The sequence below is a fragment of the Enterovirga rhinocerotis genome (assembly GCF_004363955.1).
GTDB lineage: Bacteria > Pseudomonadota > Alphaproteobacteria > Rhizobiales > Beijerinckiaceae > Enterovirga > Enterovirga rhinocerotis.
The window spans coordinates 338207-450526 of the sequence record NZ_SNZR01000013.1; the positions used below are offsets into that span (position 1 = coordinate 338207).

Here is a 112320-nt window from a genome sequence, read left to right on the forward strand (position 1 = left end):
ACGATGGGGAGAGGTGGGTTCACCCCACCCCGCCGGCTTCGCCGCCGACCCTCCCCCTCCAGGGGAGGGTGGGCGCGCTATCCCGCGCCGAGCACCCGCACGACCTGCCGGCCGCGGACCTGGCCCTTGAGGATGCGGTCGGCGAGGCCCGTCACCTCGTCGAGCGGCACTTCCCCCGTCACCTCGGCGAGATCGGCCTCGGTGAGGTCGGCCGCGAGGCGGGTCCAGGCCTCCTCGCGGATCGCCTTGGGGCACTGGACCGAATCGACGCCGAGCAGCGCGACGTTGCGCAGGATGAAGGGGAACACCGTCGTCGGCAGGTCCATCCCGCCCGCGAGGCCGCAGGCCGCGACGGCGCCGCGATAGGCCATCGCGGCGAGGACATTGGCGAGGATGGTCGAGCCGACGGTGTCGACCGCCGCGTTCCAGCGCTCGCCCGCGAGCGGCTTTCCGGGCGAAGCGTATTCGGCCCGGTCGATGACCTCGACGGCGCCGAGCGCGCGCAGGAAGGGCTCCTCCTCGCGCCGCCCCGTGAGCGCCGAGACCTGATGGCCCTTATCCGCGAGGAGCTTCACGGCGACGCTGCCGACGCCCCCGCTCGCCCCGGTGACGAGGATCTTGGCCTTGTCGGGGAGGCCGTGCGCCTCGAGCGCCATGACGCAGAGCATGGCCGTGAGGCCGGCGGTGCCGATCGCCATGGCGTGGCGGCTCGACATGCCGGAGGGCAGCTTCACCAGCCATTCGCCCTTCACTCGCGCCCGTTCGGCGAAGCCGCCCGACCAGCCCTCGCCGACGCCCCAGCCCGTGAGGATGACGCGGTCGCCCGGTGCATAGGCCGAGTTGTCGGAGGCGAGGACGCGCCCGGCGAAGTCGATGCCGGGCACGATCGGGAACTTGCGCAGGATGCGGTTCTTGCCCGCCAGCGCGAGCCCGTCCTTGTAGTTGAAGGACGAGTACTCGACGGCGACCGTGACGTCGCCGGCCGGAAGGTCGGCATCGGTCCAGGTGGTGAAGCCGATCTCCTGCCGGTCTCCGGCCTGGGTCGCGACGAGCGCGCGGAAGCTGTCGGTCATGATGGTTCTCTCCCTTGTCGGCCTCGCGGGCCTTCGTTCGTTCGGCCGGTCTCAGGCCGGATCGGGAATGGCGAGGTTGACGTTCACCTGCTTCGTCTCGGTGAAGCTGTCGAGCATCCCCTCGAGCGACATCTCGCGCCCGATGCCGCTCTCCTTGACGCCCCCGTAGGACTGGCCGAGCGACTGGCCCCCGCCCTGGTTGACCTGGACCCAGCCGGCCTCGACGGCGTGGGCGGTGCGGAGCGCCCGCCCGATATCGCGCGACCAGACATAGGCGGCGAGGCCGTAATGGCTGTCATTGGCCATGCGGATCGCATCCGCCTCGTCCGTCCAGGGGATGGCGACGAGCACGGGGCCGAAGATCTCCTCGCGCGCGAGCCGCCAATCGTTGGAGCTGTCCGCGAAGATGGTCGGGATCGCGAAATAGCCGCGCGTGAGCGGGCCTTCCGTCGGCGGCAGGCCGCCGGTGACGAGCCGGGCCTCGTCGCGGGCGAGGCCGTCCTCGATATAGCCGCGGATCTTGGTGAACTGGCGCTCGTTGATGACGGAGCCGACATCGCTCGCCTCGTCGAGCGGGTCGCCGATGGTGAGGGCGGAGGTGCGGGCGACGAGCTTGTCGAGGAACGAGTCGAAGATGTCGCGGTGGAGGAACAGGCGCGATCCCGCCGTGCAGGACTGGCTCTGCCGGGTGAAGCGCATCGAGGCGACGATGCCCTCGACCGCCCAATCCTCGTCCGCATCCGGATAGACGATCGAGGGGCTCTTGCCGCCGAGTTCCAGCGAGACCGGAGCGATGCGCTCGGCCGCGTGGCGCATGATCGCCTTGCCGACGGCGGTCGAGCCCGTGAAGCTGACCTTGCGGATGCGCGGATGGACCGCGATCGCCTCGCCGCATTCGCGGCCATAGCCGGTCAGGACGTTGACGACGCCCTTCGGCAGATGCTCCTGGCAGATCTCCGCGATCAGGAGCACGGCGAGCGGGGCGTCCTCGGCCGCCTTGAGGACGATCGTGTTGCCGGCGCAGATCGCGGGGGCGATCTTGAGCGCGGCGAGCTGGGCCGGCGCGTTCCAGGGCACGATCGCGCCGACGATGCCGATCGGCTCGCGCCGCGTATAGCTCAGCATGCCCTCGCCGAGCGGGACCGTCAGGCCCTTCAGCTCGCCCGCGAGGCCGCCGAAATAGCGGAAGGCGTCGGCGACCATCCGGGCCTCGCCGCGCGCCTGGGTGCGGATGGCGTTGCCCGTCTCGCTCGCGATCAGGCGGGCGATCTCCTCCTGGCGCGCTTCCAGCGCCTCGCCGATGGCGAGGAGGATGCGGCCGCGGTCGCGTGCCGCGACGCGGGACCAGCCGGGGAAGGCCCGGCCGGCGGCCTCGACCGCGAGATCGACATCCTCCGCCATCGCGCGGGGCACTTCGCCGAGAGGCTCGCGCCGGCCCGGATTCTCGACCACGATCACCCCGCCCGAAAGGGCGTCGCGCCACTCCCCGTCAATCAGCATGCCCCTGCGCAGCAGGGTCGGGCGGTCGGTCGTGGCTGTGCTCATGGTCGGTTCCTCTGCGGTGCCGCAGCCGGATCGCCGGAAGCGAAACCTTCCGGGCCCGGCCCTTTGACGGCGCGATCATCCGGCTCGTCTTTGCCCGACTGGCGTCGAATCGGCCAGGGGAGGGTCGTCGATCAGGCAGGCAGGACGGTTGCGGGACGGCGCCGGAGCCGACGTCGCAATCGCAGCGTGCTGGCCGCAGCCGTGGAGGCATGGTTCATCTGTGGACCTCGCCTGACGAGTCCCGCCGCTTCGCGCCAGCCTATCGAGACGACGACATGACCGAACTCTGCCAGGGACCCGATCCCGAGCTGCGCAAGCCCGTGCTCGACGTGCCGAGGGGTGCTGTCGACACGCATTTCCACCTGTTCGGGCCGGCGTCGCGCTACCCCTATGCGGAGGGGCGCGACTACACGCCGCCCGATGCCACGCCCGCCACCGCCCGCGCGCTGTTCGATACGCTCGGGATCGAGCGCGTGGTGATCATCCAGGCGAGCGTCTACGGGCTCGACAATCGCTGCCAGCTCGAACAGGGGCCGGCGATCGGGCTGCCGATGCGCGCGGTCGTCGTCGTCCCGCCCGACGAGAGCGAGGCCGAACTGGCCCGGCTGCACGAGCAGGGCGCACGGGGCGTGCGCTTCAACATGGCCTTCGCCGGCGGTCTGCCGCCGGACCTCCTGGTGCGCTACGCCGACCGCATGCGGGAACTCGGCTGGCACATCCAGATCATGCTGCGCCCCGCCGACATCGTCGCGCTCGAAGCCCGGCTTGCGGCGCTCCCCTGTCCGATCGTCATCGATCACATGGGCATGATCGATCCCGCAGGTGGCGTCGCGCAGCCGGCCTTCCAGGCCCTGCTCCGGCTCGTCCGTGGCGGGCGCTGCTACGTGAAGCTGAGCGGCGCCTATCGCATTTCCCGGCAGGCTCCCCGCTATCCCGATCTCGCGCCTTTCGGGGAGGCGCTGGTCGAGGCGAATCCGGAGCGGATGCTGTGGGGCAGCGACTGGCCCCACACGCATATCAAGCACAAGCCGCCGAACGCGGCCGATCTCCTCGACATCCTCGGCGACTGGGTGCCGGATGCCGGCATCCGGCACCGCATCCTGGTCGACAACCCGGAAGCCTTCTACGGCTTCTGAGGATGCTGCGGGACAGCGGGATGCGGTGTCCCGACAGCAGCATGCCGCGAGGCTCCATCAGAGCGACGTCGACGGCACCGTCTCAAGCCGAGGCGGGAGAGTGCGCCGTCACTGCCCGAGCCTGACGCTGATCTCCGCTGCCGCCTCCAGGACGAACGGCAGAAGCAGCGGCACGCCGTCCGTGACGGCGAATTTGGGCGTCAGGGTCGAGATGCTGACGCTCGCCGCGAGCCTGCCGGTTCGGTCCAGGATCGGCGCGCCGAGGCCTGAGAGGCCGACCACGTAGTCGTCGACGGCGAATTCCCAGCCCCGCTGCCTGATCCGGGTCGCGGCCGTTTCGAGACCGGCGGGATCGGTCTGCGTCCGTGCGGTGTATTGCGGCAGCGGTGCGGCGAGGATGCGGGCGCGATCGTCGGGCGGCAGGAACGCGAGCAGGGTGCGGGGGCCGCCGGCGGCGTTCAGCTCGACGCGGTCTCCGATGGACGACCACACGGCTTCGATCGTGATCTCGGGGCCCTTGACGCGATCGAGGCACAGCGCCGCCCCGCGGAAATGCGTCCAGATGAAGGAGGTCGCGCCGGTGCGCTCGGCGAGGCGGGCCAGGATCGGCGCCGCGACATCGCGCAGGTCGCGCCCGTATCGCACGCTCGGCACCAGCAGGAGGATGCCGGGGCCGAGAGCGTAGGTCTTGGTCCGGTCGTCGAATTCGACGAACTCCCCGGCGACGAGAGTCTGCAGCAGGCGCCGCGTCGTTCCCTTGTCGAGCCCCGTCCGGCGCGACAGGTCCGAGAGCGGCAGGCGCAGGGCGGCGGGATCGAAGGCCTGGAGAAGGGCCATGGCGCGTTCGACGGCACGCACCTTCGTCAGCCCTCCGTCACTGGCCATGGTGATCCCTGCTCCCCCGTGGATTCGTATCATCCCATGACACAAAACGTCCATCTCTTGACACGGGGAAAGGCTGATCTGCTACTGAGGGCCGAGTTTTTGCGATCTTTTGTCCACGGAGCCGTTTCGCGCGTGCGGGCCACGAACCTCACATCGAATGAGGAATGCATCGCGGTCCGGTCGCGGCGCCGCCCCCGTCCGGCAGCGCGCGGCTCTGGCGCACCCTTTGCGACTTCCGGACGCCGTTCGCGCTCCGGCATGAAACGTGCTCTCTCGGCACGACAAACGACAAAACGACGTTGCAACCTGAGGGGATCATCATGACGAGAACGGGTAGGACCCCGCGTTACGCGATCGGCGCGGTGCTTGCCGGTGCGATGGCCGTCGGCATGTCGGGCGGCGCCGCCGCACGGGACATCGTGATCGGCGTGATCGGCCCGCTCAGCGGCCCGGCCGCCAATTCGGGCATCTCGATGCGGCAGGCCTACGAGGTCGCGGCCGACCAGGTCAACAAGGCCGGCGGCATCGAGCTCGGCGGGACGAAGAGCAAGATCAAGCTGATCTTCGAGGACAGCGCCTCGCGGCCGGAGGTCGGCGTCAGCGCGGCCCAGAAGCTGCTCACGCGCGACAATGTCGATATCCTGGTCGGCGACACGATCGCGAGCTCGGTCACGCTCGCGCTGATGGAGGTCGCTCCGAGCTTCGGCAAGTTCATGATGAGCGGCCAGCCGGTCTCGATCGAGATCGCCAAGAAGATCAAGAGCGATCCCAAGCGGTTCGCGAACTTCTGGAAGGGTGGCTTCAACAGCGACGCGTATGCCGAGGCGCTGTTCGGTTCGGCCCAGGATCTGATCAAGAAGGGTTCGATCAAGGCCGAGAAGAAGACGGTGGGCTTCATCGTCGAAGATACCGATTACGGCAAATCGAATGTCGAATACACGCTGCCGCTCTTCAAGAAGGACGGCTGGACGGTCTCCTCCAACGAGACCGTGCCGCTCGGCTACGCTGACTTCTATCCGCAGCTGTCGAAGCTCCGCGGCAAGGAGCCGGACGTGCTGATCTCGATCTTCACCTCCGTCAATTCCGGGATCGCCCTCGTCAAGCAGATCAAGGAGCAGGGCCTGAAGTCGACGCATATGGCGGTCTATTACCCGATCCGCCCGGAATTCCTGAAGGGTGCCGGCGCCTCCGCCAACGGCCTGCTCTGGACGCCGCTATACTTCGATCCCATCAACAACCAGAAGCACAAGGAATTCTCGGAGAATTTCAAGAAGGAGGCGAAGGTCGAGGGCAATGGCGACCACGCTCAGGGCTATTGCCAGATGTCGATGCTGCTGGAGAACATCAAGAAGGCCGGCTCGATCGAGCCCGCGAAGCTGTCGGAGGCCTTCGCCAAGACGGATTCGCAGTGCGTGATCGCGCGGATGGTCTATGACACCGAGATCCACACGCCGAAGACCGGAGCCGACTTCTTCCCCGTTCCGATCGCTCAGATCCAGGACGGCGTCAGCTTCGCGATCTGGCCCTCGACCGCGGCGACGGCCGAGTTCAAGCCCGCCAAGTAGGAGCCTACGGCGAGGGTTCCGGCCGCGTTCCGCGCCGGAACCCCTTCATCACCGTCCGGCGCGGATGCGCCGGCGGGCAGGATTCGAGTGCATGCAGAACCCGACATCAGTGATGCCCTTGCTGCAGGTCGAGCACGTCACGATGGCCTTCGGCGGCATCGTCGCCGTGAGCGATCTCAGCCTGACGGTCCAGCCGGGCGAGATCCTCGCGCTGATGGGCCCCAACGGCGCCGGCAAGACCACGACCTTTCACGTCATCGCCGGCGTCCACGCGCCGACCGCCGGCACCATCACGTTCGACGGTCAGGACATCACGGCGATGCGCCCGGACCGGCGCTGCCGGGCGGGGCTCGCGCGGACCTTCCAGATCACGCAGCCCTTCGAGGAACTGAGCGTCGTCGAGAACGTGATGGTCGGCGCGATCAATCACGATCTCTCGATGGCCGAGGCGAGGGAGGATGCGCGCCGCTACGTCGACATGGTCGGCCTGAGCGAAAGGGCCGATGTCCTCGCCAAGGGTCTCAGCACCGGTCAGCGCAAGCGCCTGGAACTGGCGCGCGCCATGGCCACGAGGCCGAAGCTTCTCCTGATGGACGAGGTGACGGGCGGCGTCGACATGGCCAGCGTTCCGGGGCTGATCGAGCTCGTCAAGCGTCTGCGTACCGAAGGCCTGACGATCATCATCATCGAGCACAACATGAAGGTGATCACCGAACTCGCCGATCGCGCCATCTTCATGAACAGGGGCGCGCGCATGGCCGAGGGAACTCCGACCGAGATCGCCAATCATCCCGAGGTCGTCGAACTCTATCTCGGCGAGGAGGGCGGGCATGAGTGAGCCGCTTCTCACGGTCGAGAACCTGAACGTTCTCTACGGCGACTACCAGGTCCTCTGGGATGTCTCGATGCAGGCCCGCGCCGGCGAGATCGTCGCGGTGCTCGGCCCGAACGGATCGGGCAAGAGCACGGTGCTGAAGGCGATCATGGGCCTCGCGCCGGCGAAGTCGGGCCGGATCATGTTCGAGGGCCGGGACATCACCCGCGTGCCGACGCACGAGATGGTGGCGCTCGGCATCTCCATGGTCCTTGAACGGCGCCGGCTGTTCTCGGCCATGACCGTGCGCGAGAACGTGCTCCTCGGCGCCTATCACCGCAGCGCCGGCAAGGAAGCCAAGAGCCGGCTCGAATGGGTCGAGGACCTGTTTCCGATCCTCGCCGAGCGGCGCGACCAGATCGCGGGCCGGATGAGCGGCGGCGAGCAGCAGATGGTGGCGATCGCCCGCAGCCTGATGTCGAAGCCGCGTCTCCTGCTGATGGACGAGCCGTATCTCGGATTGTCGCCGCGCATCGTCAAGCAGATCGCCGGGATCATCCAGCGCATCAACCAGGACGGCGTCGCGGTGATCTTCAACGAGCAGAACGTGCAGCTCTCCTTCGGCCTGTCCAACCACGGCTACCTCCTGGAAGGAGGCCGCGTCGTGCTGTCCGGCACCGGCCAGGAAATGATCGGCTCGGACGTGATCCGCCGCGTCTATCTCGGGGTCTGAGGGGAAGCCAGTGACCTTCACCATCTTCCTCGAACAGATCATCAACGGCCTGATCATCGGCTCGATGTACGCGCTCATCGGCAGCGGCATCGCCCTGGTCTACGGCACGATGCGCGTGCTGAACCTCGCCCATGGCGAGTTCTACATGCTCGGCGGCTATTTCGTCTTCTTCCTGGCCGTGACCTACGGCCTGCCGCCCTTCCTCGCCATCCCGGTCGCCGTCGTCGGCACCTTCTTCCTCGGCATGCTCATCCAGCGCATGACGATCCACTACCTCCTGGGGAAGGAGGGCTGGATGTTCTCGACGATCGCAGCGACGCTGGGATTGTCGATCGTGCTGCAGAACGCGGCATTGCTGCTGTTCGGCGAGCAGTTCCAGAGCGTGCCCTATTATCTCGACGGCATGCTGGAGATCGCCGGCATCCGCATCCCGTACCAGCGCCTGCTGATCTTCGTCGTCGCGCTCGGGACGATCGGCGTGATGACCTTCGTCCTGAAGAAGACCCGGCTCGGCTGGGCAATCCGGGCGACGGCGCAGGATCGCGATGCCGCGGCCGTCGTCGGCATTCCGGCGCAGCGCATCTACCTGATCACCTTCGGCCTCGCCGCGGCCTTGGGCGCGGTCGCGGCCGCCATGCTGGCGCCGATCTACGCGATCAACCCCTGGAGCGGGCTGCCGATCCTGCTGAAGGGCTTCGTGGTGGTCATCCTCGGCGGTCTCGGGAGCTTCCCCGGCGCGATCGCAGGAGGCCTCCTGCTCGGCGTCGTCGAGGCGATCGGCGTGCAGCTGACCTCGTCCGAATGGCGCGACGTCATCGGCTTCGCCCTGATGATCGCCGTCATCTGGTGGCGGCCCTGGGGCCTGTTCGGCAAGAAAGCATGATGGAAGGCGCCATGCTCGGGAACCCGTCGGCCGATTGGAGAGTCGCATGTTCCAACCGGTAAAGCCGGCCCAATGGCTCATGGTCGTCGCCGCCGTCGCGGCGATGATCGCGGTGCCGCTCGTCACGCGCGACTCCTACCTGTTGCACGTGCTCATCCTGGCGATGATCTTCGGCATCTTCGCCTCGGCCTGGAACCTCGTCGCGGGGTTCGCGGGGCTGAAGACCTTCGGCCACCATGCCTTCTTCGGCATCGGCGCCTATGTCTCCGCCCTGATCAGCATCAAGGCGGGGCTGAGCCCCTGGCTGACCATCTGGATCGGCGCCCTGGCGGCGACCGTGGCGGGCGTCTTCATCGGCCTGCCCATCCTGCGGATCAAGTCGATGGCGCATGTCGCCATCGTGACGCTCGGCTTCGCCGAGATCGTGCGGATCGTGATCTCGAACCTGCAATCGGTCACGCGCGGCGAATTGGGGCTGTGGGGCATCCGTCCCTTCGAGGGCTTCGACCTGCCGGGCTTCGGCACGATCGTGTTCTCGCCGGCCGACAAGGTGCCCTACTACTATCTCGCGCTCGTCCTGCTGCTCCTGTCCGTCGCGGCGATCGCGCTGCTGATGCGCTCGCGGATCGGCCTGTCGATCATCGCCATGCGCGATGCGGAGGACGCGGCCGAGAGCCTCGGCGTCAACCTCACGCGCAAGAAGCTTCAGGTCTTCGCGATCAGCGCCTTCCTGGTCGGCATCGCCGGCGCCTTCTACGCGCATTACATCAGCATCCTGACCCCGAACGCGGCGGTCGGCGCGGACCTGATGATCCTCGTGATCGCGATGGCGCTCGTCGGCGGCCTCAGCACCTTCGCCGGGCCGCTGGTCGGAGCCCTCATCCTCACGGGCCTCGTCGAGCTGCTCCGCGATCTCGATCAGTTCCGCCTGCTCGTCTACGGCGCGATGATCATCCTGATCGTGATGTTCCTGCCGAAGGGGCTCATGACGCTGGGGCCGATGCTCAAGCGCCGCTTCACGCCCTCGTCCTCCTCCTGACCTCAAGGACCCATCGATGTTGGACAAGGATATCGCCGCCGCGATCACGGCTGCGGTCGATCGCGGTTTCGACGAGCAGGTCCGGTTCACGCAGGACATGGTCCGCTGCCCGTCCGTGCGCGGCTACGAGCACACCGTCCAGGACCTGATGGCGGCGGCCATGGCCAAGCGCGGCCTCGCGGTCGACCACTGGAAGGTCAAGGTCGAGGATATCAAGGACCTGCCGGGCTTCGCCCCGGTCGTCGATGCGACCTACGAGAACGCCTACAACGTCGTCGGCACCTACCGCCCCGCGCAGCACAAGGGCCGCTCGCTGATCTTCAACGGCCATATCGACGTCGTGCCGACCGGTGCCTGGGACCGCTGGACCACGCCGCCCTTCGAGCCGCGGATCGACGGCAAGTGGATGTATGGCCGCGGTGCCGGCGACATGAAGTCGGGCCTCGCCGCGACGCTGTTCGCCTTCGACGCCGTGCGGGCGGCCGGCTTCGCGCCGACGGCCCCGATCCACTTCCAGTCGGTCGTCGAGGAGGAATGCACCGGCAACGGCACGCTCGCCTGCCTCCAGCGCGGCTACCGCGCCGATTGCGCCTTCGTGCCGGAGCCCCTGGAGCCGAAGCTCATGCGCGCCGAGGTCGGGCTGATCTGGTTCCGCGTCCATGTCGAGGGCGACCCGCAGCACGCCTCGGCCGGCTTCAACAATGCCGGTGCCAACGCCATCGAGAAGGCGCTGCTCCTGTGGCCGCAGATCAAGCGGCTCGAGGACGAGTGGAACGCCCGCAAGGTCGATCACCCCCTCTACAAGGACCACCCGCACCCGATCCGGGTCAATCTCGGCGAGATTTCAGGCGGTGAATGGACCTCGAGCGTGCCCTCGAAGGCCGTGCTCAACGTGCGCGTCGGCGTCCTGCCCGGCGACGACCTCCGGGATATCTGCCGGGAGATCGAGGAGCGTGTCCGCACGGCGGCTCTCTCCGATCCGTTCCTGTCGAACCACCAGCCGCGGATCGAGTATCACGGCCATATGGCCGAGGGCTTCGTGCTGGAGAACGCGGCCATTCCCGAGGCGGTGCTCGCCGACAGCCATAGGGCCGTGTTCGACGCGCCGCTGCAGGAGGAGATCACCTCGGCGGCGACCGATGCCCGCTTCTTCTCGCTGTATCAGAACACCCCCGGCCTCGTGTACGGGCCGATCTGCGAGCGCCCGCACGGCATCGACGAGAGGGTCGATCTCGACTCGGTCAGGGCCGTCACCAAGACCATGGCCCTGTTCCTGGCGGAATGGTGCGGCGTCGAGCGGGTCTGAGCCTCGGGCGGCTTCCCGGTCGGATCATCGTCCTCGCCGCGGCGGCGCAATCCCGTCGCTGCCTCGGCGGGCCTCGCCTGGCCGAGACCCGCCGTGTCACGAACACGGCAGCATCGCCTAAGGGGTGGGGAAGGCCACCGAGACGAAGCGCGGCTGCCTGAAGGCCATCAGCCCCTCCGGCCCGCCTTCCAGCCCGAAGCCGCTATCCTTCACCCCGCCGAACGGGGTTTCCGGGAACGAGGCCGACCAGTGGTTGATCGCGAGGCTGCCGGCCTGGATGGCGCGCGCGAGCCTCTCCGACGTGCCGAGCGAGCCGGTCCAGGCATAGGCCGCGAGGCCGAGGCTCAATCGGTTCGCTTCGGCCACGGCCTCATCGAAGGACGCGAAGCTGTCGATGACGGCGAGGGGGCCGAAGGGCTCCTCGTGCCAGACCTTCGCGTCGCGCGGCACGCCGCTGACGACCGTCGGGGGCAGCCAGAATCCGGGTCCCTCCGGACAATCTCCCGCGCTGACCCGCCCGCGATCGCGCGCATCCTCCGCAAGCCCGCGGAGGGCCGCGACGCTACGGGCGTTCTGCACCGGCCCCATCTGCGTGTCGCTGTTGAAGGGGTCCCCGACCCGGATCGCGCCCGCCGCGCGTTCGAACGCTTCGAGGAAACGGTCATGGGCCGGGGCTTCGACGAGGAAGCGCGTCGGCGAGGTGCAGACCTGACCCGAATTGCGGAACTTCGCCGTGACCCCGGAGGCCGCGACCGCGTCGATATCGGAATCGGCGAAGACGAGGACCGGGGCGTGGCCGCCGAGCTCCATGACCATCCGCTTCATCGTGCCGGCACACAGGGCCGACAGCTCCTTGCCGACCTGCGTGCCGCCCGTGAAGGTCAGGAGCCGCAGCCGGGGATCGGTGGCGAAGGTCCGGCCGATCGTCGGAGGATCGCCGAAGACCACGTTCACGACGCCCGGCGGCAATCCGGCCTCTTCGAGCGCCTGCGCGATGACGAGGGCCGATGCCGGCGTCGCTTCCGACGGCTTGATGACGATCGTGCAGCCGGCGGCCAACGCGCCCGAGATCTTCCGTGCCGGCGTGATGGCCGGCGCGTTCCAGCCGGCGATCGCGCCGACCGGCCCGACCGGATCGGAGATGGCGGTGAGGCGCATCGCCGGGGTGCGGGCCGGAATGTCGCGTCCATAGAGGCGCCGGCCCTCGTCGGCGGCCCACTCGAACATCTCGCAAGCCGTGTCGATCTCGGCTTCCGCCTGCGCGAGCGGCTTTCCGAGTTCCAGCGCGATCAGGCTCGCCCAGTGCGATTTCCGGCCCCGAAGGAGATCCGCGGCCCGGCGCAGGATGCGCCCCCGCGCCAGGGGCGGGGTATCGCGCCAGGCGGGGAAGGCCTCGGTCGCGGCCGCGATCGCCCCGTCGAGATCGGCCTCGTCGGCCACGGGCAGCGCACCGAGCGGGCGCTCGGTCGTCGGGTCGATCACCGGCGTCGTCCGGCGTCCCTCCGCCCCGACCCAGCGGCCGGCGATGAAGAGGCGCAGGGCCGGATAGGCGGCGACCGCCTTCTCCCGGGGGCTCATCGGCGGCGCTCCGCGCGGATGCGCTCGAGGACGGGGCGCAGATGCGTGAGGAAGCCCTCCGGGTCCTCGCTCATCGGGAAATGCCCGATCCCCGGCATGATCACCGCGTTCGCGCCCGGGATCGAGGCGGCGGCGGCCAGCGTGTCCTCGGGCGTGCAGCTGTAATCGTATTCGCCGGTGAGGAGGTGCACCGGGCAGCGCTGGGTGTCGATCTCGCGGAGCCGGCCGCGGATGTCGCCGTCCACCTTGTAGAAATACAGGTCGCCTTTGAAGATCCCCGGCCCGCCCTGCATGTAGTGCCACAGCGTCTCCCAGCGATCCGCATCGCTCGCATTCGGCCCGATGAGGCCGGAGACGACGGCCGCGCTGACCTCCCCATGCACGTCGGGCCGATGCAGCCACTGCATGTCGTAATACGGCGCGACATGGCCGCCCGACTGGAGGCCGATCACCGCGCCGAAACGGTCCGGATGCTCGAGCGCCAGATGCAGCACGATGCGCCCGCCGATCGAGCACCCCATCGCGACCGGCTGGTCGAGGCCGAGCGCGTCGGCGACGCCGACCACGATGTCGGCATAGTCGCGCGAGGTCAGACGGTATTCCTCGATCTCATGCCATCCCGAGGGAGGCGAGGATTTGCCGTGCCAGGGCAGATCGAAGGCGATGACGCGGAAGTCCTTGAGGATCGCCGGGTCGTTCAGCACCGCCCGATACTGGCGGCTGTCGCTGCCCGCCGTGTGCAGGCAGAGGAGCGGGATGCCTTGCCCGGCCTCCTCGACGTAGAGCCGATGCGGCTTGCCGAGGAGATCGAGGCGCAGATAGCGCCCGACAACCGGCTCGAAGACGGCGGCGCTCATGCCTGCCCCCGCAGGGAGCCGAGGACGCCCTTGAAGTAGAAGAGATTGGCCATGAAGGGATGCATGTCGCCCTCGACCGAGAGACGCTTGAAGCGGATGAGCGCGAAGAGATCGTGGAACCCGGGCGGCGGGCTCGCCGACCAGAACTGCCCCCAGGCCTCGGCGGAAGCCCGCAGCGCGAAGGTCCAGCGCGGCATCACGAACGGGCCGCGGCGGATCTCGGCGATGCGCCCCTCCTCGATGCGGACGAGCCAGGCCTCGTCGCCGACCTCCAGCAGGAAGGTCGTCTCCACGAAGCGGCCGCGATGGACGAGCCGGGCATCGCCATTGACCCGCTCGGCGAGTGTTTCGATCATCGCCCCTCCTCCATGAGGCGCACCACCGCGTCGACCGCGACGACACCCTCGTTCTCCCGCCTGACCAGAAGCGGATTGATCTCTGCCTCGACGATCTCCGGGCCGGCTTGCGAGATCGCGACGATCGCATCGGCCAGCGCGCCGAGGTCGCCCTTCGGCCGGCCGCGGAACCCTGCCAGCGCCCGCAGCGCCTTCACCTCGTCGATCATGGCCAGCGCCTCCTCGCGCGAGACCGGCGCGAGGCGAAGGCTGCGATCCTCGTGGATCTCGGCCAGGATGCCGCCGGCGGCCAGCATCACGACGGCCCCCGCATCCGGATCGCGGTGGACGCTGAGCAGGACCTCGCCGATGCCCTTGGCCATGGACTGGACCAGCAGCCGCTCGACGACAAGGCCGGGCGCCGCCTTGCCGACCGCGCCGACGATGTCCGCGACGGCGCTGCGGAAGGCGCCGTCATCGGCGATGCCGAGCACGACCCCGCCGAGTTCGGTCTTGTGCAGCACGTCGGCCGAGAGCAGCTTCACGGCGACCGGATAGGCGACGGGGGAGGCGGTCGCCTCGATGCCCGCGACGGCATGGGGAGCGACCGGGACGCCGAGACGCGCGAGCACGGCGTAGCCCTCGGCTTCGTCGAGCTGGCGGGCGGTGCCGCGCGACGGCGCCTCGGCGCCGAGGCCCTTCGGCGCGCGGCGCCCGAAGATGGCCGCGACGGCATCGCCGCAGGCTTCGGGCGTGTGGAAGCACGGCACGCCCGCTTCCGCGAACGAGCGCAGGGCCTCGGGGGCCTCGGGCGCTGCGAAGACGACCAGCGGCCGCTCCGCCTGCCTCGCCGCTCCGGCGATCGCGGGCACGAGCAGCTCGGGCTGGAAACGTGCCGACGAGCCCGCGACCGCGACGACGAGATCGAATTCCGGAGCGTCGAGAAGCGTCTCCAGGGCGGCCGACATGATCGCCGGCCGGGTGCCCGCCAAGGTGAGATCGAGGATGCGTCCGCGGGGGGCGGCGACGCCGCGCGCGGCGAGCCTCGCCATGGTCTCTTCGCTCGGCACCACGGCCTCGACGCCGCGCAGGCCGAGTTGGTCGACGACCATCGCGGCACCGCCGCCCGTCGTCGTCACCACGGCCGTACGGGGCCGCCGCGGCGCGGTCGGCACTCCGAGCTTGGCGAGCAGCGGCAGGCCTTCGATCAGCCCGTCGAGCGTCTCGACTCGCGCGATGCCGCAATCCTTGAGGAACGCGTCCGCGATGCCGTCCTCGCCGGCGATCGCGCCGGTATGGGATTGGGCGAGTTCCGCCGCCTGCCGCGAGCGGCCGAGCTTGTAGGCGATCACGGGCTTGCCGCGTTCCGCTGCGGCCAGGGCGAAGCGCCGGATCGCGGCGCCGTGCGCGATGGATTCGAGGAAGAGCGCGTAGGTCCCGATGGCAGGATCGTCGAGCGTCGCCTCGCAGATCTCGCCGAGGCTGAGATCGACCTCCGACCCCGTCGAGACGAAGCCGGCGAAGCCGAGCCCCTTGGCCAGCCCGCGCGACAGGATCGCTCCGATCATGCTGCCGGAATGGGAGGCGACGAAGATCCCGCCCTTCTGGATTTCCGGCTCGGCGAAGGCGCCGTTCGCCGTGAGGCTGAGGCCGGTGGTGACGTTGACGATGCCGATGCTGTTCGGCCCCAGGAGACGGGTGCCGCTGCCGGCGAGGATCCGGCGCAGTTCGGCCTCGCGCGCGAGCCCGCTCTCGCCCGCTTCGGCGAAGCCTCCCGCGAGCACGGTGAGGACGGGCACCCCGCGCGCGACGCAGGCCGCGACCGCATCGAGCACCCCGTCGGTCGGGGCGAGGATGAAGGCGTGGTCCGGCCGCTCCGGCAGCGCGTCGATGGCCGGATAGGATGTCTGGCCCTGCACGGTCTCGCGCCGGGGATTGACGGGGTAGATGGCGCCCGAGAAGCCCGCCCGGCGCAGGAAGGCGAGCGGACGCCCGCCCGTCTTGCCCGGATCGTCCGAGGCGCCGACGAGAGCGACGCTGCGAGGCCGCAGGAGGTTCTGTCCGAGTGTCACGATGCGGGGCCTATGCGACGGCCTCGGTGCCCGTCCGAGGCGGGCGCGGCGGACGCTGGTCGAAGCGCCGGTCGAAGACGTGCTCGGCGATGCGGTTCTTGAGCATCTCGATCGAGCCGCCCGCGATCATCCAGCCGCGGGTGCGCCGCATGCAATACTCGGCCAGCGCCTCGGTCGAATAGCCGAGGCCGCCCATCACCTGCACGGCTTCGTTGGCGGCCTCGAATCCGGCCTGGTTGCAGGCGAGCTTCGCCATCGCGGTATCGGCGGCCGAGGGCAGTTCGCCTTCGCGCGTGGAGGCCGCGCGGTAGAGGAGGAGCCGCGCCGATTCGAGCTTCACGGCGAGATCGGCGAATTTCCATTGCAGCCCCTGGAACTCGCAGAGCGGCCGGCCGAACTGCTTGCGATCCAGCGCATGGTCGCGGGCAAGATCGAAGGCGTAGCGGCCGAGGGCAAGGGCGCGCGAGGAATTGCCGAGGCGCTCGACATTGAAGCCGGCGATCTGGCGCTTGAAGCCGCCCGGCCCAAGGAGAACGTTCTCGGGCGGGATCCGGCAATCCTCGAAATAGAGCTGCGACCACTCCTCGCCGCTCATGAAGGCGGAGGGCTGGCCGATCGTGAAGCCCGGCGTGCCGCGCTCGACGAGGACCGAGCCGATGCCGCCGACGCCGGGTCCGAAGCGCACATAGACGAGGAAGACCGACGCCTCGGGGCTATGCGTCGAGAAGACCTTCGATCCGTCGACGATGTAGCCGCCGGCCCCGTCGGGCCGCGCCGTCGTCTTGAGGTCGGTGACCGCCGAGCCGGCATCGGGCTCCGACATGCCGAGGCTGATGACGGTGCGACCGGCGAGGAGGTCGGGCAGGAAGCGCGCCTTCTGCTCGGCGCTCGCATATTCCTGGAAGGTGCGGATGGGCCCGAAATTGCCGGCCTGGATGGCATCGGCACTGCGCGGGCAGGCGGCCGCGACCTGCTCGATCGCGATCACGGCATCCATGAGCGTGCCGCCCTGGCCGCCATCCTCGACCGGCATGGTGATGCCGAGGAGTCCCTGCTCCGCGAGCAGCTTGGCCGCATCGAACGGAAATCCCGGCCGGTGGGCGCGTTCGACAGCACCGGGCTTGAGATGCTGTTCGGCGAAGCGGCGCACCGATTGCGCGAACAGGTCCTGCTCTTCGCTCAGAGCGAAATCCATGGCGTCCTCCAGGAGGCTGGCCCGAAGGCCGGTATCTTGCTGCGTGAGACATGCCCCGGCCGGACTTTGCCCAGCAAGAGAGCAGGGGTTATCGTGACATGAGTTTTCGGTAAGGTGGGCCGATGTCGAGACGGATGCCGCCTCTCAATCCCTTGCACGTCTTCGAGGTCGCCGCACGGGTCGGAGGATTTGGCAAGGCTGCTGCGGAGTTGAACGTCACGCAATCGGCCGTCAGCCGCCAGATCGCCGTCCTCGAGGACTTTCTGGGCATGCGCCTGTTTCATCGGGAACGGGCGGGCGCGACGCTGACCGAGGCGGGCCTCGCCTATGCGGCCGACATCTCCGAACCCTTCGCGCGCATCGCGGCGGCGACGGCCCGGCTGTCGGACGCGAAGACCAGCGAGGCGATCCATGTGCGCGCCTACGCCACGTTCTCGGCGAAGTGGCTCATCCCCCGTCTCACGGCTTTCAAGACGCGGTATCCGCGCACGAATATCCGCGTCTCGAGCATCGTGAAGGCCGTGGATTTCAGCCGCGAGACCGTCGACGTCGCCATCCAGCTCGGCCGCGGAGGCTGGCCGGGGACCGAGTCGGCCCTGCTGTTTCCGGATCTGCTGCAGCCGGTCGCGAGCCCGGATGTCGCGCGGGCGCTCGTCGGCGAGCCGCCGGAGGCGCTGGCGCGTCAGACGCTGCTGCATTCCTATTACCGACGCCGCGACTGGGACGACTGGCTGGGGGCCGCCGGGGTCGAGTCGCTCGATGCGAGCCGGGGCATGGTCTTCGAGAGCTCCGTCCTGACCTATCAGGCGGCGGCGGAGGGGCTCGGCATCGCGATCGGTCAGCCGACGCTGCTGGATGCCGAGATCCGGGCGGGGCGCCTCGTTCCCCTGTACGGCCCGCCCGTGCGGCGGGACCTCGGCTATTACGCGGTGTGGCCCTCCGACCGGCGCCTGCCGCGCCGCGTCGAGACCTTCATCCGCTGGCTCGAACAGGAGGCGAAGGCGTCCGAGCCGGTTCCGGTCTGACCCCGCGGGCCTATTTGGCGACCGACGGGCAGCCGCCTTCGGCGAGCGGGCGGAAGGCCTCGTCTCCGGGCACCGTCGCGACGACGTTGTAGAAGTCCCACGGCTTCTTCGATTCCTCGGGCTTCTTCACCTGGAGGAGATACATGTCGCGGACGACGCGGCCGTCCTCGCGGAGCTTCGCCCCCTTCGTGTAGAAATCCTCGATCGGAAGCTTGCGCATCTCGGACATGACGGCCTTGGCCTCGTCCGTTCCGGCGGCCTTCACGCCCTTCAGGTAATGCATGACGGCGCCGTAGACGCCGGCCTGGAGCGAGCCCGGAGCCCTGCCTCCGAAACGCTCCATGAAACGCTTCGACCAGGCCCGCGTCTCGTCGTTCATGTCCCAGTAGAAGCTGTCGGCGAGCAGGAGACCCTGCGCCTTGTCGAGTCCGAGCGCATTGATGTCGGGCAGGTTCACGAGCAGCGCGGCGATGTTCATGCCGCCCTGCGTGAGGCCGAATTCGGAGGCCTGCTTGGTGGCGTTGATCATGTCGGTGCCGGCATTGGCGAGCCCGAGGACCTTCGCGCCGGAGCCCTGGGCCTGGAGCAGGAAGGAGGAGAAATCCGCCGAGCCGAGCGGGTGGCGGGTCGAGCCCTTCACCGTCCCGCCATTGCTCTTCACGACGCGAGCCGCCTGCTCCTCCAGCGCGTGGCCGAAGCTGTAATCGGCGGTCAGGAAGAACCAGTCCTTCTGGCCCCGCCGCACCACGGCGCCGGCGACGACGTTGGCATAGGCGTAATTGTCATAGGCCCAGTGCAGCCCGACGGGCGAGCAGGCCTTGCCGGTCAGATCCGGGGTCCCGGGACCGGTGGCGAGAAAGATCCGGTTCTTCTCGCGCGAGATCTGCTGGACCGACAGGGCGACGCCGGAGGAGACGACCTCGGTGATCGTGTCCACCTGCTCGGTGTCATACCAGCGGCGCGCGATGGTCGAGCCGATATCGGTCTTGTTCTGATGGTCGGCGGAGACGATCTGGATCGGCGCGCCGTTGACCGTGCCGCCGAAATCCTCGACCGCCATCTGCGCGGCGAGCACGGCGCCGGCCCCGACATTGTCGGCATAGGGGCCGCTCATGTCGGTCAGGACGCCGATCTTGACGACGCCATCGGAAACCTGAGCCAGAGCGGGCGCTGCGGCGACCAGCGCAAACAACCCAACGGCAATCAGCCGAGCCCTCATGCATCCCTCCAAGGCGAGGCTCCTGCGGATAAGGCCTCGTCGAGCCCGCTTCACCGCAATGGCTGTGTCAGTTCAAGTTCGCATCTGGAATGACCGCGTGCAAAAACCTCACGAGGATGGCCGGCCGGCGCGAGTTGTCGCATCGCCGGACGTGATGGACCGCGCTGGCACTGGAAGAAGTCGCGGCCGTGTTGTCCGGCCGACGACGCGAGCTTTTGAGGAACTCGCCCAGCCGCTTGAGAGAGACCTGCGTCCTTCGGCTCGGCTGATCTTGAACGGCCCGCCCTTCTTCATGCGGACATGATGCCCCGGTGCGTCTCACCGGGCCTCTCACCCCCGCAGCCGCTCCCGAATCCGCTTGGCGAGACCGTCCCGCACGCCGCGATAGGCGTCCAGCATCTGCTCGCGGGAGCCCTGGACGAGGGTCGGGTCGGGGGTCGGCCAGTATTCGACCTCGGCGGCGATGCTGCGCGTCAGGTCGAGCGCCTTGTGATGCGCCTCGGGCGAGAGGGTGATGATGAGGTCGAAGTTGAGGCCTTCCCATTCCTCGAGCTCGTCGGCCGTGCGTGGGCGGTGCTTCGCGGCGTCGATGCCGATCTCGTCCAGGACGGCGACCATGAACTCGTCCTTGACGCCCTTCCGCACCCCGGCCGACTGCACATAGATGGACTTGCCGAAATAGTGCCGCGCGAGGCCCTCGGCCATCGGCGAGCGCACCTGGTTCATGGCGCACATGAACAGAACCGATTGCACGCGCCCACGCTCGGCGGCGTCCGGCACGTCAGCCTCGCCAGTGCAGCGCGAAGATCAGCGTGAAGAGGCGGCGGGCGGTGTCGAAATCGACCTCCACCTTGCCGTGCAGCCGCTGTTGCAGAAGCTCCGAGGCCTCGTTGTGGAGCCCGCGCCGGCCCATGTCGATCGCCTCGATCTGGGTGGGGGACGCTGTGCGGATGGCGGCGTAGTAGCTGTCGCAGATCGCCCGGTAGTCGCGGATCACACGCCGCAAGGGGGCGAGGGACAGGTAATGCGTGTAGCTGCCTTCGCCGCCCTCCTGGCTGATCTCGAAGGCGAGCTTGTTCTCGACGATGGAGAGGCGAAGGCGATAGGGGCCGGGGCCCTCCGGCACGCAGAACGAGTTCTTCTCGACGATGTCGTAGATCGCGATCGCGCGCTCGTGCTCCTGATCCGGATTGCCGCGCCCGATCGAGGCCTCGTCGAGGGTGACGGCCGTGAGGCGTTTGCTCGCGGCCTCGTCGGGAGGGACCTCTCCGGTCATGCGCCCGCGTCCGCCCGCCGGCTGGCCTCGAGGCGGATCGCGACCGAACGCGCATGGCCCTCGAGGCCCTCGACGCGGCCGAGCGTGACGGCGGCGGGGCCGATCGCGGCGAGCGAGGCCGGATCGCAGCGCAGCACCGAGATGCGCTTCATGAAGTCGAGCACGCCGAGGCCGGACGAGAACCGCGCCGAACGGGCGGTCGGCAGGACGTGGTTCGAGCCGGCCACATAGTCGCCGACGGCCTCGGGGGTGTGCGAGCCGAGGAAGATCGCCCCGGCATTGCGCACCCGCGCGGCGAGGGCCTCGGCATCCTCGGCCTCGATCTCGAGATGCTCCGGGGCGATCCGGTCGGAGAGAGGAAGGGCCGCCTCGAGCGAGGGCACGGTGACGATGGCGCCGTGATCGCGCCAGCTCGCCCGCGCGATCTCGGCGCGGGGGAGTGTCGCGAGCTGCGCCTCGACGGCGGCCGCGACGGCCTCGGCGAGATCGGGCGAGGAGGTGATGAGGATCGACTGCGCCGCCTCGTCATGTTCGGCCTGGGCGAGGAGGTCGGCGGCGACCCAGTCGGGATTGGCCGTCGCATCGGCCAGGATCAGCACCTCGGAGGGGCCGGCGATCATGTCGATCCCGACCTGGCCGAAGACGCGGCGCTTGGCGGCCGCGACATAGGCGTTGCCCGGCCCGACGATCTTCACGACCGGCCTGATCGTCTGCGTGCCGTAGGCGAGGGCGGCGACGGCCTGGGCGCCGCCGATCCGGTAGATTTCGTCGACCCCGGCGAGCCGCGCGGCCGCGAGGACGAGCGGGTTCAGCTCGCCCCCCGGTGTCGGCACCACCATGACGACGCGCTCGACCCCGGCGACCTTCGCCGGCACGGCGTTCATCAGAACCGAGGAGGGATAGGAGGCCTTCCCGCCCGGCACGTAGAGCCCGACGGAATCGATCGCGTTCCAGCGCCAGCCGAGCCGGACGCCTGCCGCGTCCGTCGTCTCGTGGTCCTGGGGGACCTGCGCCCGGTGATAGGCCTCGATGCGGTCCCGCGCGAGGCGGAGCGCCGCCATCGCCTCGGGCTCGACGGCGGCGACGGCCCGGTCGATCTCGTCGGCGGTGAAGGCGAGCCCCGCGGGCGCGACGGTGTGGCCGTCGAAACGGGCGGTGTAGTCGATGAGGGCCGCGTCGCCCTGTTCGCGCACGCCCGCGATGATCGAGGCCACGGCCTCGTCGACATCGACGCTGACCTCGCGCTTCTGCGCGAGGAGAGCCAGGAACCCCTGCTCGAAGCCGGGATCGCCGGCATCGAGCCGGAGAACCATCACGCGCTCCCGAGATCGTGCGCCGGGCGCGCCTTGGCGGCCCAGACGGGCCCGAGATCCTGCATCCTCGCCTCCAGGCATTCGAGATCGAGCTCGATCTCGGCGCCGCCGGCGAAGACCAGCGTGGCCGTGCCCGACGGCGCCGCCGTCTCTTTGAACCGGACGGCGAGAAGCGCAAGGGCCTCGTCGTGCTGGTCGCGGTCGAAGCCGCGGGTGCGCGCCTTCAGAACCCGTTCGAAATGCAGCCCCGTGAGGCAGCGTCGCGGATCGCTCTCCGAACAGCCCCAGTCGAACCGTCGCGCGACGAGCGCGAAACGTCCGCGCTCGGGCACGTAGGTGAGATCGCCGACGCGGATGACCGCGTCCTGGAGATGGGCCGAGATGATCGCGAGGTCGTCGTCGTCGAAGGCGACGAGTTTCAGGGTGTCGTCGGATGCGGGGGCCGGATGAGCCATGACAGGAAGGTGCCCGTGATCTGCTCAAAGGCAGATAGCCATGCCTCCGCGAGGCTGCAATGGCGGGCGGCCCGCGCGATGCGCGCGTGGGCTCTGCTAGAGATCGGCCGACGGCATCGCTGCGATCCGGCCGCGTGCCGGAACGACGAGGTATCCGAATGAAGTCTTCGACGGTTCTGATCCTGGCCATGGCAACGATGGCGGCCAGCCATGCCGCGGCCAATGATTTCAAGCTAGAATATCGGGTGGAGCGGACCGAAGCCGCAGCATTGAGTCTCGACCAATGCGCCGACATCGTGCGGAAGGAGGCTGCGGAGGCCGGCTATACGCAGTCGGTCGATCGTCATCCGGGCCAGCTCGTGACGGTGACGGGCGGGCCGAGCGGAGGCGGCTCCTCCTTCATCGTCCATTGCATCGCGGTCGACGGCAAGACCGTCTCCGTCGTCCAGGCCATCGACTATCGCGGCCGGGGCGCGACCGCGAAGAGGTTCGCCGATCGCGTTCACGCCGCGCTGACCAAGGCGGGACGATAGCGTTGCTTTGATGGTCGTCGGTAGGGCTGCGTTCAGCTAGGGCGCGGTAGCCTTCGGCGTCTCGACAGGGAGAAAAGACGTGAAACGCATTGTGCTGGCGGTGGCCTTGACCGCCATCGCGGCCTCCGCCGTCCCGGCCTCGGCGCAGTATTACGGCCCGCCGCCTCCCGGCTACGGCTATTACGACCCCTACGGCCCGCCGCGCCGCTACCGCGCGCCGCGCATGAGCGACGTCTGCGCCACCTCGCGCGGAAGCTGCCCGATCGGCGGGTTCGTGCCCTACGGATCGAGCTGCCGCTGCTTCATCCCCGGCTTCGGCTACAAGCGCGGCGGCGCGATGTAGCGCCCGGTCCTTCGCCCCCGCCACGGCGCGGCGGGCGAAGCCGCGGTTCATCGATCGTCAACGGCGATGCGCGACCCTTCGCGCATGAAGCTCACTGCGCCGCGCCTCCTCACCTTCGCCGTCTCCCTCGTCCTGATCGGCCTCGCCGTCGCGACGATGTATTGGAAGGTGCCGACGGTCGGATCCTTCGTGGCCGGGAACCGAACCGGCTTCTTCATCGGCGCCTATGCCGTCCTGGCCCTCGGCGTGCTGTCGAGGCGGCTGTGAGGGCAGGCGCTCGCCGGCCCCGGCTTGACCCGGACGTGCCGCCGATGTCCTGACAGAGCGGAGGAGCCAGGCAGCGACGCTGCGGTCGCTCGGCTCTCCGGGGCGATGGGTTGAGGATGGACAGGGTCGATACCGAAGACCGCGAAGCCCCCGGCCTCGCTCCGCGGGACAGGCCGGCGCCCGGCGGTTCGACGGGGCTCGCCGCCCTGATGCAGGCGGCGCGGCGAGACCTCGCGCTGCTCAATCATCCCCCCGCGAGCTGGGTGCTGCCGAAGGCCGGGCCGGACGGCAGGCCGGTCACGGACGTCCTGATCGTCGGTGGCGGAATGTGCGGCCAGACGGCCGCCTTCGCCCTCCTGCGCGAGGGCATCTCCAACATCCGCGTCGTCGACAGGGCGCCGCTCGGGCGCGAAGGGCCGTGGGGCACCTTCGCCCGGATGCAGACCCTGCGGTCGCCGAAGCACCTGACCGGGCCCGATCTCGGCATCCCCTCGCTGACCTTCCGCGCCTGGTGGGAGGCGCAATACGGCGAGGAGGGCTGGCAGCGCCTCTACAAGGTGCCGCGGCTGGACTGGCTGGCCTATCTGCTCTGGGTCCGCGAGGCCGCCCGGATCCCGGTCGAGAACGAGACGTCGGTCGCGAGCCTCGAGCCGGCCGGCGCGTTCATCCGCGCCGTGATCGAGGGGCCGCGCGGCCGCGAGACCATCTTCGCCCGCAAGGTCGTCCTCGCCTTCGGCCGGGACAGCGGCACCGCCCGGCGCATGCCGGCCTTCGCGGCGGGCATCTCGTCCGAGCGCCTCTTCCACTCCTCCGACGCGATCGACTTCGCGCGCTTCGCCGGCGGGCGCATGGCGGTTCTCGGCGCCTCGGCCTCCGCCATCGACAATGCCGCGACGGCGCTCGAGGCGGGCGTGCCGGAAGTGACGCTGTTCGTGCGGCGGAGCCATTTCCCGCAGGTCAACAAGTCGAAATGGGCGTCCTTCCCCGGCTTCCTGCGGGCCTACGCCTCGCTGTCCGACGAGCAGCGCTGGGGCTTCTACACCTACATCATGGGCGAGGGCACGCCGCCGCCGCATGAATCGGTGCTGCGCTGCGCGCGGCACCCCGGGTTCTCGATCCGCTTCGGCGAGGGCTGGACCGGCATCGAGGAGAACGAGGCCGGCCTCGTGGTTGAGACGGCGAAGGGCCGCTACCCGGTCGACGCGGCCGTGATCGCCATCGGCTTCGGGATCGATCTCGACGAGCGGCCCGAACTCGCAGCCTTCCGCGGCCGCTTCCTCGTCTGGCGGGACCGCGTCCCGGCCGAGGCCGCGGTCCGCCATCCCGAGCCGGCGCTCTTCCCCTATCTCGGCGACGGCATGCAGATGCTGGAGCGCGAGCCGGGCTCGCTGCCGCAGCTCTCCCGCCTGCACGTCTTCAACTGGGCCAACACCATGAGCCAGGCGGCGCTCGCCGGAGACATTCCCGGCCTCGGCATCGGCGCGACGCGGCTCGCCCAGGCCCTGGTGCGCGACCTCTTCGCGGAGGATGCGCCGGCCTTCCGGGAGCGGATGCTCGCGGCCGAGGACGACGAGCTCGTGCCGACCGCCTATTTCGTTCCGCGCGAGGGGCGCTGAGGAGGCCGCGTGGAGACCGTGCTTGGTTTTCACCCTCCCCTGGAGGGGGAGGGTCGGCGGCGAAGCCGACGGGGTGGGGTGAACCCACCTTTCATCTTCGACCGCTTCGTCGAGACCGATGGCGGGTTACACCCCACCCCGGACCTTCGGTCCGACCCTCCCCCTCCAGGGGAGGGTGATCCGGATCGGCCGGCGCGTGGCGGGCTGACGGGCGGATGGGACGTTCCCGCCTCATGCTGAGGAAGGCCGTCATCGTCGCGCGTCGCCTCTGGGGGATGCGCTGGCTGCTGCAGCCCGGGAGTTCGGCGCGGCTCGTCGCGCGGTCGGGGCTGTTCGATGCCGCGTTCTACCGGGCGGAGGCCGGGCTCGCCGGCCGCGACGATGCGGCCTGCCTCTCGCATTACATGGGGAGCGGCGGGCCGGGGGGCCTGCGCCCGCACCCCCTCGTCGATCCGGACTTCATCCGCGAGCAGATGCGGGGGCGGGGCGGACGCAATCCGCTCGTCGCCTATCTCCGCTCCGGCTGGTGGCGCGGGGTGCGGCCGAACCGGCACTTCGACCCGCTCTTCTATCTGCGGACCAACCCCGACATCCGCCTCGCCGGCTTCGAGCCCCTGTCGCATTACGCCTCCGCAGGCTGGCGCGAGGCGCGCATGCCGTCCGAGGATTTCGACCCGGAGGCCTACCGGGCCGGGCACTCGCTCGCGGAGGACGAGGACCCGCTCTCCGCCGCGCTGGCGGCGGAACGGGGTTCGCATCACGACGAGGCCGACGACGAGGCCGGGCGGGTTGCACCCGGCCCCGTCGGCTCCGCCGACGACCCTCCCGCTTCAGGGGAGGATGGGGCCGACGAATGGGCCGGGCTCGCGCCGCTGCCGCCGGGGGAGGGCGTGCCGGTCGACATCGTCGTGCCCGTCTATGGCGGCTATGCCGAGACCGTGACGACCATCCGCCGTGTGCTGGAGGCGCGGAACCGGCGGGCCTGCGAACTCGTCGTGGTCGAGGATGCGCCGCCGGAGGCGGCGATCCGCGCCGCGGTGGACGGGCTCGTCGCGCGCGGCCTCGCGACCGTCCTCCGCAACGAGGCCAATCGCGGCTTCGTCGCGAGCGCCAATCGCGGCATGGCGCTCCATCCCGAGCGCGACGTCGTCCTCCTCAACGCCGATACGGAGGTGTTCGACGGCTGGCTCGATCGTCTCGCCGCGCATGCGGGCCCGAGGATCGGCACGATCACGCCGCTGTCGAATGCGGCGACGATCCTCAGCTATCCCGTCCGCCTGCGCGACAATTGCATGCGGCTCGAATTGTCCGATCGCGACCTCGACGGTCTCGCCGCCTCGCTCGGTCCCGCGTCCTGCGAGGTCCCGACCGGGATCGGCTTCTGCATGTATGTCAGCCGCGCCTGCCTCGCCGAGATCGGCCTCTTCGACGAGAAGGCCTTCGGCCGCGGCTACGGCGAGGAGAACGATTTCTGCCGCCGCGCCGCCGCGCGCGGATGGCGCAATATCGGCATCGGCGACCTCGTCGTGCGCCACCATGCCGGTCTCTCCTTCGGACCCGAGAAGGCGGCCCGCGTCGCCGAGGCGATCGCGGAGGTGGAGCGCCGGCATCCGGGCTACCGGGCGCTCATCGACCATTTCATCCGGACGGACCCGGTGGCGGCGCTGCGGCAGCGGCTCGACGAGGCCCGCATCCGGCGGGCGGTGCCGGACCCCGTCCTTGTCCTCGGCCGGAGCGAGCGATGCGGCGCAGACGTCATCCGTCTCCGCCCGGAATACGGGCCGCGCTTCGGCCTCTATCGCGTCGAGGCCGAGGCGGCGCCGGTGACGCCGAACCTGCCCTCCTTCGGGCCTGCCACGGGGGAGGCCGAGCTCGGCGAGATGCTGGAGCGGCTCGGCATCCGCCGGATCGAGGTCGGGCCGGACGCGCCCGGCCGGCTGTCGGAGCGGATCGTCGCGGCGGCGCGGGCGAGGGGATGGGGCGTCTCGCCCTGATCCGGCGGCCTCAGGCCGCTCAGGCTGCCTCTTTCCGATCGTTCGGGGCCGCGAGGCCGTAGGTGCGCATGAAATGGTCGGCGAGCCAGGCCGCATCGTCCGCCTTCTCGAGCGGGACGAGCGTGCCGAGGCCGAGGCGGCGGAGGCGGCCTGCCACGGCCCCGATGTCGAAGGCATGGACCGGCAGGCGCAGCTTGAGCGCCAGGGTCAGCGTGAAGGACCAGGTCTCGGGCCAGATCGCGGGCACGAAGACGATGTCGGGCCGAGCCCGGCGGATCGCCGCCTCGGCTTCGGCTTCCCGGTAGCGCCCGACGATCTCGACGCCCGCATCGCGCAGGCTCGCATCATGCGCGGACGGCCCGATCAGCACGATGTGCAGCGGCAGGCCCTGCGCCTTCACGTGTTCGGCGAGGGCGCGGATCACCGCGAAGCCTTTCGGGGCGTTGAGGGCCCCGATGAGGCCGATCCGCAGGGGGCGATCGACCGCTCCGCCATGTCCCCCCTCCGCATCCCGAGGTGCAGGTGAGCGAGGCGGCTCGATGCCCGTATCGTCCTCCGGCTCCCAGACCGAGACGGCAAGGTCCGGCCAATATTCCGCGAACCGCGCGGCCGCATCGGCGTGCGGCGCCACGAGCCGCGCGGCGGCGCGGAGCAGCCGGCCGGTCTCCTCGCGCCAGAGGGCGGGGGGCACACTCGTCGCGAGGCCCCGGCCGTCGCTGACGCAGGCCTCGCAATCCGCCCGCAGCGGGCCGCCGCAATAGCGGCCGTCGCGGGCGATCAGGTTGATGCGCGGACAGAGCATCAGATAATCGTGGAGGATCACTTCGAAGGGGAGCCCAGCCTCCGCGCAGAGGGCCGGGAACCAGGTCACGACGCCGGGCGGCAGATCGACGATGTGGTTCAGCACGATGCGCGTGATGCCGCTGCCGTGCAGCCAGTCCCGGAAGGCATCGGCGTCTTCGCCGAGGTCGAAGACGGTGCCCTCCTCGTCGGGCGCGCCGAGCCGGACGGGGCGGAAGAGCGGCGCGCGCGTCGTGTCGCGGGCGAGCCGCGTGACGCGATGGCCCTCGGCCAGGAGGGTCGCCTCGTAGAGCGCGAGGTAGCGTTCGCTGCCGCCGCCGCGCGCATGCATGATCGTCAGGACATGCTCGCCGTCCGATGGGGCCTCGCGGGGATGGGCCTCGATCATCAGGCTGGAGGTCGGGATCGGCGGCGAGCCGGCCGGCGCCGCCGCGAGGCGGCGGGCGTAATGGGCGAGGGGATCGCGCGCCCAGGGGAGGTCCGGATTGTCGGCGCGATAGAAGACGGGGTCGAAGCCGGGACGGGGCGCATAGCCCCGGAGGCATCCGATCAGCCCGTAATGGAGCACGGGGTCCCGCGCCGCGCCGGTGCGCCATTCGGGAGGCAATTGGCGGAGGTAATAGGGCCCGTCCACATGGGGCGCGATCAGCCGGAAGCGCGGCAGCCGCCGGATCCAGGCCCGCCACGGTGCGACCGGCCCCAGGATCGCGATCTCGGCGAAGAGGCGCGAGAGCAGCAGGCCCCAATGCTGGAGCCGGAAGCGCGCGACGAAGGCGAGGACGGCGTTCGAGAGCCCGAGGGCTCTGGCGGAGCCGTCTTTCGGCACGATGCGTCGCTCCGGCTGGGTCACGCCCGCGCCATACAGGCCGAGGCCGGGAAAGACGAATCCTCTCCGGCCTCGCCAGGCGCCTCCCGTCTCAGCTTTCGTTGCTCAGCGGCATGCGCATGCCGCCATATTGCGTCCAGGTGACGCCGCACAGAAGCCCGGCATCGACCGGCACGTTGATGCCGGTGACGGCCGAGGCGCCGGGGGAGGCGAGGAAGGCGCAGACCGTCGCGATCTCGGACGGGTCGATCAGGCGCTGGAGGGCGGCCGATTGCGACAATTGGGCCGGGTCGCGCTGGCCGCGCTCGATCGCGCCCTGGACGGCGGGGGTCAGCGTGTAGCCCGGCGAGACGGCATTGACCCGCACGCCGACGGGCCCCCATTCGGCCGCGAGGCATTCCGTGATCGAGACGACCGCAGCCTTCGACGGGCCGTAGGCGTGAAGGGGCATCGACACCATGCCCGAGATCGAGGCGATGTTGACGATGGCGCCGCGCTTGCGCGTCACCATCCGGTGGCCGAACGAGGTGCAGCACAGGTAGAGCCCGCGCTGGTTGATGCGCACGACGTCGTCGAAGACCGACATCGGCAGGTCCGAGGGGCGGACGGGGACCTGGATGATCCCGGCGCTGTTCACGAGCGCCTCGACCGGCCCCATTGTGTCCTCGATCCAGGCCGTGACCGCCTCGATCTCATCCTCCCGGCCGACATCGAGCGCCTTCGCCTTGCCGCCGATCTCGCGGGCGACGCGCTCGGCGCCCTCGATGTTCCGGTCGAGCACGGCGACCTCGTAGCCCTGTTTCGCGAATTCCCGTGCGCAGGCCTCGCCGATCCCGCTCGCGCCGCCCGTGATGGCGGCCACGCCCTTGCTCATGCCTCGTTTCCTCTCCTGCAGCCCCGTCATGGGGCCTGATTCAAGCCGACCGTCGATCGAACCGTTCGCTTGGGGCCGCCGCTCAGCGCCGGACCGGGTTCGTCTCGCGGAAGAGCTTCCATTCCTCGACCACGCGCCCGTCGGGCAGATGGCAATACCCCGTCTGGCCGCCGGGGCCGTTCCGGATCTCGAGCCGTCCGCCCAGCTTGACGCAATGGACCGAGGCCGGATTCGCCATGCCCACCGGCTTCGGGTCCTGCGCGGACGAGGCGGCGCAGCCGCCGAGCATGACGACGGTCAGAACGGCAAAGCGGTGCATCGCAACGGCCTCCCTGGGGCTGACGCGGATCGCTATACCGGGGCGGTACGGCTATGTCGAAGGCCGACCATTCCACGGGAGAGAAACAGACATGAAGGCTGCCTGGTACGAGACGAACGGCCCCGCCCGCACGGTGCTGACGGTCGGCACGATGCCCGATCCCGAGCCTGGTCCGGGCGAGGTGCGGGTCCGGATCGCGGCCTCGGGCGTCAATCCGTCCGACGTCAAGACGCGCGCCGGCTCCCGGCCGATGGTCGCTCCCCGGGTGATCCCGCATAGCGACGGGGCGGGCACGATCGACCGGGTCGGTTCGGGCGTCGCGCAGAGCCGCATCGGCGAGCGCGTCTGGATCTGGAACGGGCAGTGGAAGCGGCCCTTCGGCACGGCGGCCGAGTTCATCGTGCTGCCCGCGGACCAGACCGTGACCTTGCCGGAGGGCACCAGCTTCGAGGAAGGCGCCTGCCTCGGCATCCCCGCGCTGACCGCCTATCGCGCGGTGACGGTCGACGGGCCGGTCGAGGGCCGGAGCGTCTTCGTCGCGGGCGGGGCGGGCGCAGTCGGCCATTATGCGGTGCAGTTCGCGAAGCTGCTCGGGGCGGCCCAGGTCATCGCCACGGTGAGTTCGGAGGCGAAAGCCGCCCATGCGCGGGACGCGGGCGCGGATGTCGTCATCGACTACAAGCGCGAGGACGTCGTCCAGCGCGTGCGCGAGGCGACGGGTGGACGCGGCGTCGACCGCGTGGTCGAGGTCGACGCCACCACGAACATGCGCCTCCTGCCGCAGATCGTGAGGCAGGACGGCCTCTGCGTCGTCTATGGATCGAGCAAGAACGAGGTGGTGTCCGAGTTCGGGCCGATGGTCATGGCGGGCGTCGCGGTGCGCTGGTTCATCGTCTACGAGCTCGCCGCCGAGCCCCGCAGCGAGGCCGTCGCGACGCTCAACGGCTGGCTCGCAGCCGGCAAGGTCCGCCATGCCCTCGCCGCCAGCTATCCGCTGGACGAGATCACGGCCGCCCACGAGATGGTCGAGAGCTTCCAGGCCATGGGGAACGTCGTCGTGACGATCTGATGGGCCGGAGCGGAAACTCCCTCCCTCCCTCTTCATCCTGAGGTGCTCGGCGAAGCCGAGCCTCGAAGGACGCACGACCGTTGTGCGTGCTTCGAGGGCGACCTCCGGTCGCCACCTCAGCATGAGGAAGGGGAGTCTCCTATTTCGAGTTAGGCTCCCAGGATCAGGAGCACAGCGCCCTGCCTTCAGCGCGGCGGGAACATCCGCCCGAGGATCGCGCGGTAGACGGCCGCGAGCGTCGTCAGGTCGTCGAGCGAGACACGCTCGTCGACCGCGTGCATCGTCTGACCGACGAGGCCGAACTCGACCACGGGGCAGTGGTTCTTGATGAAGCGGGCATCGGACGTCCCGCCCGTCGTCGAGAGGGCAGGGCGCTGTCCGCAGACCTCCTCCACCGCCTCGGCGACGAGTTCGACGAACGGGGAAGGCTCGGTGAGGAAGGCGACCGAGTTCGTCGGATCGAAGCGGAGGTCGACCTCCGCCCGCCCGGCGGCGGTCGCGACGCGCGATCGGATCGCGGCGGCGAGGCTGTCCGGCGTCCAGAGATCGTTGAAGCGGATATTGAAGACGGCCCGCACCTCGCCGGGCACGACATTGGTCGCGCCGTTGCCGGTATCGACCGTGGTCCATTCGAGGTTCGAGCGGTCGAAATGCGCCGTGCCCTCGTCGAGGGGCGTGTCCGAGAGCGCCTCGATGATCCGCGCGAGGATGGGGATGGGGTTCGCCGCGAGATGCGGATAGGCGACATGGCCCTGCCTGCCACGCACCGTGATGCGGCCGGTGAGCGAGCCGCGCCGGCCGATCTTGGCCATCTCGCCGAGCACGGCCGGGTTCGTCGGCTCGCCGAGCACGCAGGCATCGAAGCGTTCGCCGCGCGAGGCGGCCCAGTCGAGCAGCTTCACGGTGCCGTTGACGGCGGGTCCCTCTTCGTCGCCGGTCAGGAGGAAGGCGATCGAGCCTCCGAAACCGGCGCCTCGCTCGGCGACGAAGGCAAGGCTCGCCGCGAGGGCGGCCGCGACGCCGCCCTTCATGTCGACGGCACCGCGCCCGTAGAGCCAGCCCTCGTCGATCACGGCCCCGAAGGGGTCGTGCCGCCAGGCCGCCTCGTCGCCGGGGGGCACGACGTCGGTATGGCCGGCGAAGACGAGGCACGGCCCCGCCGTGCCGAGGCGGGCATAGAGGTTCGGGATGTCCGGATAGCCGGGCTCGGAGAAGACCGGCCGCTCGATCTTGAAACCGGCCGATGCGAGCGCCGCTGCGCAGACCTCCAGCGCCCCGTCATCGGCAGGCGTGACGGAGCGGCACCGGATCAGCGCCCGGGCGAGCGCGACGACGTCCGTCGCCCCTTCGGCGGCCATGGCCGACGCCTCAGTCGCGCAGGAGTTCGTTGATTCCGGTCTTCGAGCGCGTCTGCGCGTCGACGCGCTTGACGATCACCGCGCAATAAAGCGACGGGCCGGGCGTGCCGTCGGGCAGCGGCTTGCCGGGCAGCGAGCCGGGCACGATCACCGAATAGGGCGGCACGCGCCCGACGAAGACCTCGCCGGTCTGCCGGTCGACGATCTTGGTCGAGGCGCCGAGGAAGACGCCCATCGAGAGGACCGAGCCCTCGCCGACGATCACGCCCTCGGCGACTTCCGAACGGGCGCCGACGAAGCAATTGTCCTCGATGACCACGGGATTGGCCTGGAGGGGCTCCAGTACCCCGCCGATGCCGGCGCCGCCGGAGATGTGGCAGTTCTTGCCGATCTGGGCGCAGGAGCCGACGGTCGCCCAGGTATCGACCATGGTGCCCTCGTCGACATAGGCGCCGAGATTGACGAAGCTCGGCATCAGCACGACGCCGGGCGCGATATAGGCGCCGCGCCGCACGATGCAGTTCGGCACCGCGCGGAACCCGGCAGCCTTGAAGCCGTCCGCGTTCCAGCCCTCGAACTTCGAGGGCACCTTGTCCCACCACGGAGCCCCGCCCGGGCCGCCGGAGATCGGCGCCATGTCGTTGAGGCGGAACGAGAGCAGCACGGCCTTCTTCAGCCACTGATGGACCTGCCACTCGCCGCCGCTCTTCTCCGCGACGCGCGCCTTGCCGGAATCGAGCGCGGCGATCGCCGCCTCGACCGCCTCGCGCACAGCGCCTTTGGTGGCGGCGGTGACGTTGGCCCGGTCCTCCCAGGCGGCATCGATCGTGGTGGCGAGGTCGCTCATCATGTCTTCCATTGCGAAGGTCGCGGGGTCGCTTAGCAACCGGCATGATAGCTGTCGACGGCGTCGAAGCCGAGATTGACGCATCGGGCCGGGCTGCCTACGTTACATGTAACGAAATCGACGGAGGCTGCCTTGGCAACGGCCGTGAACGATCGGGTCCGGAAGCGGCGAGAGGCTTTGCGGTCCGCCGGACTGCGGCCCGTTCAGCTATGGATGCCGGACTCTCGCCGACCCGGCTTCGCAGACGAGTGCCGTCGCCAATCCGGCGTGGTTGCGGCCGCCGATACGGCCGATCATGATCTCATGACCTTTCTCGATGCCGCGCTTTCGGATGTCGAAAGTGCGGATGAACGATGAGACGAGGCGACCTCGTCTCGGTTGCGATTCAAGGGGATTTCGGCGAGCCGCGGCCGGCCCTCGTCATCCAGTCGGATCGTTTCGAGGAGACGGCGACGGTGACGGTGCTTCTGCTCACGGGCACCCTGACCGACGCTCCGCTCCTGCGGATCGAGGTCGTTCCCGATCCGATGAACGGGCTGCGCGAAGTCTCGCAGATCATGGTGGATAAGGCGATGACGGTCCGGCGCGGGAGGATCGGCGCGCCGTTCGGTCGGATCGACGACCAGACGATGCTGTCCGTCAGCCGTTCCCTGGCTCTTTTCCTCGGTTTCGGCTGACGCGCCGCGCCCGCCTCACATCCGGAAATCTTCGCCGAGATAGAGCCGGCGGACGTCCTCGTTGGCGATGATCTCGTCGGGCTTGCCCTCGGTCAGCACGCGGCCCGAATGGATGATGTAGGCGCGGTCGGTGAGGGCGAGGGTCTCGCGCACGTTGTGGTCGGTGATGAGGACGCCGATGCCGCGCGCCTTCAGATGATGGACGAGCTGCTGGATGTCGCCGACCGCGATCGGGTCGATGCCGGCGAAGGGCTCGTCGAGCAGCATGAAGGACGGATCGCCCGCGAGGGCCCGGGCGATCTCGCAGCGCCGCCGCTCGCCGCCCGACAGCGCGATCGAGGGCGACTTGCGCAGGCGCGCGATATCGAACTCCTCGAGAAGCTCCTCGAGCTTGCGCGCCCGCGTCTTGCGGTCGGGCTCGACCACCTCGAGCACGGCGAGGATGTTGTCCTCGACGCTGAGGCCGCGGAAGATCGAGGCTTCCTGCGGCAGATAGCCGATGCCGAGCCGCGCGCGGCGATACATGGGCAGGCGCGTGATGTCGTTTCCGTCGAGGCTGATCAGCCCGCGATCGGCCGCGACGAGCCCGGTGATCATGTAGAAGATCGTCGTCTTGCCGGCGCCGTTCGGTCCGAGGAGGCCGACGGCCTCTCCCCGGCGGAGGCCGAGCGAGGCCTCGTTGACGACCTTGCGGCCGCGATAGCTCTTCTCGAGCCCCCAGACGGCCAGGATGCCCGGTCCGCCGAAGCTCGGCACCTCCTTCGACGCGCGGCCGAACATGCCGCGCTTCGACGGAGGCGCGGCCGAAGGGGCGACGTCTGAGGGCGGATCGGCATCCGGCGCCTGGCCGGTGCTCTGCGAGAACAGCTTCAAGGAGGAGAATGGCCCAGGGCGATACGGGTCCTTAGGGCCGGGTGCGGAAATCCGCAACGGTTCCAAAGAGGCCATGCCGTCTCATTCGCGCAGGCTCCCGCCCGCATCGGTGCGCAACCGCACCACAGGCCGGTCTTCGGGCGTCAGCGGGGCTTCGGCTTGTCCTTCTCGGCCCCCGGGACGATCAGCGCGCGCACCCGCCCACCGCCACCGCCCACCACGTTCGCGACGCCGGTATTGAGATCGTAGGCGACCCGCTCGCCCTTCATCACGTTCGTGCCGTCGCTGAGGGCCGCGTTGCCGATGAGGAAGACCTTGTTGACGACCCGGTCGAACTCGGCCCGGTCACCCGTCGCCGTCTGGGTCTTGGTCTTGATCGTCACCGGCCCCTTGCACTCGATCTTCCGGATCGAGCTGTCGGTCGGCAGGCCCCCTGTCGGCGCGGGGCTGGCGGCAGCGCCGGGCTCGCCCTTTTCGGCCCGCTTCGATTCGTAGAGGACGTTCATCTCGGTGCAGCGCATGTTGGTGTCGCCCTGCACCGCGATCACGTTGCCGGAGAAGACGGCGCGTCCTTCCTTGTCGAAGACGTCGAGGCGATCGGCATCGATCGAGATCGGCTCCTTGGACGAGCCGACGCCGGCGAGAGCGCCGCCGCCCGATGCGCCGGGCTTGGCTCCCTGAGCCGCGGCGGGAGTCGCCGCGAGCGGTGCGGCGAGGCCCAGGGCCAGCGCCGCGATCGGCAGAAGGATGCGGAACGTCGTCATCGGCGATCGCCTGTTTCGGCCTGGGAGAACTTTGCGGGCGCGCCTGCCGGGCCGGGCTGGGCGGCACCGGATTTCCGGGCCTCGGGAGCGCGAACCAGCGTCGTCCTGACGCGGCCCGTGAAGGTGATCCGCTGGCCGTTCTCGGCGATCTCCATCCCGTCGGCCTGGAGGCTGAGCGTCGGGGTGTCGATCTGCACGGGATCGCGGGAGACGCCCGAACCGGTCTTGAAATCGACCGAGGCCGTCTTGAGCAGCACCGTCTCGCCCTTCGCCGTCCAGATCTTGATGTCGTCCTTGAGGTCGAGATGCTCCTTGCCGGTATCGAAGATGCCGGTCTTCGCCACGAGATTGGCGATGCCGCCGGACGAGTCGACGGCGAGCTTCGCCTTCATGTCCTTCAGCTCGATCACGTTCGGCTTGCGGATGTCCTGATAGGCGACCTGGGCCGTCACCTCATAGGGCTTGTTGTCCTTGCGGAAGCCGGTGAGGCGGGGGGCCTCCATCGCGATCTTCGAGCCGGAGAAGGAGATCGGGCCGACGGTGAGGCCCGGAATCCGGCCGAGCGGATTGAAGAGGCTGACGGCCGCAACCGCGGCGACGGCGATGAGCGAGCCGACCGGGATGACGAATTTCAGGAACCGCACGAAGCGGGAATGACGGCGCGCGGCCGCGAAGGTCCGGGAGCGGCGCGGCGCGGGCAGCCCTGCCGGGAAGTTGGACGCACCTGGCAAGGATGCGAGTGCCAAGGTGGTGCCACTCACCGATGATCGATCCCGTTGCGTGGAGGACGCGAGGCAATGCCCCCGCCTGGTGGCGAAGTTGTGGCCGCTGATTCGGCCACGCAGCGAAGGCCAGGATAGCCCGGCTCAGGTTTCGCACACATGTCTTCGCGCACATGCCCTCGCCGGGCCGTTCGCGCAAGGGGCGAGAGCCCCGCGGTGACGCGGTCGCGTCAATTATGCGCGAAGATGTCGGCCTCGCCCCAGCCCGCGAGGTCGAGCTTCGCCCGCGTCGGCAGATAGGCGAAGCTCGCCTCCGCGAGTTCGCTCCGCCCCTCCCGCCGGAGCATCATGTCGAGCCGGTCGCGCAGGGCGTGAAGATGCAGGACGTCGGAGGCGGCATAGTCGAGCTGCGCCTGGCTCAGGGTCTCGGCAGCCCAATCCGAGGATTGCTGCGCCTTCGACATGTCGACGCCGAGAAGCTCGCGGGAGAGGTCCTTGAGGCCGTGCCGGTCGGTATAGGTCCGCGCGAGCTTGGATGCGATCTTCGTGCAGTAGACGGGCTGCGGCATGATTCCGAGCCGATGATAGAGGACGGCGAGATCGAACCGCGCGAAGTGGAAGATCTTCGTGACCGTCGCGTCGGCCAGCACGCGCTTCAGGTTCTCGGGCTCGCCCGACTGACCCGCGATCTGGACGACGTCGGCCGAGCCGTCGCCGCGCGAGATCTGCACGACGCAGAGCCGGTCGCGATGCGGGTTGAGGCCGAGCGTCTCGGTATCGACGGCGATCGCCGTTCCGGGCTGGAAATCGGCGGGCAGGTCTCCGCGGTGGAGGCGGACGGTCATGGGTCGGCTCGGCTGTGCCGCGAGGCGGCGAGGAAGGCGGCCTTAGAGCATGAACGGGCCTTGCGGGGAACAGAGTGCCGCACTTGTCTCGCCTCGCGCGATCGCTGAGTGTCGGGCTCCTCACGGCACGGAGAGACCGCCCATCATGACCATGCTTCGCCGCGCTCTGCTCGCGGCCACCTGTCTCGTCCTTCCCGCCCTCGCGATGCCCGCCGAGGCGCAGGACAAGGTCGTTCACGTGTATAATTGGTCGGATTACGTCGAGCCGCGCATGCTCGAGGCCTTCACCCGCGAGACCGGGATCAAGGTCGTCTACGACACCTACGACACCAACGAGATCCTCGAGACGAAGCTTCTGGCCGGGAAGTCCGGCTACGATGTCGTCGTGCCGTCGGGCCCCTTCCTGCAGCGCATGATCCGGGCGGGCGTGTTCCAGAAGCTGGACCGCGCCAAGCTGCCCAATCTGAAGCAGGCCTGGCCCGAGATCGCGTCCCGGCTCGCCGCCTACGATCCCGGCAACCAATACGCCGTGAACTACATGTGGGGCACGACAGGGATCGGCGTGAACGTCGCCAAGGTGAAGGAGCGGCTGGGCGACGTGCCGCTCGACAGCTGGGACCTGATCCTGAAGCCCGAGAACGCCGCGAAGCTCAAGGATTGCGGGATCCACGTCCTCGATGCGCCGGAGGACATCCTGCCGGGCGTGCTGAAGGCGATCGGCCGCGATGCCGATTCGAAGGCCGAGGCCGATCTCAGGGCCGCCGCCGATGCCCTCATGGCCATCCGCGGCAACGTGCAGAAATTCCACTCCTCGGAATACATCGCGGCGCTCGCCAACGGCGATATCTGCCTCGCCATCGGCTATTCGGGCGACATCCTCCAGGCCAAGCGCCGGGCGGAAGAGGCGAAGAACGGTGTCTCGATCGCCTACCACATCCCGCGCGAGGGGGCGCTGATGTGGTTCGACAGCTTCGCCATCCCGGCCGAGGCCGAGCATCCGAACGAGGCCTATGCCTTCATCGACTTCATGCTCCGGCCCGAGGTCGCGGCGGCGAACTCGAACAAGGTCGCCTTCGCGAACGGCGTGCTCGCCTCCAAGGACTTCATCCGGCCGGACGTCGCGGCCGATCCCGGCATCTATCCGGGGCCCGACGTGATGGCGCGGCTCTTCACCAACACGGCCTACGACGACCGCACGCAGCGGATCGTCACCCGCCTCTGGACCAGGGTCCGGACGGGTCGCTGACCATGACGGAAGCGCGCCCCGGAGGGCGCGCTTCGCTTGGGCTTCGTTCGGAGGCGAGGCTTACTTCGGTGCGAAGATGCCGGGCAGCTTCGAGGCGGTCAGGTCCATCGAGAGCGAGGCGACGAAGGTGTCGCCGCACCAGTTCGAGCGGCCCGACCCCGAATTGATGCCGCGCGGATCCCCCGTGAGGGCGAAGCACTTCGTGCTCGACAGGTCGGTCGTGTGGTAGCGGACGTCCAGCGTGAACACCTCCCAGGTGTAGGAGATGCCGACATTGCCGTAATTGTAGTCCGGCAGGGCGAAGGGGCCGCCGGCGAAGCCGGAATTGAACGTGCCGAGGAAGTAGTGGCCGTACTCGCCCGAGACCGAGAAGCCGGCCGGCATGAAGCCGAGCGCGCCGGACGGGATGTTGTACTTGGCGTTGCCGAAGACCCAGGTCGCGGCCGCGTGCGATCCGAGCCAGTTTCCGGTCGTATAGGCGCCGGCCTGGAACTGCCAGTCGTCGTTCGGGACGTAGGTGACCTTGCCGCCGTATTCCAGAAAGTCCGTGTTGCGGACCGAGAGATACGTGCCGGTTGCATCGATCAGGGCGCGCTCGCCCGGATAGTAGTAGTAGATGACGCCGAGATCGAACGTGAAGGGGCCGAATTTCGGCCTGATGCCTCCGGTGAAGTTGACTTCCGCGCTCGGACCGGTCGGCAGGTTGACCTTGTTGCCGGCGACGCCGGCATAGAGGAAGTTGTCGAAGAGCTGCAGCTCGCCATAGCCCATGACGCTGAAGTCACGCTTCGACTGGCTGATGCCGCGGAAGTTGTAGTCGGACATCAACTTGGTGCCGAAGATGAAATCGACCGGGGTCGACTCGGCCGGCGTGGCGGCGGCCGGCGGCAGCACCTTCGGTGCGCCCGGCAGGTCGGCGGCACCGGCGCCGAAGGCCAGGAGGGTCAGCGCCCCGCCCGCCATGATTGACTTGAAAGAAGCCCGCGACATTGAGTAATCCCCCATCGAAAACTGTTATTCCGACGAGGAGCGTGCGCGACGACTTGAAATTGCGCGACGTGAAATTGACGTCACTTGCTCAAGAATGAGGCAAGTAGGTGTGATGCTGGAATCGTACTCATGTGGTGTCACATTGCCGCCACAGTCCGGCCGGCCGGCCGAGGACGACAGGTGCGTCGAAAAAGGCGGGTCGTCGACTTGGCAACCAGCGCGATCGCGGCGATCCGCGCGTCCCTCGCCGGCTTGCCCGCCGCTCCGATCGTCAGAGCACCCGGCGGTCGCTCGCGACGACCGGCCGGAACGAGGCGGTGGGCGAGTGGATGCGCTCTCGCCTCAGGGCTGAGTGCGTGATGCGAGCTTGGGCTTGGACGAGGGCTGCTCGGCCTTCATCGCAGGCTTCGCGGCGGCCGGCGAGGCCTGGCCGGCCCGACCATCCGTTTTTCGCGCCGAAGCCGAGGAGGCCTTCGCCCCGTCGCCCTCGACGGGGATCTCGCGCGGTCCGGCCGCCAGCGCCTCGGGGCGGCTGATGCGGCCGGTATAGCCCGCGCCGCCGAACATCGTGGCGCCCGGGCGGAAGCTGGAATGCTGTCCGCCATCGGAATAGACGGTCCGGACGGAGGGAGCGCCGCCCGCGACGAGGCTGGCGATCTCGCGATTGTCCTCCGTCGCCTTCTGGGCGACCGCGGCGGCCGCGCCCTGGTCCTCCCGGCATCCGTCAGCGCCGGCATTGAAGGAATATTCCCCCCGGCAGACCGAGACCTTCGGCTCCAGCCGCGCGACCTCGAAATGATCGGCGCCCTGCTTCAGGTTCCGCCAGAACGCGATGTTCGGATCCTGGCGGTGCCGCGCCATGTTCTGGGCCGTCATCCGGAAGGGGAAGGCCTGGAGCTGGAAGCTGCGCTGCCCGCCGGCGAAGGCCTCGCGCGCGATCGCGTAGACTTCGGAGATGCCCTCGTCGGTCATCGCGTAGCAGCCGCTCGACGAGCAGTCGCCGTGGACCATCAGATGCGATCCCGTCCGGCCGTTGGCGCGGTCGAAGGCGTTCGGATAGCCGGTGTCGAAGGACAGATGGAACGAGGAGTTCGGGTTCATCTGCGAGGGCGTCACCGTGTAGAAGCCCTCGGGCGCCTGACGGTCGCCCTCGCGCTTCTTCGGGCCGAGCTGGCCTGACCAGCGGCAGATGGGGAAGGTCTTGAGGTGCGCGTAGCGGCCGTTGACCTTCTTCCAGACCTCGAGCTCGGATTCCTTCTTGTAGACCCGCACCAGGATCGGGTCGGACTTCGACATGCCCTTGGAGGACATGAGGGCGACGGTCTTGGTCGGGATGGGAGCCGCCGAGCGATGAGCCGCATCGTTGCAGGCGCCGAGCGACAGCACGACGGCGCACACGGCCAGAAGACGCTTCATCACAGACCCCATCGCCCCGCCCGGCTTTGCGCCCGGCGCGAGGCCCATCGTTAGGAGCGTTAATCTTACCCCGTTCTTACCGCAACGGGGGGCGTCATCACGCCGTGGTTACTTCCTTATTAACGATCCGACCGTGGCCGCGATGTGACGATGCCATCGCGCGCCGGTCAGTAGACCACGACGCTCCGGATCGACTTGCCTTCGTGCATCAGGTCGAAGCCGTGGTTGATCTGGTCGAGCGGCATGGTGTGGGTGATCAGATCGTCGATGTTGATCTTGCCCTCCATGTACCAGTCGACGATCTTCGGCACGTCGGTGCGGCCGCGGGCCCCGCCGAAGGCCGTGCCCTTCCACACGCGGCCGGTGACGAGCTGGAAGGGGCGCGTCGCGATCTCCCGGCCGGCCTCGGCGACGCCGATGACGATCGACTCGCCCCAGCCGCGGTGGCAGCATTCGAGCGCCTGGCGCATCACGTTGACGTTGCCGGTCGCATCGAAGGAGAAGTCGGCGCCGCCGCCCGTCAGATCCACGATCGCCTGCACGACCTTGTCGAGGCCGACCTCGTTCGGGTTGACGAAATGCGTCATGCCGAATTTCTCGGCCATGGCGCGCTTGTCGTTGTTGAGGTCGATGCCGATGATCTTGTCGGCGCCGACCATGCGGGCGCCCTGGATCACGTTGAGGCCGATGCCGCCGAGGCCGAACACCGCGACGTTCGCTCCCGGCCAGACCTTGGCCGTGTTGACGACGGCCCCGATGCCGGTTGTCACGCCGCAGCCGATATAGCAGATCTTGTCGAAAGGCGCGTCCTCGCGGACCTTCGCGACCGCGATCTCCGGCAGCACGGTGAAGTTCGAGAAGGTCGAGCAGCCCATATAGTGGAAGACGGTGTCGCGGCTCCGGCTGACCGGCTCGCAGGAGAAGCGGCTCGTGCCGTCCGGCATCACGCCCTGGCCCTGCGTCGCGCGGATGGCGGTGCAGAGGTTCGTGCGCTGCGACAGGCAGCTCTTACAATTGCGGCATTCGGGCGTGTAGAGCGGGATGACGTGGTCGCCCGGCTTCACCGAGGTGACGCCCGCGCCGACCTCGCGCACGATGCCCGCGCCCTCGTGGCCGAGGATCGCCGGGAACTTGCCCTCGCTGTCGAGCCCCGACAGCGTGTAGGCGTCGGTGTGGCAGATGCCCGTCGCCATCACCTCGACCAGGACTTCCCCGGCCTTCGGACCCTCGACATCGATGGTCTCGATGGTGAGCGGCTTGTTGGCTTCCCAGGCGACGGCGGCGCGTGACTTCATCTCGGGTCCCGTTTTCGGATGCTGCGGATCGTGGGCGCCAGAACGCACGGATCGCGCGCGAAGCCAAGGCCTCGCGGCGGGGGCGGAGACATCGCGCCGCCCGATAGGCCGTCCATCGGGCGGACCCGTGCCACGGCGTGACGGCGGGACGTGCCCGTCGGGAGCGGAGATCCCGCGGCCGCGGCGCCCGATCGGGGCGCCGCCGCGTCAGAAAGCGTTGGCCGTCCGGGCGCCCGAGGTGATCGGCGCGGTCAGCGAGCCGATCAGGTTCAGGAACTTCTGGAGTTCGGCCGCGGAGGCGTTGGCGACGTAGAGCGTGTCCTTGTCGCGCATCCGGAAGCTGCGGGCGAGGAAGTAGCTCTTCGCATCGCGCAGCGTCAGCCGGTACACGACGGGGATCAGGCGCTCCCGCGCGTCGATGGCCCGGCCGGGCTGGATCGCGCGCACCGTGCTCGGCGGCTCGAAGCGCAGCAGGAACACGCCGTCGGGATCGGCCCGGAAGTCGAGCAGGCCGCCGGCCTTGGCCACGGCCTCTTCGAGGGAGAGCGTGATCCGGCCGAAGGGGACGACGGTCTGCTGGCCGACGGCGCCGAAGGCCGTATAGGTCTGCGGCTCGCGCACGACGGTGATGATGTCGCCGCCGCGCAGCGCCACGTTCTCCTGCGGATTGGCGAGGATCGTCTCCATCGGCATGGTGACGGTCTGCTGGCCGCGGGTGAGGCGGACGAAGGATTCGTGCACCGCGCCGCGGACGCCGCCGGCCGCCGCCACCGCGTCGAGGATGCGGTCGCCCCTGGCGCTCAGCGGAATGCGCGCGCCGCTCGTGACCTCGCCCGTGACGGTGACGCTGTTCGAGATGTTGCGCGAGACCGTGACCAGGACCTGCGGCTCGATCGCCTTGCCGGCGAGCCGCTCGAGGATGACCTGCTCGACCGCCTGGGGGCTCCGCCCCGAGACCTGGATGCGCCCGGCATAGGGAACCGTGACCGCGCCGTCCCGGCCGACCACCTGATCCGGGATCGAGGACATCCGCGCGCCAGAGGATTGTCCGGGCACCGAGGGCGGGCCCGAGAAGAGACCGCCGGCCGCCGCCTCCCAGATGTTGATCCTGACTTCGTCGCCGACCCCGATCCGGTTCTCGGGGGCTGGCCGGTAGTCGCCGAAGCGGGCGCGCAGCGAAGGGCCGGAAAGCCCGTTCAGGATGCTGACGACGCGCTCGTCGAGATCGGTGATGACATAGCGCCGCTCGTTCGGGTTGTCGCCGTTCGAGACGACCTGATCGGTCGTCGGGCCCGTCGTAGGCAGCGTCGAGCAGCCCGCCGTGCACAGGAGTGCAGCGATGCCGAGGACGCGCGCCGTGGTGCGGAGATGGATCAACCGGCTACCCTGTTTCCGACGTCGGAGACTGTCTGCCACTCTTCGAGGCAGCACGACAGTTGGTGTGCACTCTACCACCGCTTTCGCCGCCCAAGTGTCGCCGCTCCAACACACTTGCGATCTCACGGACGCGCAAACCACGCATCGCCGATCGTTCTCGACACGATCGGTTGGAACAGCCAAGGAAGGATTAATCCCCGCGGCGGGGGCTGGAGGTGCCCGATGGACGAACTCGACGCTGTCGCCCTGCGCGTCGGCACGCGGCTGATCGCGCGCGGCGAGACGATCGCCATCTCGGAATCGTCGGCCGGCGGGCTGATCTCGGCGGCGCTGCTGGCCGTGCCCGGAGCTTCCGCCTTCTTCATGGGCGGGGCGGTCGTCTACACCCTCAAGGCGCGCGAGGTCCTGCTGGGGATCACGGCCGGGGAGATGACGGAGAGGGGCATCCGCTCCGCATCCGAGCCGTATGCGGCGCTCTGCGCCTCGCGCGTGCGGGAGCGTTTCGCGACGAGCTGGGGGCTTTCGGAGACCGGAGCTGCGGGGCCGACGGGCAACCGCTACGGCGATGCCGCCGGCCATGCCTGTTTCGCGCTGAGCGGCCCCGCCGAACGGGTCACGACGCTCGAGACCGGCCACGGCGACCGAGCGAGGAACATGCGGGTCTTCGCGGCGGCGGCCCTCGCTCTGCTCGAAGCGGAGCTCGGCTGAGCCGCGCTCGCGGGCCGGCAGCGAGGCGGGGGCTTTCCGTGAGCGTCCTTGGCCCCGCCCGCCCGATCGCCATATGAGGTGACGATGGTTGCGCCCGCCGATTTCGACTTCCGCTCCCTCTACCGGCACGGCTTCGCGCGGGCGGCGGCCTGCACGATCCGCTCGGCCGTGGCCGATCCCGCCGCGAACGGCGCGGCGGTGCTCGAGGCTGCGCGGCTCTGCCACGACCGGGTGGTCGCGGTCGCGGTGTTCCCGGAGCTGTGCCTGTCCGGCTACGCGATCGAGGACCTGCTGCATCAGGACGTGCTGCTCGACGGGGTCGAGCGGGCGATCGCGGTGCTGGTCGAGGCCTCGGCCGATCTCATGCCGGTCCTGGTGGTCGGCGCCCCCCTGCGCCACGGCTCGCGGCTCTACAACGCTGCCTGCGTGATCCATCGCGGCCGGCTTCTCGGCGTCGTGCCGAAGACCTATCTGCCGACCTATCGGGAGTTCTACGAGGCGCGCCACTTCGCCTCCGCGTCCGGCGCCCCTCGCGAGGACATCCGGATCGGAGCGCTCGCTTCGCCCTTCGGGACCGATCTCCTTTTCTCGGCCACCGACCTGCCCGGCCTCGTGCTGGGCATCGAGATCTGCGAGGACATGTGGATCCCGGTGCCCCCGGCGGCGGGGCTCGCGCTCGCGGGCGCGACGGTGCTCGCCAATCTCTCGGGCAGCCCCATCACCATCGGCCGCGCGCGCTCGCGCGAGCTGCTCTGCCGATCCGCCTCGATGCGCTATAACGGCGCCTATCTCTATGCCGCGGGCGGGGCGGGGGAATCGACCACCGATCTCGGCTGGGACGGCCAGACCACCATCCACGAGGCCGGCAGCCTCCTCGCCGAGGGGCCCCGCTTCGCGGACGGCGCGGTGATCACCGTCGCCGATCTCGACCTCGACCTGATCCGGCTCGAACGCGCCGCGATGGGCACGTTCGACGACAACCGGCGCGTGGTCGAGGGGGCCGATCCCGGGCGGGACGCCCTGCGGACGATCGCCTTCCGCCTCGATCCGCCGCGCGGCGATGTCGGCTTCGAACGGGTGCTGGAACGCTTCCCCTTCGTGCCGGCCGACGACGCCCTGCTGCGGCAGGATTGTTACGAGGGCTACAACATCCAGGTCGCGGGGCTCGAGCAGCGCCTGCGCGCGACCGGCACGAAGCGCGTCGTGATCGGCGTCTCGGGCGGCCTCGATTCGACGCATGCGCTGATCGTCACCGCCGCCGCCTTCGACCGGCTCGGCCTGAAGCGCACCGACATCCTCGCCTACACGATGCCGGGTTTCGGCACGACGGACGAGACCAAGACCAACGCCATCCGGCTGATGAGCGCGCTCGGCGTGACGCAGAGCATCCTCGACATCCGCCCGACCGCGACGCTGATGCTGGAGACGATCGACCATCCGGCCGGGAGGGGCGAGCCCGTCTACGACGCGACCTACGAGAACGTGCAGGCGGGCCTACGCACGGATTATCTCTTCCGGCTCGCCAACCAGCATGGCGGCATCGTGATCGGAACAGGCGACCTGTCCGAACTCGCGCTCGGCTGGTGCACCTACGGCGTCGGCGACCAGATGAGCCATTACAACGTCAATGCCGGCGTGCCGAAGACGCTGATCCAGCACCTGATCCGCTGGGTGGCCGCCTCGGGCGAGTTCGAGAAGGAGGCCGGCGAGGTCCTCATCGACATCCTTGGCACCGAGATTTCGCCGGAACTCATCCCCGGCGGCACGCAGAGCACCGAAGCGACGATCGGGCCCTACGAGCTTCAGGATTTCAACCTGTTCTACACGTTGCGCTACGGCATGCGGCCTTCGAAGATCGTCTTCCTGGCCGAGCGGGCCTGGGGCGATCCGGCGACGGGAGCCTGGCCCCCCGCCTTCCCGGAGGCGGGGCGGCGCGCCTATGACCGCGCGACGATCCGGCGCTGGATGGCAATCTTCCTGAAGCGCTTCTTCGGCTTCGCCCAGTTCAAGCGCTCGGCGCTGCCGAACGGGCCGAAGGTCGTGGCCGGGGGCTCGCTCTCGCCGCGCGGCGACTGGCGGGCGCCCTCCGATTCCTCGGCCGGCCCCTGGCTCGCCGAGCTTGAGCGGAACGTGCCGGACGCCTGAGACGGCGGCACGTCGAACCCACAAAAAAGGCCCCGGCGCGGGGGCCGGGGCTAAGGTGGTGAGCCGAGGTTCGGGGCTCGAACCTGCGGCCGTCGGCTGGAACCATCGGCCACAGGGAGGAGCGCGATCGGGATCGCACCGAGCCGGTCGGATCGCCGGAGCGACCCGACCGGTGGCGGCGATCAGAAATCGCGCTGGACGCGCATGCGGAACGCCCAGAGGTCGTCGGACTTGGCGGTCTTGCCGCCGACGCCGGCCACGAGGTTGTTGAAGTTCTGGGAGCCGTAGGTCAGGTCGGCGACGCGGCCGCCCTTGAGGTCGGCGCGGGTGTAGACACCCTCGACGCCGATATCGAGACCGCGGACCGGCGACCAGATCAGGTTCGCGCCGACGACCGCGATGCTGTAATCGTGCAGACGGCCGTCGAACTGGGCGCCGGCAGCGCTGCCGCGGACATCGGTCATGAGGGTGCGGGCACCCTTGCCGAAGGCGACTTCGCCGTAGGAGCCGAACACCGCCGAACGCCATTGCGGGGTCCAGTAGTGCAGGAAGGCCGCGCTGACCGACCAGGCTTCCGTCAGCTTCTGCTTGCCGTCGGCGCCGATGAAGGAGTCCACGGTGCTGACGAGGAAGCGGCCGCTATAGACGTTGCTCAGCGTCGCACCGCCGACCATGCGGGCCGGGTGGCCGGCATAGGAGAGGGCGCCTTCCGAGTAGGCAGCCTGCAGCCAGAGAACGTCGCCCTGCGCGAGCTGCGGCAGGTTGACCTTCAGGCCGCCCTGCACGGCCCAGCCGAACTCGTCCTTCACCTTGTTCGGGACGCCGTCGGCGATGGCCTGGGCGAGACCGGTGCCGGTCGAGGCGCCACGCGCGCCGACGCTCATCAGGCGGCCGCCGCTGAGCTGGTGCATCGCGGCCGAGACCTGCGCGGCACCCCACGGAGCGGCGTAGCGGACCGCAGCCACGAAGTCGGGAACCGAGGAGCGCTGGACGACGTCGTAGTTCGCGACGCGCGTCTGGCCGTTGGAGCCGATATAGGACACGCCCTGCGTGAACGGTCCGGCGAGGTTGCCGAAGTTCGGGCTGCCCGTGATGGCGCTGCCGGCGGCGAAGTCCGCGAAGCGCGGCTGACGGCGGGCGATCGGGTCTTCCATCGAGATCGTGGCCGACCAGCCGCCACCGAACGTCGCCGTATAGGCGAGGAGGTTCGTGCTGCCGACATTCGAGCCCGAGGTGGCGCCGATAAACTCGACGTCGTGGGCGTAGAAGTCGAAGAACGAGGCGGCGCGACCGGCGGTGAAGCCGACATACTGGATGAAGGCCTTGTCGAGATAGATCTGCGACTGGGCGCGGCCGAACGTATCCATGCCGAGAGCAGGATAGCCGTAAGCCATGCGCTGCGTCGTGCCGGAATTGAGGTGACCGCCGCTGTTGTAGCCGGCGATGACGCGGATGAAGGTCCGCAGCGTGCCGAGGTCCGTCTTGGTGCGGGCGTCGAGGTTGATCTGCGCCTGCGTCTGGAAGCCGGAATTGTCTCCGCCGACGAAGCCGCGGTTGTTGCCGAGGATGCTCGATTCGCCGCGGCTGGACGTATACTGGTAGCTGAACCGGGCGCGGCCGCTGATGCGCAGGCAGGTATCCGTGCCGGGCAGAGCGAAGAAGCCGTTCAGGCTGCGGTTGCTCTTACGCTCGGCCGTGTAGCAGGCCTGGACGTACTCGACCGGGGCGACGGCGCGCGCCGGAAGGTCGGCAGCCTGAGCCACGGGGGCCACGCAGATGCCTGCGGCCGACCCGAGGAGAAGGCTCCTCACGAATTTCATTTCGATCTCCAAAGTTAGATTCGATGGCTCGAAGGGAAGATGCGACCCGATTGGCCGGTCGCTGGCTTCCTTTCGATGGTCCGTCATATTCTGCCGAACGTTCGGACGTCGGACCGTTCGGCTGAATTGCTTCGGAGATTGCCCCCCGTCGCTGGCTCTCAATGGCGTCTGGCGACTTTGTGATCAATCTTATTCGCGCGTTCCGCGCGTCATCCTTCGTTTCATGTGGCATAACCACCACATTGTCTTTCACGTATCCGTCACGATCGAATGCAGATCATAATTTGTTGTCGGATATGTTCGAAAATTACAAACGAATACATGATTCGCAAATGCGGCGGCGGACCATATACGAAGTTTTTGACAGTGAGATATCACTCGGTCGCTGGGGGCCCGGCGCGTGCGTCAGGATCGCGGATGACGTGATGTTCGCGGGGGATGTTGGCGTGGGATGCCCGCGCCGGGTATGCCGTGATCCAGGGCCCGTCGGAGAGCGTTTTTGGTGAGCGATGTCGTCATCGGCGGGGAGGATGGGGCCGGCTCCGCGGCGCCTCGCCTGTCTCTCGTCGTGCCGGTCTACGGGAACGAGGACAACATCCCGTCCCTGGTCGCGGCGATCGAGGACCTGAACGCCCGCCTCGGCGGGCGCCTCGAAGCCGTGTTCGTGGTCGACGGCTCGCCCGACAATTCCGCCCAGGCCCTGCTCGCGGCACGCGAGCGCTTCGGCTTCGCGTCCAAGATCGCTCTGCACAGCCGCAATTTCGGCTCGTTCACGGCGATCCGGACCGGGCTCGAACTCGCGACGGGCGAGCATTTCGCCGCCATGGCGGCCGATCTCCAGGAGCCGCCGGAACTCATCCTGCGCTTCTTCGAGGTGCTCGAGAGGGGCGAGGCGGACGTCGTCTTCGGCCAGCGGACCGGGCGCAGCGATTCGATCGTGCGCGACGCGCTGTCCTCGACGTTCTGGTGGCTCTACAGGCGCCTCGTCATCGCCGACATCCCGCCGGGCGGGGTCGACATCTTCGCCTGCAACCGCGCCGTCCGCGACGTGCTGCTCACGATCCGCGAGCCGAATTCCTCGCTCATCGCGCAGCTGTTCTGGGTCGGTTTCCGGCGGACATTCGTGCCCTATGAGCGGCGCAAGCGGCTGATCGGCAAGAGCGCCTGGAACGTCTCGCGCCGGCTGCGCTACATGATGGACAGCATCTTCTCCTTCTCGGACCTGCCCATCCTGCTCCTGCTCTGGTTCGGCGTGCTGGGCTGCCTGCTGAGCCTCGGCTTCGGCGTCATCGTCGTGCTCGCGCGTCTCGTCGGCTTCATCAAGGAGCCCGGCTACGCGACGATCGTGCTGCTGCTGACCTTCTTCGGCTCGGCCTCGCTCGCCGTGCAGGGCGTGCTCGGCTCCTATCTGTGGCGGACCTTCGAGAACACCAAGCAGCGCCCGCTCCGGATCCTGAGCGATGTGGTCGAGCGGGAGGCGCCGGAGCGTCCGGCTCCCCCGGACGCCTGATCAGGGCGCGACTGTCTCCGGCTGCCGCCGGCGCGGCAGCGTCGCGTAGAGCCAGGCGGCGACGAGCGCCATGAACACGAATTGGAGGCTGAAGGTCGCCCAGTTCATCCACGGCCCGAAATGCATGAAGTACATCTGCTTCGGGAATTCGAGCAGATGCTCCAGCGAGCCGCCGGTCCAGGGGCCGATATTCAGCGGCAGCCAGAACTGCGCCAGCGCCACCGTCGCGACGAGGAAGGCGATCCAGAAGGCCCGGCCGAGGGGCCGTTGGTTCAGGACGAGCGCCATCGCCAGCACCATGAACGGCCATGCCGCCGTCAGGAAGCGCCCTTCGCCGACAAGGCCGAACGGAAGCGTGAAGGCGATCGTCAGCACCGCCCCGAGCCCGAGGCCGCGCACGGCCCGGCAGAATTCCTGCCAGAGCGGGATCGCGACGAGGACCAGCGGCCCCCAATAGACGAAGGTGCCGACCAGCGGCATGAAGACCTTGCCCTCCGGCGGCATCATGATGATCAGCGCCAGATAGCGGATCGAGGAGGGCGTCGGCGCGCTCGGATTCGCGATCAGCTTCACGACGAGGATCGGCACGAGGATCGTCAGCACGGCGTAGATCACGTGAAGCGGGCGGATGCGCCTCACGTGCCACGCGATCCCCGCGCGCGTCGCGAGCGGGACCAGCATCGCCGCGAGGCCGAGGATGACGGCCAGGACGGAGGGGATCGAGGTCAGGAGGCGCCTGACCGCCGCGCAGGGCTCGCCCAGGACTTCCCCGCCCTTGAGCGACTGGATGCCGAGCCGGGTCAGGGTCTCGACCGTCGCCACGAGCGGCGGCGCCGCGACGGCGCAGGAGGCCGCCGGGGCCGCGATCATCACGAGGTAGAGCGCGATCGGGATGGCCGCGACGGCGAGATAGGCCGTCACGAGCGGGCGCAGGCGGAGCGGCGTCTCCGGCGCGGGCGGCGCGCCGGGCTCGGGCCGCGGGAACAGGATCAGCAGCGCGCCGCAGACGCTGAGGGTCGGCCAGGACGAGGCCCCGAGGATCGAGACCAGCATCAGCAGCGCCGGCCGGCGCGTCGCATAGAGGAACAGCGTCAGGAGGCCGAAGGTCAGCGCCGTCATGTCGGTCAGCGGCGGATAGTAATAGGTCAGCTTCGCGGCCTGGAAGCTGAGGAACAGGGCGCAGAAGCCGATCCAGCGGCTGCCGGTGCCGAGCGCGTATACATCCGCTACGGCCCGCCAGAGGAACAGCGAGGCCAGCATCAGCGCGAGATTGTAGAGGCTGAAGGCCCACAGGATCGCCGAATCCGTCGGAGCCGCGCCGACGACGGCGAGCATCCCCTTGACGGCGAGGGCCGGCAGGATGCGCTGGGCGTGGTAGGCGCTGAGCTCACCGCTCGCGACCATGCCGCCGAGATCGGCCACCATCCGGGCATAGATCGTGCCGTCCCAGCCGAGCCCGCCGCCCTGCGGCACGCGCTCCCACATCAGGCCGAGCGCGGCGACGGCCAGCACGACGGCGATCATCGGCCAGAAGGTGGTGTCGGGGCGGGTCGGGGAGGAGGCGTCGGAAAAGCCGGCTTTCGCCATCGGGCTCACGGAGGCGGTGGGATCGGGAGACGCCTGCGATAGTGGAATCGGTCCAACCTGTCGAACCCCGCCCCCGTTGACCCCAATCGCGCCCAACTCTAGCGCGAGGGTGGACGACCGGAGATCGCCGCCTTCATGTCGCGCCTGTTCATCAGCCATTCGAGCCAGAACAATCCCGAAGCGGCGGCGCTCAACCTCTGGCTCAAGGAGCAGGGCTGGGACGACGTCTTCCTCGACGTGACGCCCGATCGCGGCATCGCGGCGGGCGAGCGCTGGGAACGGGCGCTGAACGAGGCGGCGTCGCGCTGCGAGGTGGTGCTGTTCCTCGTCTCGCGCGGCTGGATCGCCTCGCGCTGGTGCCGGAAGGAATATGAACTCGCCCGCCGCCTCAACAAGCGCCTCCTCGGGGCGCTGATCGAGGTCATCCCGGTCGAGGACCTGCCGGGCGAGATCACCGAGACCTTCCAGATGGCGGACCTCGCCTCGGGCTCGGACCACCGGATGTTCAGGGCGGAGCTGCCGCGCACCCATGAGGAGGTGCACGTCACCTTCTCGCGCGAGGGCCTGTTCCGCCTGAAGGACGGGCTCAACAAGGCCGGGCTCGATCCGCGCTTCTTCCCCTGGCCGCCCGATCACGACCCCGGCCGGGCGCCCTATCGCGGGCTGAAGCCGCTGGAGCAGGAGGATGCCGGCATCTTCTTCGGCCGCGAGGCGCCGATCGTCGAAGGCCTCGACATGCTGCGCGGGCTCGCCGAGATGGCCGCGCCGCGCCTCTTCGTCATCCTCGGCGCCTCGGGCGCGGGCAAATCCTCCTATCTGCGCGCCGGCCTCCTGCCGCGCCTTGCGCGCGACGACCGGACCTTCCTCTCCCTCCCCGTCATCCGGCCGGGGGGCGGCGCCGTCTCGGGCGAGGCCGGGTTGCTGGCGTCGATCGAGAGCGCGTTTCAGGCGCACCGCATCCCCCTGTCGCGGGCCGCGATCCGGCAGGCCATCGCCGCCGGCGGCGCGGCGCTGAAGCCGCTCCTCGCGCAGCTCGGCGCCAAGGTCTTCGCCGGCATGGTGACGGGCGAGGCGCGAAAACCGCCCGCCATCACCATCGCCATCGACCAGGCGGAGGAAATCTTCTCCGACGGCGAGGGCGAGCAGCTCCTCTCGCTGGTGCGCGACCTCGTGGCGAGCGACGAGCCGGAGGTCATCGTCCTCTTCACCATCCGCTCGGACGCCTACGATCACCTCGAGACGGCGAAGCCGCTCGAGGGGCTGCGCCAGCGGGCGCTCGCGCTCCTGCCCATGCCGCGCGGCGCCTATCAGACCGTGATCGAGGGCCCGGCGGCGCGCCTGTCGGGCACGAACCGCCCGCTCACCATCGAGCCGCGCCTGACGCAGCGGCTGCTCCAGGACATCGAGAAGGGCGGCGGCTCGGATGCGCTGCCGCTCCTCGCCTTCACCCTCGGCCAGCTCTATGTCGATTTCGGCGGCAGCGGCGCGCTCGGCCTCGCCGATTACGAGGAGTTCGGCGGCATCCAGGGCGCCATCGAGGCCGCCGTGCGCCGCGTCATGCTGGCCGCCGATCGGGACCCGCGCGTGCCGAGGGATCCGGAGGCCCGGCTTCTTCTGCTGCGCCGCGGCCTGATCCCCTGGCTTGCGGGGATCGACCCGGATACGGGCTCGCCGCGCCGGCGCCTCGCACGTCTGTCGGACATTCCGGCCGATGCCGAGCCGCTCGTGCGCCTTCTCGTCGAGCAGCGCCTCCTCTCCGTCGACCGCGTCACGGTGAAGGAGGGAGGCGTCGAGCGGACGGAGGTCACGGTCGAGCCGGCGCATGAGGCGCTCCTGCGCCAATGGGGCGTTCTGCGCGGCTGGCTCGACGAGGATTTCGCGGCGCTCGCCGTGCTCGACGGCGTCAAGCGCGGCGCGCGCGACTGGGAGGCCAATGCGCGCGGTCCCGAATGGCTGAGCCATACCGGCACCCGCCTCGCCGAGGCGGAGGCCATCGCGGCGCGGCCCGATCTCGGCGGCATCGTCCATCGCGGCGCGGCCGAGTATCTCGCCGGCTGCCGCGAGCGGGACGATGCCGAGGCGAAGGCGCGCGAGGAGCAGCTCGAGAACGAGCGCCGGCTCAAGGACAGCCAGGTCAGGCTCGCCGAGGCGGACAAGGTCGCGGCGGAGCAGAAGACGCAGGCGACGCGTCGCTTCATGCGCCTCGCCATCGCCGCGACGATCGCCGTCGCGCTCGGTCTCGCGGCGGCCGGCGGCTTCGCCGTCCTGAACCATTTCCAGGCCCGCGAGCGCGACGACGCCCTCGCCGCCGCGGAGGCCGGGCGCTGGGTCGCCCGGTCCCAGGGCGAACTCCGCGACGACAACGCGGCCGCCGCCGTGCGCAGCGCCTATCGGGCCTATCGCGACCGGCCGCGCGAGGACACGCGCTCGGCCCTGCTGACGGCGCTGCTCGACCTGCCCGATCTCGTCGGGAGCCATGCCTCGCCCGATCCGGCCCAGGCCCTCGTCTGGCTGCCGGACGGCTCGCTCGGCTTCGCCTCGCGCGGCGCGGCCCTGCGCAGCCTCGTGCTTCCCGGCCGGGCTGCGGGAGGCGGCTGGCCCTCGCCCAGGATCGGCGATCTCGAAGCCGGCCACGCGATGGTGCGGGCATTCCGCTTCACGCGTCCCGACTGGCTTCTCGCGTCGCTCTCCGACGGCGGCATCGTCGGCTGGGGGCGCGAGGGACGGCTCGCGACCGGGATCAAGTCCGGCGACGGCGTCGTCTGGGCGGCGGCGATCGGGCCGGCCGGCCGGCGGATCGTGCGGGCGGAGGCGGAGGGCACCTCCATCGTCACCTGCGGCGGCGAGGGTCCGGAGCGCCCCGCCTGCGCCGCGAGCACGATCGGCGAGGACCCGCCCCGCTCGGTCGCGATCGACGAGGCCGAAAACGTCGTCGCCGTCGGAGGCGAGGACGGTCGTCTCACGCTCTACGACGCGGCGGGCGTGCAGCAGGGCGAGCCGATCGACCTCGGCAGCCCGGTCACGGCGCTCGCCCTCTCCCCGCGCGGCGAGCGCGTCGCCGCGGGAACGCAGGCGGGCGAGATCGCGCTCTTCGACGTCGTGAGCCGCGCGTTGCTGACGCGCACGGCGCCGATCGGCCGGCCGGTGACGGTGCTGGCCTTCCGGCCGCGCAGCGAGCCCGATGCGGTCGACCTCGCCGTCTCCTGCGCCGAGAACGCGGCCTGCCTCATGCGCGTGCTGCGCGATGCCGATGGCAGCTGGTCGCTCGGCCCCGTGACCCGCCTGCCGGGGCACAAGGGCGCACCAGGCTCCCTCGCCTGGAGCGCCGACGGGGCGCTGCTCGGGACGGCCTATGCCGATGGGCTCATCCGGGTCTGGACGCCGTCGCCGGCCGCCGATGCGGTCGGAGCCCGCTGGCATCCGCGCGACGCGGGGCGCCTGTCGCGCATCGTGACGTCTCCTGCGGGCGACCTCGTCGCGGCTGCGGGCGATCGTCGGGTGACGGTCTTCGACCGGCGGACGGGCGGCGTGCTGCGCACGCTCCGGCTCGGGGACGGTCTCGATCCGCGCGCCCTGGCTTTTGCTCCCGACGGCCGGATCGCGGTCGTCTACGAGGACGGCACGCTTGCGATCTGGCCCGCCTCGGGAGAGGCGAAGCCTGTCCTCCGACGCTGGGATGCGAAGGCCAATCCCGGCGTCGCCTGGCTCGACGGTGGGCGGCTCCTCGCGGTCGCGCTCTCGGACGGGCGGATCGCGCTCGTCGATCCGGGTGGGGGCTCGGAGACGTTCCTGCCCTCGCTCGGCCCCGGCGCGGATGCCTGGGGCCTCGCCGCCTCACCCGACGGCAAGGCGCTCTATGCGAGCTACGTGAAGGGCGAGCTTCGCCGCTGGGACGTCGCGGCGAAGACGCATACGGTCCTGCGTGCCGCCTCGCCCGACCTGCCGCCGGCCGAGCGCGGCGCACCGGGGAGCCTCGGCGTCAGCCCCGACGGCCGCTGGCTCGCGGTGACGGGCGACGACGAGGCCGTCCGGCTCTTCGAGACGGCCGGTTCGGGGCGGCGCGTGCTGCGGACGGAGTCGCCGGCGACCCGCTCGGTCGCCTTCAGCCCCGATGGCGAGCGCCTCGCCGCGCTTGGGACGGACGGGCGCGCCTATGTCTGGCGCGGCGCGAAGGGGGAGGGCGATCCCGCCCGCGATCTCGCCTTCGAGCCATCGGACGGCAGCGCGCGCTCGGCCTCGAGCCGCCCGGCCGACTGGCTCGCCTGGGACGGATCCGGAACGCTTCTCGCGGCCGTCGGCGGCACGGTCCAGGTCGCGCCGCTCGACGAGGCCGCCTGGCGCCGCCGCGCCGAGAGCCTCGAGTTGCGGCTCGCCGATACGAAGTGAGGACGCTCGCCGAACCCGTCCTTGCGAGAAGGCGAAGCCGACGAAGCAACCCAGCGGGCGACGCGCTGCGGATGGGCTGGGTTGCTTCGCTGCGCTCGCAAAGACGGGGGCGGGGAGTGGCTCGGAGAGTATTCGGTAGTGTAGTGAGTGGACGTTGAAGCGTCGTATACTCGCGCTTCAAACGGGACGAGAATGATGCGCGCCGTGCGTCTGTGGCAGCTTTGGATCAACGACGAGCATCGAGAGGGGGGAGGGCTGGCGTTCGATCTTCGCCATGTTCTCAGAGCGCTCGGGACAGAGCCATTATCGTGGCAGTGGACCGTTTCCGGCGTGGGAGGATATCAAGGAGCGCTATCCTACGGAACGCGCAAAGAGTTGTTCTATGACGAGGGCGTCATGGCGACAGGCGTAGGCGGAGCCGAGCTTGACGCTGTTGCATCTGCAGGCAGAAAAGTACCGGGTTCTCGTCTGCTGGAAATCGCCGGCCGCACCGACCAGGTGATTTGGGGCGAGTTCGCTGGCTTCCGTCAGGATGGCGACGATCTTCCCTGGATCAGGGTCATTGCAGTCGATAGCAGTTGGTTTGAGGTCCTCTGTGAGGACCGCACGCTTTTGGAGCGGGTGGCGTCCGCGTTCTCAGATACGACGCTAAGCTCTCCGCCCATACCCCCGCCTCCGCAGCCGTAAAGGCAATCCGGCGCCGGCGGGCGGGGTTCTCGGCCCCGCGTTCACGAGGCGCCGGGTCGAATGCCGCCCTTCGGATCCTACTGTCCCGGCGCCGTTCCTGCGGCTCTATCGGGCGAAGGTGCCCTGGAACGCCGCGGCGTCCTTCCGGCAGCCTGAGGGACGGCGGGGCGACCCATCGGCCAATAGTCGGAGCCGCTGCGATGCGGCCTTGCTCGATCGGGACCCGAGCGTCCAGAAAGGGCGCGGAGGAAGACCCAAGATGGACGATCTGTCACCGCGCCCCGGCGAACTCGACCGGATCGAGACCGCGTCCCGCGACGAGATCGCGGCGCTGCAGCTCGACCGTCTCCGAACGACGCTCGCCCACGCCTATGCGAACGCGCCCTTCTATCGCGCGAAATTCGATGCGGCGGGAATCCATCCCGACGATCTCCGCTCGCTCGCCGATCTCGCGAAATTCCCCTTCACGGTGAAGACGGACCTGCGCGACACCTATCCGTTCGGCATGCTCGCCGTGCCGCGCGAGAGGCTGGCGCGCATCCATGCGTCCTCCGGCACCACCGGTAAGCCCACCGTCGTCGGCTACACCAAGGGCGACATCGAGGTCTGGTCGGAGGTCATGGCCCGCTCGATCCGCGCCTCGGGCGGGAGGCCGGGCGACGTCGTCCACATCGCCTATGGCTATGGGCTCTTCACCGGCGGGCTCGGCGCCCATTACGGGGCGGAGAGGCTCGGCTGCACGGTCGTCCCGGTCTCGGGCGGCATGACCGAGCGGCAGGTCACGCTCATCCAGGACTTCAAGCCCCGCGTCATCATGGTGACGCCGTCCTACATGCTCTCGATCCTCGACGAGTTCCGGCGCCAGGGCGTCGATCCGCGCTCGACCTCGCTCGCCGTCGGCATCTTCGGGGCCGAGCCCTGGACGAACGCGATGCGCGGCGAGATCGAGCTGCATTTCGACATGCATGCCGTCGACATCTACGGCCTGTCCGAGGTGATGGGACCCGGCGTCGCCAACGAATGCGTCGAGACGAAGGACGGCCTGCACGTCTGGGAGGACCATTTCTATCCCGAGATCGTCGATCCCGAGACCGGCCGCGTGCTGCCGGACGGCGAGCGGGGCGAACTCGTCTTCACCTCCCTGACCAAGGAGGCGATGCCGATCATCCGCTACCGCACGCGCGACCTGACGCGCCTCCTGCCCGGCACGGCCCGCTCGATGCGCCGCATCGAGAAGATCACCGGCCGCTCCGACGACATGATCATCCTGCGCGGCGTGAACGTGTTCCCGACGCAGATCGAGGAGCAGATCCTGAAATGCCGGGGCCTCGCGCCGCATTTCCTGATCGAGCTGACGAAGGCCGAGCGGCTCGACGTGATGACGGTCCATGTCGAGGCGCAGGAGGCGTCGACGGCGGCCGAAGCCCGCTCGGCCTCGGCGAAGGAACTCGCGCACCACATCAAGAGCGTCGTCGGGGTGAGCAGCATCGTCCGCATCGCCGATCCCGGCTCCCTGGAGCGTTCGGTCGGCAAGGCGAAGCGGGTGCAGGACAGCCGGCCGAGGGGGTGACGCTCCTGCCGCCATAGCCCGCATCTGGCCTGCCCCGGCGCGAAGGCGTAGCCTTGCGCATCGCCGCGCTCGTCGCCGGCAGGAAAGGACAAACGATGCCGAAAGGCTCCGATCTTCTCGTCCGGGCCCTCGAGAACGAAGGCGTCGACCGCGTCTTCGGCATTCCCGGCGAGGAGAATCTCGACGTCGTCGAATCGCTGCGCAACTCGTCGATCGAACTCGTCCTGACGCGGCACGAGCAGGCGGCGGCCTTCATGGCGGCGACGCATGGGCGGCTCACCGGGAAGCCGGGCGTCTGCATCTCGACGCTGGGGCCGGGCGCGCTCAACTTCTCGACGGGCGCCGCCTATGCCCATCTCGGCGCCATGCCGATGATCATCCTCACCGGCCAGAAGGGCATCCTGTCCTCACGCCAGGCGCGGTTCCAGATCGTCGACGTGATCGGCTCGATGAAGCCGATCACCAAGGCGGCGCGGCAGATCGTGTCGGCGGCCTCGATCCCGACCATCGTGCGCGACGCCTTCCGGGTCGCGATGGAGGAGAGGCCGGGGCCGGTCCTGCTGGAGCTGCCGGAGGACATCGCCGCCGAGGAGGCCGACGTGCCGCTCGTGCCCTCTCATCCGATCGAGATCCCGGTGGCTCATCCGCAGGCGATCGAGCGCGCGGCCGAGATGATCATGGCGGCGGAGCGCCCCCTCATCATGCTCGGCGCCGCCGCGAGCCGGCCGCGCTCGACGCTGGATCTCGGCGGTTTCGTGCTGCGCACCCGCATCCCCTTCTTCACCACGCAGATGGGCAAGGGCACGGTCGCCGGCGGGTCGAACCTCTATATGGGCACCGCCGCCCTGTCGGAGCGCGACTACGTCCACGAGGCGATCGACCAGGCCGACCTCATCATCGCCATCGGCCACGACACGGTCGAGAAGCCGCCCTTCCTGATGGCGCGGCACGGCGGCCCGAAGGTCATCCATGTCAGCTACACGCCCGCGACCGTGGAGGAGGTCTACCACCCGGACCAGGAGGTCGTCGGCGACCTCGGCCGGACCCTGAAGGTTCTGGCCGACAGCCTGGAAGGACGCCTTCCCAACGCCTCGGCGCTCCTGCCGCTCCGCGAGCGCATCCTCGCGCGGCTGGCCGATCGCGCCGAGGAAGCCCGCTTCCCGCCGACGCCCCAGCGAATCGTCCACGACGTGCGGTCCGTCATCCCGGAGGACGGGATCGTCTGTCTCGACAACGGCATGTACAAGATCTGGTTCGCGCGGAACTACCGCACGACCAAGGCCAACACGCTCCTCCTCGACAACGCCCTCGCGACCATGGGGGCAGGGCTCCCTTCCGCCATGATGGCGGCCCTCCTCAACCCGACGAAGCGGGTGCTGGCCGTCTGCGGCGATGGCGGCTTCATGATGAACAGCCAGGAGCTCGAGACGGCGATCCGGCTCAAGCTCAACCTCGTCGTGCTGATCCTCGACGATTCGGCCTATGGCATGATCCGCTGGAAACAGGCCGTCGACCGCTTCGCCGATTACGGCATGACCTTCGGCAACCCGGATTTCGTCACCTATGCCGAGGCCTATGGCGCGACCGGCCACCGCGTCGGCTCGGTCGAGGATTTCGCCCCGACCCTCGACGCCGCCTTCGCGGCGGGCGGCGTCCATCTCGTCGCGGTGCCGATCGACTACTCGGAGAACATCCGCGTGCTGGTCGACGAATTGCGCGAGAAGGTCGGCGAGCCGGCGGCCGTCTAGAGCCCGCCAACGGCATGTTCTCGAGGCCGGATGCCGGCCTCTCAGCGCTCGCCGATGAAGCCCTTCGGCGTGATGACGACCCATTGGCGGCCGCGGCGCTCGATCGACGACACCCGGCCGATCCCGGGCAGGTTGTAGCCGACCGCGAGATCGAACAGGCGGCCCGAGCGGCTCTCGACCAGCGCGAAGCCTTCGTCGTAATCGCGCACGACATAGCCCTCGAGCGGCGTCTTGCGCGGATCGAAATCGGGCCGCGCCGCAGCGTGGACCGGCTTCGCCTCGCCGATGCTGCCGGTCTGCGACACGTCCGGGGCGGGCTTCTGCGGAGGCAGGGGCCGGATCGAGGCGAGCGCTTCTGCCTTGTCCGGCTTGTCGGCGACGCGCTCCGGCTTGTCCTGCCGTGCCGGCGCGTCCGCGGAGGCGGTGCGGGCGGGCTCCGTCCGAGCCTTCTCGATCCGGTCGAGCTGCTCCGCGAGGCGCCCGATTCGCGCCGCGCTCTCGGCGGCCGAGCGCTCGAGGCGATCGGACAGGTTGCTCTGGCGCGCCAGGATCTCCCCGCGCGATGCATCGCGCTCGCTCGCGAACCGCGTCAGCGAGTCGCGCAGAGATTGCAGTTCGGCCGTGAGCTGACCGATCTGGCCCTGGGCGGCCTTGAAGTCGGCTGCGGCCGTCTCGGCGAGCCTCGCGGTGGTCTGGTCGGGGCCGGCGCCGGATTTGAAACCGCTCCCGAGCCCGTATCCGGCACCCAGGGCCAGGATCACCGCCGCCGCGGCGGCGGCGGGGAGGCGGTAGGCGTGACGGGACGGCTGGCCAGCCGCCGCGCCGGAGCCGGGCTTCGGCCGTTCGATCTCGATCAGGCGGGAGGGTGCCGCGGCCGGCTTCGGCTCGGACGCGGCGGACGCGTCGTCGGCCGGGCTCGGCGCAGCGGGCGTCGGGTGATCCGCCGGGCTACGGCGGCGGAAGCGGGAGGTGAATTTGCTGGTGCTCATCGGGAATTCCCGGCCGGTCGTTCAGAAAGCGATAACCACGCCCGTTTACCGATCCGTTACCGTTCGCCGTACGGATCGGGACCCGTGCGCACCCCGATACGGTCAAGCAAGGACGGCGCCAGGAGGCCGGAATTCAGGTCGGCCTCGCGTTTCGGTGGGGTGACGGTGGAGATTCGGCGCCCTATGAGGGCCTTATTCGCCACGAGACCCTCCATGAGCCTGCATCTCCGCCTCAAGACTGAAACCCGCGCCGCCCACGATTCGATCGAGGCCGCGTTCGACATGCAATCCGGCCTCGTCTCCCGCGAGGCCTATGGCGGCCTCCTGCGCAGTCTTCATTCCTTTCATGCGGGCTACGAGACGGCGGCCCAGCCCTATCTCGAGGGAACGCCGTTCGGCACCTTTCCCGGCCGGTCCCTGCGTCTGGCGCGCGACCTCGCCGCGCTCGGCGTCGAACCCGGCCCGGAGGCCACCTCCATCGTCCTCGTCGACCTCGCCGATGCCCTCGGCGCGGCCTATGTGATCGAGGGCTCGACCCTCGGCGGCCTCGTCATCGCGCGCGAGGTGGAGAAGCGCCTCGGCCTCGATGCCGAGACCGGCAACGCCTTCTTCTCCGGCGAGGGCAAGGACACGATGCGCCGCTGGCGTGCGTTCTGCGCCGCGCTCGACGAGCGGTCCGACCCCGCCCATGACGACCGGGTGATCGCCTCGGCCGACCGGACCTTCGCGGCCATGCAGGCGCATCTCGTCGCCCGTCCCCTGCCGATCGCGGCCTGATCGGCGCCCGGATGGCGGCTCCGCCCCTGCTGACGCTCCAGGGCGTCGGCCTCACCTTCGGCGGGACGCCGCTGCTCGAATCGGCCGACCTGTCGGTCGCGCCGGGCGAGCGCGTCTGCCTCGTCGGGCGGAACGGATCGGGCAAGTCGACCCTGCTCAAGATCGCGGCCGGGCTCGTCGAGCCGGATCGCGGCGTCCGCTTCGTCCAGCCCGGCGCGACGATCCGCTACCTCGCCCAGGAGCCCGACATGGCGGGCCACGAGACCGTGCTCTCCTATGTCGAGGCCGGTCTCGGGCCGGCCGACGATGCGTACCGGGCGCGGCTCCTCGTCGAATCGCTCGGTCTGTCGGGCGAGGAACGTCCGGGCGACCTCTCCGGCGGGGAGGCGCGCCGGGCGGCGCTCGCCCGCACCCTCGCGCCGGAGCCGGATATCGTCCTCCTCGACGAGCCGACGAACCATCTCGACCTGCCGACGATCGAGTGGCTCGAACAGGAGCTGAAGGCGAGCCGCTCGGCCCTCGTTCTGATCAGCCACGACCGCCGCTTCCTGTCGAACCTCTCGCGCTCCACGACCTGGCTCGACCGCGGCCGCACGCGGCGGGTCGAGCGCGGCTTCGCCGAATTCGAGGCCTGGCGCGACCAGGTCTATGCCGAGGAGGAGGCCGAGCGGCACAAGCTCGACCGCAAGATCCTCGCCGAGGAACACTGGGTCCGCTACGGCGTCACCGCGCGCCGCAAGCGCAACGTGCGCCGGATGGAGGCGCTGCAGGATCTGCGATCCCAGCGCCGCACCGCGCGTCGCGCGACCGGGACCCTCGCCGCCCAGGCCTCGGAGGCCGAGGCCTCCGGCACGCTGGTGATGGAGGCGAAGGGGGTGTCCTTCGCCTATGAGGAACGCCCGATCGTCGAGGGCTTCTCGACGCGCATCCATCGCGGCGACCGGGTCGGGATCGTGGGCCCGAACGGGGCCGGCAAGACGACGCTGATCAAGCTTCTCACCGGCGAGACCGCGCCGCAGGAGGGCAGCGTGCGCCTCGGCACCGGGCTCGAGACCGTCGCGCTCGACCAGCATCGCGACAGCCTCGATCCCGACGCGACGCTCGCCGAGGCGCTGACGGGCGGGCGCGGCGACACGGTGATGATCGGCGGGCAGCCGAAGCATGTCGTCGGCTACCTGAAGGACTTCCTGTTCTCTCCGGAGCAGGTCCGCACGCCGCTGCGGGTGCTGTCGGGCGGCGAACGGGCGCGGGTGATGCTGGCGCGGGCGCTCGCGAAGCCCTCGAACCTTCTCGTCCTCGACGAGCCGACCAACGATCTCGATCTCGAGACGCTGGACGTGCTGGAGGAGATGCTGGCCGATTATGCCGGCACCATCCTCCTCATCAGCCACGACCGCGACTTCCTCGACCGCATCGCGACGAGCGTGATCGTGCCGGAGGGCAAGGGCCGCTGGCTGGAATATGCCGGCGGCTACACGGACATGCTGGCCCAGCGCGGTGCCGATCTCGCCCGCGAGGCGCCCGCGCCTGCCGCCGCGCCCGCCAGGGCGGCGAAGCCGGCAGCGGAGAAGGCGGCTCCGGCCGCCGATGGCCGCCGCCGTCTCAACTTCAACCAGCAGCATGCGCTCAAGACGCTGCCGGGCCGGATCGAGACGCTGGCGCGCCAGATCGCGGCGATCCAGGAGAAGCTCGCCGATCCCGCGCTGTTCTCGCGCGATCCGGCGACCTTCGCCAAGTTCTCCGACGGGCTCGCGGCCAAGGCCGCCGAACTCGAGGCGGCGGAGACGGAATGGCTCGAACTCGAGATCCTCCGCGAGGAGATCGGCTGAGCGGCGGAGCCTGCTCGATCGCACAGTCGGGATGGATCATGCCAAGGCAACGGGCAAGCATGTCGATTGCGGCCTGGCCGATCGTGGCATATACATAGGGATATCCCGATCGGAGGTCTCATGCCCCAGCCCGATCCCGTCCCGCCGCGCGAAACGACCATCTTCCGCAACAACCGCAGCCTCGCCGTCCGCATCCCGCCCGGCTTCGGTGCTCCCGGTGACAAGGTTCGGGTCATTACCGAAGGCGACCGGCTGATCATCGAGCCGGTGGGCAGGAGCGCAGGGCTCGTCGGCCTGCTTGCACAATGGGCGCTGGAGCCGCCTCTCGGGCCGGAGGACGACTTCCCCGACATCGACGAAGGATTGCTGCCGTTGAAGGATGTCGACCTTTGACCGCGCCCCGATACATGCTCGATACGAACATCGTGTCCGACCTGATCCGGAACCCGGCCGGGACGGTTGCTCAGCACATCGCGGAGATCGGCGAGAAGGGGCTCGCCGTCAGCATCGTCACTGCCGCCGAACTGCGCTTCGGCGCAGCGAAGCGCGGATCTGCAAGATTGATCGAGCGTGTCGAGGCCGTGCTGAAGGAGATCCCGCCGCTGGCCTTGGATGTCCCCGCGGATACGGCATATGCCGGCATCCGCGCCGAGCTTGAGTCGGCCGGACGGCCGATCGGGCCGAACGACTACCTGATCGCCGCGCATGCCTGCGCGACCGGGGCGACTCTGGTGACGGCGAATACCGGCGAGTTCGGCCGGATCGGCGGGCTCAAGGTCGAAAACTGGCTGGCCTCCGAAGCCGGTCGCGTTCGATGAGCCCGTGTTTCCCGGCATAGGTCTTGCCGCCATGCGCCCGTCGCGGGTCTCGCGCAGCCCGGCGTTGACGAGCGCCCGCGCCGGGTCCTACCTCTCAGCGGACAGGAAAGCCGCCATGTACAGGGCCGAAACCCGGGGGATCCGGGTGACCGTCGAGCCTCGCTTCGTCGAGGAGGAATCGCAGCCCGAGAAGGGCAAGTTCTTCTTCGCCTACACGGTCGAGATCACCAATCTGTCCGAGGATCGGGTCCAACTGGAATCCCGGCAATGGACCATCATCGACGGCCTGGGCCGCTTCCAGCAGGTCAAGGGGGCCGGGGTCGTCGGCAAGCAGCCCGTGCTCGGGCCGGGCGAGAGCTTCACCTATACGAGCGGCTGCCCGCTCACGACGCCCGACGGCACGATGCAGGGCTCCTATCTGATGCTGCTCGAGACGGGCGAGGCCTTCAAGGCCGAGATCCCCGCCTTCGCGCTCGACAGCCCCTTCGTGAAGCGCGTGATCCATTGACCTCTTCCCCGACGTCGATCCCCCTGCTCGAACGCCTCGTCGCCTTCGACACGGAGAGCAGCCGTTCCAATCTCGACCTGATCGACTTCGTCTCGGATTATCTCGCGGGGCTCGGCGTCGAGGTCTCGCGCCACCCGAACGCGGCGGGCGACAAGGCGGCCTTGCTCGCGACGGTCGGACCGCGTGCGGAGGGCGGCGTCGTGCTCTCGGGCCACACGGATTGCGTGCCGGTCGCGGGACAGGCCTGGACGGGCGATCCCTTCCGTCTGCGCGTCGAGGGCGGCCGCGCGATCGGCCGCGGCGCGGTCGACATGAAGGGGTTCGACGCCCTCTGCCTCGCCGCCGTGCCGGCCATGCTGAAGGCCGGGCTGAAGCGGCCGATCCACATCTGCCTCTCCTACGACGAGGAGACGACCTGCCTCGGTGCCAACGACGCCATCGCGCGCTTCGGGCGCGACCTGCCGCTGCCGGCGGCGGCGATCGTCGGCGAGCCGACCGAACTCGCCGCCGTCGATGCGCATAAGAGCGTCGCGACGTTCCTGACCCGCGTTCACGGCCATGAGGCCCATTCCGCGAAGCCCGAACTCGGCGCCTCGGCCGTGATGGCGGCGGCGGAGCTGATGGCCGAACTGAACCGCATCGCCGACGAGATGGTCGCGCGGGGCGATCCGTCCGGCCGCTTCGATCCGTCCTATACGACCGTCCATGTCGGGCAGGTCGAGGGCGGCAACGCCCGCAACATCCTGGCCCGGCTCTGCTGGTTCAACTGGGAGTTCCGCGGCCTGCCCGATCTCGATCCGAACGAGATCCCCGAGCGCTTCAAGGCCGCGAGCGAGCGCGTCGCGCGGGACCGGCTGAACCGTCACGGCGCCTATGGCCGCATCGAGACCGAGTGGGAGATCCTGGTGCCGGGTCTCGCGCCCGATCCCGGATCGACCGCCGAGCGGCTCGTCCTCGATCTCGTCGGCGCGAATGCGACGACGACGGTGCCCTTCGGCACCGAGGCCGGCCATTTCCAGGCGGCCGGCATCCCGACCATCGTCTGCGGGCCGGGCTCGATCGACCAGGCGCATCAGGCGGACGAATATATCGCGCTCGACGCGCTGGCGGACGGCGAGGCGTTCCTCGGCCGCCTCATCGCGCGGATGGCGGAATAGGCTTTGGCGAGGTTGCCCTCCAACCCTGGAGGGGGCAGGGTCGACGGCGAAGCCGGCGGGGTGGGGTGAAATCCGCCCCCGGTCATGATGGACGTCGGGCCGGAGGAGGCCGGTCATCACCCCACGCCGGACCTTCGGTCCAAACCTTTCCTTTGTGGCCTACGGCATTCACACATCGCAGTGCGAGCTGTCTTTCGACGATGAGTGAATTCCATAGCCCGCCAGGGGAGGGGGAGCCTTTGGCTGTCGTCAGAGACAGGGCATCATAACAAAACAGGAGGACACCCCATGTGGCAGCCGGCGAGCTTCTATCCCGATCCCGCCATCGAGATCCTCGACGAGAGCTTCGCATCCGTCCGCATCTTCTCGGCGGCGGTCGAGCGGATCGCGACGGGCTGCCGCTGGGCGGAGGGGCCGGTCTGGTTCGGCGACATGCGCCAGCTTCTCTGGAGCGACATCCCGAACGAGCGCATCCTGCGCTGGGACGAGGAGACGGGCGCCGTCTCGGTCTTCCGCAAGCCCTCCAACTGGGCGAACGGGAACACGCGCGACCGCCGGGGCCGCCTCGTCACGGCCGAACACGGCCGGCGCCTCACCCGCACCGAGCCGGACGGGACGATCACGGTCCTCGCCGACAGCTTCGAGGGCAAGCGGCTCAACTCACCGAACGACGTTGTCGTGAGGAGCGACGGCTCGATCTGGTTCACCGATCCGCCCTTCGGCATCCTCGGCAATTACGAGGGCCGGGTCGCCGAGCCCGAATTGCCGGGCGGGGTCTATCGGCTCGACCCCGAGACCCGCGAACTCGTCTGCCTCGCGGATGACGTGCCGGGACCGAACGGGCTCGCCTTCTCGCCCGATGAGAGCATCCTCTACCTCGTCGCCTCGCGCGCGACGCCCCATCGGCAGATCCTCGCCTATGACGTCGCCGAGGGCGGGCGCAGGCTCACGCGGCGGCGCGTGCTGATCGATGCCGGGCCGGCCGGCACGCCGGACGGGTTCCGCGTCGATACCGCCGGCAATCTCTGGTGCGGCTGGGGCATGGGCTCGCCCGAACTCGACGGGGTGATGGTGTTCAACCCGGACGGGCGCGCCATCGGCCGCATCCGCCTGCCCGAGCGCTGCGCCAATGTCTGTTTCGGCGGTCCGGCGCGGAACCGCCTGTTCATGGCCGCGAGCCAGTCGGTCTACGCGCTCTACGTGAACGCGCAGGGCGCCGCCGGCGGCTGACGCGGCGGCACACGGTCCTTCGCCGGACAGGCCGATGGCCAGCGGAACAGGATCGCGATCGAAGCCTTGGCCCTGATGCCGCTCGCATCGTGGAGGCTTCCATGTTCATGAGGATCGACAAGCTTCAGGCCGCCCTGCCCGAACCGAAAGCACCCAATCCCAACGCCGCCGCAGCGCTCCAGGAGCTTCTCGGCGGGAAATACGGAGAAATGTCGACGCTCGGGAACTACATGTTCCAAAGCTTCAACTTCCGGAACAAGACCAAGCTGCGGCCCTTCTATAGCCTGGTCTCCAGCATCTTCACGGAAGAACTCGGTCATGTCGAGCTCGTCTCGAACGGCATCGCCATGCTGAACAACGGCCCCGGCGATCCGACCGAGGATGTCGACGTCTCGAAGACACCGTTCGCGGACATGCAGGATGTCCGCTCCACGGCGTCGTTCTTCAGCGCCGGCGGAGGCGCGCTGCCGGTGAACTCGAACTCGATGTCCTGGAACGTCGACATGGTGACGACGACCGGCAACCTGATCATCGACCTCCTGCACAACTTCCATCTCGAATGCGGCGCGCGCCTGCACAAGCTGCGCGTCTACGAGACCTTGAAGGAACCGACGGGCCGTGAGGTCTGCGGCTATCTCCTCGTGCGCGGCTCGGTCCATGCGCATGCCTATGCGCTGGCGCTGAAGAAGATCACCGGCGTCGAGATCGAGAAGATGCTGCCGACGCCGAACATCCCGCTCGCCAACATCCCCGAATGCCAGAAGTATCTCGACGAGGGCAGCCATCGGCGGCTCTACCGGTTCGGCTCACCGGATTACGCGGAGGCCGCCGGGATCTGGTCGAACGACGAGGCGGCCCTTCCCGACGATCCGCCCGGCTCCCTCGAAATCGTGGAAGGGCCTCCGGAGGGCGGGAAGATGGCCGAACTCCTCGGGAACTACGCGGCCTTCGCGCCGGATTACGCGCCCGAGGAGATCTTCGAGGTGGCGAACAAGCTCTACAAGAAGAGCCGCTGAGCGTGCGGCCGGCGCGGGATGCGCGCCGGCCATTCCCCGAGGGCTTCTCAACAGGGCTGCCGGACGCGATATAAGCGGGCAATCGCGCGTCGGCCCCGCCGACGCCTTGCCCGAAGGATTCGGCAGGCCCCATGTCCGACAAAATCCCCGTCACCGTGCTGACCGGCTATCTCGGCGCCGGCAAGACGACCCTTCTCAATCGCATCCTGACCGAGCAGCACGGCAAAAAATACGCCGTCATCGTCAACGAGTTCGGCGAGATCGGCATCGACAACGACCTCGTCGTCGGCGCCGACGAGGAAGTCTTCGAGATGAACAACGGGTGCATCTGCTGCACCGTGCGCGGAGACCTCATCCGCATCATCGAGGGGCTGATGAGGCGCCGCGGGAAGTTCGACGCGATCATCGTCGAGACGACCGGCCTCGCCGACCCCGCTCCCGTCGCGCAGACCTTCTTCGTCGACGAGGACGTGTCCGACCGCGCCCGGCTCGACGCCGTCGTCACGGTCGCCGACGCCAAGTGGCTGACGGAGCGCCTCAAGGACGCGCCGGAGGCCAAGAACCAGATCGCCTTCGCGGACGTCGTCCTCCTCAACAAGGCCGATCTCGTCGACGAGGCCGCCCTGGGCGAGGTCGAGGCCCGCATCCGCGCCATCAACCCGCAGGCGACGATCCACCGGACGGTGAACTGCGACATCCCGATCGCCGAGGTGCTCGACCGCAAGGCCTTCGATCTCGACCGCATCATGGAGGTCGAGCCCGACTTCCTCGAGGAGGGGCATCATCACCACCATGACGAGGAGATGATCTCCTTCTCGTTCAAGGCGGGCGAGGTCGATCCCGACAGGTTCATGCCCTGGATTTCGGACCTCACCCAGCGCGAGGGGCCGAACATCCTGCGCTGCAAGGGCATCGTGGCCTTCCCCAAGGAGCCGAAGCGCTTCGTCTTCCAGGGCGTGCACATGATCCTCGACGGCGATCTCCAGCGCGATTGGCGCCCGGACGAGAAGCGCGAGAGCCGCGTCGTCTTCATCGGCCGCGATCTCGACAAGCAGGCTTTCGAGGAAGGGTTCCGGGCGTGCGCGGCGTGACGGTACGGATTGCCTCTCCCCTTGCGGGAGAGGCCGAGCAGCCGCGAAGCGGCGCCCGGGTGAGGGGTATCCCGCCCTCTCTTGCAGCCAGCCCCTCATCCGGTCGCGCGGACGCGCGACCCGACTTCTCCTGCAAGGGGAGAAGCAGGTGAGCGCCGCCACCATCCCCTCCCTCACCGAGGCCGTCACGCCCCTCGAGGCCGGGTCCGAGGTCTCCGGCCTCGGCTGGCTCAAGGACACGGCCGCCTTCGCGCTCAGCGACGGCGGCGTCCTCCTCGCCAAGGACGGCGCGACGCATCGTGCCGCGGCGCATGAGGACGGCGCGATCCTCGCATCCGTCTGCGACGGCAAGCGCCTCATCACCGGCGGCGATGACGGGCGCGTCGTCGCGACCGGTCCGGACGGGGCGACGGCCCTCCTCGCGGAGACCGGCGGCGCCTGGATCGACGCGCTCGCGCTCCATCCCTCGGGCGCCTATGCCTATGGTGCCGGCCGGAAGGTCGTCGCCTGCGACGACAAGGGCCGGATCAAGACCCTCGACGTCCCTTCGACGGCGCGGGGCCTCGCCTTCGCGCCGAAGGGCTACCGGCTCGCCATCGCCCATTACAACGGCGTCACCCTCTGGTACCCGAATCTCGAGCCGAAGCCCGAGATGCTCGACTGGAAGGGCTCGCATCTCGACGTGACCTGGTCGCCGGACGGGCGCTTCGTCGTCACCTCCATGCAGGAGAACGCCCTGCATGGCTGGCGCCTGTCGCCGGACAAGGGCCACATGCGGATGTCCGGCTATGCCGCGAAGCCGCGCTCCTTCGCCTGGTCCTTCGGCGGCGCCTGGCTCGCGACCTCGGGCGCGGACGCCGCCATCGTCTGGCCCTTCGATTCGAAGGAAGGGCCGACCGGCAAGGCCCCGCGCGAATGCGGCCTCCGCCATGCCCGCGTCACGAAGGTGGCCTTCCATCCGAACGTCAACGTGCTCGCGATCGGCTTCGAGGATGGCTGCGTGCTGATGGTCCGGTTCGACGACGGGGCCGAACTGCTCGTGCGGCCTGCCGTCGAGGGCAGCGGCGTGACGGCCCTCGCCTGGGACAAGTCCGGCGGCCGGCTCGGCTTCGGCTGCGCGGACGGCGCGGCGGGCATCCTGACCCTGCCGGGCTGAGCGATCGAGGAGCCGTCCGTCATGCTGCGGGGTCTTTTCGCGAAGCGCGCCGGCATCCCCGATCCCGACCGCGTGGCGGCGGAGAGGGTGAAGGCGCTCGCCGCTTCGCTCCTCGCCCTGCCGGACGGCGCCGAGATCACGGTCAGCGAGATCGTCTGCCTCGATCCCGCCTGTCCCGGCACCGAGACCGTCATCCTCGTCATGCCGAAGGGCGGGAAGACCCGCGCGGCCAAGGTCGCCGCGCCGGCGGCCGAGGTCGGGGAACCAGAGCTTCGGTCGGCTCTTGTCGAGGCAGGTTTCGGAGTGGGCGCATGATCGGACGGATCCTGGCCCTGGTGATAGGCCTCTTCAGCGGCCTCGCCGGGGCGCAGATGCCGGAATTCGCGCAGCAATACCGCCAGCGCCTCGGCGGTGCGATCGACGAGTTGCGGCGGGTCGTCGTGCGGTTCGACGACACCGCGCAGGCGCATGGCCTCACGCGCGAAGCGGCGTTGAAGCGGCTCGGCGAGGATGCAAGCCCCGTCGTCCAGGGGCAGGCGCGCGCGACGGAAGAGGTGATCGCCCGCCTCGCGCGGCTGGAGGACCAGAAGCGCAAATTCGCCGAGGAAGGTTCGTTCGGACGCCTCGTCACCTTCGTGCGCGAGGCCGATCCGGGTCTCGCCCGCGCCACCTATCTCGATTACGAGCCAGCCTGGCCGGCGACCCAGGAGGGGCTCATCATGGGTGGGGCCGGGTTCGCGACGGGCTGGGGGCTCCTGATCTTCCTGTCCCGCATTGCGCGGCGGCTGAACCCGTTCCGGCGCCGTCAGCCGTCGCTGCGTTCGGCCTGAGGGACAGGACGGCGCCATGCCGCTGCTCCGGGTGGCTCACCGGACCACCTACCGCTACCGGTCGCCCGTGAGCTTCGGGCCGCACCGGCTGATGATGCGGCCGCGCGACAGCCACGACCTCCGCATCCTCGCGACCCGCCTCGCGATCACGCCCGAGCCGGAGACCATCCGCTGGGTCTACGACGTCTTCGGCAACTCGATCGCCATCGCGACCTTCTCTCCGGATACGCGGGCGGAGGAGCTCGATTTCGCGAGCGAGCTCGACCTCGTGCACTACGTCACCGACCTGCCCGCCTTCCCGATCGAGGATTACGCGCGCACCTATCCCTTCTCCTACGCGGTCGAGGAGGTGCCCGATCTCGCCCGCTCCATCGAGCGCCATTATCCCGATCCCGAGCGGGAGGTGGACCGCTGGGCCCGCGGCTTCGTCAGGATCGACGGCCCGACGACGACGCTGGATCTCCTCGTCCAGATGACCCGGACGATCCAGTCCACCTTCCGCTACGAGATGCGTTTCGAGGAGGGCACGCAGCTTCCGGTCGAGACGCTGCGTCTCGGCTCCGGCACCTGCCGCGACTTCGCGCTCCTGATGATGGAGGCGGCGCGCGCCCTCGGTTTCGCGGCACGGTTCGTGACCGGCTACATCTATTCTCACGCGTCCGGCGGAGCCGGCCATGTCGGCGGCGGGGCGACCCATGCCTGGCTCGAGATCTATCTGCCGGGCGCGGGCTGGCTCTCCTTCGACCCGACCAACGGCATCGCGGGGAACCGCGATCTCATCCGCGTCGCCGTGGTGCGCGATCCGCGCCAGGCCCTGCCCCTGTCCGGCACGTGGTTCGGCCGCTCCGACGATTACATCGGCGTGTGGGTCGGCGTGCAGGTGACCGAAGAGGTAGAGTGACGGCTCAGCCCCCGCCGAGCAATCCTCGGCCGGCGAGATTGCGCAGGAGATGCGAGGCGCCGAAGGTCCAGGGCGGGCATTCGTCCGTCGGCCGCATCCGGTTGACGAGAGCGCCGAGTTGCGGAGCCGAGATCGTGACGACGTCGCCGGTCTTGTGGGTGAAGCCCCCGCCGGGCGCGTCGCGGTCCTCGGTCGGCGCGAAGAGGGTGCCGAGAAAGAGGACGGCCCCGTCCGGGTATTGGTGATGCCGGTTGAGCATCTGGCCGACGAGATCGGCCGGATCGCGGCTGATGCGCGAGAGGTTCGAGAAGCCCTTCAGCCGGAAACCGTCCTCGCCCTCGACGACGAGGTCGACCCGCATCGCCCGCACGTCGTCGAGCGTGAAGCGGGTGTCGAAGAGGCGCAGGAAAGGGCCGATGGCGCAGGAGGCGTTGTTGTCCTTCGCCTTCGACAGGAGGAGGGCTGAGCGCCCCTCGATGTCGCGCAGGTTGACGTCGTTGCCGAGGCTCGCCCCGACGATGCGTCCGTCCGACGCGACGGCGAGCACGATTTCGGGCTCCGGGTTGTTCCAGGTCGAGCTCGGATGCAGGCCCGCATCGGCGCCGGTGCCGACCGCCGCCATCACCTGCGCCTTCGAGAAGATCTCGGCATCCGGGCCGATCCCGACCTCGAGATACTGGCTCCACGAGCCCTTCGCGATCAGGCTCTCCTTGAGGCGCATCGCCTCGTCGGAGCCCGGCTTCAGCTTGGCGAAATCCTCTCCGACCATCCCGACGATCTCGGCCCGGATCGCCGCCGCCTCGTCGGGATTGCCGCGGGCACGCTCCTCGATCACCCGCTCCAGCATCGAGACCGCGAAGGTGACGCCGGCGGCCTTCACCGCCTGGAGGTCGATCGGGGCGAGGAGGTAGGGCTTCGCCTCGTCGCGCCCGGCGGCGGGCGTGTTGGCGAGGACGGCCTCGATCCCGGCGACCTCCCGCCCGGGCGCGGCGGCGAGAGCGGAGGCCGGATCCGCCGCTTCGCAGAGGTCCCGCACGGTCGGGAAGGCGCTGGTGACATCCTCCAGGACCTCGCCGCGCAGGCGCACGACGGAGGGCCCGATTCCGGGCTGCCAGAGGCGCCCGACGAGGCTCGCCTCGGCGACATCGCGCGGCAGCGTGGTCTCGGCCGACAGCGTCAGCTCGGGCATGGCGTCCTCCCTCGGCGGCGTCGGCCGCTCCTTGTGCGAAAGTGATCGGAGGCGCGGCGGGGCTTGTCAACGAGGCCCCGGCGCAGGGGGCGGCGGTTGCGACCCGGAGGCGTGTCGTCTAACGAACAGTGCAGGGATCGGCGATGGCGTCGAAGGGGGGCGGTATGATGGCTCGGTATGCCGCGGGTGTCGCGGTTGTGGTTCTGGCCGGCGGCCTTGCGGGCTGCATGACGGAGAAGGCTTCGCTGCCTTCGTCATCTTCGCCCGTGGCGGGCGGCGCCTATCAGACCATCCCGTCCGACGGCCTCGTCGGACGCTGGGGCCTCGCCTCCTACCGCGACGAGAAAGACCGTGCCCGCACGACCGCGATGGCGCGCTCCCAATGCCGGAACGCCTACGTCATCAAGAAGGGTCCGACCGACGGCGTGATGATGCATGTCGCCGACGATCCGAAGCTCTACGAGCTCGCGCTCAAGCGGAGCGGCGACGGCAAGACCTATCTCGGCTTCGCAGCCCCGCCCGGCGACAGGCAGGACCGTGAGGTCCTCGAGATGTCGTCGAACGAGATGACGATGCGCTTCGTCGATCCGGATGCCAATACGCGCTACGGGACCTTCATCTACGTGCGCTGCTGAACACAGGGTCTCCTCCATGCCTGACGTCCTCTCCGTGATCGACCGCTTCCGGCCGGCGGGTGCCGCCCTCGTGCTGGCAGCCGTGCTGGGCTTCGCCTCCCCCCTCGCCGCGCTGAGCCCGACGCGGGTTCCCTCGCCGAAGGCCGAACGCATCACGATGGATGTCGGCGACGAGCCCGGGCGCATCTCGACCGAGGAAGTCACGATCAAGAGCGGGCCCTTCGCCCGGCAGATGGTCTTCTTCCGCTCGAACGAGGCGCCGGGGACGATCGTCATCCACACCTCCGAGAAGTTCCTCTACCTCGTCATGCCCAACAACCGGGCGCTGCGTTACGGCATCGGCGTCGGGCGCGAGGGCTTTCAGTGGTCGGGCCTCGTCAAGGTCACGCGCAAGGCGGAATGGCCCGACTGGACGCCGCCGCCGGAAATGATCACGCGCCAACCCTATCTGCCGCGCTTCATGGCGGGCGGGCCGGGCAACCCGATGGGGGCGCGCGCGATGTATCTCGGCTCGACCGTCTATCGCATCCACGGCACGAACCAGCCCGAGACGATCGGCCAGGCCATCTCCTCGGGCTGCTTCCGCCTCGCGAACGGGGACGTGGTGGATCTCTATCCGCGCGTTCCCGTCGGCACGAAGGTCGTCATCCGGCACGCGGCGCAGATCTGACCGCGCCTGCGTGACCCGTCCAGTGAGGAAATTCATGTCCGTCTTCGGTATCAGAGGTCTTCGCGCGCTGGCCATCGGCGCCGCGCTGTTCGGATCGGCCGGCCTCGCCTCGGCCGGCACGCTCGACGAGGTGAAGAAGCGCGGCTCCCTCTCCTGCGGCGTCAGCCAGGGGCTCTCCGGCTTCTCCGAGAAGGATGCCAAGGGCGAGTGGCGCGGCTTCGACGTCGATGTCTGCCGGGCTCTCGCCGCGGCGATCTTCAAGGATCCGAGCAAGGTCTCCTACGTCCCGCTCTCGCCGACGGAGCGCTTCGAGGCCCTCAAGGCCAAGAAGATCGACGTGCTGTCGCGCAACTCCACCTGGACCTTCGAGCGTGAGGCCGAACTCGGCCTCCTCTTCGCCGGCATCGCCTATCACGACGGGCAGGGCTTCCTCGCCATGCGCAAGCAGCCCACGACCACGGCGCTCGAACTCGGCGGCGCGGCCATCTGCGTGCAGGACGGAACCTCGACCCGGCCGAACCTCGCCGATTTCTTCAAGACCAATTCCATGACGTATCGCGAGGTGCTCGTGACCTCGCCGGCCGATGCCGTGAAGGCGCTGAACGAAGGGCGTTGCGACGTCTTCACGGCGGACCAGTCGGCGCTCTATGCCGAGCGCCTGAACCTCGCCAAGCCCGACGAGGCGACGATCCTCGCCGACGTGATCTCGAAGGAGCCTCTCGGCCCGGCCGTCAGGGCCGACGACACCCGCTGGTTCAACCTCGTCAAGTGGACCCTGTTCGCGCTGGTCAACGCCGAGGAACTCGGCATCGGCACGGCGACGGTCGAGGATGCGCCGAAATCGGCGAAGCCGGACGTGCGCCGCTTTGCGGGCGTCGAGGGCGGCTTCGGCAAGCAGCTCGGTCTCGGCGAGAGCTGGGCGCTCGATGCCGTGCGGGCCGTCGGCCATTACGGCGAGATGTTCGAGCGCAATATCGGCTCGCAATCCCGCTTCGGCATCCCGCGCGGCCTGAACCAGCTCTGGTCGAATGGCGGCGTGCTCTACGCGCCGCCGATGAAGTAGACCGGGGCTCTGCGCGTCTCCCGCTTCAGTTCGAGGACTGGAGCGGGAACTTGGCCACCGGCACGATGCCGTTCTCGCGGAAGCCCTTGTGGACCGCGGCGAGGATGGCCTTGCGGATCATGAACTGATGGCCCGCCCGGGCCATGAACTTGGCCCGGATCACGAGCGTGCCGTCGTCGACGGCGAAGACGCCCTGGCTCTTGAAGGGCTGGAGCATGTCCGGCCCGAGGGTGGGGTCGGCGGCGATCTCCTGCCCGATCTTCTTGAAGAGCTTGCGGACGACGGTCGGGTCGGTGTCGAAGGCGACCCGGAAGGCGAGCTTGTCGATCACCCAGTCGCGGCTGTAATTCACCACCTTGCCGATCGAGCCGTAGGGGATCGTCGCGAGCGCCCCGCGCGGGTGCCGCAGCGCGACCGAACGGATGGAAATCCGCTCGACCGTGCCCTTGGCCTGGCTGGTCTCGATATACTCCCCGAACCGAAAGGCGTCGTCGAGCAGGAAGAACACGCCCGAGACGATGTCCTTGACCAGCGATTGCGAGCCGAAGCCGATGGCGAGGCCGAAGACGCTGAGTCCCGCGACGAAAGGCCAGGCATTCACGCCGAGCGCGATCAGGATCGACAGGGCCGCGAGGGAGACGATCGCCACCTGGGCGAAGAGCGTGATCAGCGGCGCCAGCGTCGCAAGCCGCGTCGCCGGCCGGTGCGGCTCCTCGCCCGGTCTCTTGGCGACGACGACGGTCCGTTCGGCCAACGCCCCGACGAGATGCCAGAGATAGATCGCCGCGAGGGCGAGCACGGCGACGTCGAGGGCGCGGATGATGATCAGGCCGCGCGGGAGGCCGATGGCGACCGAGAGCGGAGACAGCCACAGGACACCGAGCGAACAGACGACGAAGAACCAGAAGGCCGAGCGGGCGGTCCTCCGCGCGGCCTGGCGGAAGATCGAGCCCTCGCCGTCGATGGCCTCCGCCTTGAGCGCGATGATCTGATCGAGATGCGGCGAGAGCAGCAGGAACAGCACCGATGCCAGGACCGCGAGGCCCGGAAGCGGCCCGGTCAGCGTCGCGGCGATCTGGAGCAGCACGAACGTCGTCGCGACGAGGGCGGCCGCGATCCAGGGCCAGGCCGCGGCGAGGCGCCCTTCCATGACCGAGGTCGTGCGCCCGTGGAGGAGCGCGTTCCGGACCGCGTGCCGGTTGAGGATGTAGCCGAGGCAGAGCGAGATCGTGACCGTGAGGCCGACCGCGAGGGAGACCGCATCGTGAAGTCCGGGGCCGGCATTCATGAGCCGGAGCGTCGCCTGGACGGTCACGGCCATGAGAGCGAAGGTCGCGACGACGACGTGCCCGTTGCCGATGCGGCGCTGATCCGTCTGGCTTTCGTCCTGGACGATGACGGCCCTGATCACCGTCGCCAGGATCAGGGCTCCCGCGGTGGAGACGGCCCAGATCCGGGCCACGGCAGCTTCGACCTCGCTGCCCATCAGGGCGCCGAGAACGATGGCCCAGGCGGCGCCGATGATCGCCGTCGCCAGCGCGAGCAGCCAGGGCTGCGGCCTGCCACGTGCCGTCAGCATCCTCCCGGCGAGCCAGAACGACAGGCTGACGGCGATCACCGCGACGCTCGCCGCGAACAGGTGCGAGGTCACGCCGCCGGTCCCGACGGTCCTCGCCAGAGCCGAGATCTCGCCGGGGAGCGCCGACAGGCGCTCCAGCCGAGCCGTCAGCGCCGTCTCGAGGGTGCCGAAGAAGCGGGACATCTGATCGACGAAGCCGGACGCATCCGCCGAGCCCGAAGACGAAGCCGCCACGTTACCCTCCCACCCGGGCGTCGATCCTCGCCCAAGCTTGGCTGTTGCCGAAGCCTATCGATTTGTCCACAGGTACGGTCCCCGTCGCCCTCGGGCCGCGCCTCGGCGGCTCTACGCCGAGGCTGAGCGGCTCACGTTCGCTGCCGTGCGCCGGCATGCCCCTGGCCCCAGCGCACATAGGGAACGCAGACGAGCGCCCCGACGACCAGATGGTAGAGCACGACCGCCATCACGGCCTTCTCGTCCGGAAAGGCGAGGCTCGCGATGGCGATGGCGATGCCGGGATGACGCGTGCTCGTCGCGAGGGCCAGCACCGCCCGGTGCTCGGGCTCCGGACCTCCGAGGACATGGCCGACGGCGAGCCCGATCAGAGCGAAGGCGACCAGCGCCATGAGGACGCCGTTGCCGACCATGGCCCAGAGCGTGCCCGTCGCCATGAACAGCACCGGCAGGATGCCGATGGCGAGCAGGATCGTGCCCAGGATCGAGATCGGCCGGGCGAGGCGCCGCGCCGCGTCCGGGGCGATGAAGCGCACGGCGATGCCCGCCGCGAGGGGAAGGATCACGGAGACGAGGACGATCATCGCGATGCGCGTGCCGGGCACGGCCGCGGCGCGTCCGAAGAGGGCGCCGACCAGGATCAAGGCGAGCGGTGCGATCACGATCGCAGCGGCCGAGGCGATGCCCATCAGGCTGATGGCGTAGGAGGCCGAGCCGCCGGCCTTGGTCTGCTTGGCCGGCAGGACCGGCGGGACGGGCGAAACCGCGAGCGCGATCAGCGCGACCTCGACCGGCAGGGGCAGGTCGAACAGGGCGTTGATCACGACGGCGACGACGACCATGACCACGTTCATGGCGAGGAGCGAGCGGAGGAGCAGGCTTGGCCGCGTGTACAGGTAGACCGCATCGCCTCTCTGCGTCTTCAGCCCCAGCGCGAAGACGACGAGGAAGATGCTGACGTTGAGGGTCAGACCGAGGATCTGGGCGCTGTCGATCATGGGGTTCGTCCGCCGGAAGCCTCAGGTCAGGGGCCCGATAGGGAAGAGCATGCTGACGATTGCCGCGATCCCGACGACGAGCATCGCGATGCCCAGCACCACGAGAGCCGTGCCGGCGTTCCGCGCCGGGGCGGCGTCGAGGTGTCGTCGAAGATCCGCCGCGTCGGCCGCTCCCTCCCGGATCCTGTCTTCTACCGTACAACGATGCCCGGCGGGAAGGCCCGAGAAGGCTGTTCCGCCAGCAAGACTTGATCGACGAGGGAGAACGCGGCCGCGACGTCCTCGTCGCCGATCCGGTCGATAGTCGGCGTCCGGTCTGCGATCTGGCCGCGGCTGCTGTCGCCGATGGTCCAGCAGCCGATCTCGTCACCCCAAGGAAGGAGGATGTCGGGTCCGGGGCAGGAGGAAGGTGAGGAGACCGAAGGCGGGCAGCCAGGCGCAGAGACCGAAGACGGCGACGATCCCGATCCGGTCCGCGAGGAGCCCGAGCGCCGCGGCCGCGATGCCGCCGAGGCCGAAGGCGAGGCCGTAGAACAGCCCGCCGACGAGCCCGACGCGATGCGGCACGAGGTCGATCGCATAGATCAGGATCGACGAGAAGGCGCTCGCCATGACGAGGCTGATCACGACGCTCAGGATGCCGGTCCAGAGGAGGTCGGCATGGGGCAGGATCAGCGCGAAGGGCAGAGAGCCGAGGATCGAGAGCCAGATCACGCGCTCGCGGCCGATCCGGTCCCCGATCATGCCGCCGACGATGACGCCGACCGCGCCGACGACGAGATAGAGGAAGAGCATGTATTGCGAGACCTGCACGCTCACCCCGAAGCGCTCGATCAGGTAGAAGGTGAAATAGGAGGTGAAGGCGGCCGTGTAGGCGTTCTTCGAGAAGAGGAGGACGATGAGGACCCCCATCGCGAAGACGACGCGCGCCGCCGGAAGGCGCGGTGTCGTCGCCTCGTCCGGCCGACGGCTGGTGGCGGCGTTCTGTTCGCGCCGGAGGGCGGCGTAGCGCCCTGCCGTCCAGGCCATGAGGACCATCGCCACGAGCGCCACGCCCGAGAACCAGGACAGGCTTTCCTGCCCGCGCGGCACGACGATCATGGCGGCGAGGAGAGGCCCGAGCGCGTAGCCGGTATGGCCTCCGATCTGGAAGACGCCCTGCGCGAGGCCCTGCCGGCCCGCCGCCGCGTGCCGCGCCATGCGCGTCGCCTCCGGATGGAAGACGGCCGAGCCGAGGCCGACGAGCGCGGCGGAGACGAGCACCATCTCGTAGCTCACGGCGAAGGCGAGGCCGAGCAGCCCCGCGAGCGTCGAGCCCATCCCGGCCACCATGGCATAGGGCCAGGGATGCTTGTCGGTGACGTAGCCGAGCAGCGGCTGGAGCAGCGAGGACGTGACCTGGAAGGCGAGCGTGATCAGGCCGATCTTCGTGAAGTCGAGCGCATAGGCGTCCTTGATCAGCGGATAGATCGCGGGGATCATCGACTGGATCAGGTCGTTCAGAAGATGGGCGACGCTGAGAGCCAGAAGGACCGGCATCAACGGCCGCGCCGCCTTCTGGGGAAGGGCGATCGAGCTCATGACCCGCCTTGCGACGGGGAGGGTGGCAGGTCAATCGACTCTGCCTGCAAAACGTGCAGGGCCGGCCGGCCGAAAACGAGGCCCCCGTCGCGGGGCATCATCCGCCCCGGGGACGGCCGTCGAGCGGGCGGCCGTCCGGCCGCGCTGGACGGGCGGCTCAGGCCGCCCGTTTGCCGCCGTCGAACGGGATCTCGATATCCACCGCGAGGGTCGAGACCTGGGCGCCGCGTTCCATCCGGACGCTGACCTTGTCGTCGTCGATCTGCATGTGCTTCGAGATGACGCTCAGGATCTCCGTCCGGAGCTTCGTGACGAGGTCGGAGCCGCCGGCGGAGGCCCGCTCGTGGGCGAGCAGCACCTGCAGCCGCTCGCGCGCCGCGGGCGCCGATTGCGTGCGGGTAAAAAGGCGGAGCAGGTTCATGCCGCTCTCCTTCCGAAGAACTTGCCGAAGAAGCCTCGCTTTTCGCCCGGAATGGTAACCGGAAGGTTTTCACCCTTCAGGCGGCGGACGGCATCGAAATAGGCGAGGGCCGGTGCGCTCGTCTCGTCCGCGAGCGTGACGGGCGAGCCGACATTCGAGGCGCGCAGGACGTCCATGCTCTCCGGGATGATGCCGAGCAGCGGGATCGACAGGATCTCCAGCACGTCGTCGACCTTGAGCATGTCGCCGCGCTCGGCCCGCAGCGGATCGTAGCGGGTGAGCAGGAGGTGCTTCTCCATCCGCTCGCCGTTCTCCGCCTTGAGGGTCTTCGAATCGAGCAGGCCGATGATGCGGTCGGAATCGCGGACCGACGACACCTCGGGATTGGTCACGACGACGGCGATGTCGGCATGGCGCATCGCGAGCGTCGCCCCGCGCTCGATCCCGGCCGGGCTGTCGCAGATGACCCAGTCGAAGGCCTGTCTCAGGGCGCCGATGACCTCTGCGACGCCCTCGGCGGTGAGGTTGTCCTTGTCGCGCGTCTGCGAGGCCGGCAGCAGGAACAGCGTCTCGAGCCGCTTGTCGCGGATCAGGGCCTGCGTGAGCTTGGCTTCGCCCTGGATGACGTTGACGAGGTCGTAGACGACGCGCCGCTCGGCGCCCATCACGAGGTCGAGATTGCGCAGCCCGACGTCGAAATCGACGACCGCGACCCGGTCGCCGTTCCGCGCGAGCGCTGCGCCGAGGGCGGCGGAGGATGTCGTCTTGCCGACGCCGCCCTTGCCCGATGTGACTACGATGACCTTGCCCATTGACCTCTCTCCCTTCTGGAGCCGCCCCGTCGGCTCAGGCGAATGACCCGACCTTGAAAGTGTCGCCCTCCAGCCAGAACTGGGCGGGCTGGCCATGCAGATCGGAACCGAGGTCCTCGGCCGTCCGGTAATAGCCGTCGATCGCGACCAGCTCCGCCTCGAGCTTGCGGCAGAAGATGCGTGCCTCGGCGTTGCCGGTGGTGCCGGCCATGGCTCGGCCCCGAAGGGCGCCGTAGATGTGGATGGACCCGCCGGCGATCACCTCCGCGCCGGAGGCGACCGATCCGATCACCGTCACGTCGCCGTCCGGGAAGACGATCGACTGGCCCGATCGGACGGGCTGCGACACGACGATCGAGGAGGGCGCCTTCGGCAGGGGCGAGGCTGCCGGCGCGTCGCTGTCGGCGGCGGGCACCGCTGGGGCTCCATCCGCCGAGGGCGAGACATCCGAGGCGGGACGCCCGTCCAGCATGGCGGGCGGCATGTCGGGGCCGAGGAGCGACGGGCGCGCGCCTTCGATTCCCATGATCCGGACCTTGCGCGCGCCGAGCTTCTCGACGAGCTCCGACAACTGGCTCCGATCGATGGTCAGGCCGTTGACGTCGAGTACGACCGGCCGCTGCAGGAAGAACCCGGTCGACCGGGCGGCAAGGTCGTCGAGCCGCGCCAGCCAATCGTCGAAGGGCAGCTCCGGCGCGAGGGCCAGGGCGAGAAAGCTGCGTCCTTTGAGGCGGATCGGCCGGGATTCGGTTAACACGGCGGTCATCTTGGTAAATTTTCAGTGATGTCCGTGTAGGGACGCTATGGTTAACGAGGCGTAAAGCGCGACGACGGACGCGGTGGAAAGACCGCTGCAAAGGCTGCGGTTCGCAGCGGCGGGCGCGGTGCGTCGGTTATCGGACGGACCCCGCGCGAGGGTCAGCGGCGTCCGGTGGGGCGCCGGGACAGGAGCCGTCGATCGGCGGTCGTGACGGCTCGGAAGGCGAGGGGGATTCGGTCAGGCCGGGCGGCGGCAGGGGCCGGGTGTGCCGGCCCCTGCGTTCCTATCCCCGTTCGATGGGCAGCGTCTCGTCCTTCGCCCATTCGCTCATCGAAGCGTCGTAGACGGCGATGTTCGCATAGCCGAGCTGGTGCAGGAGGAAGGCGTCGAGGGTCGCCGCGATGCCGCCGCCGCAATAGAGCAGGATCGATTTCGACTTGTCCGCGCCGACCGACTGGAACAGCTCCGCGGCCTCCTCCGGCGACTTGAAGGTCAGCGCGCCGGCATCGACCAGAGCGGCGGCCGGAACGTTCACGCTTCCGGGAACGCGACCGGGGCGGCCGTAGCGGGGATTGTCGCCCTGGTGCAGATCGGGGGCGAGGGCGTTGATCGTGCAGGTCGCCCCGTCGCCGATGGCGTTCTTCACCTCGTCCTTGCCGACGAAGAGTCCCGCGCGCGGACGGGCTGCGAGGGTTGCAGGCTCGTATCGGGTCTCCGCCGTCTCGGTCGGGCGGCCTTCCGCCTCCCAGAGGTCGAATCCGCCATCCAGCACCGCCGCATCGTCGAAGCCGATGGAGCGCAGCATCCACCAGATCCGCGTCGCCCATTGCGGGGATTTGCGCGCATAGAGGATGACGCGCGTCCCGTCCCCGACGCCCTTCCGCGCGAAGCGCGCGGCGAGGTCCTCGGCCTCGGGCATCATGAAATTGTAGCGGCTGGACGGGTCGGAAAGCTCGCCCTGGAGGTCGAGATAGGCCGAGCCGGGAATGTGCCCGCGATCGTAGTCCTCGCGGCCGTTTTCCACCCGGTAGGGCCGGCCCGTCCCGGTCTCGTAGCGCAGATACGTCGTGCAATCGAAGATGCGCAGGGACGGGTCGGCCAGATTGTCCGCGAGCCACGCCGTGCTGACGATGGCGTCCGGATATGCGTATCGGGCCGATTGCGGCATGACGATCCTCCCCTTGATGAAGTCAGCTTGGCCGTCCGGGGCGATCGGGGTCAAGCCGATCTCCTCCGGCTCCCGCGGCGAAACGCCCGCGCCGGGGAGGTGGCGTGCCGGGACGCTGCCGCTCCGGCCCGGAACGCGCTATGAGCGATCCTCGTGAACCCCTCCGAGCCCTTCATCAGGCGGCCGGTGGCGACGACGCTGATCGCGGTGGCGCTGCTGCTGGTCGGCTTCGTGGCCTATCTGTTCCTGCCCGTCGCCTCGATGCCGACCGTCGACTTCCCGACGATCCGCGTCTCGGCCCAGCGGCCGGGCGCCGATCCCGCGACCATGGCCTCGACCGTCGCCGCACCGCTCGAGCGACGGCTCGGCGCGATCGCGGGCGTGACCGAGCTCACCTCGACCTCCTCGCTCGGCTCGACCTCGATCTCCGTCCAGTTCGATCTCGGCCGCAGCGCGGACAAGGCGGCGCGGGACGTCCAGGCGGCACTGAACGCCGCCGCGACGGACCTGCCCTCGGACCTGCCGAGCCCCCCGACCTATCGCAAGGCCAATCCCGGCGCCTTCCCCGTCCTGATTCTCGCCCTCACCTCGAAGACGATGCCCGCCTCGGCGATCTACGACGTCGCCGACACGGTGATCGCCCAGCGGGTGGCCCAGGTCGAAGGGGTCGCGGAGGTGATCGTCAGCGGCGCCGAGCAGCCGGCGATCCGGGTCACGCTCGATCCGCAGCGCATGGCCGCGATGGATCTGTCGTCGGAAGATGTCCGCAACGCCATCGTCGCGGCGAATGTCCGCGCGCCGCTCGGCTCGTTCGACGGGCCCGACCGGGCCATCGCGCTCGAACTCGACGGTCAGCTTGGCACACCCGAGGAATATGGCCGGATCGTCGTGCGCTCCCGCAACGGCATCGTCGTCCGCCTCGCCGATGTCGCGACGGTCGAGCGAGGCACGCGCAACCGGCGCGCCTCGGGCTCGTATAACGGCCTGCCCGCCGTGACGCTCCAGGTCACGCGCCAGCCGGGCGCGAACGTGGTCGAGACGGTGGACCGCGTCCGCGCCGTGCTGCCCGAGTTGCGGCGCTGGATCCCGGCCGCGATCGATATCGAGATCATGAGCGACCGCACGCTCACCATCCGCGCCTCGCTCGCCAACATGCGCGGCACGCTGCTCGAGACGATCGCGCTCGTGATGCTGGTGGTGTTCCTGTTCCTGCGCCGGGCGACGCCGACCTTCGCGGCCGGGATCACCGTGCCGCTCTCGATCGCAGGCACCTTCGCGGCGATGTGGCTGTTCGGCTTCACGCTCGACAACCTGTCGCTCATGGCGATCACGATCTCGGTCGGCTTCGTCGTCGACGACGCGATCGTCATGATCGAGAGCGTCCAGAAGCGGCTCGAGGAGGGCATGACCCGCATGGAGGCCGCCATCGCAGGTGCGCGCGACATCGGCTTCACGGTCATCTCGATCAGCCTGTCGCTGCTGGCCGCCTTCATCCCGCTCTTCTTCATGCCGGGGGTGATCGGGCGCTTCTTCCAGGAATTCGCCGCGACCCTCGGTGCGGCCGTCGTCGTCTCGACGCTCGTCTCGCTGACCATCGCGCCGATGATCGTCGGGCATCTGCCGCACGGGCGCGCGAAGCAGAGCTGGCTCGACCGCGTCGTCGAGGGCGGCCTCGCCCGGCTGACCCGGCTCTATGCGGAGACGCTCGGGGACGCCCTGCGCCATCCCTGGCTCATGCTGCTCGTGACGCTGACAGCCGTCGGCCTGACGATGCACATGTTCCGCACCATTCCGAAGGGCTATTTCCCGCAGGACGATACCGGTCTCCTGATCGGCTTCGCCCAGGCCTCGCCCGACATCTCCTTCCCCGCGATGGCCGCGCTCCAGGAGCGGGTGGCCGCGGTCGTCCGCGCCGACCCGGCCGTGGCGGGCGTCTCCTCGTCGGCCGGGTCGAGCGGCTGGAGCGGCTCGGTGAACCAGGGCCGGCTCTTTGTGAGCCTCAGGCAGGACGCGGATCGGGAGACCTCCCAGGTCGTGATCGCCCGGCTGCGGGCGGAACTCGCCAAGATCGTCGGCATCCGCGCCTTCCTCTTCGGGGCGCAGGACGTCCGGGCCGGCGGGCGTCAGAGCCGCTCGCAATACGAGGTCGTGCTGCTGTCGCAGGATATCGACGAACTCGACGCCTGGACGCCGCGCATCCTCGAGCGGCTCCGGCAGGTCGAGGGGCTCGCCGATCTCTCGAGCGACCGGGACCAGGGCGGGCTGCAGGCGACCGTCGAGGTCGACCGCACGGCCGCCTCGCGGCTCGGCGTCAGCATGCAGGATGTCGGGGCGGTGCTGAACGACGCCTTCTCGCAGCGCCAGATCTCGACCATCTACACCCAGCGCAACCAGTACCGCGTCATCCTCGACGTGCGGGGCGGCGACCGGGACGACCCGAGCGACCTGACCCGCCTCTACGTCCCGGGGCGGGACGGGACGGCGGTGCCGCTTTCGGCGCTCGCCACGGTCAAGCGGGGCCTCGCGCCGCTGACCGTCAACCACCAGGGCTCCTTTCCGGCCGTGACCATCAGCTACAACGTCACGGGCGGGCTCGGCATCGAGGCCGCGACGCAGGCGATCACGGCTGCCATCCGGGAATTGCCGCTGCCGCCCGGTATCCGCTTCGAATTCGCCGGCGACGCCAAGGCCTTCGCGGGCGGCGCGGGCGATTACGGGCTCCTCGTCCTCGCGGCGCTCGTCGCGGTCTACATCATCCTCGGGGTGCTCTACGAAAGCCTCGTTCACCCCTTCACCATTCTCTCGACGCTGCCATCGGCGGGGCTCGGCGCGCTGATCGCGCTTCAGGTGACGGGGCTCGACCTCTCGATCATCGCCCTGATCGGGCTGATCCTCCTGATCGGGCTCGTGAAGAAGAACGGCATCATGCTGGTCGACGCGGCGCTGTCCTTCGAGCGCGAGGGAATGGAGCCGGCGCGTGCGGCGGTGGCGGCGGCGATCGAGCGCTTCCGCCCGATCCTCATGACGACCTTCGCCGCCCTCCTCGGCGCCGTCCCCCTCGCCATCGCGACCGGCGTCGGGGCCGAGATCCGCCGCCCGCTCGGCATCACCATCATCGGCGGCCTGATCGTCTCCCAGGTCCTGACGCTTTACACGACGCCCGCCATCTACCTTCTGCTCAGCCGCCTCCACCGTCCGGGGCGGCGCAGGGCCACGCGGCTCCAGCCGGCGGAATAGGGCGCGTTACGCCCCGGGAGCGTAGGAGATGCCGAGTTGTCGGCAGGCTTCTCCGAGCCTGCGGTCTCGCGTCAGCAGCGACGATGGTTGAGCGAGTTGCACGGACGCCAGGAGGTGCGCGTCGACATAGCCGATCCCGCTGCCCTGCAAGGCGTGATTCTGGATGAAGACCAGAACCTCATCGTCGAAGGCGCGGGGGATCGTCGGAAGCGCCTGAAGCGCCTGGATCACGCGGTCTCGCTGCCGCAACGAACCGAGCGCGAGTTCGCCGATGACGAAAGGGTGAGTCGCGACGAGCCCCTTGTTCAGGAGCTCGGAAAGGAGAGAATCGCCGCGATTGAGGTGATCGATCCAGACCGAGGTGTCGACGAGGATCACGCGGGGCCGGAGCGCCGACGGGGAGGTGCAGACAAGTCCGGCTCGCTGCCGCCGAGGCGCGCGAGGCGCCGTGACGCCTCTCGCTCGATCAGCGCCTTCAGTGCCTCGCGGACGATGGCGGACTTCTCCTCGATCCCCGTATAGCGCCGCGCCTTCTCCAAGAGGTCGTCATCCAATGACAAGGTTGTTCGCATAGCGGCGATCGCAGGCTGACAGAGGCATCAAAGATGGCATCGTTCGATGCCACCTTCAATGCTCGGCTCAACGCCGCTGCGCCGGCAGCGACGAGGCCGTCTTCGCGGCGCGGGCGAGGTTCACGAACTCGGCGCGGTAGCCGTAGGGGTCGTCGCCCTTGGCGCCCTGGGCGATGCGGACGACGTCGTCGAGGGTGAGGCGGCCGGTATGCCTGCCGCCGCGCAGGATCTCGCCGAAGCCGGCGACGGCGGTCGCGAAGCGGGCCTCCTGCGGCGCGTCCTCGAACCTCGCCGCCTCGCCCGCCTTGCCGATCGGCGTCGAGATCAGCGTGCTCGTGTCGGCATTCGGCAGCTTGTAGCGGATCTTCACGAACCCGTATTCCTCCGCCTTCGCATCGCTGCCGGCGGCAGGCGCCCCGCTCGCCGCCGGGGCCGCCTCCGCGCCGTAGCGCAGGGCCGCGACGCTTCCCGCGCCGCCGGCCGGCACGATCTCGTAGAGCGCCGTCACGCTCTGGCCCGAGCCGACATCCCCGGCATCGACCTTGTCGTTGTTGAAATCCTCCCGCGCGAGGAGCCGCGTCTCGTAGCCGACGAGCCGGTATTCCTGCACCGTCGCCGGGTTGAACTCGACCTGGATCTTCACGTCCTTCGCGATCGGGATCAGCGTCGAGGTGGCCTCCTCGACGAGCACCTTCCGCGCCTCCGCGATGGTGTCGATATAGGCGGCGGTCCCGTTCCCGTTCTGGGCGAGGCTCTGCATCAGGGCATCGTTATAGTTGCCCATGCCGAAGCCGAGGATCGACAGGAAGATGCCCTTGCCGCGCTCGCGCTCGACGAAGCCCTTCAGCTCGTCGCGGCTGCGGATGCCGACATTGAAATCGCCGTCCGTCGCGAGGACGACGCGGTTCACGGCCTCCTTGTCGAAGCTGCGCTCGGCGAGGCTGTAGGCCTGCCGGATGCCTTCGCCGCCGGCCGTCGAGCCGCCCGCCCCGAGCCCGTCGATCACGGCGAGGATCTTCGCCTTCTCGGAGGCCGGGGTCGGCTCGAGCGCGGTGCCGGCCGAGCCGGAATAGGTCACGATCGCGACCCGGTCGCGCCCGTCGAGCTGGTCGAGCAGCATGGCGAGCGACTGCTTGACGAGCGGCAGCCGGTTCGGCGCGTTCATCGAGCCCGAGGTGTCGACGAGGAAGACGAGGTTCGCGCGCGGCCGCTCCGCCTTCTGCACGGCGTAACCCTTGATGCCGATCCGCACGAGCTTGCGACCCTCGGTCCAGGGGCTCGGGAAGACGGCGATATCCGTCCGGAAAGGCTCGGAGGGGCTCGCCGGCGCCGGATAGGCGTAGGGGAAGTAGTTGATCAGCTCCTCCGTCCGCACCGAGGCCGGCGGCGGCAGGACGTTCCGGCCGAGCGAGGCGCGGGCGAAGGAATAGGAGGCGGTGTCGACGTCGATCGAGAAGGTCGAGACGGGCTGGTCCTTCGCCGTCTTGAAGCCGTTCTCGGCCGCGCCGGCGAACTGGTCGCGACCCTGGGGCTCGGGTACGACGGGTGGCCTTTCCATGAGCGCCGCGCCGCCTTGGGCACTCCCTTGGGCCATCCGCATCTCGGGCGCGTAGAGACGTTCGCGGTGGACCACATGCGGCATCTGCCGCGTGAGGACGGGCGACGGCCGGGCGAGCTTGGGGGCCGGCGCGGCCGTTGTGGGCGGCGGAGGAGCGGCTGCATCGGCGGTCGCGCCTCGAGGCTCAGCCGCCGGCGTTGTCGGCTCGGCAGGCGGAACCACGGTTGGCCCGGCCGCATCGGGCGGCGGGATGACGACTTCTGGTGCCGGCGCTTCGGCCGTCCGGACCTGCGCCGGCTTCGAGACCTCGGCCTCCACCGCCTGTTCGGCCGGCCTGTCATCCCGCGCGACCATGTAGGTCAGCGGGCCGCCGATCAGAATCGCGAGGGACGCGGCGAGGGCGGCCTGGTGGCGGCGGATCACGAAGCGGCGGCGCGGCGACGTCGCCTGGCCGCGATCCGCCGCGACGCGTCCGGTCGCGGCGCGGCCCGGATAGTGCCGGTCGAAGCGCTGGAGCGCGGCGGAGACGGCGCGGTCGCGCGCCTCGCGGGAGGGGGCGGGCGTCTCGAGCCGGTCCAGGCGGAACTCTGCGGTCATCACGCTCTCCTAGGTGAAGGTCAGGGGCGGTCGGCGACGAGGCGACGCGCCTCGTGCAGGCGCCAGGACACGGTCGTCTCGGCGATGCCGAGCGCGGTGCCCGCCTCGGCATGGGTCAGGCCCTCGCCGGCGACGAGGAGGATGGTCTCGCGCAGGTCCGCCGGCAGGCGGCCGATCTCGCTGGCGAGCCAGCTCTGCCGGTAGAGGTCGCGCCCGTCGGCCGGGGCGGCGAGATCGGCGAGGACGGACAGGCCCTCGCGCTGACGCTCCTGCGCCTGCCTGCGGCGGAGGTGATCGCGGCAGGCATTGATCACGATCCCGGACAGCCAGGTCGTGAACCGCGCCTCGCCGCGGAAGGTGGCGATCGTCTCGACCAGCGCGCAGCAGACGTCCTGCGCGACATCCTCGGCATCGGCCGAGGAGCCGGTCATGCGCCAGGCGATGCGGTGGATGCGGTCGTAATGCTGTCGCAGCAGCGCCTCGAAGGCGACCCGGCTGCCGGCAGCGGCCTCGCGGGCGAGAGGGAGGTCGGGGTCCGAGGCGACGACCCGAAGCCGGCTGATTTCTCCCTCCTCATCCTGAGGTGTCCCCGGGCTTGCCCCGGGGGGCTCGAAGGACGCATCCCGGTCGCGCGTGCTGCGAGGGCGACCTCCGGTCGCCACCTCAGCAGGAGGAGGGTAGGGTTTCCCGGCATGGGTCGAAACCCTGGGAGCGTCCTCCTCGGCCGTCATGCAGGCATCTGGTACAAGCTGCAGCCTCATCGCCTGGTCCGATGCCTCCGCGGAATCTCGAGCACTCGACACATGAGACGCGGCGGCGGCGGAATTCCTTGGGTCGATCGCCGAGCATTTTTGTCGCAGGCCCGCGGGATGAGCGGATGGTGCGGTTTGCTGACCCGCCGCCCTTGATCAGCGGCCGGCGCTCTGGCATAAGCCCCGCCTTCGAACCGCCCGGCCTTCAAGGGCTGCCGTGGCGGTTCGGCATGCTCCAGCAGCATCGAGGCGTCCCGGGGCGCGGCATCCGCCGCATTTCCGCGCGGCGCATATCGGCGGCCCCCCGCCGCAGGAGAGCAAAATGCCCAAGCTGAAGACCCATTCGGGCTCCAAGAAACGGTTCAAGATTTCGGGAACCGGCAAGGTGATCATGGCCCAGGCCGGCAAGCGCCACGGCATGATCAAGCGGACCAACAAGCAGATCCGCAACCAGCGTGGCACGACCGTGATGTTCAAGGGCGATGCCGACAACATGAAGAAGTTCTTCCTGCCGAACGGCTGATCGCAGCCCGCTTTCGCGCAAGTCGCTTCTTCACCGTCCCGAATTCAGGAGTCTCATCATGGCCCGTGTCAAACGCGGCGTGACCAGCCACGCCAAGCACAAGAAAGTCCTCGACGCCGCCAAGGGTTATTATGGCCGGCGCAAGAACACCATCCGCATCGCCAAGCAGGCGGTCGAGAAGGCGATGCAATACGCCTATCGCGATCGCAAGAACAAGAAGCGCACCTTCCGGGCGCTCTGGATCCAGCGTCTCAATGCTGGTGCGCGCGAGCATGGCCTCACCTATTCCCGCCTGATCGACGGCCTCGCCAAGGCCGGCATCACGGTCGACCGCAAGGTCCTGTCCGACATCGCCATCCACGATTCCGCTGCCTTCGCGGCGATCGTCGAGAAGGCCAAGGCCGCCCTGCCGGCGGATGTCGTCAAGGCCGCGTGAGTTGGCGCACAGCTTCCTTCTCCCCTTGCGGGAGAAGGTGGCAGCGCGGAGCGCTGACGGATGAGGGGCGACGCCCCGAACTCGTCGCGGATCCACCCCTCATCCGACCTCGGCTGACGCCGAGGCCACCTTCTCCCGCAAGGGGAGAAGGAGTTGCGGAGAGCACGGTGATGCGCATGAGGCAGGCCAACCCATGCAGGGCCTGAAAGCCGAACTCCTGCGCGGCCTCTGGTACGTCGCCGCGCCCGGAAAATCCGTCCGTCGCGGCAAGATGCTGCCGAAGACGCTGATGGGCGAGCCCGTCCTGATCGGCCGCGACAACGACGGCAAGGTCTTCGCGCTCAGGGACAATTGCCCCCATCGCGGCATTCCGCTCCGTTACGGCAAGTTCGACGGCGAGACCGTCCAGTGCTGCTATCACGGCTGGAAGTTCGACCGCACCGGCACCTGCGTCGAGGTGCCCTCGCTTCGCGAGGAGCAGAAGATCGAGTTCGGCCGCATCAAATGCGGCGCCTATGACTGCATCGAGCAGCAGGGCCTGATCTGGATCTATTTCCCGAAGGACGGCGAGACGCCCGCGGAGGGCGGCCAGCCGGAGCCGGCCCGGATGCCCCATTTCGCCGACGACGTCGCCCCGACGCTCGGCATCATGCTGCCCTTTCCCTGCTCGACCGACCATGCCGCCTTCGGCCTGATGGACCCGACCCACGCGGCCTTCGTGCATACGTCGTGGTGGTTCAAGAAGGACGCGACCAAGCTCCGCCCGAAGGAGAAGCATTTCGAGCCGTCCGAGCTCGGCTGGCGCATGGTGCGCCACAAGCTGCCGCCGCAGAACCTCGTCTACAAGCTGCTCGGCAAGGACGTCGAGACCGAGATCTCCTACAAGCTGCCGGGCCTTCGCATCGAGGAGGTGCACGGCGACAAGCACGCCGTCGTCGGCCTCACCGCGATCACGCCCGTCACCGAGGAGGACACCGAGGTCTACCAGTTCTTCTGGACGACGCCGGGCTGGGTGCCCTTCGTGCGGCCGCTGGCGCAGCACCTCATGACCGTCTTCCTCGACCAGGACCGGCGCGTGGTCGTGCAGCAGCGCGAGGGGCTGATGCACCAGCCCCGCCTGATGCTGATCAACGACGCCGACACGCAGGCGCGCTGGTGGATGCGCGTCAAGGACGAGTGGAAGGGTGCGCAGTCGGAATCGCGCCCCTTCGCCAACCCGCTCGTCCCGCGCACGCTGCGCTGGAGAAGCTGAGCCCGCCTCGCCGGGCGAGGGGCCTTCAGTCGACCTCGACGACGCGGCCGTCCCGATGCATCGCCTCGACCCAGGGCGGGACCTTGAGGCCGCCCTGGACCTTCGCGACGAGCGCGGCCTCGGCAGCGCGAATCTCCTCGAGGGCCGCGATCACGCGGTCGATCTCCTCGAAGGGGACGACCACCGCTCCGTCCTGATCCCCGATGACGACGTCGCCCGGCCGCACGTGGCGGCCCGCCAGCGTGACGGGAAGGTTCACCGTCCCAGGCCCGGTCTTGGCCGGCGAATTGGGCGTCACGCCCGCGGCGAAACACGGCAGGCCGACATCGCGGATGCCCGGCACGTCCCGCACGCAGCCATCGGTCACGAAGCCCACCGCGCCGCCATTCTTCGCCATGCCGAGCACGAGATCGCCGACGACGGCGGTGCCGTAGAACTCGCCGGCCGCCGCGACGATGACGTCGGAGGGCTGGAGCAGGGGAAGGGCCGCGAAGATGGCGAGATTGTCGGCGGGCCCGACCTGGCAGGTCACGGCCACGCCGCAGAACGAGGCCTGGTCGGCGACGATCGGCTTGATGTCCCGGGAGAAGGCGGCGTCGCCATGCATCGCGTCGACGACGAAGCCCGTCGGCGTCCCGCGCAGAGCCGCGAGTTGCGCCTCGGTGGGGCGCGGAACGGTCCGGCGCAGGCGGATGAGGGGCGGATCGTGGATCATCGGGGCGTGTCCGGGATGGGCTGAAGCCCCGCATCGGGATCGGACCCGGCCCGGAGCTGAGCGCAGTGTGGGCGATCCGTCCGGTCAGGCCAAGGCCCGCCGAACGCGATCAGGCCTCAGCGGCCGAGCTGGATCGTCCGGTCGAGGGCCGCACCGAAGCCGTCCAGCGACACGTTGAAGGTGATGGGCTCGCCGGTCGACAGGTTGAGGGAGGCGACGACGAGCGTCTTGCCGGCCCGCATCGCGTCCGTCGCGACGGTCGGAAGGCTCACCGGCAGCAGGCATCCCTGCTGCATACAGGTCGAGAAGCGCAGGCCCTGGCCGAGGTCCTTGTCGTCGAGCTTGAGGAGCGCGCCGCTGCCGAGATTGACCCCGAACGGCATCAGGATCGTGCCTTCGGTCTTTCCGTCCTTCGGGACGTCCAGCTCGAGCGCGAAGACGCGCTGGCCGGTCTGTCTGTTGCCCTGGACCTGCGAGAGGACGCAGCGCTTCTGGTTGTCGGTGATGCGGCAATCGACGGTCCAGTCGCCGAAGGTCTCGTTGATCGCGTTGGCGCCGTTCGGCAATTGGGCAGCCGGGGCCGGCTGCGTCACTGCGGGTGCCGGTTTGGCCGGGGCCGCAGCCGGCCGCTGCTGCGCGGTGGCGGCAGAGGCTGCCAGGACGGCGGCCGCGACGAGCGCGCCCCGCAGGCCCGGCCGAAGGCAGGCGGCCCGCCGCCCAAGGGCCCCGACAGAACGAACCTTCATCCTCTGCACGATCGTCTCCATTGCTGCCCGGTGCGGGGTCGAGCCTCGCCCGGGCGGTCGGCGTGTCCGCTCGGTCGCCTGTCGAAGGACCGGACGCGAAGGACCCGCGAGGCGTCTCGGCTCCGCTTCGACGGCACCGTCGAGCGATCGTCCTCGCCTGCGGCCTGCCTCCGCGAAGCCGGAAAGACCCGCGCATAGTCAATCGCGTTTTGTCACGCAATCACAATGATCTGGAACCGATCCAGAGTGTGCTCGCCGGGATCGGACGGCGAGCCGATCCGCCGTGGCGCCCGCACGGGACGCATCGCTATTCCGATCCGCATCGAGAAGTCGGGCTTGAGCGGCGCTCGCGCTCGTGATCTCTCGACGGTCCCGGGACGTCTCGAGGAACCGTACGATGCGCCTTCATTCCTCGTGCGTGGACCGGGGCGGCGGCCGGTTGCCCTGCGAGCGTCGCGGCTTGGCCCGCCGCCATCGCCCCGCGGCCCTCGCGCTGGCTGCGGTCCTCGCGCTGTCGGTGCCGGGCCGAGGAGCTGCCGAGGTGGTGATCGATCCCACATCGTCCCCTTCCGAGGCCGTGGCTCTGCCGGTGCCGCCCGCCCGGATCGACGCGGCCGTGGCGCGGCTGGATGAGCTGGCGGCGGGGATCATGCGCAAGGCCGGCATACCCGGCTTGTCGGTCGCCGTCGTGCGCGGCGGCCGGACCGTCTATGCGAAGGGGTTCGGCGTCCGCCAGGCGGGCGAGCCGGGCGCCGTCGACGCCGAGACCGTGTTCCAACTCGCGTCCCTGTCGAAGCCCGTCGGCGCGAGCGTCGTCGCCGCCACGATCGGCGACGGCCGCGGTGCCGTTCGGTGGGACACGCCGGTCGGCGACCTCCTGCCCGGCTTCGCACTGTCGGATGCGTGGGTGAGCCGCAACGTCACCGTCGGCGATCTCTACGCGCACCGATCGGGCCTGCCCGATCACGGCGGCGACGTTCTCGAATATCTGGGCTACGACCGCGCCCATATCCTCGGGAAGCTGCGCCATCTGCCCCTTTCGCCTTTCCGGGCGAGCTACGCCTATACGAATTTCGGCGTGACGGCCGCCGCCGAAGCGGTCGCCAGGGCGTCCGGCACCGAGTGGTCGGCGCTGTCGCAGACGACGATCTATGGCCCGCTCGGGATGAGCCGGACCAGTTCGCGCTTCGAGGACTTCATGCGCCGGGGCAACCGCGCAGTCCCCCATGTCAAGGTCGATGGGGTCTACCGCGCCAAGTATCAGCGCGATCCGGACGCGCAATCGCCGGCCGGCGGCGTCAGTTCGACGGCCTCCGACATGGCGCGCTGGATGGCGATGGTGCTCGCGGGCGGGAGGAGCGCAGGCAAGGCCGTCGTGACGGAAACGGCGCTCCGGTCGATGCTGGGGCCGCAGACCGTCTCTCATGCGCCGGCGAACCCGTCGGATCGCGCGGGCTTCTACGGGTTCGGCATCGGCGTGAACGTGTCGCCCTCCGGGCGGGTGGTGCTGTCGCATTCGGGCGCCTTCCTCCTCGGCGCGGCGACGAACCTGGTGCTCGTTCCCTCGCTCGATCTCGGCATCGTCGTGCTGTCGAATGCCGCGCCGACGGGGGCGGTCGAGGCTCTCGGCGCCGAATTCGCCGATCTCGTCCAGTTCGGCACCGTCACGCGCGACTGGTTTTCCGCCTATGCGGGCCTCTTCGCCCCGATGCACAAGCCGTTCGGCTCGCTCGTCGGCCAGGCGCCGCCCTCCGCGCCGCTGCCGCCCGCCGCCGACGAGGCGTATCTCGGCGCCTACGCGAACGCCTATTTCGGGCGGATCGCGATCACGCGCGGGCAAGGGCGGCTGACCCTCGCCGCCGGCCGGGACGGCGCCAAGCTCTTCAGGCTGCGCCACTGGAACGGCGACACCTTCGCCTTCGATCTCGACGGCGAGGACGCGGCTCCCGGCTCGATTTCGACGCTGACCTTCGATCGATCGGAGGGCAAGGTCGCCTCCCTGAGGATCGAGTATTTCAGCGAGGATGCCGCGCGCGGGCTGTTCCTGCGGGAGTGAGCCCGAGAGCCGGCTGCCGCCCGGTCTGATCTTTGATCGGTTCCATCGGCATCGTGTTGGACCTGAGCGACCCCTCGACCGATAATGCGGTCGATGCCGGCGACGTCCGGCCCATCGAGCAGGGCGAATCATCGTGGCGGATTGGCGGTCGAGGGCGGGCAGCCCCTTCATGTGCGAGAAGACGTCGGTCACGGCGACGCGCGGCATGGCCGTGACCAACCATCCGCTCGCGTCCGCCGCCGCCGTCGAGATCATGGCCGCGGGAGGCAACGCCGTCGACGCGACGGTGGCGGCCTTGTTCACGCTCACGGTCGTCGAGCCGATGATGGTCGGCATCTTCGGCGGCGGCACGGCCCTGATCCGCCTCGCCGACGGCCGCGAGATGGTCATCGACGGTCTTTCGACCGCACCCGCGGCGGCGCGGCCGGACAGCTACAGGCCCATCTCCGACACCTGGCCCGACTACATGGAAACGGAGGGACGGGAGAACCGCGTCGGCCCGAAGGCGATCGCGGTGCCGGGCAACCTCAAGGCCTGGTGCGAGGTCGCCGAGCGGTTCGGCAGCCTCGGGCTCGACGCGCTGACCGAACCGGCCATCCGGCATGCCGCGCGCGGATTCCGGGTCACGCCCTATCTCGCGAACTGCATCGCCGACGCCGCCTCCGACCTCGCCCTCGACCCGGCGATCGCCGAGGTGTTCCTGCCCGGCGGCCGCCCGCTCGAGGCGGGTGCCCTCCTCGTCCAGGGGGATTATGCGCAGACGCTCAGGCGGATCGCGAAGGACGGGCCCGGCCTCCTCTATGGCGGCGCGCTGGGGCGCGAGATCGCCGGGCATCTCGAAGGGGCCGGCTCCTTCCTCCGCCTGTCCGATCTCGAGGCCTATCGGACGATCGAGCGCGAGCCGGTTCGCGGGACCTATCGCGGCGTCGAGATCATGGGGCCGCCCCCGCCCTGTTCCGGCGGCGTGCACACGATCCAGATCCTGAACATGCTGGAGGCCTTCGATCTCGGCGCGCTGGGCTTCGGCTCGCCGGAGACCCTCCACCTCGTCCTCGAATGCCTCAAGATCGCGGCGGCGGACCGACGGGCCGCGACGGCCGATCCCGCCTTCGTGAACGTGCCGCAGGCCAGGCTGATCTCGAAGGACTACGCGGCCCTGCGGCGGCAGGAGATCGATCCCGCGCGCGCCGGCACCTATGCGCCGGGCATCGTCTCCAACGAATCCGCCAACACGACCCATGTCACGATCGCCGATGCCGAGGGCAACCTCGTCACCTCCACCCAGACCATCAACAGCCTGTTCGGCTCGCGCGTGATGGTTCCGGGCACCGGCGTCATCTGCAACAACTACATGTCGCTGTTCGATCCCCATCCCGGGTTCGCGCTGTCGCTGCAGCCGGGCAAGCGCATCACGAGCGGCATCACCGCGCTGATCGGCAAGCGCGACGGCAAGCCGATCTTCGCCCTCGGACTGCCGGGCGCGCACCGCATCCCCGCCTCCGCCATGCAGGCCGTCCTAAACCTCGTCGATCACGGCATGAGCGTGCAGGAGGCGGTGGAGGCGCCGCGCGTCTTCTCCTGGGGCCAGGAGGCCGAACTCGAGCGGGGCATCGCGGACGGCGCGCGCTCGGCTCTGGAGAGCCTCGGTCACGAGGTCGCGGCGGTCGATCACGTGGCGGGCGGGATGTGCGCGATCGCCTTCGAGCCCGACGGCACGATGACCGGAGCCGCCTGCTGGCGGGCGGACGGCGTCCCGATGGGAATGGGCGGAGGACTCGCCCGCCGCGGGACCTCCTTCTGGCCCGATCCGCGCCTGTCGAAGACGACGACGTCGTAAGCGCGGCCGCCTCGGCCCGGGGGCGTCCGGGCCTGACCGCGACCGATTTGCGGCAGATCAATTGCCGCCGCTTCGGTCCGGGTAGGATCGCCGGCATCGGTTCCTCGCGGCCCTTCGGCCGAAGGGCGCCGACGAGGTGACGCAACGACAATGGGGGCGGTGATGACGCTGGCGTTCAAGAGCATTCTGGTCGGGCTCGTGCCCGCCCTCGACGGCGTCGGCGCGGCGGGTCCCGCCGTCCGTTTCGGGGCCGGGTTCGCGGCGCGGCAGCAGGCGAAGCTGACAATCCATGTCTTCGTGCCCCAGCTCGTGGTGCCCTATACGGTGATCGGAGACGTCGCGACCTCGCTGGTCGGCGACGAGAACAGGCGTCGGCGCGAGGTCGCGGCAGCAGTGGGCGCCTCCGCCCGGCAGGTCGCCGGGGAGGCTGGCGTGGATGCCGCGATCGATGCTCCCGACCGCGTCTTCGACGGTCTCGTCGAGCATTTCGGCCGCCTGGCGCGCGTGCGGGACGTCGCGATCTTCGACGCCGGCGACGGCGTGCTGGGCAGCAACCGTCACCTGATCGAGGAGACGCTGTTCAATGGCGGGCGGCCGATCATCGTGGTGCCGAAGGAGGGCGGGAATCCCGCCCCGCAGCGGGTCTCGATCGCCTGGGACGGCTCCGCGCGTTCGGCCCGGGCGGTCGCCGATGCCTTGCCGCTGCTCAAGGGCGCACAGAGCGTCTCGGTCGTGGTCGTCGGCGGCGAGAAGGACCTGAGCAAGGCGGCGTCGGGCGCCGATCTCCTCGGCAATCTGTCGCTGCACGGCGTCGCGGCCGAACTCGTGCTGCTCGAGGCCGAAGGCGGCGACGTGGCCGCGACCCTGCGCGAGCACGTCCGCACGGCGGGGTCCGAGCTGATCGTGATGGGCGCCTTCGTCCATTCGCGCTTCCGCCAGGCCGTGCTCGGCGGCGTCACGAATTCGCTGCTCGAGACCAGTCCCGTCCCGCTCTTCCAGTCCTATTGAGAGGAGAGGCCGACCCGTTCAACGCTGCCATGGATCGATCACGACGACGCCTTCGGCGCGCGCCGCGTCGCGCGCATTGCTCAGGGCTGTTTCCGCATTCGGCACCGGCGATCGACCCCGGCGGCCCGCGATAGCCCCGATCAGTCAGGCACAAATTGCCGGCGGGATGCGTTAGCGCTCCATGATGGGAGCCTCGTGATGCGCAGGTCGATCGTCGCAGCCCTCGGCGGGGGGCTAAGGCCAAGAGGTCGAAGATGCGGCATGGCCTGACTCCTCCCCGGCATGATCCGGATCGCGCCGCCGCGAACGGATCGCCCACGGGAAGCGATCAAGCGTTGTTCGGCGACCCTTTGCGTTCGGCTTCCGGTCCGCGCCCGACGGCACTCCCGGAAATGGCGACCGCGGTGATCATCCTGAATGAGGACCGGGAGATCGAATACGTCAATGCGAGCGCGGAGGCTCTCTTCGCCGGCGTCGATCCGATCGGATGTACGATGGAAGCGCTGCTGACCAGCTGCGGCGCTCGCGGGGTCGAAGCAGCCCGCCTCTCCTCGGCAGCGGACGAGCCGATCACCTGCACGCGTGTCCATCTCGCCGATTCACGGGTGCTCGATTGTGAGGTTCGCCCCTTGTCCAACGGCGGCTTCGTGCTGAGCCTCGACGACGTCACCGATCACGTGCGAAGCGCGGAGCTCGCCAACCGCGATCCGTTGACAGGCCTCGCGAACCGGACGCTCTTTCATCATCAGCTTCTGGATCGCCTGGAGGTCGTCAAGCGGAACAGTGGGCGTGTCGCGATCCTCCTGATCGACCTCGACAGGTTCAAGGCGATCAACGACACGCTCGGGCATCCGCTCGGAGATGCCCTGCTGCGCAAGGTCTCGGCCAGACTGACCGGCGCGCTCCGGGACGAGGACGTGGCCGCCCGTTTGGGCGGCGACGAGTTCGGCGTCATCCAGTCCGCGGCCGAGCAACCCGACGCTGCGGAGCTTCTGGCGGCGCGGCTCGTCGACCTGATCGGTCGCACCTATGTGCTGGAGGGGCACACCATCCATATCGGCGCGACGATCGGCGTCACGGTCGCACCCCGGGACGGTCTCGACGCCGATGTTCTGCTGAAGAACGCAGACCTCGCGCTCTATCAGGCGAAGGCCGCAGGCAAAGGCACGTTTCGCGTCTACGAGACCGGCATGACGGAACGTATCCAGGCGCGACGGCTCCTGGAGATCGACCTTCGACGGGCGCTGGCGCTGAAGCAGTTCGATGTGGTGTACCAGCCCCAGGTCGACATCGCGACGGGCGCCATTTCGGGCTTCGAAGCACTGATCCGCTGGCAGCATCCGGTACGCGGTCCCGTCAGCCCCGGCGAATTCATTCCCGCGGCGGAGGAAATCGGGATCATCTCGGCCGTATCCGAATGGGTGCTGAGAACCGCGTGTCGGGAGGCCATGAGCTGGCCCGGCGACATCTCCGTCGCCGTGAACCTGTCGCCGGTCCAGTTCCGCAACGGAAGGCTGTTAGAGGTCGTGACGTCGGCTCTTTCGGCGACCGGTCTGCCTGCGAGCCGCCTCGAGCTGGAGATCACCGAAGGCGCGTTGCTCGAGAACAGCGACGCTGTCCTCGCCGTGCTCCGCTCCCTTCGCGCCCTCGGCATCCGCATCTCGATGGACGATTTCGGAACCGGCTACTCTTCGCTCAGCTATCTGCAGAAATTCCCGTTGGACAAGATCAAGATCGACCGCTCGTTCATCCGGAACATCGACCATGAGCCGGATCGTCTTCATCTCGTGCGAGCGATCGCCGCCCTCGCCAAAGGTCTCGGCATGAAAACCACGGCTGAAGGGGTCGAGACGCTGGCGGAATTGCAATGCGTCCGGAGCGAAGGATGCACGGAAGTTCAGGGCTATTTCACGGGCCGGCCAGTCCCGGCTCGGGAGGCCGCCGCATTGCTGAGTTCAGGAGTTCAGGGCTCGTCATCCCGGGAGAATGACTGATGGCCGATCTGTACAGGCTCGTCTATTACAGCCGAAATCGCGTGGCGGACGGGCCCGAGGCGCTCGATACGGCGATCTCCTCCATCCTCGAGGCGAGCCGGAGAAACAATGCTCGGGACAATGTGACCGGCGCGCTCATGTTCAATTCGGGTTGTTTCGCGCAGGTCCTGGAAGGTCGGCGGGAGGCCATCGAGGACGTGTTCGAGCGCATCCAGCAGGACGAGCGGCATGGTGACGTGTCCCTGCTTGCATTCGAGCCGGCATCGCGACGGGCCTTCGCCAACTGGTCGATGGGCTTCGTCGGAGCTTCGGTCCACGAAACCATGCGATATAGCGGGACGGCCGAAGCGAGCGGCTTCGACCCATCCCGCATGACCGGGGACGCGCTCTTCGAAACGCTGGTTCGGCTGGCGATCGAGGAAGAGAAGGCCTGACAGAGCGAAGGCGCTATAGGGAACGAATGGCTCGCCGAAACGTCCGATTCTCCGTGGCGCCGATGATGGAGTGGACCGACCGCCATTGTCGGGCGTTCCATCGCGGCCTGTCCAGGCGGGCGCTGCTCTATACGGAGATGGTCACGACGGGCGCAGTGATCCACGGCCCGCGTGAGCGGCTGCTCGGCTTCGATGCGCTGGAGCATCCCGTCGCGCTTCAGCTCGGCGGCTCGGATCCGGCCGACCTCGCGCAAGCGTCGCGGATCGGCGCCGATCGGGGTTACGGCGAGATCAACCTCAATGTCGGCTGCCCCTCGGACCGGGTCCAGAACGGACGCTTCGGCGCCTGCCTGATGCGTGAGCCGGGCCTCGTCGGCGATTGCATCGCGGCGATGAAGGGCGCCGTCTCCGTGCCGGTGACGGTGAAATGCCGGCTCGGCGTCGACGACCAGGATATCGAGGAAGCGCTCGACGCCATGGCGCGGACGGTCTTCGCGGCGGGTGCGGATGCGCTGATCGTCCATGCGCGCAAGGCCTGGCTGCAGGGTCTCTCGCCGAAGGAGAACCGCGACGTGCCGCCGCTCGATTACGGCCGCGTGCATCGCCTGAAACAGGCCTGGCCGGATCGGCTCGTCGGCATCAACGGAGGCATCGCGACGATCGAGGAGGCGCGGGCGCAACTCGCCCATGTCGACGGCGTCATGATGGGACGCGCGGCGTATGGCGAGCCGGCCCGGCTGCTCGCGGTCGATCCCGACCTCTTCGGCGAGGATGCGCCCGCGGCCGATCCCTTCGAGGCGATCGAGGCCTTCGAGCCCTATATCGCCGCCCGTCTCGGGGAAGGCCTGCGCCTCCATGCCGTGACGCGGCACATGCTCGGCCTGTTCAACGGACGGCCGGGCGCGCGGGCCTATCGCCGCCATCTCGCGACCGCGGGCACCCGTCCCGACGCCTCCCTCGCGACGCTGCGCGAGGCGGTCGCGCTCGTCTCGCGCAGCGCCCCCGAACCGATCGCGGCCTGACGGCTCAGCTCTTCCGGGCGCGCAGGACGAGCCGGCTGCCGCGCACCTCGTAGGATTCGAGCCGGCCGAGCACGCTCTGGCCGAGCAGGTTGTCGGTCAGGAGACCGGGTCTCGCGACGAGCGCCGAGACGCGCGTGAAGATGATCGGTCCGATCGCGAGGCGGTCGATCACGACGGGCGCCGTCATGGTCCGGCCGTTCGCGGTCTGGACGGGCGAGACGAAACGGAGGTCGGAGGGCTTGAAGCCCACGAGTTCGGCCGTCTCCGCGGTCAGGACGACGGAACTCGCGCCCGTGTCGAACAGGAAGGACGACGGCTTGCCGTTGACGTCGATCTCGAAGCGGAAATGGCCGTCGCGGCGGCGCGTGACCGTGACCTCGCCGCCCTCGCTGACGATCGCCGCCGGCGGGCCATAGCCGAGTTCCTCGACGAAGTTCCGCATGCCGTCATAGACGTCGTCGCGGCGGACATAGACGGCCGTGAGGGAGATCACGAAGATCGCCCACATCACGACCGCGCCGGCCATGTCGCGCAGGGTCGGGCGGGAACGCTCGACGGCCCAGCCGGTGAGCCAGAGCGCGACCGCGCCGAAGAGCAGCAGGGAGACGGCCTCGCGCGGCGGGACGCCCGCGATCGCAGGGCCGCCCCAGGCGAGGACGGCGCTCGCGGCGAAGACGAGAACGAGGGCGGTGGCGGAACCGACCATGGATCAATCGACCCCGGTCGCGGCGCGGGGAGGGGCGGCGGGGCGCTCCGTGATCCCCGCCTCCTTCAGACGGCGCGGCAGGTCTGCCATGAGCGCCGTGCGATGAGCCTCGGCCATCGTTCCCCAGGTGGCGATCTCGGCCAGGGTCCGCCCGCAGCCCTCGCACAGGCCCGATGCCTCGTCGATGACGCAGATGCGGATGCAGGGGGACGAGATGGCGGCCATCGGGCAGATGTGGGAAGCGGGTCGGGGATCGCCATAGCAGAGGACCGCGCGCGGCGCCCCTGCCGTCCCGACGCAGCCGTCCTCGGGTCAGGCGGCCTGGGCAGGGGGGCCGCGCGGGATGTCGACGGCGGGCAGGGCGTCGATCACGCGCGCCGAGGGGAAGGTCACGATGACCTCCGTTCCCTCCCGCGCGCGGGACCGGATCTGGAAGCCGCCGCCATGGAGGTCGATCAGGCCCTTCACGATCGGAAGGCCGAGCCCCGAGCCCTGTTCGGCCGTCTTGATGGCGAGCGATCCGCGCCCGAAGGACGACATGACGATCGGGATCTCGTCCTCGGGGATGCCGGGCCCGCTATCCTTCACGGAGACGTATTGCCCGCCCGAGGCGGTCCAGCCCACCTTGATCTCGATCTCTCCGCCCGGCGGCGTGAACTTGATCGCGTTCGAGAGGATGTTGAGCACGATCTGGCGCACGGCGCGCTCGTCCGCCCAAAGCCGGGGCAGGGAGGGGTCGATCAGGTCGCGGATGATCTGGCCCTTCGCCTTGGCGCGCATGGCGACCATGTGGGACGCTTCGCTGACGGCCCAGGAGAGCTGGATCGCCTCCTCGGACAGATCGTAGCGTCCCGCCTCGATGCGGGACAGGTCGAGGATTTCGTTGATCAACGTCAGGAGGTGCTGGCCGCTCTCGTGGACGTCGCCCGAATATTCCCGGTAGGCCGGGTTCGAGTGAGGCCCGAAGACCTCGTTCTTCATGACCTCCGAGAAGCCCATGATGGCGTTGAGCGGGGTCCGGAGCTCGTGGCTCATCGTCGCGAGGAAGCGGGACTTGGCGAGATTGGCCTCCTCCGCGCGGCGCCGCGCCTCGTCGGAATTGGCCTTGGCCTCCTCGAGTTCCACGAGCATCTGGTCCCGCTCTGCGCGCCAGCGCAGCGAACTCAGCGTGCTGTCATAGAGCCGGTGGCCGAGGAAGATGAAGCAGACGAGCGCGGCCGACGTCATGACGGCGAGGATCGCCGAGCCGAAATCGCGCGTCAGGCCGAGAAGCCCAAGGGCCACGAGGGCCAGCGGGGTGATGCCGGCATAGACCGCGATGGGGATCGCAGCCGACAGGACGGCCGTCGTCGCGGCGACCATCACGCCCATGAACAGGGCGAAGCCGTAGGTCCCGCCCGGGACCTCGGCCAGTTCCTTGAAGGCCGCGGCCCAGATCGCGCCGAGGAGAAGGTCGGAGAGGGCGAATCGCCGCCGCCACGTCCCGAGCGACACGATCGTCGGATCGGCTTCCGCGAACCCCCGGGAGAGGCTGTGCTGGATTCCGATCGCCGCCGACATGAAGGCGAACCAGGCCGCCGCCATCGGGGCCGGGAGCCATGTGCTCGAAACGGTCGCGATCGCGGCCGCGATGCCGAGGACCACGAGTGAGGACCGGCGATGCTGCTCGGCATAGACCCGCAGGAATTCGTAGTCGAAGGCGCGCTGGAGACCCGTCGAGGAGGTCAGCTTCTCGCGGGCGGTCCGCATGTCCTGGGCGAGGCGACGACGGCGCTCACGGCCGGGGGACCGTCCCCGCCCCTGCTCCACCATCTCTGCGGTGAGTTCGCCCATGACAACGCAACGCCCAGCCGGCCGCACTCCGACACGATCATCATGGTGGTAAATCGTTAATCCTGTCCTGCCGGAATCAATGAAACCAGGAGGCGATGTGCGGGTGAGGCGTACAATCGGATGGATGGACGCCGTGACCGCGCTCACGATCGTCGGGCTGCTGTTCGGCCTCGCCTCGGTGTTGCGGGGCGAGCGGCTCGAGGGCTCGCCCGTCGTGATCGACGGCGACACGCTCCTCGTCGCGGGGCGCCGCATCCGGCTCAAGGGCATGGACGCACCCGAGCTGCGGCAGACATGCGAACGCGATCGCGCCCGATATCCGTGCGGCGAGGAGGCGAGGATGGCGCTTCGCGCGCTGATCTCGGGCCGCCCCGTCGCCTGCCTGGGAGGGAGCCGCGACCGGTTCGAGCGGCTTCTGGCGACCTGTTCGGTCGGCGACATCGACCTCGGGGCGGAGATGGTGCGTCGCGGCCTTGCGGTCGCGTACGGTGCCTATGACGCCGAGGAGAGGGCGGCGCGGGAGGCCCGCGTCGGGCTCTGGGCCGGCACCTTCGAGCGCCCCGCCGATTGGCGCCGTCGCCACGAGCCGCGAAGCCCGTCCGCGTAAGGGCGCAGCGGCCGCGTCGGCCGGCATTTGCCCTTGCTTCGGACGGCCCGGGCTTTCAATGAAGGCCGCGCGCAACCCTTCGGAGGAGGACGGAGACGATGAAGCTCTACGACGGAGGCCGGGCGCCCAACCCGCGCCGCGTGCGCGTGTTTCTCGCCGAGAAGGGGATCAGCGTCCCGCTCGAGCAGGTCGACATCGCCAGGCGCGAGCACCAGAGCGCCGCCTTCACGGCCCTCAACCCGCTTCAGCGCATTCCGAGCCTCGTCCTGGACGACGGCACGGTCATCTCCGAATCGATCGCGATCTGCCGCTATTTCGAGGCGCTCCAGCCGGAGCCTGCTCTGTTCGGGCGCGATCCGGTCGAGGCCGGACTTGTCGAGATGTGGCAGCGGCGGCTCGAATTCGAACTCCTGATGGGGGTCGCCGCCGTGTTCCGGCATACGCATCCGGCGATGGCCGAGCTCGAGGTGCCGCAGGTGCCGGAATGGGCGGAGGCGAACCGGCCGAGGGTGCAGCGCTTCCTCGCCCTGCTCGACCAGCATCTCGAGGGGCGGACCTTCATCCTGGGCGACTATTTCTCGGTCGCCGACATCACGGGCCTCATCGCCATCGACTTCATGCGGCTGCCCAAGATCGCCGTTCCCGAGGAACTCGCCAATGTCCGGGCCTGGCATGCCCGGCTCGCCGCCCGCCCGAGCGCTGCCGCCTGACATGAGACTTCGCATCATCGGTTCGGGCGACGCCTTCGGATCGGGAGGCCGGGCGAATGCCTGCTTCCTGCTGGAGACGGGGCAGGCGATCGTCTCCATCGATTTCGGCGCGACCTCGCTCGTCGAGATGAGGCGCAGCGGGATCGATCCGCGGTCGATCGACGTCATCCTTCTGAGCCATCTGCACGGCGATCATTTCGGCGCGATCCCGGCTCTCCTGCTGTTCCGCCAATTCGCCTGCAAGCAGAGGCGCCCGCTGACGATCGTCGGTCCCGTCGGGACGCGCGAGAGACTTCTTGCGGCCTCCGAGATCTTCTATCCTGGAACCTCGGCGATCGACTGGAAGTTCGAACTCACCGTGATCGACCTGCCGACCGAGACGCCCTGGTCGGGGCACGGCGTCGGGCTCCTGTCCCACGAGGTGATCCATCCCTCCGGCGCGCCGGCGACCGGCCTTCGCATCGCGGCCAGCGGCCGGCTCCTCGCCTATTCGGGCGATACGGAATGGACCGAGGCGCTCACGCGCATCGCCGCGGATGCCGACCTGTTCATCTGCGAGTGCTACCACCCCTACGGGACGCCGGTCTCCCATATGAGCCTGCAGCGGATCCTGGAGGAGCGCGAGCGTCTGCGTGCGAAAAGCATCATGCTCACCCATATGGGCGAGACGATGCTGGAGCGGATCGACGAAGCCCTCGCCGAGGGCCTCCTCATCGCCCGGGACGGGCTGATCCACGATTTCTGAGACAGATCCCTTCGTCGTTCTGAAGGACAGCGTCGCCGGCTGCCGCATCTGCCGAGACAAGCCGGACGGGCCGGCGCTTCCCCACGAGCCGCGCCCGATCGTGCAGGGAACCTCGCGCGCCCGCATCCTCGTCGCGAGCCAGGCGCCGGGAAACCGCGCCCATCAGAGCGGCCGCCCGTTCCAGGACCCGTCCGGCATGCGCCTGCGCGACTGGCTCGGTCTCGACGAGACCGCGTTCTACGATCCGGACCTCGTCGCCATCGTGCCGATGGGGTTCTGCTTTCCGGGCTACGACCGGAACGGCGGCGACCTGCCGCCGCGGCGGGAATGCGCGCCGCGCTGGCAGGCGCCGTTCCTCGCGCTCCTGCCGCGGATCGAGTTGCTGCTCCCGATCGGGCTGCACGCTCAGATCCGCCATCTCGGGCGCGGCCCCGGCCTCGGCGAGCGGATGCGGGGCTGGCGCGGCGTCTTCGCGGCGGAGAGCCGGCCTCGCATCCTGCCCCTGCCGCATCCGTCCTGGCGCAACACCGCCTGGCTCAGGAGAAATTCGTGGTTCGAGACGGATCTCCTGCCGGTGCTGCGGGCCGAGGTCGCGCGGTTGCGCAGCGCCGCCTGAGCGTCACGTGATGCCGGCGATGGGCCAGATGGTCCAGGCCGTGGCGCCGTGCGGCAGGTAGTGGGTCATGCGCGTGCCGTTCCAGCGATAGCGCAGTTGCTGGTTCTGCGTGATCGGCAGGGTGAGGCAGTCCGGCCAGAAGATCGCCGCGGCCTTGCCCTCCGGATAGCGCAGGCTCGGATAGCGGATGCCGTCGGTTCCGTTCGCGCGCATCGCTCGGCCGAAACGCTGGCCGGGCTGCCAGTCCGTATCGGCGAGGCAATCGGCCGGCGCATCGACGATCGCCGCACCGACCTCGCAGGTGAGGACGCGGAAATCCGCATCGGCCGGCGGCTCGGCCGTGCGCCGCATGAAAAGCTGGAAGTGATAGGCCGTCTCGGCGAGAGCGACCTCGAGGCTGTCCCCACAATACCAGACCCCGTACGAGCCGTCGCTGAAGCGGCTGTCCCGGTCGGGGGAGACATGGGTGAAGGCTCCCATGACGATCGAGGCCGTCGGACCGGAGATGCGGCGGGCCGGCGGAACGAGGGCGAGATTGCCGATCTCGTCCCGGATGCGGGGGTTGAGCTTCGCTTCCGCCTCGGCCAGCAGCTCCCAATCGGCAGGGTCGGCGATGTCCTCGAAGAGGTCGACGGGCGGGTAGATCGTGCGGATGATGCGGTAGGCCGGGGTCCAGGCGAGCTTGCTCGTCACCATCCGCCCCGTTCGGCGTCGAGATAGGCGCGGATCCGGGCGATGTCGGCGGGCGCGCCCTGCCGCATCACGTCGAGCGCGGAGCGGCCGCCGAAGGCCTCGTTCGGCCGTCCGATCCAGGCATAGCCGCGCTCGACATCGGTGAACATGTAGCGCAGCGCCTTGTGGATCCCGAGGAGATCGCCGAGGCGGTGGATGGTGTCGACGGAGAGCGGGCCGATCTCCCCCTTGCGCCAGCGCTGGAAGGTCCGCTCGCTCGGCGATCCGAGAAGGACCAGGCGGTCGGCGTTCGACAGCCGCCAGCGCTCGAAGAGATTCATGACCGCCCGCAGCATCGCGCGGGCCTCCTCGGCGGTGACGCGACCGGCCGGATCAGGGGACGGCCGGATCGGGATCGGGGCAATGCTGGCGGAGGCCATGCGGTGCGTCCCTATGGGCGACATTTGGCGATATATAGATCGGATATCGCCAAATGTCGATCAGTCAGGCGAGAACCTTGCCCTGTCGGCCGGCCAGGTCCTGGATGAACTGCCAGGCGGTGCGGCCCGACCGGGCGCCGCGGGTCGTCGCCCATTCGAGGGAGTCGCGCCGCAGGGCGTCCTTGTCGTCGGCGAGGCCGAACCGGTCCGCGTAGCCGAACACCATCTCGAGATATTCGTCCTGGCTGCATTTGTGGAAGCCGAGCCAGAGACCGAAGCGGTCGGACAGCGAGACCTTCTCCTCGACGGCCTCGCCGGGATTAATCGCCGTCGAGCGCTCGTTCTCCATCATGTCGCGCGGCAGCAGGTGGCGGCGGTTCGAGGTCGCGTAGAAGATCACGTTCTCCGGCCGTCCCTCGATGCCGCCTTCCAGCACCGCCTTCAGGGACTTGTAGGACGTGTCGTCCGCATCGAAGGACAGGTCGTCGCAGAAAATGATGAAGCGGTGCGGGTCGTCCCGCAGCTGGCTCATCAGGTCCGGCAGCGTCTCGATATCCTCGCGATGGATCTCGATGAGCTTCAGCGGCCGCTCGGGCCGGTCCGCTCCTTCGTTCACCTCGGCATGGACGGCCTTGACCAGCGAGGACTTGCCCATGCCGCGCGCGCCCCAGAGCAGCGCGTTATTGGCCGGAAGGCCGCGGGCAAAGCGCTCCGTGTTGGCGACGAGCGTGTCGCGCATCCGGTCGATGCCGCGCAGCAGCGTCATCTCGACCCGGTTGACCTTGGGCACGGGCGCGAGGCGGCGTTCGGCCGCATGCCACACGAAGGCGTCCGCGGCATCGATCGCGAGGCGGGCGGAGGCCGGCGGCGCAAGTCGTTCAAGGGCCTCTGCGATCCGGATCAGGAGAGGTCTGCAATCGGGGTCCAGCAAGCCGGTCATGAGTCGTTCCGCGTTCATGCCCCGCTCATAGAGGGGATCGGGGCGCGGAGGGAAGGTCTGCGAACCCGGCAAGACCGTGATCGCAGCCGACGGCGATCTGTGTTGCAGCGCACCCGATTTGGGCAGCCGGCGCCTCATTTCGGCTCGAATGGCGCGCGCTCAAAGCATGGCTTACGGCTGATCTGTCTGGAATTATTGCTGATTGATGAAGTTGATATGCATCATGTGCATGGCTGAGGATCGAAAGCAGCGTTTGTGAGCAGGTCCTGATCGATCTATATGCATCGCACAATACAGCGGGTCATGGGACGCCGCTGGTTCCCACGAGAGAGATCATGTTCACCTCGCTTGTTATGGCCAAGATCCGTGCGTACCTCCGGTACCGCGAGACCGTGCGCGAGCTGTCGCGTCTGACGGATCGCGAGCTCGAGGATATCGGCATCGCCCGCACCGAGATCGAGAACCTCGCCCGTCACGCCGCCTGAGACGATGGTTCTTCGAGGCAGATGAACGCCCGCCTCCGGCGGGCGTTTTTGCGTCCGGACCATGCTTGGGATAGGCGAGGCGGATGACGGACGCTGTTCATATCGTCGGGGGCGGGCTCGCGGGATCGGAGGCTGCCTGGCAGGCGGCCGAGGCGGGGGCGAGTGTCGTCCTCCACGAGATGCGTCCCGATCGCGGGACCGAGGCCCACAAGACGGACGGCCTCGCCGAACTCGTCTGCTCGAATTCCTTCCGCTCGGACGATGCGCAGACCAATGCCGTCGGGCTCCTGCATCAGGAGATGCGGCGTCTCGGCTCGCTGATCATGCGCGAGGCGGACCGGAACCAGGTCCCGGCGGGCGGAGCCCTCGCGGTCGATCGGGACGGCTTCTCCGAGGCCGTGACCGCCGCGCTGGCCGCCCATCCGCGCATCACGATCGAGCGCGGCGAGGTCGCGGGCCTGCCCCCGGCCGAATGGGGCTCGACCATCGTCGCATCGGGGCCGCTGACCTCCTCGGCCCTGGCAGAGGCGATCCGCGAGGTGACGGGGGAGGGCGAACTCGCCTTCTTCGACGCGATCGCCCCCATCATCCACCGCGACTCGATCGATCTCGGAAAGGCCTGGTTCCAGTCGCGCTACGACAAGGCGGGGCCGGGCGGGACGGGCGCCGACTATCTCAATTGCCCGCTCGACCGCGCGCAATACGAGGCCTTCGTCGCCGCGCTCGTCGAGGGCGAGAAGACCTCGTTCAAGGAATGGGAGGCGTCGACCCCCTATTTCGACGGCTGCCTGCCGATCGAGGTCATGGCCGAGCGCGGCGCCGAGACCCTGCGCTGGGGGCCGATGAAGCCTGTCGGGCTCACCAACCCTCACGATCCCGAGGTCAAGGCCTATGCGATCGTCCAGCTGCGCCAGGACAACGCCCTCGGCACGCTGTTCAACATGGTGGGCTTCCAGACGAAGCTGAAACACGGCGAGCAGGTGCGGATCTTCCGCACCATTCCGGGTCTGGAACAGGCCGAGTTCGCCCGTCTCGGCGGGCTCCACCGCAACACCTATCTCAATTCGCCGAAGCTCCTCGACGGCGAGCTGCGCCTGAAGGCTCTGCCGCGCCTGCGCTTCGCGGGCCAGATCACGGGCTGCGAGGGCTATGTCGAGAGCGCGGCCGTAGGCCTGATGGCGGGACGCTTCGCGGCGGCCGAGCGGCTCGGCACGCCCTTCGCGCTGCCGCCCGCGACGACGGCCTTCGGCGCGCTCGTGCGCCACATCACCGGCGGCCATCTCGCGGCCGAGGAGGAGGGCGGCGGGCCACGCTCCTTCCAGCCGATGAACGTCAATTTCGGCCTCTTCCCGCCGCTCGCCAGCGCCCCCAAGGGGGAGGGCGGCAAGAGGCTCCGGGGCAGCGAGAAGGCGCTCGCGCGCAAACGCGCCCTGACCGACCGCGCCCGCGCCGATTTCTCGGCCTGGCTCGACGAGCCGGCTGCGCGGGATGCCGCCGAGTAGCGGCGCGCAGCCGTGACGATCGAGGAATACGACGCCTTCTGTGCGGGCCTGCCCGCCACGACATCCGTCGTCCAATGGGGCGGGGCGCATGTCTGGAAGGTCGGCGGCAAGGTCTTCGCGCTCGCCCGCCCCATCGAAGGCGACGACATCGCCGTCTCGTTCAAGTGCTCGGAGATCGCTTTCCGTCTCCTCTCCGAAGAGCCCGGCCTGCGGCCGGCTCCCTACCTCGCCTCGCGCGGCCTGATCTGGATCCAGCGGTTTTCCATGGAAAGCATGGATGACGCCGCGCTGCGCGACTATCTCGCCGAATCCCACCGGCTGATCGTCCGGAAGCTGTCGAAGCCGGCGAGGCGGCGTCTCGGCCTTCCGGAAGATTCCCCGCGCTCCTCATCCTGAGACGATCGGCACGCATCTCGGCATGAGGAAGGGGATGATCGTGCTGCCGACAGGATTGCGGCGCTTCAGGCCGCCCGCAGCGTGAAGCCGCCGTCGACGACGAGCTGCGCGCCGGTGATGTAGCGGGCCTCGTCGGAGGCGAGGAAGAGCGCGGCATGAGCCGTGTCCCAGCCGTCGCCCATCCGGCCCGTCGGCACCTGGGCGTTGCGGGTCGCGATCATCGTCTCGACATCGCCGCCGTAATTCGCCGTGAGCGGCTCGCGGATCATCGGCGTGTCCATCAGGCCCGGCAGGACGCAGTTCACGCGGATGCGGTCCGGCGCATACTGGACCGCCATGTTCTGCGTCATGGCGACGATGGCCGCCTTCGAGGCGCTGTAGGCGAGATAGGGGAAGCCGATCCAGCGGATCGCCGCGACCGAGGCGATGTTCACGATGGCGCCGCCTCCGCCCCCCAGAAGCACGGGCAGAGCGTGTTTGCAGGTCAGGAAGACGCTCGTCTGGTTGACCGCGATGACCCGGTTCCAGCTCTCTTCGCTCGCCTCGACCGGTCCGCCCGTCTCGGCGATGCCGACATTGTTGTGGAGCACGTCGAGCCGGCCATAGGCCGCGACGCAGGCGGCGACCATCGCCGCGCAATCGGCGCTTCGCGACACATCGGCCGCGAAGGCCTCGCAGGTCCCGCCCTCGCCGCGGATGATGTCGCGCGTCTCGTCGGCCGCCTTCAGCGAGCGGTCGGCCGCGAGGACGCGCGCACCCTCCCTCGCATAGAGGACCGCGGCCGCCTTGCCGTTGCCCCAGCCCGGCCCCGACGAGCCCGCGCCCGCGACGAGCACGACCTTTCCATCCATCCGCCCCACGACGACATTCTTCCCTTCAGACATGGTGCGGCCGGGGAGCCGCTCGCGCGACGCCCCGGCCGGGATCCTGCTCGGCGGGAGAGAGCGGCCTATTCGGCCGCCATCTTCCGGCTGTCGCGATAGGCGAGGAGCGCGTCGTC

The 112320-nt window shown here is 69.3% G+C and carries 108 protein-coding genes (1 of these 108 running past the window's edge); 57 read left to right on the forward strand and 51 right to left on the reverse strand.

Features of this window, described 5'->3' with window-relative positions:
- Positions 1–77: 77 nt before the first annotated feature.
- The gene (gene acuI, locus EV668_RS13270) at positions 78–1073 is read right to left on the reverse strand and encodes an acrylyl-CoA reductase (NADPH) (protein WP_133770767.1); all 996 of its coding nucleotides are present in this window, start codon (positions 1071–1073) and stop codon (positions 78–80) included.
- Between the two features lie 51 nt (positions 1074–1124).
- Positions 1125–2618, reverse strand: a complete 1494-nt coding sequence (locus tag EV668_RS13275; protein WP_133770769.1) for an aldehyde dehydrogenase family protein — start codon at positions 2616–2618, stop codon at positions 1125–1127.
- Between the two features lie 275 nt (positions 2619–2893).
- Here EV668_RS13275 and EV668_RS13280 point away from each other — a divergent pair, with 275 nt between their 5' ends.
- Entirely contained in the window at positions 2894–3754 is an 861-nt protein-coding gene (locus tag EV668_RS13280; RefSeq protein WP_133770771.1) for an amidohydrolase family protein, read from the forward strand.
- A gap of 108 nt (positions 3755–3862) precedes the next feature.
- On the opposite strand, the gene EV668_RS13285 is transcribed toward EV668_RS13280, so the two are convergent.
- The gene (locus EV668_RS13285; protein ID WP_166652455.1) at positions 3863–4639 is read right to left on the reverse strand and encodes an IclR family transcriptional regulator; all 777 of its coding nucleotides are present in this window, start codon (positions 4637–4639) and stop codon (positions 3863–3865) included.
- A gap of 320 nt (positions 4640–4959) precedes the next feature.
- Here EV668_RS13285 and EV668_RS13290 point away from each other — a divergent pair, with 320 nt between their 5' ends.
- The 6 genes from EV668_RS13290 to EV668_RS13315 all read left to right on the forward strand — a co-directional run bounded on the left by EV668_RS13290 (position 4960) and on the right by EV668_RS13315 (position 10979).
- Complete coding sequence (locus EV668_RS13290) at positions 4960–6204, forward strand: ABC transporter substrate-binding protein (protein WP_166652456.1); 1245 nt, start codon at positions 4960–4962, stop codon at positions 6202–6204.
- 112 nt (positions 6205–6316) lie between these two features.
- Positions 6317–7042: an ABC transporter ATP-binding protein gene (locus EV668_RS13295; protein WP_166652457.1), complete on the forward strand. Its 726-nt coding sequence runs from the start codon at positions 6317–6319 to the stop codon at positions 7040–7042.
- A complete protein-coding gene (locus EV668_RS13300; RefSeq protein WP_133770778.1) occupies positions 7035–7751 on the forward strand; it encodes an ABC transporter ATP-binding protein in 717 nt (238 codons plus the stop codon). The genes EV668_RS13295 and EV668_RS13300 overlap by 8 nt, the downstream gene beginning before the upstream one ends.
- Before the next feature lie 10 nt (positions 7752–7761).
- Positions 7762–8634, forward strand: a complete 873-nt coding sequence (locus EV668_RS13305) for a branched-chain amino acid ABC transporter permease (RefSeq protein WP_133770780.1) — start codon at positions 7762–7764, stop codon at positions 8632–8634.
- A gap of 46 nt (positions 8635–8680) precedes the next feature.
- A complete protein-coding gene (locus tag EV668_RS13310) occupies positions 8681–9673 on the forward strand; it encodes a branched-chain amino acid ABC transporter permease (RefSeq protein ID WP_133770782.1) in 993 nt (330 codons plus the stop codon).
- A 16-nt stretch (positions 9674–9689) separates the two neighbouring features.
- Positions 9690–10979 carry an ArgE/DapE family deacylase gene (locus EV668_RS13315; protein WP_133770784.1) on the forward strand — a complete coding sequence of 430 codons (1290 nt, stop codon included), beginning with the start codon at positions 9690–9692 and terminating at the stop codon, positions 10977–10979.
- Positions 10980–11096: 117 nt separating this feature from the next.
- On the opposite strand, the gene EV668_RS13320 is transcribed toward EV668_RS13315, so the two are convergent.
- Genes EV668_RS13320 through EV668_RS13340 form a run of 5 tightly spaced genes read right to left on the reverse strand, consistent with a single transcriptional unit; the run spans position 11097 to position 17016 of the window.
- Complete coding sequence (locus tag EV668_RS13320; protein WP_133770786.1) at positions 11097–12557, reverse strand: NAD-dependent succinate-semialdehyde dehydrogenase; 1461 nt, start codon at positions 12555–12557, stop codon at positions 11097–11099.
- On the reverse strand, positions 12554–13414 hold the full coding sequence (locus EV668_RS13325) for an alpha/beta fold hydrolase (protein WP_133770788.1): 861 nt from the start codon (positions 13412–13414) through the stop codon (positions 12554–12556). The genes EV668_RS13320 and EV668_RS13325 overlap by 4 nt, the downstream gene beginning before the upstream one ends.
- Positions 13411–13770 carry a hypothetical protein gene (locus EV668_RS13330; RefSeq protein ID WP_133770790.1) on the reverse strand — a complete coding sequence of 120 codons (360 nt, stop codon included), beginning with the start codon at positions 13768–13770 and terminating at the stop codon, positions 13411–13413. Before EV668_RS13330 ends, EV668_RS13325 begins: the two co-directional genes overlap by 4 nt.
- The gene (locus EV668_RS13335) at positions 13767–15821 is read right to left on the reverse strand and encodes an acetate--CoA ligase family protein (protein WP_245513157.1); all 2055 of its coding nucleotides are present in this window, start codon (positions 15819–15821) and stop codon (positions 13767–13769) included. The genes EV668_RS13330 and EV668_RS13335 overlap by 4 nt, the downstream gene beginning before the upstream one ends.
- Before the next feature lie 10 nt (positions 15822–15831).
- Positions 15832–17016, reverse strand: a complete 1185-nt coding sequence (locus tag EV668_RS13340) for an acyl-CoA dehydrogenase family protein (RefSeq protein WP_133770794.1) — start codon at positions 17014–17016, stop codon at positions 15832–15834.
- Between the two features lie 134 nt (positions 17017–17150).
- On the opposite strand from EV668_RS13340, the gene EV668_RS13345 reads away from it, so the two are divergent.
- A complete protein-coding gene (locus EV668_RS13345; protein ID WP_166652458.1) occupies positions 17151–18041 on the forward strand; it encodes a LysR substrate-binding domain-containing protein in 891 nt (296 codons plus the stop codon).
- A gap of 10 nt (positions 18042–18051) precedes the next feature.
- Here EV668_RS13345 and EV668_RS13350 read toward each other — a convergent pair whose 3' ends face one another.
- The 5 genes from EV668_RS13350 to EV668_RS13370 all read right to left on the reverse strand — a co-directional run bounded on the left by EV668_RS13350 (position 18052) and on the right by EV668_RS13370 (position 22304).
- Positions 18052–19260 (reverse strand): ABC transporter substrate-binding protein, encoded by a 1209-nt coding sequence (locus EV668_RS13350; protein ID WP_133770798.1) that lies wholly within the window; start codon positions 19258–19260, stop codon positions 18052–18054.
- Between the two features lie 330 nt (positions 19261–19590).
- Complete coding sequence (locus EV668_RS13355; protein ID WP_133772006.1) at positions 19591–19995, reverse strand: arsenate-mycothiol transferase ArsC; 405 nt, start codon at positions 19993–19995, stop codon at positions 19591–19593.
- Positions 19996–20041: 46 nt separating this feature from the next.
- Entirely contained in the window at positions 20042–20536 is a 495-nt protein-coding gene (locus EV668_RS13360) for a UPF0262 family protein (RefSeq protein ID WP_133770800.1), read from the reverse strand.
- Positions 20533–21849 (reverse strand): histidinol dehydrogenase, encoded by a 1317-nt coding sequence (gene hisD / locus EV668_RS13365; RefSeq protein WP_133770803.1) that lies wholly within the window; start codon positions 21847–21849, stop codon positions 20533–20535. Before hisD ends, EV668_RS13360 begins: the two co-directional genes overlap by 4 nt.
- Positions 21849–22304, reverse strand: a complete 456-nt coding sequence (locus EV668_RS13370) for a DUF2948 family protein (protein ID WP_133770805.1) — start codon at positions 22302–22304, stop codon at positions 21849–21851. Before EV668_RS13370 ends, hisD begins: the two co-directional genes overlap by 1 nt.
- 158 nt (positions 22305–22462) lie before the next feature.
- Between EV668_RS13370 and EV668_RS13375 the strand changes: the two genes are divergently transcribed.
- From EV668_RS13375 to EV668_RS13395, 5 genes are all read left to right on the forward strand, one after another.
- Positions 22463–22837: a DUF6180 family protein gene (locus tag EV668_RS13375; protein ID WP_133770807.1), complete on the forward strand. Its 375-nt coding sequence runs from the start codon at positions 22463–22465 to the stop codon at positions 22835–22837.
- A gap of 79 nt (positions 22838–22916) precedes the next feature.
- A complete protein-coding gene (locus tag EV668_RS13380; protein ID WP_133770809.1) occupies positions 22917–23180 on the forward strand; it encodes a hypothetical protein in 264 nt (87 codons plus the stop codon).
- 84 nt (positions 23181–23264) lie between these two features.
- A complete protein-coding gene (locus EV668_RS13385; RefSeq protein WP_133770811.1) occupies positions 23265–23447 on the forward strand; it encodes a hypothetical protein in 183 nt (60 codons plus the stop codon).
- A 116-nt stretch (positions 23448–23563) separates the two neighbouring features.
- A complete protein-coding gene (locus EV668_RS13390; protein ID WP_133770813.1) occupies positions 23564–25063 on the forward strand; it encodes an NAD(P)-binding domain-containing protein in 1500 nt (499 codons plus the stop codon).
- 215 nt (positions 25064–25278) lie between these two features.
- The gene (locus tag EV668_RS13395) at positions 25279–27057 is read left to right on the forward strand and encodes a glycosyltransferase family 2 protein (RefSeq protein ID WP_133770814.1); all 1779 of its coding nucleotides are present in this window, start codon (positions 25279–25281) and stop codon (positions 27055–27057) included.
- A 19-nt stretch (positions 27058–27076) separates the two neighbouring features.
- Here EV668_RS13395 and EV668_RS13400 read toward each other — a convergent pair whose 3' ends face one another.
- The 3 genes from EV668_RS13400 to EV668_RS13410 all read right to left on the reverse strand — a co-directional run bounded on the left by EV668_RS13400 (position 27077) and on the right by EV668_RS13410 (position 29877).
- Positions 27077–28684, reverse strand: a complete 1608-nt coding sequence (locus EV668_RS13400; RefSeq protein ID WP_133770816.1) for a glycosyltransferase family protein — start codon at positions 28682–28684, stop codon at positions 27077–27079.
- 91 nt (positions 28685–28775) lie between these two features.
- Positions 28776–29558, reverse strand: coding sequence for an SDR family NAD(P)-dependent oxidoreductase (locus EV668_RS13405; RefSeq protein ID WP_133770818.1), 783 nt, complete (start codon positions 29556–29558; stop codon positions 28776–28778).
- Between the two features lie 82 nt (positions 29559–29640).
- Complete coding sequence (locus tag EV668_RS13410) at positions 29641–29877, reverse strand: putative hemolysin (protein ID WP_133770820.1); 237 nt, start codon at positions 29875–29877, stop codon at positions 29641–29643.
- Between the two features lie 91 nt (positions 29878–29968).
- Here EV668_RS13410 and EV668_RS13415 point away from each other — a divergent pair, with 91 nt between their 5' ends.
- Complete coding sequence (locus tag EV668_RS13415) at positions 29969–30946, forward strand: NADPH:quinone reductase (protein WP_133770821.1); 978 nt, start codon at positions 29969–29971, stop codon at positions 30944–30946.
- 185 nt (positions 30947–31131) lie between these two features.
- Here the strand turns inward: EV668_RS13415 and dapE are convergent, their stop codons facing one another.
- Positions 31132–32304 carry a succinyl-diaminopimelate desuccinylase gene (dapE, locus tag EV668_RS13420; protein ID WP_133770823.1) on the reverse strand — a complete coding sequence of 391 codons (1173 nt, stop codon included), beginning with the start codon at positions 32302–32304 and terminating at the stop codon, positions 31132–31134.
- 10 nt (positions 32305–32314) lie between these two features.
- Positions 32315–33154 (reverse strand): 2,3,4,5-tetrahydropyridine-2,6-dicarboxylate N-succinyltransferase, encoded by an 840-nt coding sequence (dapD, locus tag EV668_RS13425; RefSeq protein WP_425359623.1) that lies wholly within the window; start codon positions 33152–33154, stop codon positions 32315–32317.
- 141 nt (positions 33155–33295) lie between these two features.
- Between dapD and EV668_RS13430 the strand changes: the two genes are divergently transcribed.
- Positions 33296–33508 carry an antitoxin MazE family protein gene (locus EV668_RS13430; protein WP_425359629.1) on the forward strand — a complete coding sequence of 71 codons (213 nt, stop codon included), beginning with the start codon at positions 33296–33298 and terminating at the stop codon, positions 33506–33508.
- Positions 33505–33828, forward strand: a complete 324-nt coding sequence (locus tag EV668_RS13435; RefSeq protein WP_133770830.1) for a type II toxin-antitoxin system PemK/MazF family toxin — start codon at positions 33505–33507, stop codon at positions 33826–33828. Before EV668_RS13430 ends, EV668_RS13435 begins: the two co-directional genes overlap by 4 nt.
- 15 nt (positions 33829–33843) lie before the next feature.
- On the opposite strand, the gene lptB is transcribed toward EV668_RS13435, so the two are convergent.
- The 4 genes from lptB to EV668_RS13455 form a co-directional block, all read right to left on the reverse strand.
- Positions 33844–34776: an LPS export ABC transporter ATP-binding protein gene (gene lptB / locus EV668_RS13440; RefSeq protein WP_425359624.1), complete on the reverse strand. Its 933-nt coding sequence runs from the start codon at positions 34774–34776 to the stop codon at positions 33844–33846.
- A gap of 68 nt (positions 34777–34844) precedes the next feature.
- The gene (locus EV668_RS13445) at positions 34845–35465 is read right to left on the reverse strand and encodes an LptA/OstA family protein (protein ID WP_133770832.1); all 621 of its coding nucleotides are present in this window, start codon (positions 35463–35465) and stop codon (positions 34845–34847) included.
- Positions 35462–36211: an LPS export ABC transporter periplasmic protein LptC gene (gene lptC, locus EV668_RS13450; protein ID WP_133770834.1), complete on the reverse strand. Its 750-nt coding sequence runs from the start codon at positions 36209–36211 to the stop codon at positions 35462–35464. Before lptC ends, EV668_RS13445 begins: the two co-directional genes overlap by 4 nt.
- Positions 36212–36417: 206 nt before the next feature.
- Entirely contained in the window at positions 36418–37032 is a 615-nt protein-coding gene (locus tag EV668_RS13455) for a ribonuclease D (protein ID WP_133770836.1), read from the reverse strand.
- 205 nt (positions 37033–37237) lie between these two features.
- Between EV668_RS13455 and EV668_RS13460 the strand changes: the two genes are divergently transcribed.
- Positions 37238–38278, forward strand: a complete 1041-nt coding sequence (locus tag EV668_RS13460) for a polyamine ABC transporter substrate-binding protein (protein WP_245513254.1) — start codon at positions 37238–37240, stop codon at positions 38276–38278.
- A gap of 60 nt (positions 38279–38338) precedes the next feature.
- Here the strand turns inward: EV668_RS13460 and EV668_RS13465 are convergent, their stop codons facing one another.
- The 4 genes from EV668_RS13465 to EV668_RS13480 form a co-directional block, all read right to left on the reverse strand.
- Complete coding sequence (locus tag EV668_RS13465; protein WP_166652459.1) at positions 38339–39268, reverse strand: TorF family putative porin; 930 nt, start codon at positions 39266–39268, stop codon at positions 38339–38341.
- A gap of 342 nt (positions 39269–39610) precedes the next feature.
- Positions 39611–40684: a L,D-transpeptidase family protein gene (locus tag EV668_RS13470; RefSeq protein ID WP_133770842.1), complete on the reverse strand. Its 1074-nt coding sequence runs from the start codon at positions 40682–40684 to the stop codon at positions 39611–39613.
- A gap of 167 nt (positions 40685–40851) precedes the next feature.
- Entirely contained in the window at positions 40852–41979 is a 1128-nt protein-coding gene (locus EV668_RS13475; protein ID WP_133770844.1) for an S-(hydroxymethyl)glutathione dehydrogenase/class III alcohol dehydrogenase, read from the reverse strand.
- A 207-nt stretch (positions 41980–42186) separates the two neighbouring features.
- Complete coding sequence (locus tag EV668_RS13480; protein ID WP_245513159.1) at positions 42187–43356, reverse strand: polysaccharide biosynthesis/export family protein; 1170 nt, start codon at positions 43354–43356, stop codon at positions 42187–42189.
- Between the two features lie 222 nt (positions 43357–43578).
- Between EV668_RS13480 and EV668_RS13485 the strand changes: the two genes are divergently transcribed.
- Both EV668_RS13485 and EV668_RS13490 read left to right on the forward strand, forming a co-directional pair.
- Positions 43579–44064, forward strand: coding sequence for a CinA family protein (locus EV668_RS13485; protein WP_133770846.1), 486 nt, complete (start codon positions 43579–43581; stop codon positions 44062–44064).
- Positions 44065–44148: 84 nt separating this feature from the next.
- Complete coding sequence (locus EV668_RS13490) at positions 44149–46209, forward strand: NAD(+) synthase (RefSeq protein WP_133770848.1); 2061 nt, start codon at positions 44149–44151, stop codon at positions 46207–46209.
- Between the two features lie 182 nt (positions 46210–46391).
- Here the strand turns inward: EV668_RS13490 and EV668_RS13495 are convergent, their stop codons facing one another.
- The gene (locus EV668_RS13495; RefSeq protein ID WP_133770850.1) at positions 46392–48029 is read right to left on the reverse strand and encodes a porin; all 1638 of its coding nucleotides are present in this window, start codon (positions 48027–48029) and stop codon (positions 46392–46394) included.
- A gap of 502 nt (positions 48030–48531) precedes the next feature.
- Between EV668_RS13495 and EV668_RS13500 the strand changes: the two genes are divergently transcribed.
- Complete coding sequence (locus tag EV668_RS13500; protein ID WP_208111538.1) at positions 48532–49539, forward strand: glycosyltransferase family 2 protein; 1008 nt, start codon at positions 48532–48534, stop codon at positions 49537–49539.
- Here the strand turns inward: EV668_RS13500 and EV668_RS13505 are convergent, their stop codons facing one another.
- Entirely contained in the window at positions 49540–51126 is a 1587-nt protein-coding gene (locus EV668_RS13505) for a hypothetical protein (RefSeq protein WP_133770852.1), read from the reverse strand.
- 135 nt (positions 51127–51261) lie between these two features.
- Here EV668_RS13505 and EV668_RS13510 point away from each other — a divergent pair, with 135 nt between their 5' ends.
- The 4 genes from EV668_RS13510 (at position 51262) to EV668_RS13525 (ending at position 59517) form a co-directional block, all read left to right on the forward strand.
- A complete protein-coding gene (locus tag EV668_RS13510; RefSeq protein ID WP_133770854.1) occupies positions 51262–55512 on the forward strand; it encodes a toll/interleukin-1 receptor domain-containing protein in 4251 nt (1416 codons plus the stop codon).
- Between the two features lie 195 nt (positions 55513–55707).
- The gene (locus EV668_RS13515) at positions 55708–56199 is read left to right on the forward strand and encodes a hypothetical protein (RefSeq protein ID WP_133770856.1); all 492 of its coding nucleotides are present in this window, start codon (positions 55708–55710) and stop codon (positions 56197–56199) included.
- A 259-nt stretch (positions 56200–56458) separates the two neighbouring features.
- Positions 56459–57769 (forward strand): phenylacetate--CoA ligase PaaK, encoded by a 1311-nt coding sequence (gene paaK, locus EV668_RS13520; protein ID WP_133770858.1) that lies wholly within the window; start codon positions 56459–56461, stop codon positions 57767–57769.
- 95 nt (positions 57770–57864) lie between these two features.
- Entirely contained in the window at positions 57865–59517 is a 1653-nt protein-coding gene (locus tag EV668_RS13525) for an acetolactate synthase large subunit (RefSeq protein WP_133770860.1), read from the forward strand.
- 41 nt (positions 59518–59558) lie between these two features.
- Here EV668_RS13525 and EV668_RS24810 read toward each other — a convergent pair whose 3' ends face one another.
- A complete protein-coding gene (locus EV668_RS24810) occupies positions 59559–60506 on the reverse strand; it encodes a hypothetical protein (RefSeq protein ID WP_166652460.1) in 948 nt (315 codons plus the stop codon).
- Between the two features lie 213 nt (positions 60507–60719).
- On the opposite strand from EV668_RS24810, the gene EV668_RS24815 reads away from it, so the two are divergent.
- The 13 genes from EV668_RS24815 (at position 60720) to EV668_RS13590 (ending at position 71819) form a co-directional block, all read left to right on the forward strand.
- Positions 60720–61283 (forward strand): biliverdin-producing heme oxygenase, encoded by a 564-nt coding sequence (locus EV668_RS24815; protein WP_166652461.1) that lies wholly within the window; start codon positions 60720–60722, stop codon positions 61281–61283.
- A gap of 11 nt (positions 61284–61294) precedes the next feature.
- Positions 61295–63112, forward strand: a complete 1818-nt coding sequence (locus EV668_RS13535) for an ABC-F family ATP-binding cassette domain-containing protein (protein ID WP_133770864.1) — start codon at positions 61295–61297, stop codon at positions 63110–63112.
- A 120-nt stretch (positions 63113–63232) separates the two neighbouring features.
- Positions 63233–63505: an antitoxin gene (locus tag EV668_RS13540; protein ID WP_133770866.1), complete on the forward strand. Its 273-nt coding sequence runs from the start codon at positions 63233–63235 to the stop codon at positions 63503–63505.
- Between the two features lie 14 nt (positions 63506–63519).
- Positions 63520–63930 carry a type II toxin-antitoxin system VapC family toxin gene (locus tag EV668_RS13545; RefSeq protein ID WP_133772015.1) on the forward strand — a complete coding sequence of 137 codons (411 nt, stop codon included), beginning with the start codon at positions 63520–63522 and terminating at the stop codon, positions 63928–63930.
- A gap of 115 nt (positions 63931–64045) precedes the next feature.
- Positions 64046–64438 carry a Co2+/Mg2+ efflux protein ApaG gene (gene apaG, locus EV668_RS13550; RefSeq protein WP_133770868.1) on the forward strand — a complete coding sequence of 131 codons (393 nt, stop codon included), beginning with the start codon at positions 64046–64048 and terminating at the stop codon, positions 64436–64438.
- Entirely contained in the window at positions 64435–65595 is a 1161-nt protein-coding gene (argE, locus tag EV668_RS13555; protein WP_133770870.1) for an acetylornithine deacetylase, read from the forward strand. The genes apaG and argE overlap by 4 nt, the downstream gene beginning before the upstream one ends.
- Positions 65596–65883: 288 nt before the next feature.
- Positions 65884–66825, forward strand: a complete 942-nt coding sequence (locus EV668_RS13560; protein WP_133770872.1) for an SMP-30/gluconolactonase/LRE family protein — start codon at positions 65884–65886, stop codon at positions 66823–66825.
- A 101-nt stretch (positions 66826–66926) separates the two neighbouring features.
- The gene (locus EV668_RS13565) at positions 66927–67841 is read left to right on the forward strand and encodes a manganese catalase family protein (protein ID WP_133770874.1); all 915 of its coding nucleotides are present in this window, start codon (positions 66927–66929) and stop codon (positions 67839–67841) included.
- Between the two features lie 131 nt (positions 67842–67972).
- Positions 67973–68932 (forward strand): CobW family GTP-binding protein, encoded by a 960-nt coding sequence (locus EV668_RS13570; RefSeq protein ID WP_133770876.1) that lies wholly within the window; start codon positions 67973–67975, stop codon positions 68930–68932.
- A gap of 148 nt (positions 68933–69080) precedes the next feature.
- Entirely contained in the window at positions 69081–70088 is a 1008-nt protein-coding gene (locus tag EV668_RS13575; protein ID WP_133770878.1) for a WD40 repeat domain-containing protein, read from the forward strand.
- Between the two features lie 21 nt (positions 70089–70109).
- Positions 70110–70403 carry a hypothetical protein gene (locus tag EV668_RS25355; protein WP_133770880.1) on the forward strand — a complete coding sequence of 98 codons (294 nt, stop codon included), beginning with the start codon at positions 70110–70112 and terminating at the stop codon, positions 70401–70403.
- Positions 70400–70918, forward strand: coding sequence for a DUF2937 family protein (locus tag EV668_RS13585; RefSeq protein ID WP_133770882.1), 519 nt, complete (start codon positions 70400–70402; stop codon positions 70916–70918). Before EV668_RS25355 ends, EV668_RS13585 begins: the two co-directional genes overlap by 4 nt.
- Before the next feature lie 16 nt (positions 70919–70934).
- Positions 70935–71819 carry a transglutaminase family protein gene (locus tag EV668_RS13590; protein ID WP_133770884.1) on the forward strand — a complete coding sequence of 295 codons (885 nt, stop codon included), beginning with the start codon at positions 70935–70937 and terminating at the stop codon, positions 71817–71819.
- 4 nt (positions 71820–71823) lie between these two features.
- On the opposite strand, the gene EV668_RS13595 is transcribed toward EV668_RS13590, so the two are convergent.
- Positions 71824–73008: a fumarylacetoacetate hydrolase family protein gene (locus EV668_RS13595; RefSeq protein ID WP_133770886.1), complete on the reverse strand. Its 1185-nt coding sequence runs from the start codon at positions 73006–73008 to the stop codon at positions 71824–71826.
- A 167-nt stretch (positions 73009–73175) separates the two neighbouring features.
- Between EV668_RS13595 and EV668_RS13600 the strand changes: the two genes are divergently transcribed.
- The 3 genes from EV668_RS13600 to EV668_RS13610 are packed head-to-tail and all read left to right on the forward strand — an operon-like array spanning position 73176 to position 75376.
- Complete coding sequence (locus EV668_RS13600; RefSeq protein ID WP_245513161.1) at positions 73176–73643, forward strand: hypothetical protein; 468 nt, start codon at positions 73176–73178, stop codon at positions 73641–73643.
- Positions 73644–73659: 16 nt separating this feature from the next.
- Positions 73660–74313: a L,D-transpeptidase gene (locus EV668_RS13605; RefSeq protein WP_245513163.1), complete on the forward strand. Its 654-nt coding sequence runs from the start codon at positions 73660–73662 to the stop codon at positions 74311–74313.
- Between the two features lie 34 nt (positions 74314–74347).
- Positions 74348–75376: an amino acid ABC transporter substrate-binding protein gene (locus tag EV668_RS13610; RefSeq protein ID WP_133770890.1), complete on the forward strand. Its 1029-nt coding sequence runs from the start codon at positions 74348–74350 to the stop codon at positions 75374–75376.
- A gap of 25 nt (positions 75377–75401) precedes the next feature.
- Here the strand turns inward: EV668_RS13610 and EV668_RS13615 are convergent, their stop codons facing one another.
- The 7 genes from EV668_RS13615 to EV668_RS13645 all read right to left on the reverse strand — a co-directional run bounded on the left by EV668_RS13615 (position 75402) and on the right by EV668_RS13645 (position 82983).
- Positions 75402–77189 carry a mechanosensitive ion channel family protein gene (locus EV668_RS13615; protein ID WP_133770892.1) on the reverse strand — a complete coding sequence of 596 codons (1788 nt, stop codon included), beginning with the start codon at positions 77187–77189 and terminating at the stop codon, positions 75402–75404.
- Between the two features lie 131 nt (positions 77190–77320).
- Complete coding sequence (locus EV668_RS13620) at positions 77321–78187, reverse strand: Na+-dependent transporter (RefSeq protein WP_133770894.1); 867 nt, start codon at positions 78185–78187, stop codon at positions 77321–77323.
- A gap of 366 nt (positions 78188–78553) precedes the next feature.
- On the reverse strand, positions 78554–79768 hold the full coding sequence (locus tag EV668_RS13625) for an MFS transporter (RefSeq protein ID WP_133770896.1): 1215 nt from the start codon (positions 79766–79768) through the stop codon (positions 78554–78556).
- A gap of 157 nt (positions 79769–79925) precedes the next feature.
- Complete coding sequence (gene minE / locus EV668_RS13630) at positions 79926–80189, reverse strand: cell division topological specificity factor MinE (protein WP_133770898.1); 264 nt, start codon at positions 80187–80189, stop codon at positions 79926–79928.
- Entirely contained in the window at positions 80186–81001 is an 816-nt protein-coding gene (gene minD, locus EV668_RS13635; RefSeq protein ID WP_133770900.1) for a septum site-determining protein MinD, read from the reverse strand. Before minD ends, minE begins: the two co-directional genes overlap by 4 nt.
- A gap of 34 nt (positions 81002–81035) precedes the next feature.
- Positions 81036–81767 carry a septum site-determining protein MinC gene (gene minC, locus EV668_RS13640; protein ID WP_133770902.1) on the reverse strand — a complete coding sequence of 244 codons (732 nt, stop codon included), beginning with the start codon at positions 81765–81767 and terminating at the stop codon, positions 81036–81038.
- A 277-nt stretch (positions 81768–82044) separates the two neighbouring features.
- Entirely contained in the window at positions 82045–82983 is a 939-nt protein-coding gene (locus EV668_RS13645) for a sulfurtransferase (RefSeq protein WP_245513165.1), read from the reverse strand.
- Positions 82984–83082: 99 nt separating this feature from the next.
- On the opposite strand from EV668_RS13645, the gene EV668_RS13650 reads away from it, so the two are divergent.
- A complete protein-coding gene (locus EV668_RS13650) occupies positions 83083–86166 on the forward strand; it encodes an efflux RND transporter permease subunit (RefSeq protein ID WP_133770904.1) in 3084 nt (1027 codons plus the stop codon).
- 6 nt (positions 86167–86172) lie between these two features.
- Here EV668_RS13650 and EV668_RS13655 read toward each other — a convergent pair whose 3' ends face one another.
- The 4 genes from EV668_RS13655 to EV668_RS13670 all read right to left on the reverse strand — a co-directional run bounded on the left by EV668_RS13655 (position 86173) and on the right by EV668_RS13670 (position 89624).
- Entirely contained in the window at positions 86173–86544 is a 372-nt protein-coding gene (locus tag EV668_RS13655) for a type II toxin-antitoxin system VapC family toxin (protein WP_133770906.1), read from the reverse strand.
- Positions 86541–86738, reverse strand: coding sequence for a type II toxin-antitoxin system VapB family antitoxin (locus tag EV668_RS13660; protein ID WP_133770908.1), 198 nt, complete (start codon positions 86736–86738; stop codon positions 86541–86543). Before EV668_RS13660 ends, EV668_RS13655 begins: the two co-directional genes overlap by 4 nt.
- Positions 86739–86805: 67 nt before the next feature.
- On the reverse strand, positions 86806–88893 hold the full coding sequence (locus tag EV668_RS13665) for a VWA domain-containing protein (RefSeq protein WP_133770910.1): 2088 nt from the start codon (positions 88891–88893) through the stop codon (positions 86806–86808).
- A gap of 20 nt (positions 88894–88913) precedes the next feature.
- Positions 88914–89624, reverse strand: a complete 711-nt coding sequence (locus tag EV668_RS13670; RefSeq protein WP_133772021.1) for an RNA polymerase sigma factor — start codon at positions 89622–89624, stop codon at positions 88914–88916.
- Between the two features lie 343 nt (positions 89625–89967).
- Here EV668_RS13670 and rpmI point away from each other — a divergent pair, with 343 nt between their 5' ends.
- From rpmI to EV668_RS13685, 3 genes are all read left to right on the forward strand, one after another.
- A complete protein-coding gene (gene rpmI, locus EV668_RS13675) occupies positions 89968–90168 on the forward strand; it encodes a 50S ribosomal protein L35 (RefSeq protein WP_133770912.1) in 201 nt (66 codons plus the stop codon).
- 58 nt (positions 90169–90226) lie between these two features.
- Positions 90227–90604, forward strand: a complete 378-nt coding sequence (rplT, locus tag EV668_RS13680) for a 50S ribosomal protein L20 (protein WP_133770914.1) — start codon at positions 90227–90229, stop codon at positions 90602–90604.
- Between the two features lie 193 nt (positions 90605–90797).
- A complete protein-coding gene (locus tag EV668_RS13685; RefSeq protein ID WP_133770916.1) occupies positions 90798–91856 on the forward strand; it encodes an aromatic ring-hydroxylating oxygenase subunit alpha in 1059 nt (352 codons plus the stop codon).
- Positions 91857–91881: 25 nt separating this feature from the next.
- On the opposite strand, the gene EV668_RS13690 is transcribed toward EV668_RS13685, so the two are convergent.
- Together EV668_RS13690 and EV668_RS13695 are read right to left on the reverse strand one after the other, a co-directional pair.
- A complete protein-coding gene (locus tag EV668_RS13690; RefSeq protein ID WP_133770918.1) occupies positions 91882–92571 on the reverse strand; it encodes an RraA family protein in 690 nt (229 codons plus the stop codon).
- Positions 92572–92687: 116 nt separating this feature from the next.
- Positions 92688–93317, reverse strand: coding sequence for an invasion associated locus B family protein (locus tag EV668_RS13695; RefSeq protein WP_133770920.1), 630 nt, complete (start codon positions 93315–93317; stop codon positions 92688–92690).
- A 460-nt stretch (positions 93318–93777) separates the two neighbouring features.
- Here EV668_RS13695 and EV668_RS13700 point away from each other — a divergent pair, with 460 nt between their 5' ends.
- The 6 genes from EV668_RS13700 (at position 93778) to dusA (ending at position 101668) form a co-directional block, all read left to right on the forward strand.
- A complete protein-coding gene (locus tag EV668_RS13700; protein WP_208111539.1) occupies positions 93778–95373 on the forward strand; it encodes a serine hydrolase in 1596 nt (531 codons plus the stop codon).
- Between the two features lie 169 nt (positions 95374–95542).
- Positions 95543–97210 (forward strand): gamma-glutamyltransferase, encoded by a 1668-nt coding sequence (gene ggt, locus EV668_RS13705; protein WP_245513167.1) that lies wholly within the window; start codon positions 95543–95545, stop codon positions 97208–97210.
- Between the two features lie 162 nt (positions 97211–97372).
- Positions 97373–98218: a universal stress protein gene (locus tag EV668_RS13710; RefSeq protein ID WP_166652462.1), complete on the forward strand. Its 846-nt coding sequence runs from the start codon at positions 97373–97375 to the stop codon at positions 98216–98218.
- 254 nt (positions 98219–98472) lie between these two features.
- Positions 98473–100212, forward strand: coding sequence for a putative bifunctional diguanylate cyclase/phosphodiesterase (locus EV668_RS13715; protein WP_133770925.1), 1740 nt, complete (start codon positions 98473–98475; stop codon positions 100210–100212).
- Positions 100212–100646, forward strand: a complete 435-nt coding sequence (locus tag EV668_RS13720; RefSeq protein WP_208111540.1) for a BLUF domain-containing protein — start codon at positions 100212–100214, stop codon at positions 100644–100646. Before EV668_RS13715 ends, EV668_RS13720 begins: the two co-directional genes overlap by 1 nt.
- Before the next feature lie 26 nt (positions 100647–100672).
- Entirely contained in the window at positions 100673–101668 is a 996-nt protein-coding gene (gene dusA / locus EV668_RS13725) for a tRNA dihydrouridine(20/20a) synthase DusA (protein WP_133770929.1), read from the forward strand.
- A 4-nt stretch (positions 101669–101672) separates the two neighbouring features.
- Here the strand turns inward: dusA and EV668_RS13730 are convergent, their stop codons facing one another.
- The 3 genes from EV668_RS13730 to EV668_RS13740 form a co-directional block, all read right to left on the reverse strand.
- Positions 101673–102374 carry a retropepsin-like aspartic protease family protein gene (locus EV668_RS13730; RefSeq protein ID WP_133770931.1) on the reverse strand — a complete coding sequence of 234 codons (702 nt, stop codon included), beginning with the start codon at positions 102372–102374 and terminating at the stop codon, positions 101673–101675.
- Between the two features lie 3 nt (positions 102375–102377).
- Complete coding sequence (locus tag EV668_RS13735) at positions 102378–102599, reverse strand: DUF1289 domain-containing protein (protein WP_133770933.1); 222 nt, start codon at positions 102597–102599, stop codon at positions 102378–102380.
- A gap of 87 nt (positions 102600–102686) precedes the next feature.
- On the reverse strand, positions 102687–104207 hold the full coding sequence (locus tag EV668_RS13740) for a sensor histidine kinase (protein ID WP_133770935.1): 1521 nt from the start codon (positions 104205–104207) through the stop codon (positions 102687–102689).
- A 133-nt stretch (positions 104208–104340) separates the two neighbouring features.
- Here EV668_RS13740 and EV668_RS13745 point away from each other — a divergent pair, with 133 nt between their 5' ends.
- From EV668_RS13745 to EV668_RS13760, 4 genes are all read left to right on the forward strand, one after another.
- Positions 104341–104814 (forward strand): thermonuclease family protein, encoded by a 474-nt coding sequence (locus EV668_RS13745; protein WP_133770937.1) that lies wholly within the window; start codon positions 104341–104343, stop codon positions 104812–104814.
- A gap of 98 nt (positions 104815–104912) precedes the next feature.
- Entirely contained in the window at positions 104913–105524 is a 612-nt protein-coding gene (locus EV668_RS13750; protein ID WP_133770939.1) for a glutathione S-transferase family protein, read from the forward strand.
- Position 105525: 1 nt separating this feature from the next.
- Positions 105526–106269 (forward strand): MBL fold metallo-hydrolase, encoded by a 744-nt coding sequence (locus EV668_RS13755; protein ID WP_166652463.1) that lies wholly within the window; start codon positions 105526–105528, stop codon positions 106267–106269.
- On the forward strand, positions 106262–106885 hold the full coding sequence (locus EV668_RS13760) for a uracil-DNA glycosylase family protein (protein ID WP_208111555.1): 624 nt from the start codon (positions 106262–106264) through the stop codon (positions 106883–106885). Before EV668_RS13755 ends, EV668_RS13760 begins: the two co-directional genes overlap by 8 nt.
- Before the next feature lie 3 nt (positions 106886–106888).
- Here the strand turns inward: EV668_RS13760 and EV668_RS13765 are convergent, their stop codons facing one another.
- From EV668_RS13765 to EV668_RS13775, 3 genes are all read right to left on the reverse strand, one after another.
- Entirely contained in the window at positions 106889–107581 is a 693-nt protein-coding gene (locus EV668_RS13765; RefSeq protein ID WP_133770945.1) for an RES family NAD+ phosphorylase, read from the reverse strand.
- Entirely contained in the window at positions 107575–107997 is a 423-nt protein-coding gene (locus EV668_RS13770) for an MbcA/ParS/Xre antitoxin family protein (protein WP_133770947.1), read from the reverse strand. The genes EV668_RS13765 and EV668_RS13770 overlap by 7 nt, the downstream gene beginning before the upstream one ends.
- A gap of 64 nt (positions 107998–108061) precedes the next feature.
- Complete coding sequence (locus EV668_RS13775) at positions 108062–108937, reverse strand: ATP-binding protein (RefSeq protein ID WP_133770949.1); 876 nt, start codon at positions 108935–108937, stop codon at positions 108062–108064.
- Between the two features lie 335 nt (positions 108938–109272).
- On the opposite strand from EV668_RS13775, the gene EV668_RS13780 reads away from it, so the two are divergent.
- The 3 genes from EV668_RS13780 to EV668_RS13790 all read left to right on the forward strand — a co-directional run bounded on the left by EV668_RS13780 (position 109273) and on the right by EV668_RS13790 (position 111320).
- Complete coding sequence (locus EV668_RS13780; RefSeq protein ID WP_133770952.1) at positions 109273–109422, forward strand: DUF1127 domain-containing protein; 150 nt, start codon at positions 109273–109275, stop codon at positions 109420–109422.
- An 83-nt stretch (positions 109423–109505) separates the two neighbouring features.
- Positions 109506–110924, forward strand: coding sequence for a methylenetetrahydrofolate--tRNA-(uracil(54)-C(5))-methyltransferase (FADH(2)-oxidizing) TrmFO (trmFO, locus tag EV668_RS13785; protein WP_133770954.1), 1419 nt, complete (start codon positions 109506–109508; stop codon positions 110922–110924).
- 12 nt (positions 110925–110936) lie between these two features.
- On the forward strand, positions 110937–111320 hold the full coding sequence (locus EV668_RS13790) for an MmcQ/YjbR family DNA-binding protein (RefSeq protein ID WP_133770956.1): 384 nt from the start codon (positions 110937–110939) through the stop codon (positions 111318–111320).
- A gap of 65 nt (positions 111321–111385) precedes the next feature.
- Here EV668_RS13790 and EV668_RS13795 read toward each other — a convergent pair whose 3' ends face one another.
- Both EV668_RS13795 and EV668_RS13800 read right to left on the reverse strand, forming a co-directional pair.
- Positions 111386–112180 carry an SDR family NAD(P)-dependent oxidoreductase gene (locus EV668_RS13795; RefSeq protein ID WP_208111556.1) on the reverse strand — a complete coding sequence of 265 codons (795 nt, stop codon included), beginning with the start codon at positions 112178–112180 and terminating at the stop codon, positions 111386–111388.
- An 89-nt stretch (positions 112181–112269) separates the two neighbouring features.
- Positions 112270–112320: the final stretch of a phytanoyl-CoA dioxygenase family protein gene (locus tag EV668_RS13800; protein ID WP_133770958.1), read on the reverse strand. 750 nt of this gene lie beyond the right edge of the window; the window shows 51 of its 801 coding nt (coding positions 751–801); the start codon falls outside the window, past its right edge — the gene reads right to left on this strand; the stop codon is at positions 112270–112272.

Bases quoted from the DNA above. Each gene is read 5' to 3' on its own strand.
- dapD (WP_425359623.1), bottom strand. From the start codon at position 33,154: ATGATGAGCGACCTCGCCACCACGATCGATGCCGCCTGGGAGGACCGG.
- EV668_RS13505 (WP_133770852.1), bottom strand. From the start codon at position 51,126: ATGGCGAAAGCCGGCTTTTCCGACGCCTCCTCCCCGACCCGCCCCGAC.
- EV668_RS13720 (WP_208111540.1), top strand. From the start codon at position 100,212: ATGGCCGATCTGTACAGGCTCGTCTATTACAGCCGAAATCGCGTGGCG.
- EV668_RS13600 (WP_245513161.1), top strand. From the start codon at position 73,176: ATGGCTCGGTATGCCGCGGGTGTCGCGGTTGTGGTTCTGGCCGGCGGC.
- EV668_RS13545 (WP_133772015.1), top strand. From the start codon at position 63,520: ATGCTCGATACGAACATCGTGTCCGACCTGATCCGGAACCCGGCCGGG.
- EV668_RS13455 (WP_133770836.1), bottom strand. From the start codon at position 37,032: ATGACCGTCCGCCTCCACCGCGGAGACCTGCCCGCCGATTTCCAGCCC.
- EV668_RS13695 (WP_133770920.1), bottom strand. From the start codon at position 93,317: ATGAAGGTTCGTTCTGTCGGGGCCCTTGGGCGGCGGGCCGCCTGCCTT.
- EV668_RS13715 (WP_133770925.1), top strand. From the start codon at position 98,473: ATGCGGCATGGCCTGACTCCTCCCCGGCATGATCCGGATCGCGCCGCC.
- EV668_RS13770 (WP_133770947.1), bottom strand. From the start codon at position 107,997: ATGGCCTCCGCCAGCATTGCCCCGATCCCGATCCGGCCGTCCCCTGAT.
- EV668_RS13685 (WP_133770916.1), top strand. From the start codon at position 90,798: ATGCAGGGCCTGAAAGCCGAACTCCTGCGCGGCCTCTGGTACGTCGCC.
- rpmI (WP_133770912.1), top strand. From the start codon at position 89,968: ATGCCCAAGCTGAAGACCCATTCGGGCTCCAAGAAACGGTTCAAGATT.
- EV668_RS13360 (WP_133770800.1), bottom strand. From the start codon at position 20,536: ATGACCGGAGAGGTCCCTCCCGACGAGGCCGCGAGCAAACGCCTCACG.
- rplT (WP_133770914.1), top strand. From the start codon at position 90,227: ATGGCCCGTGTCAAACGCGGCGTGACCAGCCACGCCAAGCACAAGAAA.
- EV668_RS13735 (WP_133770933.1), bottom strand. From the start codon at position 102,599: ATGGCCGCCATCTCGTCCCCCTGCATCCGCATCTGCGTCATCGACGAG.
- EV668_RS13740 (WP_133770935.1), bottom strand. From the start codon at position 104,207: ATGGGCGAACTCACCGCAGAGATGGTGGAGCAGGGGCGGGGACGGTCC.
- EV668_RS13610 (WP_133770890.1), top strand. From the start codon at position 74,348: ATGTCCGTCTTCGGTATCAGAGGTCTTCGCGCGCTGGCCATCGGCGCC.
- EV668_RS13465 (WP_166652459.1), bottom strand. From the start codon at position 39,268: ATGTCGCGGGCTTCTTTCAAGTCAATCATGGCGGGCGGGGCGCTGACC.
- EV668_RS13460 (WP_245513254.1), top strand. From the start codon at position 37,238: ATGCCCGCCGAGGCGCAGGACAAGGTCGTTCACGTGTATAATTGGTCG.
- EV668_RS13445 (WP_133770832.1), bottom strand. From the start codon at position 35,465: ATGACGACGTTCCGCATCCTTCTGCCGATCGCGGCGCTGGCCCTGGGC.
- EV668_RS13670 (WP_133772021.1), bottom strand. From the start codon at position 89,624: ATGACGGCCGAGGAGGACGCTCCCAGGGTTTCGACCCATGCCGGGAAA.
- EV668_RS13590 (WP_133770884.1), top strand. From the start codon at position 70,935: ATGCCGCTGCTCCGGGTGGCTCACCGGACCACCTACCGCTACCGGTCG.
- EV668_RS13300 (WP_133770778.1), top strand. From the start codon at position 7,035: ATGAGTGAGCCGCTTCTCACGGTCGAGAACCTGAACGTTCTCTACGGC.
- EV668_RS13285 (WP_166652455.1), bottom strand. From the start codon at position 4,639: ATGGCCAGTGACGGAGGGCTGACGAAGGTGCGTGCCGTCGAACGCGCC.
- EV668_RS13290 (WP_166652456.1), top strand. From the start codon at position 4,960: ATGACGAGAACGGGTAGGACCCCGCGTTACGCGATCGGCGCGGTGCTT.
- hisD (WP_133770803.1), bottom strand. From the start codon at position 21,849: ATGGTTCTCCGGCTCGATGCCGGCGATCCCGGCTTCGAGCAGGGGTTC.
- trmFO (WP_133770954.1), top strand. From the start codon at position 109,506: ATGACGGACGCTGTTCATATCGTCGGGGGCGGGCTCGCGGGATCGGAG.
- EV668_RS13405 (WP_133770818.1), bottom strand. From the start codon at position 29,558: ATGAGCAAGGGCGTGGCCGCCATCACGGGCGGCGCGAGCGGGATCGGC.
- minC (WP_133770902.1), bottom strand. From the start codon at position 81,767: ATGACCGCCGTGTTAACCGAATCCCGGCCGATCCGCCTCAAAGGACGC.
- lptB (WP_425359624.1), bottom strand. From the start codon at position 34,776: ATGGCCTCTTTGGAACCGTTGCGGATTTCCGCACCCGGCCCTAAGGAC.
- EV668_RS13565 (WP_133770874.1), top strand. From the start codon at position 66,927: ATGTTCATGAGGATCGACAAGCTTCAGGCCGCCCTGCCCGAACCGAAA.
- EV668_RS13295 (WP_166652457.1), top strand. From the start codon at position 6,317: ATGCCCTTGCTGCAGGTCGAGCACGTCACGATGGCCTTCGGCGGCATC.
- EV668_RS13510 (WP_133770854.1), top strand. From the start codon at position 51,262: ATGTCGCGCCTGTTCATCAGCCATTCGAGCCAGAACAATCCCGAAGCG.
- EV668_RS13780 (WP_133770952.1), top strand. From the start codon at position 109,273: ATGTTCACCTCGCTTGTTATGGCCAAGATCCGTGCGTACCTCCGGTAC.
- EV668_RS13710 (WP_166652462.1), top strand. From the start codon at position 97,373: ATGACGCTGGCGTTCAAGAGCATTCTGGTCGGGCTCGTGCCCGCCCTC.
- EV668_RS13340 (WP_133770794.1), bottom strand. From the start codon at position 17,016: ATGGATTTCGCTCTGAGCGAAGAGCAGGACCTGTTCGCGCAATCGGTG.
- minE (WP_133770898.1), bottom strand. From the start codon at position 80,189: ATGAACCTGCTCCGCCTTTTTACCCGCACGCAATCGGCGCCCGCGGCG.
- paaK (WP_133770858.1), top strand. From the start codon at position 56,459: ATGGACGATCTGTCACCGCGCCCCGGCGAACTCGACCGGATCGAGACC.
- EV668_RS13435 (WP_133770830.1), top strand. From the start codon at position 33,505: ATGAGACGAGGCGACCTCGTCTCGGTTGCGATTCAAGGGGATTTCGGC.
- EV668_RS13475 (WP_133770844.1), bottom strand. From the start codon at position 41,979: ATGAAGTCACGCGCCGCCGTCGCCTGGGAAGCCAACAAGCCGCTCACC.
- EV668_RS13755 (WP_166652463.1), top strand. From the start codon at position 105,526: ATGAGACTTCGCATCATCGGTTCGGGCGACGCCTTCGGATCGGGAGGC.
- EV668_RS13410 (WP_133770820.1), bottom strand. From the start codon at position 29,877: ATGCACCGCTTTGCCGTTCTGACCGTCGTCATGCTCGGCGGCTGCGCC.
- EV668_RS25355 (WP_133770880.1), top strand. From the start codon at position 70,110: ATGCTGCGGGGTCTTTTCGCGAAGCGCGCCGGCATCCCCGATCCCGAC.
- EV668_RS13395 (WP_133770814.1), top strand. From the start codon at position 25,279: ATGGGACGTTCCCGCCTCATGCTGAGGAAGGCCGTCATCGTCGCGCGT.
- EV668_RS13605 (WP_245513163.1), top strand. From the start codon at position 73,660: ATGCCTGACGTCCTCTCCGTGATCGACCGCTTCCGGCCGGCGGGTGCC.
- EV668_RS13495 (WP_133770850.1), bottom strand. From the start codon at position 48,029: ATGAAATTCGTGAGGAGCCTTCTCCTCGGGTCGGCCGCAGGCATCTGC.
- EV668_RS13330 (WP_133770790.1), bottom strand. From the start codon at position 13,770: ATGATCGAAACACTCGCCGAGCGGGTCAATGGCGATGCCCGGCTCGTC.
- acuI (WP_133770767.1), bottom strand. From the start codon at position 1,073: ATGACCGACAGCTTCCGCGCGCTCGTCGCGACCCAGGCCGGAGACCGG.
- ggt (WP_245513167.1), top strand. From the start codon at position 95,543: ATGTGCGAGAAGACGTCGGTCACGGCGACGCGCGGCATGGCCGTGACC.
- EV668_RS13325 (WP_133770788.1), bottom strand. From the start codon at position 13,414: ATGAGCGCCGCCGTCTTCGAGCCGGTTGTCGGGCGCTATCTGCGCCTC.
- EV668_RS13490 (WP_133770848.1), top strand. From the start codon at position 44,149: ATGGTTGCGCCCGCCGATTTCGACTTCCGCTCCCTCTACCGGCACGGC.
- EV668_RS13620 (WP_133770894.1), bottom strand. From the start codon at position 78,187: ATGATCGACAGCGCCCAGATCCTCGGTCTGACCCTCAACGTCAGCATC.
- EV668_RS13345 (WP_166652458.1), top strand. From the start codon at position 17,151: ATGCCGCCTCTCAATCCCTTGCACGTCTTCGAGGTCGCCGCACGGGTC.
- minD (WP_133770900.1), bottom strand. From the start codon at position 81,001: ATGGGCAAGGTCATCGTAGTCACATCGGGCAAGGGCGGCGTCGGCAAG.
- EV668_RS13415 (WP_133770821.1), top strand. From the start codon at position 29,969: ATGAAGGCTGCCTGGTACGAGACGAACGGCCCCGCCCGCACGGTGCTG.
- EV668_RS13560 (WP_133770872.1), top strand. From the start codon at position 65,884: ATGTGGCAGCCGGCGAGCTTCTATCCCGATCCCGCCATCGAGATCCTC.
- EV668_RS13540 (WP_133770866.1), top strand. From the start codon at position 63,233: ATGCCCCAGCCCGATCCCGTCCCGCCGCGCGAAACGACCATCTTCCGC.
- EV668_RS13280 (WP_133770771.1), top strand. From the start codon at position 2,894: ATGACCGAACTCTGCCAGGGACCCGATCCCGAGCTGCGCAAGCCCGTG.
- EV668_RS24810 (WP_166652460.1), bottom strand. From the start codon at position 60,506: ATGAGCACCAGCAAATTCACCTCCCGCTTCCGCCGCCGTAGCCCGGCG.
- EV668_RS13485 (WP_133770846.1), top strand. From the start codon at position 43,579: ATGGACGAACTCGACGCTGTCGCCCTGCGCGTCGGCACGCGGCTGATC.
- dusA (WP_133770929.1), top strand. From the start codon at position 100,673: ATGGCTCGCCGAAACGTCCGATTCTCCGTGGCGCCGATGATGGAGTGG.
- EV668_RS13370 (WP_133770805.1), bottom strand. From the start codon at position 22,304: ATGGCTCATCCGGCCCCCGCATCCGACGACACCCTGAAACTCGTCGCC.
- EV668_RS13775 (WP_133770949.1), bottom strand. From the start codon at position 108,937: ATGACCGGCTTGCTGGACCCCGATTGCAGACCTCTCCTGATCCGGATC.
- EV668_RS13275 (WP_133770769.1), bottom strand. From the start codon at position 2,618: ATGAGCACAGCCACGACCGACCGCCCGACCCTGCTGCGCAGGGGCATG.
- EV668_RS13310 (WP_133770782.1), top strand. From the start codon at position 8,681: ATGTTCCAACCGGTAAAGCCGGCCCAATGGCTCATGGTCGTCGCCGCC.
- EV668_RS13385 (WP_133770811.1), top strand. From the start codon at position 23,265: ATGAAGCTCACTGCGCCGCGCCTCCTCACCTTCGCCGTCTCCCTCGTC.
- EV668_RS13515 (WP_133770856.1), top strand. From the start codon at position 55,708: ATGCGCGCCGTGCGTCTGTGGCAGCTTTGGATCAACGACGAGCATCGA.
- EV668_RS13595 (WP_133770886.1), bottom strand. From the start codon at position 73,008: ATGCCCGAGCTGACGCTGTCGGCCGAGACCACGCTGCCGCGCGATGTC.
- EV668_RS13470 (WP_133770842.1), bottom strand. From the start codon at position 40,684: ATGAAGCGTCTTCTGGCCGTGTGCGCCGTCGTGCTGTCGCTCGGCGCC.
- EV668_RS24815 (WP_166652461.1), top strand. From the start codon at position 60,720: ATGAGCCTGCATCTCCGCCTCAAGACTGAAACCCGCGCCGCCCACGAT.
- dapE (WP_133770823.1), bottom strand. From the start codon at position 32,304: ATGGCCGCCGAAGGGGCGACGGACGTCGTCGCGCTCGCCCGGGCGCTG.
- EV668_RS13750 (WP_133770939.1), top strand. From the start codon at position 104,913: ATGAAGCTCTACGACGGAGGCCGGGCGCCCAACCCGCGCCGCGTGCGC.
- EV668_RS13315 (WP_133770784.1), top strand. From the start codon at position 9,690: ATGTTGGACAAGGATATCGCCGCCGCGATCACGGCTGCGGTCGATCGC.
- EV668_RS13355 (WP_133772006.1), bottom strand. From the start codon at position 19,995: ATGTGCGCCATGAACCAGGTGCGCTCGCCGATGGCCGAGGGCCTCGCG.
- EV668_RS13390 (WP_133770813.1), top strand. From the start codon at position 23,564: ATGGACAGGGTCGATACCGAAGACCGCGAAGCCCCCGGCCTCGCTCCG.
- EV668_RS13665 (WP_133770910.1), bottom strand. From the start codon at position 88,893: ATGACCGCAGAGTTCCGCCTGGACCGGCTCGAGACGCCCGCCCCCTCC.
- EV668_RS13375 (WP_133770807.1), top strand. From the start codon at position 22,463: ATGAAGTCTTCGACGGTTCTGATCCTGGCCATGGCAACGATGGCGGCC.
- EV668_RS13535 (WP_133770864.1), top strand. From the start codon at position 61,295: ATGGCGGCTCCGCCCCTGCTGACGCTCCAGGGCGTCGGCCTCACCTTC.
- EV668_RS13350 (WP_133770798.1), bottom strand. From the start codon at position 19,260: ATGAGGGCTCGGCTGATTGCCGTTGGGTTGTTTGCGCTGGTCGCCGCA.
- EV668_RS13730 (WP_133770931.1), bottom strand. From the start codon at position 102,374: ATGGTCGGTTCCGCCACCGCCCTCGTTCTCGTCTTCGCCGCGAGCGCC.
- EV668_RS13320 (WP_133770786.1), bottom strand. From the start codon at position 12,557: ATGAGCCCCCGGGAGAAGGCGGTCGCCGCCTATCCGGCCCTGCGCCTC.
- EV668_RS13660 (WP_133770908.1), bottom strand. From the start codon at position 86,738: ATGCGAACAACCTTGTCATTGGATGACGACCTCTTGGAGAAGGCGCGG.
- EV668_RS13525 (WP_133770860.1), top strand. From the start codon at position 57,865: ATGCCGAAAGGCTCCGATCTTCTCGTCCGGGCCCTCGAGAACGAAGGC.
- EV668_RS13625 (WP_133770896.1), bottom strand. From the start codon at position 79,768: ATGAGCTCGATCGCCCTTCCCCAGAAGGCGGCGCGGCCGTTGATGCCG.
- apaG (WP_133770868.1), top strand. From the start codon at position 64,046: ATGTACAGGGCCGAAACCCGGGGGATCCGGGTGACCGTCGAGCCTCGC.
- EV668_RS13765 (WP_133770945.1), bottom strand. From the start codon at position 107,581: ATGGTGACGAGCAAGCTCGCCTGGACCCCGGCCTACCGCATCATCCGC.
- EV668_RS13585 (WP_133770882.1), top strand. From the start codon at position 70,400: ATGATCGGACGGATCCTGGCCCTGGTGATAGGCCTCTTCAGCGGCCTC.
- EV668_RS13570 (WP_133770876.1), top strand. From the start codon at position 67,973: ATGTCCGACAAAATCCCCGTCACCGTGCTGACCGGCTATCTCGGCGCC.
- EV668_RS13690 (WP_133770918.1), bottom strand. From the start codon at position 92,571: ATGATCCACGATCCGCCCCTCATCCGCCTGCGCCGGACCGTTCCGCGC.